The 115,343-nt window shown below is 48.3% G+C and carries 78 protein-coding genes (1 of these 78 running past the window's edge); 34 read left to right on the plus strand and 44 right to left on the minus strand.

The window, feature by feature from the left end; translation table 11 throughout:
* The first annotated feature begins 133 nt into the window (after positions 1–133).
* Positions 134–328: a 50S ribosomal protein L35 gene (gene rpmI, locus ACYVF1_RS09090; RefSeq protein WP_190886153.1), complete on the plus strand. Its 195-nt coding sequence runs from the start codon at positions 134–136 to the stop codon at positions 326–328.
* Positions 329–545: 217 nt separating this feature from the next.
* The gene (rplT, locus tag ACYVF1_RS09095; protein ID WP_461077862.1) at positions 546–890 is read left to right on the plus strand and encodes a 50S ribosomal protein L20; all 345 of its coding nucleotides are present in this window, start codon (positions 546–548) and stop codon (positions 888–890) included.
* Positions 891–963: 73 nt separating this feature from the next.
* Here the strand turns inward: rplT and ACYVF1_RS09100 are convergent, their stop codons facing one another.
* Positions 964–1,404, minus strand: coding sequence for a nuclease A inhibitor family protein (locus tag ACYVF1_RS09100; protein ID WP_461077863.1), 441 nt, complete (start codon positions 1,402–1,404; stop codon positions 964–966).
* Between the two features lie 118 nt (positions 1,405–1,522).
* On the opposite strand from ACYVF1_RS09100, the gene ACYVF1_RS09105 reads away from it, so the two are divergent.
* Positions 1,523–2,071, plus strand: a complete 549-nt coding sequence (locus ACYVF1_RS09105; protein WP_461077864.1) for a hypothetical protein — start codon at positions 1,523–1,525, stop codon at positions 2,069–2,071.
* Positions 2,072–2,187: 116 nt separating this feature from the next.
* Here ACYVF1_RS09105 and ACYVF1_RS09110 read toward each other — a convergent pair whose 3' ends face one another.
* The gene (locus ACYVF1_RS09110) at positions 2,188–3,900 is read right to left on the minus strand and encodes a hypothetical protein (protein WP_461077866.1); all 1,713 of its coding nucleotides are present in this window, start codon (positions 3,898–3,900) and stop codon (positions 2,188–2,190) included.
* 407 nt (positions 3,901–4,307) lie between these two features.
* Here ACYVF1_RS09110 and dnaK point away from each other — a divergent pair, with 407 nt between their 5' ends.
* Positions 4,308–6,236, plus strand: a complete 1,929-nt coding sequence (dnaK, locus tag ACYVF1_RS09115; RefSeq protein WP_461077868.1) for a molecular chaperone DnaK — start codon at positions 4,308–4,310, stop codon at positions 6,234–6,236.
* A gap of 115 nt (positions 6,237–6,351) precedes the next feature.
* On the opposite strand, the gene ACYVF1_RS09120 is transcribed toward dnaK, so the two are convergent.
* Entirely contained in the window at positions 6,352–7,578 is a 1,227-nt protein-coding gene (locus tag ACYVF1_RS09120; protein WP_461077870.1) for a PQQ-dependent sugar dehydrogenase, read from the minus strand.
* A 324-nt stretch (positions 7,579–7,902) separates the two neighbouring features.
* On the opposite strand from ACYVF1_RS09120, the gene ACYVF1_RS09125 reads away from it, so the two are divergent.
* A complete protein-coding gene (locus ACYVF1_RS09125) occupies positions 7,903–9,084 on the plus strand; it encodes an SGNH/GDSL hydrolase family protein (protein ID WP_461077872.1) in 1,182 nt (393 codons plus the stop codon).
* A 221-nt stretch (positions 9,085–9,305) separates the two neighbouring features.
* Positions 9,306–10,886: a Na+/H+ antiporter gene (locus ACYVF1_RS09130; RefSeq protein ID WP_461077874.1), complete on the plus strand. Its 1,581-nt coding sequence runs from the start codon at positions 9,306–9,308 to the stop codon at positions 10,884–10,886.
* A gap of 116 nt (positions 10,887–11,002) precedes the next feature.
* Here ACYVF1_RS09130 and ACYVF1_RS09135 read toward each other — a convergent pair whose 3' ends face one another.
* Complete coding sequence (locus tag ACYVF1_RS09135) at positions 11,003–13,960, minus strand: glycosyltransferase family 117 protein (RefSeq protein WP_461077876.1); 2,958 nt, start codon at positions 13,958–13,960, stop codon at positions 11,003–11,005.
* A 270-nt stretch (positions 13,961–14,230) separates the two neighbouring features.
* Here ACYVF1_RS09135 and ACYVF1_RS09140 point away from each other — a divergent pair, with 270 nt between their 5' ends.
* Positions 14,231–15,559: a Na+/H+ antiporter gene (locus ACYVF1_RS09140; RefSeq protein WP_461077878.1), complete on the plus strand. Its 1,329-nt coding sequence runs from the start codon at positions 14,231–14,233 to the stop codon at positions 15,557–15,559.
* Positions 15,560–15,625: 66 nt separating this feature from the next.
* Here ACYVF1_RS09140 and ACYVF1_RS09145 read toward each other — a convergent pair whose 3' ends face one another.
* Both ACYVF1_RS09145 and ACYVF1_RS09150 read right to left on the minus strand, forming a co-directional pair.
* Positions 15,626–16,519 (minus strand): bifunctional 5,10-methylenetetrahydrofolate dehydrogenase/5,10-methenyltetrahydrofolate cyclohydrolase, encoded by an 894-nt coding sequence (locus tag ACYVF1_RS09145; protein ID WP_461077880.1) that lies wholly within the window; start codon positions 16,517–16,519, stop codon positions 15,626–15,628.
* Between the two features lie 126 nt (positions 16,520–16,645).
* Positions 16,646–17,146: a DUF4385 domain-containing protein gene (locus tag ACYVF1_RS09150; RefSeq protein WP_461077882.1), complete on the minus strand. Its 501-nt coding sequence runs from the start codon at positions 17,144–17,146 to the stop codon at positions 16,646–16,648.
* 144 nt (positions 17,147–17,290) lie between these two features.
* On the opposite strand from ACYVF1_RS09150, the gene ACYVF1_RS09155 reads away from it, so the two are divergent.
* The 3 genes from ACYVF1_RS09155 to ACYVF1_RS09165 all read left to right on the plus strand — a co-directional run bounded on the left by ACYVF1_RS09155 (position 17,291) and on the right by ACYVF1_RS09165 (position 19,236).
* Positions 17,291–17,782 carry an RNA polymerase sigma factor gene (locus ACYVF1_RS09155; RefSeq protein ID WP_461077884.1) on the plus strand — a complete coding sequence of 164 codons (492 nt, stop codon included), beginning with the start codon at positions 17,291–17,293 and terminating at the stop codon, positions 17,780–17,782.
* An 11-nt stretch (positions 17,783–17,793) separates the two neighbouring features.
* Positions 17,794–18,423: a hypothetical protein gene (locus tag ACYVF1_RS09160; RefSeq protein WP_461077886.1), complete on the plus strand. Its 630-nt coding sequence runs from the start codon at positions 17,794–17,796 to the stop codon at positions 18,421–18,423.
* Positions 18,424–18,492: 69 nt separating this feature from the next.
* Entirely contained in the window at positions 18,493–19,236 is a 744-nt protein-coding gene (locus tag ACYVF1_RS09165) for an SOS response-associated peptidase (protein WP_461077888.1), read from the plus strand.
* 62 nt (positions 19,237–19,298) lie between these two features.
* Here the strand turns inward: ACYVF1_RS09165 and ACYVF1_RS09170 are convergent, their stop codons facing one another.
* Entirely contained in the window at positions 19,299–20,231 is a 933-nt protein-coding gene (locus ACYVF1_RS09170; protein WP_461077890.1) for an ROK family protein, read from the minus strand.
* Positions 20,232–20,440: 209 nt separating this feature from the next.
* Positions 20,441–21,358, minus strand: a complete 918-nt coding sequence (locus ACYVF1_RS09175; protein ID WP_461077892.1) for a tetratricopeptide repeat protein — start codon at positions 21,356–21,358, stop codon at positions 20,441–20,443.
* A gap of 79 nt (positions 21,359–21,437) precedes the next feature.
* Between ACYVF1_RS09175 and ACYVF1_RS09180 the strand changes: the two genes are divergently transcribed.
* From ACYVF1_RS09180 to cobA, 3 genes are all read left to right on the plus strand, one after another.
* Entirely contained in the window at positions 21,438–21,686 is a 249-nt protein-coding gene (locus ACYVF1_RS09180) for a hypothetical protein (RefSeq protein ID WP_461080706.1), read from the plus strand.
* A 401-nt stretch (positions 21,687–22,087) separates the two neighbouring features.
* On the plus strand, positions 22,088–24,238 hold the full coding sequence (locus ACYVF1_RS09185) for a nitrite reductase (protein ID WP_461077894.1): 2,151 nt from the start codon (positions 22,088–22,090) through the stop codon (positions 24,236–24,238).
* Between the two features lie 101 nt (positions 24,239–24,339).
* A complete protein-coding gene (cobA, locus tag ACYVF1_RS09190; RefSeq protein WP_461077896.1) occupies positions 24,340–25,092 on the plus strand; it encodes a uroporphyrinogen-III C-methyltransferase in 753 nt (250 codons plus the stop codon).
* A gap of 41 nt (positions 25,093–25,133) precedes the next feature.
* On the opposite strand, the gene hisS is transcribed toward cobA, so the two are convergent.
* Positions 25,134–26,510 (minus strand): histidine--tRNA ligase, encoded by a 1,377-nt coding sequence (gene hisS, locus ACYVF1_RS09195; RefSeq protein ID WP_461077898.1) that lies wholly within the window; start codon positions 26,508–26,510, stop codon positions 25,134–25,136.
* Between the two features lie 112 nt (positions 26,511–26,622).
* Between hisS and ACYVF1_RS09200 the strand changes: the two genes are divergently transcribed.
* Complete coding sequence (locus ACYVF1_RS09200; RefSeq protein WP_461077900.1) at positions 26,623–26,781, plus strand: hypothetical protein; 159 nt, start codon at positions 26,623–26,625, stop codon at positions 26,779–26,781.
* A 29-nt stretch (positions 26,782–26,810) separates the two neighbouring features.
* Here the strand turns inward: ACYVF1_RS09200 and ACYVF1_RS09205 are convergent, their stop codons facing one another.
* The 7 genes from ACYVF1_RS09205 to ACYVF1_RS09235 form a co-directional block, all read right to left on the minus strand.
* A complete protein-coding gene (locus ACYVF1_RS09205) occupies positions 26,811–27,161 on the minus strand; it encodes a hypothetical protein (RefSeq protein WP_461077902.1) in 351 nt (116 codons plus the stop codon).
* 342 nt (positions 27,162–27,503) lie between these two features.
* Positions 27,504–28,526 (minus strand): LLM class flavin-dependent oxidoreductase, encoded by a 1,023-nt coding sequence (locus tag ACYVF1_RS09210; RefSeq protein WP_461077904.1) that lies wholly within the window; start codon positions 28,524–28,526, stop codon positions 27,504–27,506.
* Between the two features lie 258 nt (positions 28,527–28,784).
* A complete protein-coding gene (locus ACYVF1_RS09215) occupies positions 28,785–29,792 on the minus strand; it encodes a glycosyltransferase family 2 protein (protein ID WP_461077906.1) in 1,008 nt (335 codons plus the stop codon).
* 92 nt (positions 29,793–29,884) lie between these two features.
* Positions 29,885–31,177 carry a glutamate-1-semialdehyde 2,1-aminomutase gene (hemL, locus tag ACYVF1_RS09220; RefSeq protein ID WP_461077908.1) on the minus strand — a complete coding sequence of 431 codons (1,293 nt, stop codon included), beginning with the start codon at positions 31,175–31,177 and terminating at the stop codon, positions 29,885–29,887.
* 82 nt (positions 31,178–31,259) lie between these two features.
* On the minus strand, positions 31,260–32,993 hold the full coding sequence (gene bamD, locus ACYVF1_RS09225; RefSeq protein ID WP_461077910.1) for an outer membrane protein assembly factor BamD: 1,734 nt from the start codon (positions 32,991–32,993) through the stop codon (positions 31,260–31,262).
* A gap of 159 nt (positions 32,994–33,152) precedes the next feature.
* Entirely contained in the window at positions 33,153–35,006 is a 1,854-nt protein-coding gene (yidC, locus tag ACYVF1_RS09230) for a membrane protein insertase YidC (RefSeq protein WP_461077912.1), read from the minus strand.
* Positions 35,007–35,130: 124 nt separating this feature from the next.
* Positions 35,131–36,828, minus strand: coding sequence for a CTP synthase (locus tag ACYVF1_RS09235; protein ID WP_461077914.1), 1,698 nt, complete (start codon positions 36,826–36,828; stop codon positions 35,131–35,133).
* Between the two features lie 659 nt (positions 36,829–37,487).
* Here ACYVF1_RS09235 and ACYVF1_RS09240 point away from each other — a divergent pair.
* From ACYVF1_RS09240 to hemF, 3 genes are all read left to right on the plus strand, one after another.
* Positions 37,488–37,970, plus strand: a complete 483-nt coding sequence (locus tag ACYVF1_RS09240) for a hypothetical protein (RefSeq protein ID WP_461077916.1) — start codon at positions 37,488–37,490, stop codon at positions 37,968–37,970.
* A gap of 401 nt (positions 37,971–38,371) precedes the next feature.
* Positions 38,372–38,998 carry an AlbA family DNA-binding domain-containing protein gene (locus ACYVF1_RS09245; protein ID WP_461077918.1) on the plus strand — a complete coding sequence of 209 codons (627 nt, stop codon included), beginning with the start codon at positions 38,372–38,374 and terminating at the stop codon, positions 38,996–38,998.
* Between the two features lie 57 nt (positions 38,999–39,055).
* Positions 39,056–39,976, plus strand: a complete 921-nt coding sequence (hemF, locus tag ACYVF1_RS09250; RefSeq protein WP_461077920.1) for an oxygen-dependent coproporphyrinogen oxidase — start codon at positions 39,056–39,058, stop codon at positions 39,974–39,976.
* A 32-nt stretch (positions 39,977–40,008) separates the two neighbouring features.
* Here the strand turns inward: hemF and menC are convergent, their stop codons facing one another.
* Entirely contained in the window at positions 40,009–41,115 is a 1,107-nt protein-coding gene (gene menC / locus ACYVF1_RS09255; protein ID WP_461077922.1) for an o-succinylbenzoate synthase, read from the minus strand.
* A gap of 85 nt (positions 41,116–41,200) precedes the next feature.
* Here menC and lpxK point away from each other — a divergent pair, with 85 nt between their 5' ends.
* Together lpxK and ACYVF1_RS09265 are read left to right on the plus strand one after the other, a co-directional pair.
* Positions 41,201–42,256, plus strand: a complete 1,056-nt coding sequence (gene lpxK / locus ACYVF1_RS09260) for a tetraacyldisaccharide 4'-kinase (protein WP_461077924.1) — start codon at positions 41,201–41,203, stop codon at positions 42,254–42,256.
* Between the two features lie 105 nt (positions 42,257–42,361).
* Entirely contained in the window at positions 42,362–44,395 is a 2,034-nt protein-coding gene (locus ACYVF1_RS09265; RefSeq protein ID WP_461077926.1) for a putative porin, read from the plus strand.
* 256 nt (positions 44,396–44,651) lie between these two features.
* Here the strand turns inward: ACYVF1_RS09265 and ACYVF1_RS09270 are convergent, their stop codons facing one another.
* On the minus strand, positions 44,652–45,368 hold the full coding sequence (locus tag ACYVF1_RS09270; RefSeq protein ID WP_461077928.1) for a DoxX family protein: 717 nt from the start codon (positions 45,366–45,368) through the stop codon (positions 44,652–44,654).
* A gap of 161 nt (positions 45,369–45,529) precedes the next feature.
* Complete coding sequence (locus ACYVF1_RS09275; protein ID WP_461077930.1) at positions 45,530–46,144, minus strand: trimeric intracellular cation channel family protein; 615 nt, start codon at positions 46,142–46,144, stop codon at positions 45,530–45,532.
* Positions 46,145–46,323: 179 nt separating this feature from the next.
* On the opposite strand from ACYVF1_RS09275, the gene ACYVF1_RS09280 reads away from it, so the two are divergent.
* The 4 genes from ACYVF1_RS09280 to ACYVF1_RS09295 all read left to right on the plus strand — a co-directional run bounded on the left by ACYVF1_RS09280 (position 46,324) and on the right by ACYVF1_RS09295 (position 50,494).
* Positions 46,324–46,836 carry a hypothetical protein gene (locus ACYVF1_RS09280; protein WP_461077932.1) on the plus strand — a complete coding sequence of 171 codons (513 nt, stop codon included), beginning with the start codon at positions 46,324–46,326 and terminating at the stop codon, positions 46,834–46,836.
* 205 nt (positions 46,837–47,041) lie between these two features.
* The gene (locus ACYVF1_RS09285) at positions 47,042–48,787 is read left to right on the plus strand and encodes a GMC family oxidoreductase (RefSeq protein ID WP_461077934.1); all 1,746 of its coding nucleotides are present in this window, start codon (positions 47,042–47,044) and stop codon (positions 48,785–48,787) included.
* A 91-nt stretch (positions 48,788–48,878) separates the two neighbouring features.
* Entirely contained in the window at positions 48,879–49,520 is a 642-nt protein-coding gene (locus ACYVF1_RS09290) for a gluconate 2-dehydrogenase subunit 3 family protein (protein ID WP_461077936.1), read from the plus strand.
* 323 nt (positions 49,521–49,843) lie between these two features.
* Positions 49,844–50,494: an START domain-containing protein gene (locus ACYVF1_RS09295; protein WP_461077938.1), complete on the plus strand. Its 651-nt coding sequence runs from the start codon at positions 49,844–49,846 to the stop codon at positions 50,492–50,494.
* A gap of 31 nt (positions 50,495–50,525) precedes the next feature.
* Here the strand turns inward: ACYVF1_RS09295 and ACYVF1_RS09300 are convergent, their stop codons facing one another.
* The 4 genes from ACYVF1_RS09300 to ACYVF1_RS09315 form a co-directional block, all read right to left on the minus strand.
* Entirely contained in the window at positions 50,526–51,560 is a 1,035-nt protein-coding gene (locus ACYVF1_RS09300; protein ID WP_461077940.1) for an MlaD family protein, read from the minus strand.
* A 181-nt stretch (positions 51,561–51,741) separates the two neighbouring features.
* A complete protein-coding gene (locus tag ACYVF1_RS09305) occupies positions 51,742–52,509 on the minus strand; it encodes an ABC transporter ATP-binding protein (RefSeq protein WP_461077942.1) in 768 nt (255 codons plus the stop codon).
* Between the two features lie 23 nt (positions 52,510–52,532).
* Complete coding sequence (locus ACYVF1_RS09310) at positions 52,533–53,264, minus strand: MlaE family ABC transporter permease (protein ID WP_461080708.1); 732 nt, start codon at positions 53,262–53,264, stop codon at positions 52,533–52,535.
* Positions 53,265–53,523: 259 nt separating this feature from the next.
* Positions 53,524–54,549, minus strand: a complete 1,026-nt coding sequence (locus ACYVF1_RS09315) for a sensor histidine kinase (protein ID WP_461077944.1) — start codon at positions 54,547–54,549, stop codon at positions 53,524–53,526.
* Positions 54,550–54,710: 161 nt separating this feature from the next.
* Between ACYVF1_RS09315 and ACYVF1_RS09320 the strand changes: the two genes are divergently transcribed.
* Positions 54,711–55,562: a CvfB family protein gene (locus ACYVF1_RS09320; RefSeq protein WP_461077946.1), complete on the plus strand. Its 852-nt coding sequence runs from the start codon at positions 54,711–54,713 to the stop codon at positions 55,560–55,562.
* A gap of 78 nt (positions 55,563–55,640) precedes the next feature.
* Here the strand turns inward: ACYVF1_RS09320 and ACYVF1_RS09325 are convergent, their stop codons facing one another.
* A complete protein-coding gene (locus ACYVF1_RS09325; RefSeq protein WP_461077948.1) occupies positions 55,641–55,985 on the minus strand; it encodes a winged helix-turn-helix transcriptional regulator in 345 nt (114 codons plus the stop codon).
* A gap of 96 nt (positions 55,986–56,081) precedes the next feature.
* On the opposite strand from ACYVF1_RS09325, the gene ACYVF1_RS09330 reads away from it, so the two are divergent.
* Together ACYVF1_RS09330 and ACYVF1_RS09335 are read left to right on the plus strand one after the other, a co-directional pair.
* Entirely contained in the window at positions 56,082–56,936 is an 855-nt protein-coding gene (locus ACYVF1_RS09330) for an oxidoreductase (RefSeq protein WP_461077950.1), read from the plus strand.
* A 53-nt stretch (positions 56,937–56,989) separates the two neighbouring features.
* On the plus strand, positions 56,990–60,088 hold the full coding sequence (locus ACYVF1_RS09335; RefSeq protein WP_461077952.1) for a PD-(D/E)XK nuclease family protein: 3,099 nt from the start codon (positions 56,990–56,992) through the stop codon (positions 60,086–60,088).
* A 157-nt stretch (positions 60,089–60,245) separates the two neighbouring features.
* On the opposite strand, the gene ACYVF1_RS09340 is transcribed toward ACYVF1_RS09335, so the two are convergent.
* From ACYVF1_RS09340 to ACYVF1_RS09360, 5 genes are read right to left on the minus strand one after another with little or no spacing between them, the layout of a single operon-like run.
* Positions 60,246–61,598, minus strand: coding sequence for a PKD domain-containing protein (locus ACYVF1_RS09340; RefSeq protein WP_461077954.1), 1,353 nt, complete (start codon positions 61,596–61,598; stop codon positions 60,246–60,248).
* Between the two features lie 11 nt (positions 61,599–61,609).
* Positions 61,610–68,248 carry an immunoglobulin domain-containing protein gene (locus ACYVF1_RS09345; protein ID WP_461077956.1) on the minus strand — a complete coding sequence of 2,213 codons (6,639 nt, stop codon included), beginning with the start codon at positions 68,246–68,248 and terminating at the stop codon, positions 61,610–61,612.
* Positions 68,249–68,284: 36 nt separating this feature from the next.
* Positions 68,285–70,453, minus strand: coding sequence for a fibronectin type III domain-containing protein (locus ACYVF1_RS09350; protein ID WP_461077958.1), 2,169 nt, complete (start codon positions 70,451–70,453; stop codon positions 68,285–68,287).
* Between the two features lie 17 nt (positions 70,454–70,470).
* On the minus strand, positions 70,471–75,993 hold the full coding sequence (locus ACYVF1_RS09355; protein ID WP_461077960.1) for a carboxypeptidase-like regulatory domain-containing protein: 5,523 nt from the start codon (positions 75,991–75,993) through the stop codon (positions 70,471–70,473).
* Between the two features lie 56 nt (positions 75,994–76,049).
* A complete protein-coding gene (locus ACYVF1_RS09360; protein WP_461077962.1) occupies positions 76,050–77,780 on the minus strand; it encodes a hypothetical protein in 1,731 nt (576 codons plus the stop codon).
* A gap of 1,026 nt (positions 77,781–78,806) precedes the next feature.
* On the opposite strand from ACYVF1_RS09360, the gene ACYVF1_RS09365 reads away from it, so the two are divergent.
* Positions 78,807–81,917 carry a putative Ig domain-containing protein gene (locus ACYVF1_RS09365; RefSeq protein ID WP_461077963.1) on the plus strand — a complete coding sequence of 1,037 codons (3,111 nt, stop codon included), beginning with the start codon at positions 78,807–78,809 and terminating at the stop codon, positions 81,915–81,917.
* A gap of 384 nt (positions 81,918–82,301) precedes the next feature.
* Positions 82,302–84,773, plus strand: coding sequence for a glycoside hydrolase family 9 protein (locus ACYVF1_RS09370; RefSeq protein WP_461077965.1), 2,472 nt, complete (start codon positions 82,302–82,304; stop codon positions 84,771–84,773).
* 311 nt (positions 84,774–85,084) lie between these two features.
* Here ACYVF1_RS09370 and ACYVF1_RS09375 read toward each other — a convergent pair whose 3' ends face one another.
* The 13 genes from ACYVF1_RS09375 to ACYVF1_RS09435 all read right to left on the minus strand — a co-directional run bounded on the left by ACYVF1_RS09375 (position 85,085) and on the right by ACYVF1_RS09435 (position 102,070).
* Positions 85,085–86,125 carry a serine hydrolase domain-containing protein gene (locus tag ACYVF1_RS09375; protein ID WP_461077967.1) on the minus strand — a complete coding sequence of 347 codons (1,041 nt, stop codon included), beginning with the start codon at positions 86,123–86,125 and terminating at the stop codon, positions 85,085–85,087.
* A gap of 350 nt (positions 86,126–86,475) precedes the next feature.
* Positions 86,476–86,952: a DUF2214 family protein gene (locus ACYVF1_RS09380; protein ID WP_461077968.1), complete on the minus strand. Its 477-nt coding sequence runs from the start codon at positions 86,950–86,952 to the stop codon at positions 86,476–86,478.
* Positions 86,952–87,371, minus strand: a complete 420-nt coding sequence (locus tag ACYVF1_RS09385) for a DUF4267 domain-containing protein (protein WP_461077970.1) — start codon at positions 87,369–87,371, stop codon at positions 86,952–86,954. The genes ACYVF1_RS09380 and ACYVF1_RS09385 overlap by 1 nt, the downstream gene beginning before the upstream one ends.
* Positions 87,372–87,444: 73 nt before the next feature.
* Positions 87,445–88,020: a Crp/Fnr family transcriptional regulator gene (locus ACYVF1_RS09390; protein ID WP_461077972.1), complete on the minus strand. Its 576-nt coding sequence runs from the start codon at positions 88,018–88,020 to the stop codon at positions 87,445–87,447.
* A gap of 246 nt (positions 88,021–88,266) precedes the next feature.
* Positions 88,267–89,097, minus strand: coding sequence for an NAD-dependent epimerase/dehydratase family protein (locus ACYVF1_RS09395; protein ID WP_461077974.1), 831 nt, complete (start codon positions 89,095–89,097; stop codon positions 88,267–88,269).
* 73 nt (positions 89,098–89,170) lie between these two features.
* Complete coding sequence (locus ACYVF1_RS09400; protein ID WP_461077976.1) at positions 89,171–90,025, minus strand: AraC family transcriptional regulator; 855 nt, start codon at positions 90,023–90,025, stop codon at positions 89,171–89,173.
* A 438-nt stretch (positions 90,026–90,463) separates the two neighbouring features.
* Positions 90,464–91,240 carry a glucosamine-6-phosphate deaminase gene (locus ACYVF1_RS09405; protein WP_461077978.1) on the minus strand — a complete coding sequence of 259 codons (777 nt, stop codon included), beginning with the start codon at positions 91,238–91,240 and terminating at the stop codon, positions 90,464–90,466.
* A gap of 51 nt (positions 91,241–91,291) precedes the next feature.
* Positions 91,292–94,120 carry a TonB-dependent receptor gene (locus ACYVF1_RS09410; protein ID WP_461077980.1) on the minus strand — a complete coding sequence of 943 codons (2,829 nt, stop codon included), beginning with the start codon at positions 94,118–94,120 and terminating at the stop codon, positions 91,292–91,294.
* 50 nt (positions 94,121–94,170) lie between these two features.
* The gene (locus ACYVF1_RS09415) at positions 94,171–95,415 is read right to left on the minus strand and encodes an AGE family epimerase/isomerase (protein WP_461077982.1); all 1,245 of its coding nucleotides are present in this window, start codon (positions 95,413–95,415) and stop codon (positions 94,171–94,173) included.
* The gene (locus ACYVF1_RS09420) at positions 95,402–97,909 is read right to left on the minus strand and encodes a glycoside hydrolase family 20 zincin-like fold domain-containing protein (RefSeq protein ID WP_461077984.1); all 2,508 of its coding nucleotides are present in this window, start codon (positions 97,907–97,909) and stop codon (positions 95,402–95,404) included. The genes ACYVF1_RS09415 and ACYVF1_RS09420 overlap by 14 nt, the downstream gene beginning before the upstream one ends.
* A complete protein-coding gene (locus tag ACYVF1_RS09425) occupies positions 97,906–99,468 on the minus strand; it encodes a glycoside hydrolase family 28 protein (RefSeq protein ID WP_461077986.1) in 1,563 nt (520 codons plus the stop codon). The genes ACYVF1_RS09420 and ACYVF1_RS09425 overlap by 4 nt, the downstream gene beginning before the upstream one ends.
* A 29-nt stretch (positions 99,469–99,497) precedes the next feature.
* Complete coding sequence (locus ACYVF1_RS09430) at positions 99,498–100,796, minus strand: MFS transporter (protein WP_461077988.1); 1,299 nt, start codon at positions 100,794–100,796, stop codon at positions 99,498–99,500.
* A gap of 215 nt (positions 100,797–101,011) precedes the next feature.
* Positions 101,012–102,070 (minus strand): LacI family DNA-binding transcriptional regulator, encoded by a 1,059-nt coding sequence (locus tag ACYVF1_RS09435; RefSeq protein ID WP_461077990.1) that lies wholly within the window; start codon positions 102,068–102,070, stop codon positions 101,012–101,014.
* A gap of 827 nt (positions 102,071–102,897) precedes the next feature.
* Here ACYVF1_RS09435 and ACYVF1_RS09440 point away from each other — a divergent pair.
* The 5 genes from ACYVF1_RS09440 to ACYVF1_RS09460 all read left to right on the plus strand — a co-directional run bounded on the left by ACYVF1_RS09440 (position 102,898) and on the right by ACYVF1_RS09460 (position 110,413).
* The gene (locus ACYVF1_RS09440; RefSeq protein ID WP_461077992.1) at positions 102,898–104,277 is read left to right on the plus strand and encodes a Kelch repeat-containing protein; all 1,380 of its coding nucleotides are present in this window, start codon (positions 102,898–102,900) and stop codon (positions 104,275–104,277) included.
* A gap of 175 nt (positions 104,278–104,452) precedes the next feature.
* Positions 104,453–105,412, plus strand: coding sequence for a DUF4249 domain-containing protein (locus tag ACYVF1_RS09445; RefSeq protein ID WP_461077994.1), 960 nt, complete (start codon positions 104,453–104,455; stop codon positions 105,410–105,412).
* An 84-nt stretch (positions 105,413–105,496) separates the two neighbouring features.
* A complete protein-coding gene (locus ACYVF1_RS09450) occupies positions 105,497–106,810 on the plus strand; it encodes a Kelch repeat-containing protein (RefSeq protein WP_461077996.1) in 1,314 nt (437 codons plus the stop codon).
* A 68-nt stretch (positions 106,811–106,878) separates the two neighbouring features.
* Positions 106,879–107,985, plus strand: a complete 1,107-nt coding sequence (locus ACYVF1_RS09455) for a DUF4249 domain-containing protein (protein ID WP_461077998.1) — start codon at positions 106,879–106,881, stop codon at positions 107,983–107,985.
* A gap of 58 nt (positions 107,986–108,043) precedes the next feature.
* Complete coding sequence (locus ACYVF1_RS09460; protein WP_461078000.1) at positions 108,044–110,413, plus strand: TonB-dependent receptor; 2,370 nt, start codon at positions 108,044–108,046, stop codon at positions 110,411–110,413.
* A gap of 1 nt (position 110,414) precedes the next feature.
* Here the strand turns inward: ACYVF1_RS09460 and ACYVF1_RS09465 are convergent, their stop codons facing one another.
* Positions 110,415–111,413, minus strand: coding sequence for a cation diffusion facilitator family transporter (locus tag ACYVF1_RS09465; RefSeq protein ID WP_461078002.1), 999 nt, complete (start codon positions 111,411–111,413; stop codon positions 110,415–110,417).
* A 94-nt stretch (positions 111,414–111,507) separates the two neighbouring features.
* Positions 111,508–113,643 carry a glycoside hydrolase family 31 protein gene (locus ACYVF1_RS09470; protein WP_461080711.1) on the minus strand — a complete coding sequence of 712 codons (2,136 nt, stop codon included), beginning with the start codon at positions 113,641–113,643 and terminating at the stop codon, positions 111,508–111,510.
* A 179-nt stretch (positions 113,644–113,822) separates the two neighbouring features.
* On the opposite strand from ACYVF1_RS09470, the gene ACYVF1_RS09475 reads away from it, so the two are divergent.
* On the plus strand, positions 113,823–115,343 hold the beginning of the coding sequence (locus ACYVF1_RS09475) for a PVC-type heme-binding CxxCH protein (protein WP_461078004.1). The gene runs 2,310 nt beyond the window's last position; only the first 1,521 of its 3,831 coding nucleotides appear in the window; the start codon lies at positions 113,823–113,825; its stop codon lies beyond the right edge, outside the window.

Below are 115,343 nucleotides of genomic sequence, written 5' to 3' on the forward strand. Positions count from 1 at the left end.
AAAGTTGGCTGGCGCGAGAACGAAGATTATTCGCCAGCCAACTTTACAACGGCATAACCCTATAACTTTATAACTCTTTTTCGTATCTTTGCGGCCTGTTTACGAAAAAGTTCTCAAAAAAGCGGTTACTCCAATGCCAAAAGTAAAGACAAACTCGGCTGCCAAGAAGCGTTTCAAGCTGACAGGCTCCGGCAAAATCAAGCGGAAGCATGCCTTCCACAGTCACATTCTGACGAAAAAAACGACCAAGCAAAAGCGTAATCTGGTACACGATACGTTAGTAGCTGGTCCGGATGAGCGACGTATCAAAATGTTGCTGAACGTCTAATCAGAATGAAAATGTAAACTGCTTATCTAAGCAGTTTACGAAAAGGAGCGAAGTCGTTCCTGGTTCACGTTTCACCCGATCCCAGGCATAAAAAGAGAATGTATACTGTTTAATGGAAATGAATAATGGTTAGTGACAAGGGTCATTTTACATTAGGCATTCTACATTATTCATTAATTAACCTTCCGCCTGTTATCAAAAAACAACTAACAATACAATGCCACGTTCCGTCAATCACGTTGCCTCACGGGCGCGTCGGAAGAAAGTAATGAAGCTGGCCAAAGGCTATTTTGGTCGGCGTAAAAATGTTTGGACAGTTGCTAAGAACGCTGTCGAAAAGGGTCTTGGATACGCATACCGCGACCGCCGTGCTAAGAAACGTGATTTCCGGGCTCTCTGGATTCAACGTATTAACGCCGGTGCGCGTATCAATGGTACTACCTATTCAGTCCTGATGGGAGCCCTCAACAAGTCCGGTATCGAACTTAACCGTAAAGTTCTGGCTGATCTGGCTATGAACCACCCGGAAGCATTTGCCGCTGTTGTAGAACAGGTGAAGTAAACAGAATTAAAAATAGAAAAACCCGGTGATGAGCCGGGTTTTTCGTTTTTGATACGTCAATGAACAGCAATTGTTAGGTCTCAATTACTTTCGTTTTAATACCTGCGCGTGTGCCATCGGCCAGCCTACCCAGTAGAAAAACATCTATTTCGGTATTCCCCACTCTAAATACTTGCCGAACGGACAACTCTTTTTCGAGCTCCTGTTTCAACTGCTGAAATTGTTCAGTACGTGCCTTTTCCTCATCGCCATACCATTCCTGTTCGGTAATGATGGGAGCCCAAAAATCCGCTTCTGGAATTTCCTCTACATAAATTTCGGGCGGGAGCATCTGCCAGTCTTTAAGTTGGCTTACCGTCAGCGTTTCTTCCTGTTTTAAATAGCAGGTAACGGGTTCAATGGGCTCATCCGACTCGCTGGGATACAGTAAATTAGTTAATAATGGGTTTATTTTATCAGTAAACGATTGGTTTTCTGAAACCGAACCGCTACTTTTTGGTTCTTCATTCGTCATAGTATGTAACAGATTCGGGGCAAATTAACTATTCAAGTTGAAGTTTGCTGAGGAATCTATCTAATTTTAACGCGCGGGCTAAACCCATTCCCGCTTAACCAATTAAAAACAAGCAGTCATGTTAGAAACACTAATGAATCTGGTAAAGCAGCAGGCAGGCCAGGCGGTGATTAATAATCCCGCCATCCCGAACAGCCAAAACGATAGCGTTATGGAGACTGTAGCCGGCAGCATTATGAGTGGCTTAGGTCAACAGGCGCAGGGCGGTGGTCTGGGTAATTTGCTGGGGATGGTTGTAAACGGTGCAAATGTGCAGAATAGCCCTGTAACACAGGGTGTTCAGCAACATGTTGAGCAAAGCCTGATGGAAAAACTGGGTATTTCTCCCCAGGTTGCGATGTCGATAGCAGGTGCACTAGTACCAATTGTCCTGAGCAAATTGATGCATAAAGCATCAGATCCGAACGATTCAAGCGTTGATGGTAACTCGATTCTGGGTGCAGCTACAGGTCAGCATGGCGTCGACTGGATGGGTATGGCCGGATCTGCCATGGCTGATGGTAAACTTGATATGAACGACCTACTGCGGATAGCTTCACAACAAGGCGGTGGAGGTAGTGGCGGAGGTTTGGGTGGTATGCTGGGCGGTCTATTAGGCGGTCGCTAGTGTATCGATATCTACGTAAAGATAAACGACAACTCGTGCGGGTTGTCTTTTATCTTTAACAATAGGTTAACACTGTTAACGTAATTGATAATCAGTGCTTTTGTATTGAGCTCTGATTATGTTAAAGTAAGGGTATGCTGAAATGGTGTAAAGCCGGTAAGGTATACAGTAGGCGCATCCATCGACGGTAACGAACCCCGCAACTGGACATTTTTATGCAGTTGTAAACCCGGCCCAAACGTAATAGTATCGCCCTGAGCCGTATAACTTCCTGACCCTGACAATAGAAAGGAATTTTCTCGATTCGGATGCTTCGTGACACCCGCGAACGTACCGCCTGGCCGAAAAATCAATTCTAAGGCAACCGGTACGTTGTCGGTACCGTTTATCTGAATCGTTGCTTCAATACCCTGCTGCACTTCGCGAATTATAATACGTGACTGAAGCCGTTGAATTTCACTTTGTTTACGATTCGTACGTAACATTTTCTCCCAATCGCCATCGGCGGGGATAGATTCCGGCGGATACGTTTGGTAATATGGCCCTTCTAGCGATTGGGTCAGAATCCACATGTCGCCCTGTTTGTCAATAATTTCAGTCTGAAACTGACCTTTTCCAAAAAATGAAGAGGCTATTCGTACTCCCTGCAAAATGGCGTTGCCTTTATGGAACGTTAACAAAACCGGATTAGCTTGCAAAATTGTACTATCCCAGGCTCCCCGCCGAATACGTACTAACCCTGATTTAGGGAAAGCCTTTACATAATTCGTAGGGAGTGGCTGGCTAGGCGGTAATTCGCGCCATATCGATGGATCATCCAGGAAATAATCAACGTAGTAAATCGATTTAGGCAAAAGCGTTTTCTCAATCTGACGACACATAGCTGCCATTTCACCATTTTTGTCGAGTAAGGCAATATACCGGTAGGCGTACCAGTACCCTTCGGGCGTACCGATTCCCGCCTTATCCTGTCGCCCCGATGCTTCTGTTACCAACTCACCATTTGGATGAAGGTAGTACAACGTCATGGCTAGATTTCGCCGAACATAGTCCAATAAATATGGTTTGTTTAAGTTCTTGGCAATCGTAATGAGCAGACGGTTTGTCAGAGGTGAGTATATTAGCGTACTACGTTCATTGTATTGTCCGTCATTATCCATGTCGATGTGCTCTGACAGCCAATGGTCAACACGGGCAACGTAGCGGGGATCTGGCCAGAGCGTATTGAGTTTAGCCAATGCCGCCGACACTACCCAGCGGTGATTAGGTGTATGAATACCTCCAACTGTCAGCGCTTCACCGGCCTTCAGCAGAAACGATTTAAACGTAGCAAGCACCCCGTCCATCATCGGCGTACCGGATTTGGCCAGTAACGAATACGCCGTAGTGAGTCGTTTTACAATAAAACCGGTATCGGGCGTCGAGTGGAAATTGGTAGCTGGTAAATCCAACGTACCGTCGAAATGCTGGATTCTTAGTAAGTACTTTAACGCTACGTCCATTTCCTGTAGCAAAGTTTTTGAGCGGTAATGTTCGGATTCTGAGCATGATATCGCACAGGCTGCTCGTCTGACAAAATCGGATGTGGTTTGTGGATTTGGGATGTCGTCGTAATCTTTCAGGCCGCCAAACGCTGGGCTTGAAGCATCCGTGATACGTAATGCTCGGACATTAACGAGCTGCTGATCATTACCTTTAATCAATTCGAGGAGCCAGGTGGGTTTTTCAGTTGGGGCTATTCGTTTTAGCTGAGCCAAAACAGGATAACTGAAAACAGGTAATAAACAAAGGGTGGTAGACCCATTACGTACAAATGTTCTTCGATTCATGGATAAATGGTTCTGGCAAAAAAGAAAGGGACGCAACCGGCATACGCAGCGACTACCAACGTAGTGAATACAAAAAAGAAGTAGGACGTATTTATACTGAAAATTAAGCGCAGGGGAGGCCGTTTTTTGGAATAGGCAATATGCCCTGACAATACAGTAGCTATTCGCATTACGTTAAGGTTGCTGCGTTAAGTACGTAACTAGAGAATTATGTAACCAGTGGAGTGTGACGGTCTGCCACACTTTAAATGGAACGGTACGTTAAAAGCGACATTGTGGCCCGGAAGGATACATGAATCTGCCAATCTGACAGCAAATCAAACAAGTTTGCCCGGCTGGCATTTGTATTGTTAGATAGTATACGTCTGTCAGTTTTTCAAACAGCCAACAAAGAAACTAAACCAGTTATGGGAAAAATTATTGGTATTGACTTAGGCACCACGAACTCGTGCGTGGCCGTGATGGAAGGCAACGAGCCGGTTGTAATCCCCAACTCCGAAGGCGCCCGGACAACCCCCTCGGTAGTGGCGTTTATGGACAACGGCAACGGCGAACGCAAAGTAGGCGCTCCCGCCAAACGCCAGGCCATCACCAACCCGAAAAATACGATTTCCTCGATTAAGCGTTTCATGGGTAAACGTTATAATGAGGTAACCAACGAAACGAAAACAATCGCTTACGACGTAGAGAACGGTCCAAACGGAACGCCCCGCGTTAAAATCGGCGATCGTCAATATACACCACAGGAACTTTCGGCCCTGATTCTGCAAAAAATGAAGCAGACGGCTGAAGATTATCTGGGTCAAACGGTAACCGAAGCGGTTATTACGGTACCGGCTTACTTCAACGATGCTGAGCGTCAGGCTACGAAAGAAGCCGGTCAGATTGCCGGTCTCGACGTAAAACGGATTATTAACGAGCCAACCGCTGCTGCTTTGGCCTATGGTCTGGATAAAACCAACCACGATCAGAAAATCGCCGTATTTGACTTAGGTGGTGGTACATTTGATATCTCGATCCTTGAACTCGGTGATGGTGTATTTGAAGTAAAATCGACCGATGGTGATACGCACCTTGGTGGTGACGACTTCGATCAGGTGATTATCAACTGGCTGGCTGATGAGTTCAAGAAAGACGAAAGCATCGATCTTCGTCAGGATCCGATGGCGCTGCAACGCTTGAAAGAAGCTGCTGAGAAAGCTAAAATCGAACTGTCGAGCTCGAACTCAACAGAAATTAATCTGCCGTACATCATGCCGGTGAACGGTATTCCAAAACACTTGGTACGTACGTTGAGCCGCGCAAAATTCGAGCAATTAGCCGATTCGCTGATTCAGCGCAGCCTGGAGCCTTGCCGTCGCGCCCTGAAAAACGCAGGTTTGTCGGCCGGTCAGATCGACGAAGTAATTCTTGTCGGTGGTTCGACCCGGATTCCGAAAGTTCAGGAAGAAGTAGAAAAACTCTTTGGCAAAAAACCGTCGAAAGCCGTTAACCCCGACGAAGCTGTAGCTATCGGTGCTGCTATTCAGGGAGGTGTATTGACGGGTGAAGTGAAAGACGTATTGTTGCTCGACGTTATTCCTCTCTCGCTGGGTATTGAAACGATGGGTGGTGTGTTCACCAAAATGGTAGAAGCCAACACGACCATCCCAAGCAAGAAAGTGGAAACGTACTCGACGGCGTCGGATAACCAGCCAAGTGTAGAAATCAACGTATTGCAGGGCGAACGTCCGATGGCGGCTCAGAACCGTCAACTAGGTCGATTTATTCTGTCCGATATTCCACCAGCGCCCCGTGGCGTACCTCAAATTGAAGTTACGTTCGACGTAGATGCCAACGGTATTCTGCACGTAACGGCGAAAGATAAAGGCACTGGCAAAGAGCAAAAAATCCGGATTGAAGCGTCGAGCGGTCTGACCGAAACCGAAATCAACCGGATGCGCGAAGAGGCCAAGGCCAATGAAGCCGCTGATAAAGCTGAACGGGAGAAAATTGAGAAAGTCAACCAGGCCGACTCGATGATTTTCCAGACCGAGAAACAATTGAAAGAGTACGGCGATAAGCTGTCGGAAGGCAACAAGACGGCCATCGAAGGCGCTTTGGCAAGCCTACGCACAGCCCACGGTTCACGCGACGTAGCGGCCATCGATACTGCGCTGGAAGGTCTGAATGCAGCCTGGGCAACAGCCTCGCAAGAGATGTACAATGCAACCGGTGGCGCAGGCGCTAACCCAACCGACGGTGCTGGTTTCACTGGTAACGCCGACGGTGGTGCCAACCAAGGTCAACCTACGGGCGACAACGTATCGGACGTACCGTACGAAGAAGTGAAGTAAAACCAGGATTAAATTGATTTAAAGTTTAATCTGACAAAAGAAGCCCCTGCTGGAAACGGTAGGGGCTTCTTTTGTCAGATTAAACTTGTTTTGTCAGCTTGGCTACTGTTCAATATTACCGACTCACCCGGTAAATAACGCCGTTCGTGTCATCAGTGAAAAGTAATGACCCGTCGGGCAACGTAGCGATGCCAACCGGTCGGCCAAATTGGGCCTGGTTATTATTGACCAGGAAACCCGATACAAAATCTTCTGCCCGAACGGGTTTGTTGTTTTCAAAATGGACACGTATCACTTTATAACCAGAAGGTTGTGTCCGGTTCCAGGAGCCACGCATGGTGACAAAGGCATCGTTTTGATATTCGGCTGGGAAACTGCCTGGGGCACCGGTGCTGGTATAAAAAATCATACCTAATGGGGCTGCATGAGGGTCATACTGAAATACCGGTAACGTAGTTTTAGCCAGAATTTGTGCATACGTAGTGTCACCCATCGGACGAGGATGCGGATTGTAATTGCCATCCCCATAAATGTATGGCCAGCCGTAAAACGCGTTTTCCTTAATGACGTTCAACTCCTCGGATTGTTGTTCATCGCCAAGCCAGTCAATGCCGTGGTCGAAACCATAGAGTTCTTTGGTTTGCGGATGCCAGCCAAAACCTATGGTGTTACGTAGCCCTTTAGCAAAAATTCTACGTCCCGTGCCATCCGGATTCGCCCGGAGCATAGTGGCATGTTCGGGATTTGGTTCGGCGCAGGCATTACAGGTACTACCAACCGTGATGTACATAAATCCGTCTGGACTGAAACCAATCGTTCGGTTCGGGTGCTGACCTGCGTCAGGAAGGTTGTTAATCAGCACTTGGGGCTGGCCTAACGTACCATCGGTGTTTATATCAGCTCTATAGACCTCCCGAATTGCCACCAGATACATCTTATTTGTATAAATGGTGAGTCCATGAACGTCTTTAATATTGGCTACGACCTTCTTTGTATCGGCTTTACCATCGCTGTTAGTATCCTGCAAAAGCGTTACGGTGCCTGCCATTCGATCTGTTACGTATACGTTCCCCGACGTACCGACCGCCAGCATACGAGGCTTACCAAGCTGGTCTGCAAATTTTCGGACGGTAAAACCTGCGGGAACTTTCAACTGCGCAATCCGATCGTCGGTAGCTTCTACCAGAGCTGGCTCAAACACATTTCCCTGAATTCCTGACGTAGTAGGGCTTTTATTGGTTTCTGGAACATTGATTTCCAATACGTCATCTTTTTTGCAGGAGCTTACCAATGACATGGAGAAAATGACCGATAAAAAGGCCATTGCTTGTAAATTTTTCATTGAGTCGATTAACGTTGAGTGAACTTAATACGGCGTATATCTTACAAAAAGAGCCGTGAATTTGCCTTATAAATACCTTCTAGATATGGATAGGTTTTACCGGGAGCTAATAAATGAGAATATGGACTTTTTATAATGCACTGCTTACGTATTGAAGCTAATTCTTAATCCCGAAATGGCCTTTACCTGGAAATGGCATCATTTAGTTGTAATAAGTGACCTTATTATAAGATCATTAGTTAAATAGATAATTTTTAGAAATAATTGTCGTTAAGTCATGTGGTTCGCCTATAATTATCCAATAATTTCTTTAATGAATTATGTATGATTAAGCTAATACATTTATATACTGATAGGAGACACGGATTGCTACGTTCGGTTGTTCGTCGCAGTTTGTATTTGCTCTATCTCACTTCTGTGGTGGCCGTTTTACTCGAAATCTGTCTGCGTATATATAACCCGTTGAATCCCAGAATTAAAAATGATAAAATAATTCTGCCGGTAAGTAAAACGTATGAGCTTACGATGGAAGGATTACCCTCCGTAGAACGAAACGCCATCCATACCAAGAATTCACTTGGTTTTCGGGGCGAAGAACCACCTAAAAACTGGTCGGATCATCTGACGGTCTTAACGGTTGGGGGTAGTACAACCGAATGTTTCTTCCTGGGCGATGGTAGCGACTGGCCGGCTCGTTTTGCGCAGCGTATGCATCCACAGATGAGTAATTTATGGGTAAATAACGCTGGACTTAATGGACATTCTACTTTTGGCCATCAGGTGTTGCTCGATGATTATTTGTTAAAGCTGCATCCAAACGTTATCCTGTTTTTGATTGGAATCAACGATGTTGGTAAAGACAAAATGGATGGTTTCGACAACACGATGCTAAAAAACACGTACGTCGATCTGGGGGATGCCTGGTGGAAAAACCTGGGACGTACCATTGCGCAGAACAGCGAAGTAGTAGGGTTAATCCGACTGGTGAGCCGGGGAATTATTACTCAAAAACTGAATTTTCATGACAACATTTACCGACCTGTACACCCAGGCGATACGTTAAGAATTGCCTTGACTGACCTTCAGGACAAGCTGGCCCTGGTGAAAAATTTCCTGCCTGCCTACCGCGAACGAGTAATGAAATTAGTGAATACTTGTCGTCAGAAGGGAATTGAACCGATTCTAATCACTCAGCCGTTATTAGTTGGCTTCGGCAAAGATCCGGTTAGCCAGACCGACCTTGGCAAATTTCGGGTAGACAAAAACGAAAATGGGGAACTGTGCTGGAAACGACTTGAAGTGTACAATGACGTAACGAGAGCTGTAGCCGCTGGTTTACAAGTGCATTTGGTTGATTTAGCACGGAAAATGCCAAAGAGCAGCGAGTATTATTACGATGACATGCACTTTACGGAGGCTGGTGCCAGTAAGGTAAGTGAGGTACTATCAGAGGATTTAGGTCCGTACTTCCAGCAAAAATATAATACAACGCAGGCAAGCTTATAAACTTCAGATTAACCTGTTAACAGCCCGCCACTACGTTTCAACGAGTAGCGGGCTGTTGCCGTTACGTATATCCAGATACGTAGCGTCTGAAAAACATTTTTAATTGTCCCGTTTTCCGAAATCAATTCAGCAGAGAATCGTTACGTTGCCAGGATTATGAAGTGAACTTGAAAAAATGACTTCACTGTGTAATTTCGCTGATTACTGTTTTAAATTCACCCATGCACCAAAGCTTACTTTTATGTCTATCGTTGTTGCTGGCCGTTTCACTTCTGGTAATGATTGGTCAGCGATTACGAATTCCAACACCTATATTTTTAGTGTTGAGCGGTTTAGTGATTAGCCTGATTCCTGGAATACCCGAAATTAGTGTTGATCCCCAACTCATTTTCCTGATATTTTTACCACCTCTACTCTACGAAGCCGCCTGGTTTACGTCCTGGAAAGAATTTTGGCGTTGGCGACGGATTATCCTTGTATTGGCATTCGGTCTGGTTATCGTTACGGCATTTGCGGTAGCCTTCGTATCCAGTGCCGTTATCCCCGGCTTTACGCTGGCACTTGGGTTTGTATTAGGTGGTATTGTATCGCCCCCCGATGCCGTTGCTGCTACGTCGGTACTGAAAGGGGTTAATGTATCGAAAGCAACGATTAGTATTCTGGAAGGTGAGAGCCTGGTAAATGATGCTGCGAGTCTGGTTGTGTTTCGGTTTGCGGTGGTTGCTGTTACGTCGAGTTCGTTTGTTTGGCAGGATGCTTCCCTCAGTTTTGTGTGGGTTACGTTAATGGGGGTAGTAGTGGGGTTAGTGGTGGCTGGTGCTTTTTACGCCATTCATCGATGGTTGCCAACATCCACCCGGATCAGTATCTTACTGACATTTATGGCGCCCTATTTTATGTATCTGGCAGCCGAAGAGTTTGATGTGTCGGGGGTGATGGCCGTTGTTAGTGGCGGATTATTTCTTTCTAATCAAAGTCACGTCATTCTCAATCATAGTTCACGCATTCAGGGTACAGGTATGTGGGCTACCGTCGTTTTTGCGTTGAACGGTCTGGTATTTATTCTGATTGGCCTGGAATTGCCTGTTATTATGAAGGGTTTGGGTAATTATTCAACAACCGAAGCTGTATTGTGGGCTTTGCTTATAACTGGCGTACTTGTTGTTACCCGAATGGCATTTGCGTTTTTTTCAGCTGCATTCACACAGTTTATCGGTCAATACATAACCGTAGCTCGGCGAAATGTCGGCTGGCGCGGGCCCGTTATTCTGGGATGGGCAGGTATGCGAGGGGTAGTTTCACTGGCGTCGGCCCTGGCTGTTCCGTTAGAAGTTCCACACCGTAACCTGATTTTGTTTATTACGTTTGTCGTCATTCTGGTCACACTGGTCTTTCAGGGGCTAACGCTGCCTTTTGTAATTCAACTGGTGAATTTTAAGGACGACGATGTGCGTATACCGGAAGAAGAACAGGAAACAAAAATTCGCCTGAAACTTCAGAAAGCTGCCTTAAATCATCTGACCGAAAATTATGCTAATGAGATAAAGGCCAATGAATTAGTGGGCGATATGAGGGACCGGATAGAAAACGATATGCTCCAGACAAAACGACATCTGGAATCTATCGAAAGTGACGGTGAAATTCTGGCGCAATACAACCAGATACGTAACGACATTCTATCCGTAAAGCGGACCGCCTTACAGCATTTTCGTAAAAAACAGGAGTTTGATGATGAAGTAATCCGCAAAGAGGAAGCCCGGATTGATCTGGAAGAAGAAAAAAGCAACCACCCAATACATTAGGAAGTTAAAAGGTTATAGGGTTATAAAGTTGTAAAGTTGGCTGACGCCAAAAAACAATGGTTGCGTCAGCCAACTTTACAACTTTATAACCCTATAACCTTTTAACTTCTTGATTTTTAGCCAAATGCATTAATATGCTTTTGGAAAATGGCGTCGTATTTGCTGGCGGCAGCCGTCTGTTTGGCTTCCTTACAGGCTTCAACGATCGTTTGCAGAATATACAAATCGGAGTCGGGGCTACCAAAGCGGTTGCCGTTGCCGCTCTTATCGTAAGTCAGATTCTGGTCGGCGCGGGCCGCCATTGTGTCGGCAATTTCGAGCGCTTTCTTGGTGTCGCCTACCTCAAACAGGAACCGGACGTAGTTCGACGAAATCTGGTCATACGGAATGCTCTTGTCGGGTATAACTTTCAGCGAATAATTGAGCACCTCAAGCGCCTTAGCCTTGTTGCCTTCGCGGATAAGCTGGTCGGCTAAGCGGAAGAACGCGATACGGGCAGAAATCACGGGTGGGCCTTTGTAGGTTTCGTCGTAATACACATTCGGGTTATCGAATTCGCGCCAGAACGTTTTCTTCGTCATGTTCGTGTACATAATGTCCGAATTAACGTAGCCATCGGTAGCTCCGGGAACGGCCACCGGCATCAGCCGATACGCATAACCTTCTAACTGCATGTAGTTCTTCAAACTCAGGTAATTATCGCTCGCTAACGTACTCGAGAAATAGATCGGGCGCTGCCAGTTATTGGTGGCAATGATGTCGAGCATAATCAGATCAGGCTTATAGAGGTCTTTCTTTCCGATAGTCCACTGCAGCGTATCTTTCATCAACGGACGTAGCATGGATGGCACAAAATTCGCCTTATCGACCGATGCTTTATCGATGGGCAGGAACAGCACCGACGAGGGCAGAATACTGGTCATATCGCCACTGGTAAGCGGTACCTGCACCGCCGGATTGTTCGTCTTAATCAGGTTGATGTACTGTTTAAGATCGATTCCATCTTTTACACCAGCTACCTCATAGAATGGCACAATATCGTTTTTGCCTTTATTGAAGTTGTCGAATTCCAGCGAAATCGGCAGCGCATCTGACTCGTACGTTTTGCGTTTCATCTGCTGAATATACCACTCCGTACCCAGCAGACTTAAATTGCACACGCGGACATCGCGCCGGAAACCTTCTACCTCCTGAACGTACCAGAGTGGGAACGTATCATTGTCGCCACCGGTAAACAGTACGGCGTTGGGTGCGCAGGAGTTTAACAAATTCTTCGCAAAATCGACGGATTGATAGCGGTTATCGCGGTTGTGGTTGTCCCAGCTTTTCGCGCCCATCATCACCGGCACCAGTAGACAGAGCCCGGCAACCAGACCGTTACGTGCTACGTCGGATTTGAGCGAGTTTCGCAGCCCTTCGGCCAACGCCATTACGCCAAGTCCGAGCCAGATGGCGAAGAAATAGAACGACCCTACGTAGATATAATCCCGTTCACGTGGTTCCGATGGGGGCGAATTCAGGAAGACTTGCAGCGCGATACCGGTAAACAAAAACAGCAGCCCCACAATCAGGAAGTCGCGCCGACGACGGAAGTACTGGAACGCGATACCAAACAATCCCAGCGCAAAAGGCAACATGTAGAAATTGTCGCGGGCTTTATTATTCTTAAGCAGATCCGGAGCTCCGCTGTCCGACGACCAGGGAAGGAGGTAACCTGCACCTTCTTCATCGCTCTCACGACCGGCAAAGTTCCACATCAGGTAACGCCACCACATGTGCCCCAACTGGTAACTGAACAAAAACTTCAGGTTGTCGCCCATCGTTGGTTTTTGTCCTTCCGCCAGCCCCAGCATCTGCCGGTACAGCGCCGGGTGATTCTGCTGGCTGCTGTATACACGCGGGAATAGCATCTCATCGCCCGGTGCATAGACGTATTCTGGCTGATGATCGAACACTACGTATTTGTTACCTTCTTTTTTCCAGATAGCCGCTCCCTGTTTCTGGTCGATTGGGCGAGAGGTGAAAACGGGACCATAAAGTAGTGAACGACTGCCGTATTGTTCCCGACGCAGATACGACAGGAAGTTCAGCGCATCGCTCGGGTCGTTTTCGTTGATTGGCGGATTAAAATCGGCACGTACCAGTACCTGCATGTATGACGCATACCCGATCAATACGAACGCTAACGAAAGCAGAGCCGTATTCCAGACAACCCGCTTGCCACGTGTTGACCAGATAATTCCGTAAGCAATGGCCCCCAGAAAAACAACAGTAAAAATAATTACGCCTGTGTTGAAAGGCATCCCCAAGGTATTAACGAAGAACCGTTCAACGACAAAGGCCATGCCCGGTAATCCCGGAATAATTCCGGCGTTGATGATCGCCAGGATAACCAACCCAATACCAGCAGCAATTACGCCACCCCAAAAAGTTGGTTTCGGTTGTTTTTTGAAGTAATAAATCAGGGCCAGTGCAGGCAACGTAACAAGGTTGAGCAAGTGAACGCCAATAGAAATGCCTGTCAGGTAAGCAATTAAAATGAGCCAGCGGTTAGCAGCAGCTTCGTCGTCGATACGTTCCCATTTGAAGGCCGCCCATACGACAATCGCTGTAAAAAACGACGACATCCCATATACTTCCGCTTCGACGGCCGAAAACCAGAACGTATCGGAGAATGTGTAAGCCAGCGCGCCCACGGCACTCGTGCCCAGAAGCAGCAACGTATCGCCGAAGTTGTATTCACTTTCTGACTTTCCTAACAGCTTCTGCGCCAGCATCGTGATGGTCCAGAACAGAAAAGCGATGGTAAACGCACTCGCCAGCACCGAGCCCATATTCACCCAATACGCTACGTTGGTCAGATCGCCAAACGAAAACATCGAGAAAATACGGCCTAACAAAAGGAAAAAAGGAGCGCCGGGTGGGTGAGGAACTTGTAATTTAAACGAACACGCAATGAACTCGCCACAGTCCCAGAAACTGGCGGTTCGCTCAACGGTGCTTGCATACGTAAACAGCGCGATGACGAAAACAACCCAGCCCCCAATGGTATTCAGGCGTTTAAATGATTGCATACAATAAAAAATTAACGTAGTGCTTTTGTGTAAGTAGCAGCCAAAACAGACCGTGCCAAAATTACGTAAAAAGAAGCCCAAACGCCCCAGTACGTCCTGTTAAAGTTTGTTAAGGTAAGATCGCTCAACGCGTTACTACTACGTTCGTAATCGCCGTTTATCTGCATACATCTTACCATAGATTACGAACAAACTGTCATTTTTGCACTGATTTTTCCTTGTTACGTTCGTCAGGTGAGGGATGTAGTTTAAAAAATGGTTAGGCGTCTTATGGAAAATTACAGCATCGTTTTGTTTTTGCTGGCCGTCATGATTGGCTTATCGGCGGTGGCCGATAAAATCAAACTGCCCTATCCGATCCTGATGGTAACGGCCGGAATTGCCGTAGGTTTTATTCCGGGAACACCCAAAATTGAGCTGGATCCTGAGATTGTTTTTCTGATTTTTCTGCCGCCCCTGCTCTACGATGCCGCCTATAATATTTCAATGACCGAATTCCGTACCAACATGAGTACGATTTCTGGGCTGGCATTCGCACTGGTCTTTATTACGACGGTTGCCATTGCCGTGCTGGCTTATTTTTTAATTCCGGGCATGACCTGGTCGCTGGCTTTTGTACTTGGGTCAATTTTGTCGGCCACCGACGCTGTGGCCGCTATGAGTATCACCAAAGGGCTGGGATTATCGCACAAAACCCTGACCATTCTGGAAGGCGAAAGCCTCATCAATGATGCTTCTGGACTTATTGCCTACAATTTTTCGGTGGCGGCTGTGGCTGGTACGTCATTTATTTTCTGGAAAGCAGGGTTGCAGTTTCTTGGCCTGATAGGAGGAGGAATTTTGGTGGGAATGCTACTGGCAAAAGTTGTCGGTTTCGTGTTGAGACGAATTCCCCGAAATAATCTGGTGGCGATCAGTCTTACGTTGCTGATGCCGTTTATTGCGTATTCATTGGCCGAAGAAGTGCACGTATCGGGTGTTATCGCCGTTGTAACCTTGGGCCTGTTGACGTCTCAATTTAAGGCCAAACTTTTTCCTGATGGGACAAAAGCCCAATCCAAAGCGATATGGGAAATAATTGTTTTTATTCTGAATGGATTAGTGTTCGTACTTATTGGCCTTGAGTTGCCTTTTGTGCTGGAACGTATTGACAAACAGGAAATTTTGCCACTGATTGGCTACAGCTTTCTGATTTGTGTACTGGCCCTGGTTATTCGGATGGCGCGTGTGTTTCTTCAGAAAGTTAACCTGGAGCGCACTTTTCTTCAATTCCAGACTCAGCAGTTGACTCCTACCCAAATGAAGCGAATGGTATGGCTGGAAGATGCGCAGCTAGACTGGAAAAATTGCCTGATTATCAGTTGGTCCGGTATGCGAGGAATTGTTTCACTGGCTACCGCTCTCGCCCTTCCTTTAATGACCAACGGAAAAGAATTTCCCCAGCGTGACACCATTATTTTTATCGCTGTCGTAACAGTTCTGATTACGTTAGTGGCGCAGGGGCTGAGTTTGCCCATGCTTGTAAAACGATTAGACGTTGATGGCGATAAGGCTGAAGCCGGGAAAAAAGTTAACATCACGCCATCAACGCCTAATTAAAACTGTGAACTCAATCGCCCCTTTAGGTTTACTTGTTGATAAAGCTAAACGTTGTGCTGTATGGCTTCAATCATGGTGAACACCATACACCTCACCCCGCGCGGCCTTCAGCGTATTCTGCATCAGCGAGCAAATTGTCATCAGGCCAACGCCACCCGGAACGGGCGTAATAAAGCTGGTTTTGGGAGCTACTTCACTAAATTTTACGTCACCTTTGAGCGCGAACCCGCTTTTTTTGGTAGCGTCTGGCACCCGCTCCAGGCCTACATCAATGACTACGGCACCTTCTTTCACCATGTCGGCGGTTACGAACTCCGGCTTGCCTAAAGCGGCTACCAGAATGTCGGCTGTTCGGCAGATTTCGGCCAGGTTTTGGGTGCGGCTGTGCGTGAGCGTAACGGTGCAGTTGCCTGGATACGTATTGCGCTGCATAAGAATCGACATGGGCAACCCAACGATCTGACTGCGGCCAACCACCACGCAGTGTTTACCCGACGTTTCGATGCCATACCGTTTCAGCATGTCGAGAACGCCCTGTGGAGTCGCCGATACGTAAGCAGGTAATCCTTTGGCCATCCGGCCAATATTAATGGGGTGAAAACCGTCGACGTCTTTGGCTGGATTGATGGTTTCCATTACCCGGTCGGGGTTGATGTGGGCGGGGAGAGGAAGCTGCACAATCAAACCATCCATATCGGGGTTGTCGTTCACTTCTCGCACTTTGGCCAGTAGTTCATCTTCTGTAACCGACGTATCGAACCGGATCAGGGTGGAGTGCATACCCACTTCCTCGCAGTTCTTCATTTTCGACGCTACGTACGTTTCTGACGCCCCGTTGTTGCCGACCAGAATGGCGACCAGATGCGGAATTTTTCCGCCCTGTTCACGTATTTCCGCGACTTCAGCCGCAATTTCCTGTTTGATTTGAGAAGAAAGGAGTTTACCGTCAAGGAGTTGCATGAATAAAAGAATGAAAGAGCGAAAGAGTAAATGAGCGAAAGAGTTGGCGCAGAACATTCGCTCTTTCGCTCATTCACTCTTCCACTCCTTGAAACCGTAGCGCAAAGTAGCGCAAAGATTAGCAAACTACCCGTATTTCTCCTGCCATTCCTTTTTAAGTTGTTTGTACGTAGCATCTTCTCGCGCTTCCAGATACTTGCCGTAAAAAATCCGGGCCGATTCTGCTTTTACGGGGTCTTCTTCGCGCGGCAACTGATCACGTCCGTGCGCGCCCGACTGGCCTTTTTTATCATCAGGAACGGGACCATCGTATTTTTTGCCCGTGCGGTGATTGGCGTATCGACGGGACCGGGTATAGCCCATTTGCAGGAATTTCCGGGCCATGTCCATGCCAATGAAATCGCCTTTTTCTTTATAATCGAGAAACAGTTGAAAGATTTTCTCCGACGATTCGCGGGCAATCTCAGGCGTCTTGAAGCGCCAGTGGGGCAGGATTTCGTCTTTGTACGGACGCACAAGCAGAACACCCATCTCACCTTTTCCTACGCGGTAAAGTTCTGGTTGTTCGCGCAGGTCCAGGTGACGATAGTCGAGGTCGTAGTTGAAAGCGCGGTTGTTAATGGCCATGAACGTATCGTTGCTACGTTATATTGACGAATACGTAGCGGATTTTGTTTACCAGAAACGCTTAAACGGGTTGCGCTAAATTTTCCGAAAAGCGTTGTAAGTTTTTTGTTCAGGCCAACGACTAACGGGCAAAGACAATCAGTAATGGAAATCGAATTTGTCCAGTTTATCAATACGTATCCCCGAATTCTGCACAAAGTTTGTCGGCTCTACGGCCGGGATGAGGAAGACCGTAAAGATTTGTATCAGGAAATTATTTTGCAACTGTGGCGCGCGTTCCCAACGTATCGACGGGAATCGCAGGTCAGTACCTGGATGTATCGAATTGCCCTGAATACTGCGATTTCACTCTATCGTCGGGAAGGGCGACGTATTACTTCCGTTAAACTGGAAGATGATTTTTTGACAAAAATACAGGCAACTGCTACGTCGGATCAGGACGAACGTATCGAGCAGTTTTACGCGGCTGTCGAGCATTTGTCGCCGATTGAAAAAGCGATTGTCTTTCTCTACGTTGATGATAATTCGTATGAAGAAATTGCGCGAATCATGGGCATTTCTCCATCAAATGTAGGCGTGAAACTGAATCGGATTAAAGGAAAACTGAAACGTATTGTCGCATCGACCAACGCATAACTAGCATGAACATGGAACTGAATTTAGATGAGTTTAAAGCTAACTGGAAAAATTACGAACAGAAACTTGACGCAAACCAGCGGTCAACGCAGCATATACTAGCTATAGTTCAGCGAAATCGGTCGCGGAGCACACTTGACAAAATGATTCAGGAGATACGTTTGCCGGGGGCGATTCTGTTCGTGCTCACCTGGTTTTTTATCGCCGTTATTGTGGGAAATGCATTCGATTACACAGAGGTTGTCCACTACGTTCCGGCTGGATGCTACGTTCTGATTGCGGCTACGGGGTTTTATTTTTTGATGAAGCACCTCGCTACGTTGCGTCGTACTACGTTGCCGACGCACGATTTGCGGCAGGCGATTATTACGTTAATTGCGCTACGTATACGCCATACAACCCTTATGAGGTGGGTCTGGATACTGGCCATGCTGGCGGGGTCGATGATTATGCTGCCAACTATAGTACGTCGATTTGCCAGCAACGGATGGTTGTATACCGGGTTGATTGTGGGTATTCCGATTGCCATTACAGCCCTTTCAATTGGGCTGGCGTCGCTGGCTGGAATGTTCAAAGATCCATACCTGGATGAGTTGCTGGCGCAAGTAGATGAGCTGGATGAATTACCTCAAAATAGATAAACCAGAGCGGACATTTATGGGTTAAATAAGTAGACCAATCAGCAGTCGAACGACTTGCTTTGCTGCCCTATGTGTTATCACAAATCCCTTAATGTCAACGCTGACGAACTGGAAAAGCGCTACGATGCGGAGTTTCCGGAAGCGGCTAGTTTTCAGCCCGTTTATCATGCCAATGCCTACACATTTCCGGCCTGGCCTATAGTGACGCATCAGGAGCCGGACAAGTTGCAAATGATACGTTGGGGGCTGATTCCGAACTGGACGAAAAGCCAGGATGCCGCCAATGAAATTCGGGCGAGAACCATCAATGCCCGCGCCGAAACTATCTACGAAAAACCATCGTTTCGGGGAGCCGCACAGTCGGGGAAACGGTGTGTCATACCGGTGACGGGCTTCTACGAATGGCACACGATTGGAAGCAAGAAATTCCCGTTCTACATCAACACCACCGACCAGAAAATCACATCCATCGCTGGACTCTGGGATGAATGGCCGGACCCTGAAACGGGGGAATTAATTAAAACATACACGTTGCTGACAACCGAAGCCAATTCACTGCTGGCGGCCATTCATAATTCAAAAAAGCGGATGCCCTGCCTGCTTACGGCAAAAGCCGAACAGGCTTGGCTACACGACGACTTGAGCGAAAAAGATGCACTGGCTTTAGTAAATCACCAATACCCTGTTAATAAATTGCATAGCTACAGCATCAGCAAGCGTATTACGTCCCGAACGGAGCCAAATGACGTAGCGGAGGTACTAAAACCGTCTGACTATCCTGAATTGAGTAAGAAACCCGAATTGTTTGCGTAATAGCAGAGGGCATGGGGGTTGGGCATAGTGTTGGTTGAGTAATTAACCCTATGCCCAATATCTTACAGCATGGCGGCTCCGAAAATGCCGGCGCTGTCGCCGAGTTTGGGTTTCAGGAAACGAGTGTTCATTTCGCCACTGTTGAAGACATATTTTCGGGCGCGTTCGGCCCCTTCGGTGTAGAGCAAATCGATGTTGCCAAGTCCTCCGCCAATAACAATTGCGTCAGGATCAAGTACATTAATAATCACCGAAATGGCTTTGCCAAATGATTCGAGCAGCCGGTTAATGGTTTGGCTGGCGAATAAATCGTTTCCTTGCTGATACCGCTCAGCAATCTCCTCCATGGTACGTTCTTCGCCACTAAGTTGCTTATAATACTGTTGCAGAGCGGGGCCCGAAATAACCTGTTCTACACAACCTTTTTTGCCGCAGTAACAAATGTGCCCTTTTTCGTCCAGTACGTTATGGCCCCATTCGCCCCCAAGCCCCTGTAGGCCGTTCAGCAAAAAAGGATGTCCGTAGGTGCTGTCGTATGTACTACGTACCACCATACCGCCACCAACCCCAGTACCCATTATCACACCAAAGACACTTTGATAATCAGGTACTACGTCGGGAACGATACCCATAGTCGCTTCGGCCAGAGCCAGGCAATTAGCATCGTTGGCAATCTCAACGGGAAGGCCAAGGCGTTCGCTCAAGTCCTGTTTCATCGGTTTGCCATTCAGTACTGTTGTGTTGCAGTTTTTCATGGCCTGCCGAGCAGGGTCGAACGTACCGGGCGTACTAAAACCAATACGTTCGGGCTGTTGACCAGTTTCGGCTTTGAGAACATCGATTAACCCTGTGATCTGGTTGAGTATATGTTCATAACCAGCTTTGGCCTCTGTATCAATACGTTTCCGAATCAGGACGGCATCAGGAGAAGGAGCCGATAAGACAATACCTTCGATTTTGGTGCCTCCCAGGTCAATACCCCAATACGTTTTCATATAATTTGCCGATTAACGAACGGTTTACCGTCGCGGCTATGAATTATGATTTTAGCGGAAATATAAAAAACCCGATTTATTAAATCTCAATTGTCCGTCACGAATTGGATTAAAAGTTACTTAACAAAAAGGCATATTGCTGGCATTGGTGATAGGCATAAAGCCCTGTTTACCTTTACAGCTTTCGGTTATTCGCTTAATGAGATAAGTTATTTAGTCAGTTCATCAGTTGGCACCCCCAGTTTTTTAGCTTGATCAAACTCACTTTTAGCTTTCGCAGTTTGATTCTGACTCAAATAATATTGCCCCAGCGTACGGTGTGCCCAGCCATTCTGAGTATCGAGTTGCAGGGATTCCTGTAGCAACGGCAATGCCTCGGCGGTACGTTTTAACTTGAGCAGGAGGTAAGCTTTGTTGTTCAAATAATATGGCTGCCGAGGCTGCGTTTGTAAGGCTTTGTCAACGTAAGACAGTGCCTCAGCGTAGCGTCCGGACTGCGTCAGCAACAAACTTTGGTTGTTGAGAGCAGCGTCTTGCTTAGGGTTCAATTGCAGTGCCCGCTGGATGTCGGCCTTTGCTTTCGCATAATCTTTCTGCTGGAAATACCACGCGCCCCTGTTTGTCAGCGCATCGACATTGTCGGACTGTAGCTGCAAAGCGCGGTCGTAGGCGGTTTTGGCTTCGGAAGGCCGATTGAGCTGAGTATAAGCGTCGCCCAGTCGAGCCTGATAATACGTAGAGTCGCGATACGTTTTGCCGATACGTTGCAGGTCGGCCAGGCTTCCGGCGGCTTCACCCAGCTCTAGTTCAACCTCCGCCCGATTCAGATAAGCCGTTGCAAAATCGGGATCAGCCTGGATGGCCCGTGTATAATCGGCCAGCGCACCTTCGCGATCTCCATTGCGGAACCGGGCCAGTCCCCGGTTATTATAGGCATCGGCAAAGTCGGGCTTTTTGGCCAGCGCTTCCGTATAAAAACGAATCGCTTCTTTATACTCTCGTTTCTGAAGCTGGACATTACCCCGAAGAAAAAATTGAGCCGCTTCTTCAGTGCTGGACGTGCAAGAAAAAATGAAGAATGATGAATGAAGAATGATGAATATTGCGAAAGATAGTTGGCGAACCAAGTTGTCTATCTTTGCTGAAGAATTTTGAATGGCAGAAGTAACATTCATCACGTATTTTTCATCATTTATCACTCTCAACGTGCGATTTGTTCAGGAGATTCCTCACCCTCAGTTCCGGATTGGACTGTATGCCTGGAACGGCAAATATATTGTCAAAATTGAAGCCGGACCGTATGAGCAGACATATAAAGTTAATGAAATGGATTTGCTCCAGCCCGATGCCGTGCCCAGTCTACTTGATGAAACGTTTCTGAAAAAGGTTCTACAGCGATTTCAGGAAATGGACGCCGACTGGCATTCGACTGGAGAACGTAACGATGTTTTCTAGGGTATACTATACTGTGTACTTGCTTAAAACGTTACGTTGTCTTATAAAATTAAGGAGTATAAGTCTGTTCTTAATTTATTGATAAACAGTAGACTGTCTGCGGTAGCGTAACGCGTTCAGAATTCTGCCAAGACGTAAACTTCGGAGCAAAATAGAGTTGGTCAAACTACAGTCCAATGAATAGCCAAATCGGTATTGGTAAAATAATAGTAGTTAGGCCGAAGTAGTAGAAATACTCTATACTTCATAACCATTCATTATCGACCATAATCAGAAGTTGGGCAATTTCTGAACTTAATGCGTTCTGAATGGATTTATCTTTGTACAACTATAAGACGCCGGAGGAAACCGGCGTTTCGTTTTAAAATAATAGTTGATTAATCCTATAGACAATACTCACTATGTCTATCCAATTGACCGACAACGTCAGCGCAGCCGCCCGACGCGATATTCTGGACTTACAACAGAAGATCAGTTCTTTTCAGCAAGGCGACATTGCCGATGAAGCATTCCGCAAGTTTCGGCTGACGCGGGGTGTTTACGGCCAACGTCAACCGGGGGTGCAAATGATACGTATCAAGCTGCCTCACGGACGTATCACGGCCGACCAGCTCATTCGCATTGCCGATTTGTCGGACAAATACGCCACAGGTAATCTCCACGCCACGACCCGGCAGGATATTCAACTGCATTTCGTAAAACTGGCCGATTCGCCCCAACTCTGGGCTGAGCTTGAAGATGCAGGTATTACGCTGAAAGAAGCCTGTGGGAACACGGTACGTAACGTAACGGGTTCGGCTCGGGCTGGCGTCGATCCAGATGAACCGTTTGATATTACGCCATACGCCTATAGTATTTTCGACTATTTCCTGCGCAATCCGATTTGTCAGGATATGGGGCGGAAATTTAAAATTTCGTTATCGTCCAGTGAGAAAGATTCGGCTTACGGCTACATGCACGATGTCGGGTTGGTCGCTCGCATTCAGGATGGCAAACGTGGTTTTAAGGTGATGCTCGGCGGTGGTCTTGGTGCTCAGCCTTTTTCGGCGCAGACAGCTTTCGAGTTTCTGGAAGAGGAACGTACCATTCCATTCATTGAAGGAGTTATTCGGGTATTTGACCGCTACGGCGAACGGCAGAAACGCCACAAAGCCCGTATGAAGTACCTACTCAACGACATCGGTCTGGAGGAATTGCTACGTCGGATCGAGGAAGAAACGCCAGCGCTTCGGGTAAAGGAGTTTCAGGTTCCGGCTGAGTCGCCCGTCGATTATAAATTTCGGACACCGGCAGAACCGGCTGAGCAAAAAAGTGTAGAATCTGGAAGCTGGAGCGCAAAACAACAGGCATGGTTCCGTACCAACGTATTTGAGCAAAAGCAAAAAGGTTGGTATGCTGTACAACTGCGTGTGTTACTGGGTGATATGCACTCAGATACGGCGCGGGCTCTGGCCCATATCGTCAAGCAGTACGCTGCCGATGATATTCGGGTAACGGTGAACCAAGGCTATTTGCTACGTTACGTCAAACCCAGTGATTTGACAGCCGTTTACGAGGCACTCGATACGTTAGGACTAGCCGAACCCGGTTTCGATACAACAGCCGATATTACAACCTGCCCCGGTACTGATACGTGTAATCTGGCTATTTCGAGCAGCTACGGTATTACCCGTGCTTTAGAGAAAATGATGGCCGATGAATTTCCTGATCTGGTCTTCAACGACGATATTAAAATTAAGATTTCGGGTTGCATGAACGGCTGCGGACAGCACTCAGTGGCAAATATTGGCTATCATGGTTCGTCGCTGAAGAACGGTGCTTACGTATTACCGGCGTTGCAGGTATTGTTGGGTGGCGGTTTCAACGGAAAAGGCGAAGGCTTGATTGCGGATAAAGTGATCAAAATTCCGGCTAAACGCGGACCAGATTCACTACGTTTTCTGCTACGTGATTTCGAAGCGAATGCTTTCGACGGCGAATACTACAGCGATTACTACGCTCGGCAGGGAAAAAACTATTTTTACCAGCTTCTGAAGCCTCTAGCCGATCTGAAAACCCTTGTCGATAGCGATTATATTGATTGGGATCATACTGAACAATACGTTACGGAAGTGGGCATCGGCGAATGCGCCAGCGTATTGATTGACCTCGTTGCCACTACGTTGACCGAGGCCGCCGATAAGCTCGGCTGGGCACGGGAAGCGTTCGCGGAAAGTCGCTGGTCTGATGCGCTTTATCATTCGTACAATGTGTTCATTACAGGTGCCAGGGCCGCATTGATGAGCCGGGACGTACCGACTAATACGCAACACGGTATTGTCAGCGATTTTGACAAAAACTTTGTTGGTGAAACCGATTTTCACCAGAACGAAGGCGACTTTAAAACCTTAGTTTTCAGCATTAACAAGCAGGAGGCTTCTGAGGACTTTGCTCGCCGGTTTATGGCAGAAGCCGAAGGGTTCCTTCAAGCGGTTCAAGCCTATCGCGAAACCCAGATTTTACTGGAAGGCGCGCCCGAACTCCGGGAGTTGGTGCAGGCCAAGGATAGTTAAACCAAAGAGCGAAAGGGCGAAAGAGTGAATGGCGATATGGTCACGTCAGCCGGAAAGCCGGACCACACTCTTTCGTTCTTTCGCTCTTTCACTCTTTAAATATGAAGCTTACTCTCGTAGGAGCGGGGCCTGGTGACCCTGACCTCATAACCGTTAAAGGAATCCGGGCGCTGCAACAGGCTGATGTGGTCATGTACGATGCGCTCGTTCATCCTGATTTACTGAACTATTGTCGTCCCGATGCCTTGCAGGTATACGTAGGTAAACGTCGGGGCGCTTACTCCTGCGTACAGGAAGATATCAACCCGTTAATTGTACATTACGCGCAACAATACGGACACGTAGTACGACTGAAAGGGGGCGACTCATTTGTGTTTGGTCGTGGCTATGAAGAAATAGAATATGCCCGTCAGCATGGTATACAAACAGACGTAGTACCGGGATTGTCAAGTAGTTATGCTGTTCCGGCTTCGGCTTCTATTCCGCTGACGACACGTGGCATTTCGGAAAGTTTCTGGGTGGTAACCGGCACTACCAAAGCCGGTCAATTTTCTAAAGATCTGCAATTGGCAGCTCAATCGTCGGCTACAGTAGTGGTACTCATGGGGATGCACAAACTACCTCAGATTATGGCTGTTTTTGCCGATTGCGGTAAACAGGAAACGCCGGTCGCTATTATTCAGAACGGTACGTTACCGGAGCAACGTACTGTTTTTGGGCGCGTCGATACGATTGTGGAGCATGTTAACCAGCAAGGCATCGATAATCCAGCCATTATTGTGATCGGCGACGTAGCGCTCCTGGGCGACCCACAGTATCAGACTGCTTTACTGGCTCAGAGCGCAGATTCTTAATAAATGGCTGTTAAGAGAACTCAACAGCCATTTATTAAGAATCAATGTTGATTTCCGCTTACAAAAGATGCTACGTTATCAGCACTCATTTTCTGCTGTTCGCCAGTCAGCATGTTTTTAACAGACAATTGACCCGTCTGAACTTCTTCGGAACCAATAAGTACCACAAACGGAATTTCTTTCGCGTTGGCGTAATCGAGCATCTTTTTCACCTTCGCCAAATCTGGGTACATCTCGGCAGTAATGTCGGCACTACGTAACTGATTCAGTACCGGCAAGGCGACGCTACGTGCTTCAGCGTCGAAAGGAATGATGAGTACCTGCGTACCTTGTCCGGCTCCGGCAGGAAACAGATTCAGTTCGTCCATTACGTCATAAATCCGGTCGACACCAAACGAGATCCCTACTCCAGACAAACCGGGCATGCCAAAGGCGCCCGTCAGGTTGTCATAGCGGCCACCTCCACTTACGCTACCAATACTCACGCCGTTGGCTTTCACTTCAAAAATAGCGCCGGTGTAGTAGGAGAGTCCCCGCGCTAGCGTTGGGTCAATCTCTACACGGCTTTCGGTTAAACCGTATTGTTTGACAAGTTGCAGCGTTTCTTGCAGTTCCTTGATACCTTGCTGGGCTGTGGACGAGCCAGTAAGCCATTGCTGTAATGCGTTCAATACATCTTCCTTACCGGACTGTGTGAATGAAAATAGGGGGATAAGCTGAGTAATTGTATCATCAGAAAAACCGCGTTCCCGTAATTCATTTAATACGTTGTCCTGGCCAATTTTATCAAGCTTGTCAATCGCAACGCTCAACGTGCTTTCCTGCCCCGGCACGCCAATACGTTCGGCAATACCTGCCAAAATCTTTCGATTGTTTATTTTCAGCGTAAAATCCTGAATGCCCAGATTACGGAATACTTCGTGAATCATCAGTACGATTTCAGCTTCGCACACGAGCGAATCAGTGCCTACTACGTCGGCGTCGCACTGATAGAACTCACGATAACGACCTTTTTGCGGTCGGTCGGCGCGCCAGACGGGTTGCATCTGGTAACGCTTAAAGGGCATCGTGAGCGCATTACGATTCATCACCACGTAGCGCGCAAAAGGCACGGTTAGGTCATAACGCAACCCTTTTTCGGAGATTTTTGGCGTTAATTTTTTGGAACCAGTCGCCAGATCAAGTTCGGTCAAACTGGCGGCAAAATCACCAGAGTTCAGGATTTTAAATAGAAGCTGGTCCCCTTCATCACCGTATTTTCCTGTCAACGTAGTGAGGTTTTCCATCGATGGTGTTTCGAGGGGTTGAAAACCAAACCGCTTGAATGTCTGGCGAATGATATCGAAAATAAAGAGCCGTTTGCGCATTTGCTCCGGCCCGAAATCACGGGTGCCTTTCGGCAAATTCGGTTTTTGCATGGTGCAAAAATACGAAGCTGATAAGAAAAGAAGGCTGTTGCATTTACTTTGTCATGAAAAAACGCTACTTTTGCGGACCAAAATCGAATCGATACGTTAATAAGATATACTCATGGCAGTAACAGAATTAAAGCGCAAAGCTCGCCGGAACCGGGCCGTCGCTAATAACAAAACGGCCGCAATCAAGCAATTGCTGCGCAAACCAACCATCAAGAATGTAGATGTAGAAGCCATTAAAGCTTCGTTTGCTGAGAAGAAAGCCGCTAAATAATTGATTGGACCGGTTGGTTCAATGCTCTGTTAAGCCTCACCTTTGGTTGAGGCTTTTCGTTTTTGTAGCATTCGACGCCAGTCCTGATCGCGCTTCTTGAGCTCCCGGCGAACAAACCGACGATAATCCAGCTGTACGCGGTAGCGAACCGCCTGACCAAACAGAAGCATCCCGCCATTAACCAGAATCAGGCTATAGATAACCCATAAAAACCATTGTCGAAAGGGGGCGCCTGAATGCTTTATAAAAGAGGCTTCATTTAGAACCCACAATCCCACGCTAAAAATCAGCAAGCCCAATGGGGCTATAATGAGTCCCTTTGTGCGGGTACTCATCCGTTTCACTAATCGCTGACCGGGTGGTTTTGCAAGCTTGGCCATGTTGTTTACGTCTGTCAATAGGTTTAATTACAAACATAACGTTTACCTAGTCCATTTCGTTAACATTGGCGTAATTTACCAGACCTTTGTGTGATTTGATTTGCTCCAGGGAAATTGACTTAGTTGGCCCGTCAGAAGCTCTAGTTTATCTCGTATTCAGAGTGAGAGAAAGTGGCGGTGGATCTCGAAAGATCAATATATTCCTGATTAGACTTTCGAAAAAATGGCAAAGTTTGCTACGTATCAAAAGTTTAAACAGGTTCATTTTTAAAACTCGTGGACGTCTGTAGCGCCAGACGTCCAACAGATATGAGCTTTTGATGATTTGATAGCTTATCTCAATCAATTTTTAGCTTTTAGCAGAGGAATAACCTTTGTGCCAATCAGTTCAATAGATCTCATCAATTGAGAGTGAGTTAGCCCGGCGTTATCCATCTGAAAGGTAAATCGATCGACTCCACCAAGTGCTTCGCTATGGCGAAGGAGCTTTTCAGCAACTCGCTCAGGGCCACCAACAACCAATACGCCCGTAGCTGAAATTAGACCGTCGAATTGCGGTCTTGTTACAGGCGGCCAGCCGCGTTCCCTGCCTAATTTTGTCCATAATTCGGCATAACCCGGATAGTAGTCGGCTACAGCCTTATCATCCGTATCTCCAACGTAGCCTGGTGAATGCAACCCTACTTTTAACTGTTCGGGCAAATATCCGGCAATGGCACCCGCTCTCCGATATAAGTCAATTAAAGGCCGAAATCGGTGTGTTTCTCCACCAATGACCGCCACCATAAGCGGTAAACCTAATGAACCCGCCCGAATAAAGGACTCTGGTGTGCCACCTACACCCAGCCAAACCGGTAACTTCTCCTGCAATGCCCGCGGGTAAACGGGTTGGTTCACCAGTTTTGGCCTGAATTTACCCGACCAGCTAATAAATTCCTCATCCCGAATCTTGAGTAGCAACTCCAGCTTCTCCTGAAATAAAGCATCATAATCAGAAAGGCTAAATCCAAATAATGGAAACGCTTCTACCGATGAACCTCGGCCAACCACCAGTTCCGCTCTTCCTTTAGAAATAAGGTCCAGCGTGGAAAAACTTTGATAAACCCGCACGGGATCTGCGGCACTCAAGACGGTTACCGCGCTCGTAAGTCGTATATTTTGGGTACGCGCTGCGGCTGCCGCTAAAATCACGACAGTGGCCGAGTCCAAAAATTCCTTTTTATGGTGTTCCCCAATGCCAAACACGTCAAGGCCGACTTCGTCGGCAAAAGCAATTCTTTCCAGTAACTGCTCCATTGCCTCAACGCTGCTTAATGAGTTACTGCCATACATCGCCGACGCGAAGCTATCTATGCCGATTTCCATAGTAAAATGCTTAATAGAATGAATAAATGTACTGGCTCAAGACGCCAGTCACTACCTCCAAATCGCCAGATGTCCCGTTCAAGTTCCGTATTTGTAAATTCAAGCCATGCAAAGCTGGGTTGATTACAATTTACTGAACAGCGACAACCGTTCCTTTATATAAATTGTACTAAACGAAATTGCTTATTCTAGGCACTGAGATAGCTCAAGCTGGGATAACGTAACTGCGGATTTTACCACAGGAACGTAGTGGTCTGGTCAGGAAGGATACTCAATTGTAGCGCCGGTTTCGCGGAATCCTTTAGGTTCGCGGAGTCGTTTCCAGCCTTCCTGCAGAAAACCGGTTCCATAGCCAAGCAACTGAACAAAAGCGGCTATTACGCTCAGCATGCCAACGTAAAGACTCTTTTCTTTACGTGTTGCATCCAGAAAAATCAACACCGAAAATAGGAGTAGAAAGCCAACCCCAAGACTAAATAAAATCGGGTGAATTAGCGCCAAAATTGGCACCGAGAAAACAAACAGGGTAAATAGCGCCGGAAATGTGTGAACCAGTTTCAGTTCAGAAGGATAGTAACGCGAGATATTGATACGTGCCCGCCCGAAGAAACGTAGCTGCCGAAAAAACTGACCAAAATTTGTTCGGCGTTTGTGGTAAATAAAGGCATCGGGAATGAGCCCCGTTCGAAAACCATTCTCAATGATACGTATCGCGAACTCAATATCTTCGCCCATGCGGCTAAGCTTGTAGCCGCGCGTAGCTTCCCATACCTTCCGTGACAGCCCCATGTTAAAACTTCGGGGATGGAACGTACCGCCCAGATTTTTCTTGCTTCCCCGAATCCCGCCCGTCGTAAACGGCGACGTCATGGAATAACTGATTGCTTTCTGAACGGGCGTAAAGTCGGGATGTGCTGCATCAGGGCCACCGTAAGCGTCTAAATTATCGCGTAATAGACGCTCGTTGACAGCCGCAAAATAATGGGGAGGAATAAGCGCGTCGGAGTCGAAAATAACAAAATAATCGCCTTTGGCGCGCTCAAAACCGTAATTCCGGGTAAATCCCTGGCCCGAATTCTCCTTAAAAAAATAGCGAATGTCAAGCCGGTCGCTGAAAGAAGCCACTACGGCGTCGGCCTTGTTCCGGGAACCGTCTTCAATCACCAGTACCTCAAACTGTTGATACGTTTGTAACGTCAGCGTCTGGAGCAACTCACGCAGCTCATCAGGGCGGTTGAAAACGGGGATAATGACGGAGAAGAACACGAGGATGGTTAGTAAGTGACGAACGACGAGTAATAATTGATGAATTGGCTGACACACTCAAGAAAGGCTATGATCAGCCAACTCATCAATTATTACTCGTCATTCATTACTTCAATTAAGCTTTCTTCATTGGCCTGAATAACCTCTTCGATCAACGTATCGGTTAGCGCCGTTGATAGAAATAAACTCTCAAACTGCGAAGGTGCCAGATAAACACCCCGATCAAGCATAGCGTGAAAATAACGGCCAAACAAAGGTAAGTCACAGGATTTTGCTTCGGAGAAATTGGTAACGGGTTGATCGGTCATGAACAGCGTATACATCGAACCAATATGGTTGATCGTATAAGTCAGCCCGAGCTTCTCTAACGTAGCATTGAAGCCAGTCACGAGTTTACTGCCCGTTGTTTCGAGCTGCGTATAAACTTCTGGATGTTCACTCAGGTAACGTAGCATGGCTAACCCCGCTGACATTGCAATAGGATTCCCTGACAACGTACCGGCCTGATAAACAGGTCCAGCCGGGGAAACTTGGTTCATAATATCGGCCCGCCCGCCATAAGCTCCCACTGGCATGCCTCCGCCAATGATTTTTCCCATTGTCGTCAAATCGGGCGTGATACCAAACCGCTCCTGCGCACCCCCTTTAGCTAATCGAAACCCCGTCATCACTTCGTCGAAAATCAGGACGGCACCGTGTTTGTCGCAGAGGTCTCGAACACCTTCCAGAAATCCCGGTTCGGGAAGTACGCAGCCCATATTGCCCACTACAGGCTCCAGAATGACAGCGGCCACTTGATTGTGGTTGTTATCAAAAAGAAGCTCAACGGCTGCGAGATCGTTGAAAGGAGCCGTTAAGGTATCGGCGGCAGTTGCTTTAGTAACACCCGGACTGTCGGGAACGCCCATCGTAACGGCACCGCTACCCGCGGCAATCAGAAACGAATCGCCGTGTCCGTGGTAGCACCCTTCAAACTTGATAAGCTTATCACGGCCGGTAAATCCTCTGGCTACCCGAATTGCCGCCATCGTGGCTTCCGTTCCGGAATTGACCATCCTGACTTTTTCGACAGAAGGGACCATTGACGTAATGACCTCCGCCATCTCAACTTCCTTGCGGGTGGGGGCACCAAACGAAAAGGAATGTTGAATGGCATCGCGAACGGCTTTCTCGACGGGCTCAAAAGCATGCCCCAGGATCATTGGCCCCCAGGAGTTGATCAGTTCAATGTATTGCCGACCATCTTCGTCGTAGAGGTAAGGCCCCTTGGCCGATTTAATAAAAAGGGGAGAGCCCCCAACAGCTCGAAACGCCCGAACTGGTGAATTTACGCCACCTGGAATCAGGGTTTTCGCTTTTTCAAATAATTGTTCGCTTGTGGTCATGTGTCAAAGTGCGGAAGAGGGAAAGAGCGAAAGAGTGAAAATTGCTTGGGGAAGCCTTTCGCCCTTTCATTCTTTCGCTCTTTCACTCATTAATTTTCTCCAGTCGCCCATCGCTGAATTTAACGATAGGAACGATCTGGTTGTCGTTTGTTTGTGTGTAATCGAATCCAGAGAGAAGATAATCATCAGTGTCAGAACGTAGCATACTCCGGTTACGTAGCGTACTGCCATTTTTAGCTAACTGACGACCGAAAAATAACATCATATCGTAACCCTGACTGGCAAAAACCGAAGGTATGGTGTTCCGTTTGGCAACGTACTGCCCTTGGAAGGTAGCTACAGGTTCGCGTGTTACGTCAATAAAATCTGGATAAAGAAGGTATAAATTACGTTTGGTAAACGTAGCGGCTGAATTGCTGTACATATCAAAAGCAGTTGAGGTAGCCATCAAGGGCCCACTCACTTTTTTACGATTAAGCGCATCGAGTAGCCGCTGGCCGTCTTCGGAATTGCTGCTGGCAAAGAAAATATGACCCAACGTAACAGGAGCCGCCTGCGGACTATTGACCGGGCGACTGGGCGAACCAGGTACCTGCATCATAGCGTCGGCCATAGCCTGTGCTGTACCCGATAACTTCCGAAAATCCACAACCTGATAACTTTGCCCCTGCATCTCAGCCTGATAGGCTACTGCCAGAAGCGAATCTTTCCGGGACGTACCGAAGTAAATAGCAACCCGACGTGCGCTGGGATCATTGGGCGTTTTCCCCTCCAAACGTGTTAAAGAAGCCGCCTGCCGTGCCGCCTGCATTGCCTGCTGATTAAGAGAGGGTTGAGCCAGAAAAGCCATCGGCTGATTGTTTACCAGATCACTATTTGTAGCGATAGGGTTGAGCAGCAGAATGTTATTCTGGTTGGCATAAGCCGACGCGATACGATTCGGTTCAACATAAAGTGGACCGATCATCAGATCGGTTTGCGCAAAGGCGGGACTGTTGACCAATTCAAGCGTTTTATTTGCATCATTCTCAATGTCATACGCAAATAAATTGACGGTAATACCTTCTTCCTGTAGCTTGGTCTTGGCCATTTTAATGCCGTTATACAGGTCATATACGTACTGATTCGAACGGCCTCGCTTCTCCGCGTCGAATTCATCTAAACGAAACGGAAATAACAGGGCTACGTTATAATACCCTTTGGCACGACTGGATCGAGTTGGCGTGGGCGTAGCAGGTGCTGAGGGATTTACCGGTACAGGGGCAGCAGGCCGATTCGACGCTGTACTGGGAACCCCAAACCGATTGGTGAGCCGGTCAGACAGTTCAAGGTCATCTTTGTCGGTTGCAGTTTGCTGCAGCAATTCGATGAGTGCCAGACCAATCGGACGGTCGTCGGGGTAGTTCTTGTTTAGTTCTTTCAGCCGCTTCAGGTCAGTGATACGTCCTACAAAAGCCTGCTCCAATTTGGTGCCTTCCGCCCGGATCTTAACATTACTGATCGGTTGAAGCGATTCTACACCATCTTCAAAGCGCCCTTGTTCCATAGACGCGGCCGCCTGGAGATAGTAAGCGTCGTCTAACTTGTTCCAGTCGGGGAAGCGGCTCAGTAACTGCTTTAGCATAGCCTGCGCCTGCGGAAAATTCTTTTGCCGAAACGCAGCCAACGCGTAGTAATAGTGAGCGTAAGGCGCCAAAGGACTGTCGCGCTGCATAAGGGCGTTCAGCTCGGTTTTGGCCTTCTCATAGTCGCCGGTACGTACCAACTGCACAGCGGCTTTATAGCGTTTCTGGCTGTCGGATGATGGCTGCGCCACAGTTACCTGCCCGCTCAGTAGGCTAGCCAGAAAAACTAATTGTATCCAAAAACGCTTGCTAGCGCACATGGCTTGGTTGTGTTTCGTTTACTAGTATCCGTTTACAGTAGAGACGTCAGCCAACTGTAAACGGACAACAGTAAACTGAAAACTCAAAAGTTATTTCTTCTGTTTAGCACGCCGTTGTGCTTCGTCGGCCTGTTTGCGGGCTTCCTCAGCAGCAGCGAGTTGTTTCTGGAGCAGCGCCTGAAATCCGCCGGGTTTTTTCCCTTGACCGGATGCATTTTTCCGCCGGTTTTCATCCAGCAGCGCCTTAATCTTATCTTCATCAACGAAGCGCCGAATTAGTTGTTGCTGAGCAATGGTCACTACGTTCGACACAAAGTAATAGAACGTCAAACCTGCCGGATATGAGTTCAGCACAAACATAAACATTAACGGGAATACGTAGCTTAACGCCTTCATATTCACCGGCCCTGGCTGGGTAGGCGTGGTCTGGTTGTTGTAATAGGCGTAAGCGATTGAAGACGCCGTCATCAACACGGTAAATAAGCTCAAGTGACCACCAATGAACGGAAGTGTTGGGAAGGTCAGGAACGCATCGTAGGTCGAAAGATCACCCGCCCACAGAAATGGCTTCTGGCGAAGTTCAATCAGGTTGGGGAAAAGCATGAACAGCGCGAACAGAATAGGCATGGTAGCCAGCACAGGTACGCAGCCACTCAGCGGACTAACGCCAACTTCCTGATACAGTTTCATCTGTTCCGACTGCTGTTTAGTCATGTCGTCGCCAACGCGTTCTTTAATGGCTTCAATTTCAGGGGCCAAAACCCGCATCTTGGCCATACTGACGTACGATTTGTAGGTTAACGGGGTCAACAGAAGCTTTACAAACACAACTAGTGCGATGATGAGCAAGCCATAGTTGCTGATAAACTTCTCCAGTAAGTTGAAGACGGGTACAAAGAAATATTTGTTGATCGGCTTCAGAATCGAATAACCCAGATAAACGTTTCGGTCAAACTCGGGTGCTACGTCGCCCAGCAGTTGGAAATCGTTAGGACCGTAATAGAATTTGTATTGCCCTTTACCCGCTTTTACGTCGGCCATTGGTAGCGTTACGTCCGCAACCGCCGTTTTTACTACGTTGCTATCTGCCGGATTGACCAGAGTTTTAAAATTCGCTTTAGTCAATGGCGCATTTTTGGCGACAAATCCCGACAGGAAGTATTTGTGCTTGATCGTAAACCACTGCACCGGTTCCTCAACGGTTGCTTCTTCATTGCTTTCCCCTTCTTTCAGACCGTCAAAATTTTCGTCGCCAGAAAGGTAATTGATGGTTGCTGCTCGTCGGTTATTGGCCAGATCGTTTTCGTACTGACGCATTTTATCTTCCCAGAAGAAACGAATGTCGCCGTTGCCAACTGCACCGCTTAACCCATTAAGTTTCAGGTCATAATCTAATACGTATCCTTCGGCGGGTAGGGAGTAGGTTTGCTCGATAGATTGGCCCGACGCTACGTCAGCGCGGAATGTAATTTGTTTGGGCTGACCATTATCCGGACTGTTCTGGCTGGTGGTCTGGTAATAAAGCTGGTGCAGATTGACTTTGCCTCGATTGGTTGGTAGTTCCAGCAGGGTTTTGCTGCTTTCGTTATCGATCAGTACTAAAGGCTTCTGATTAAATGTCTTATAGTGTTTCAGGATAACCTCTTTCACGCGGCCACCCTGCGTACTGAAGGTTACTTTAATGTCTTTATTTTCAAGAACAATATCACGAGTTTCACCAGTAGCTACTGCGGCAAAATCACCAAACTGAGCTTTTGCTGCGGCTGAATCAAGTGGTTGTCCGGCCTTTTCGACGGCGGCTGCAGCCGCAGAAGACGTCGTTGGTTTGGTAGTCTGTGTTTGTTGTACCGGTTCCTTTTCGGGCGCGGGTTTTGGTACCAGCAACTGGTAGCCGACCAGCATCGCCAGAATCAGGACAATGCCAATGAGTTGATTACGATCCATTTAGTTTTAAGTAGTCAGTCACTAGTCAACAGTCGTTGGTCAATAGTAATTCCTTTTAAAATCAACTATTGATTAATGACTGTTGACTAGTGACTTTTTTTGCAAAATTACGCCAATCCGTTGGTTAATCAACCACTTCGGCTGTTTCTACACTGGCGGTTGTCAGGCTGGATGGAGCCGCTTTTTTTTGCTGACTGTAGGTAAGAGCAGCCCGAACAAAGTTTACAAATAGCGGGTGAGGATTCATAACGGTACTTTTAAGTTCCGGGTGGAATTGAACGCCGACGAACCAGGGGTGCTGACTTTGAGCCAGTTCCACAATTTCAACTAGACCCGTTTCCGGATTGGTACCCGTTGGGCGTAGTCCCGCTTTTTCGAAGGCTTCCAGATAGTCGTTATTAAATTCGTACCGATGCCGGTGGCGTTCGCTGATCTGGAGTTTTCCGTAAATCTGATGTGCCAGCGAATCACGCTTTAACTTACAGGCGTAGGCCCCCAGTCGCATGGTACCACCTTTGTCAGTAATGTTCTTCTGCGCTTCCATCATGCTGATAACTGGCTTTCCAGTGTGGGGCTCCATTTCCGTTGAGTGCGCATCCGTAATGCCCATTACGTTGCGGGCATATTCAATCACGGCCATCTGCATACCCAGACAGATTCCCAGGAACGGAATGCCGTGTTCACGAACGTAGCGAACCGCGTTTATTTTACCCTCAATGCCCCGTTCGCCAAAACCGGGCGCCACCAGCACACCATCTAACTGACTCAGCACTTCCGCACAGTGGTGTGCATCCACCAGCGTTTCAGACTGTATCCACTCCAGTTGAACTTTACATTCGTTGGTAGCGCCTGCATGAATAAACGACTCAGCGATAGACTTATACGCGTCGTGCAACTCTACATATTTCCCAACCAGACCGATACGTATTTCATCGCCGGGATTTTTAAGACGGGCCAGAAAACTTTTCCAGGCATCCAGATCCGCATCTTTGTCATTGTAAAGGTCCATCATATAAAGAGCGCGCTGGTCGAGCCGCTCTTTTTGCATCAGCAATGGTACGTCGTAAATCGTCTGTGCATCAATAGCTTCGATCACTGAACTGACCTGAACATTACAGAATAAAGCAATTTTTCGGCGAATTTCTTGCGGAAGTGGATGCTCTGTTCGGCAAACAATGATGTCGGGCTGCACCCCATTCTCAAGCAACATACGTACTGAGTGCTGAGTCGGCTTGGTTTTTAACTCGCCTGCCGATTGCAGGTAAGGAACCAGCGTCAGGTGAATCACCAACGTATCATGTTCGCCCAGTTCGAATTTCAACTGACGTACCGCTTCCACAAACGGCAGCGATTCAATATCGCCCACACAACCACCGATTTCGGTGATGATAATATCGTACTCACCCGTTTCGCCCAACAGACGAATATTCCGTTTGATTTCGTCGGTGATGTGCGGCACAACCTGCACTGTCTTTCCGAGGAAATCACCCCGCCGTTCGCGTGTGATGACGTTGTTGTAGATACGTCCGGTCGTGATGTTGTTGGCCTGTGACGTTGGTCGATTCAGGAAACGTTCGTAGTGCCCGAGATCGAGGTCAGTTTCGGCGCCATCGTCAGTAACGTAGCATTCGCCATGTTCGTAAGGATTGAGTGTACCAGGGTCAATATTGATATACGGATCGAATTTTTGAATCGTTACCGTAAGTCCTCTGGATTGAAGCAATTTGGCAAGTGAGGAAGCAATGATGCCCTTGCCAAGTGATGAAGTTACTCCGCCTGTAACAAAAATGTATTTTGCGGATTTGGGTCCCGTAGCCGCCATATGTGAAACCTGTTTTGGTCGTTACGGGATGTAAAGTTACGGAGTTGAAAGGAGAAAAGTGAGGAGCTCGTTCGGAAAAAATTACCAATATTTTCTAACGTCCTACTGCTCAACCGAATACTACGCTACCAATTCCATTGTTTTATCAGCCCATACTCTCGTATAATTCTCATTGTATATTTTCTCCTGTATACGTAGCAAAATTCGTTTTATCCGAATTGATGATAATAATCCGTCGTATTACGTAAGTATAACGATTTTGATAAATAGTTAAAAATTGTCATAGGATTAATCAGCTTTCTCAGTACAAAATTTACATGTTTACGAGCGAATTTATTTCGTATTTTACAGAATTACATTAGAAAATTGTGATAAGCCTCTGACAGATTAATTACTGCCCAAGGTTATACGGTTGAGAGGTTTTATTGTTCATGAAAAAATAGATAAATAGTGCTTAATTGAAACTGAACTGCGTTTTGCTAGGTCTCTGGTTTTGGTAAAAAATATACTTAAGATACGTTGCATAACTATTAGAAATCCTAATTCAGGTACTATCATGCATACGTTTAAGTGGTATCAAAAATAAATTTGACTTTTTCATTATAACCTCTACTATATTTGTGTCGTAAAGGACGTTTTAAAGGTTAAATAAAGACAATATGAAAGCTAAACAAATTCGGTTTTTCTCTCCAGACGAGAATAGTGAAGAAAAGAAAAAAGAGAAAAAGAAATCTGTAAAACAGGCACCTGTTACGGGTTATGTTTCGACAGGTGGTAAACTCGTATTTCCTGACAAATCTGCTGCTCAATTAGGTTTCGATCCGCAAAATAATCGCTTTAAAGTAGGTACGCAGGATGGAAAACGTAAGATTAAATCACTTTACCTGATTCCGGCAGGTGGTGAAGAAGGGGAAACTTTTGAATTGTCGAAAGCGGCTAAAAGCCACGCCATTTCATTGCCCTTTATTCTGCAGAGAGGTGGAATTGATTACGCTAAATCGAAATATAGTTTTACGGTAAAGCCATTTGATTATGAAAATGGGGTAACAGGTTATGAACTCAAATTGACTAGCGATAGCCCTAAACCGGAATATACGGGTAAGCCGCGCGGCCGGAAACGCCAAAATCCGGTTGGTGAATAAGGAACGTAGCAGAATTAATGTACTAGTTCTTTATGACGAATGGTACGCGCTAAAAAAGCGAGCAAAAGTTGCTCGCTTTTTTTATTGCGCAGATATGTTGGGTATTATTTTATCGTAGTAATTGTTTATTCGTGAAAAATTTCAACAAACGTATCTTCCGTGACGAGGTACGAAGTATTTTGAAGATCATTGCCAATTGGGGTATATATCAAATCGTCTGTATGACAATATGGTAAAACGTCTTCAAAGCAATGTTTATGTAATTTTAAAACGAAAGAAAACGTACTGATTTATCCGTTAAAGACATTTGAGTTCGTACGAATATTCGTATTCTAATAGTTATTTCTGGCCGAGAAATTAACAAGATGAAACATAGTTTTACGCACTGGGGTTAGTCCACTATGACACGTAATCAATTGGATGACCTCATTACGTTAGGAGAAAATAATCGACTGGAATTTAAGCGGGAACTGTCGTCGGCGTATCGGATTGCCCGAACGCTGGCTGCGTTTGCTAACACAACCGGTGGTACGTTGCTGATTGGCGTTGCCGATGATGGTAAAATCGTGGGGGTGCCCTCGGAGTTTTGGGAAGTAAGCAAACTTGAAGACGCTACCGAGCGGCTGATTGAACCAGGTTTGGCCATTAGTTATGAAACCCTGTTAGCGGATGGTCGGTTGGTTTTACGGGTGGAGGTGCCTGAAAGTGATGAGAAACCGCATTACGTTCGCGATGAAGCCGGTAAACGTACTCTTTACGTCCGGGTGAGGGATAAATCAGTACCTACCAATAAGTTGATACAGTCGACTGATCGGGCCACGCCGGAGCTGCTTAAATCGCCCGCTGTTCGTTCATTAATACAATATCTGCGGAAAAACGATGATATTTCGGCCAGTCGATTCGCTAAACTGGTGAATATTTCAGACTATCGCGCCAGTAAACTACTCGGGCAACTGGCGGGGCAGGGATTACTGCTTATCATTGATAAATCTCGCCCGGTACGTTTTGCATTACAGGTAACCGTATAGTCACAAATTGGTTAGTATGGCTGAAAAATCGGCCATTCTTACGACCTTTGCGGTGTTATGACCATTCAAGAACCTGTTACCCGAGAAACCATTACCGCATTTTTCAAAGACCTTCAGGACCGCATCTGCCTGTCATTAACCGAAGCTGATGGCGTTGGCACGTTTCAGGAAGATTTGTGGGAGCGTCCGGGTGGGGGCGGGGGGCGCTCGCGGATAATGAGTGGCGGCAGAATCATTGAAAAAGGTGGAGTGGGTTTTTCGGCCGTTCATGGTGAAGCCACCGAAGCAACACTACGTGTGCTGAATCTGACCGAACCTGCTGAGTTTTATGCAACCGGCGTATCGATTGTACTGCACCCGCATAATCCTATGGTGCCCATCATTCACATGAATGTCCGCTATTTTGAGATGAGCAGCGGTCACAACTGGTTCGGTGGAGGAATCGATTTAACGCCCCACTACGTAGTGGCCGATGATGCACGCTGGTTTCATCAATACCTTAAATCCATTTGCGACTTTCACCAGTCGGCCTACTATGCCAAGTTCAAAGCCTGGGCCGACGATTATTTTTATATTCCGCACCGACAGGAAACCCGTGGCGTTGGCGGTATCTTTTTCGATTACCTGCGCCCGGCTGATGATGCTCATAAAGCGTCTTTATTTTCGTTTGTGCAGGACGTAGGAAATGCGTTTGCGCCGATTTATACGCATTTCATGCGGAATAATCATGCATTGCCATTTGGGGAGCAGGAAAAAAACTGGCAACTGCTACGTCGAGGGCGATACGTTGAATTTAATCTGGTTTGGGACCGAGGTACCCGATTCGGGCTGGAAACCAATGGACGTACTGAATCCATTCTGATGAGCATGCCTCCGCAGGCCAACTGGCACTATAATTTCATACCTGCAACCGGCAGCCGGGAAGAGCAAACGCTGGAACTCCTCCGAAAAGGCGTAGACTGGGCTGGGGAAATGTAAACCGCTACGTTTGCATGATCCAGACAAATCACTTACGAATGATTGGAAACTTTCTCGGTCAGTACGTCCAGGTTCCAGACCTGTGACGGCGTGTAATAGAGATACCCTTCACGTACCGAAAGAGGGCTATCGAAGTTATTTGTGTATAACTGACCAGTACCTAGCCCTTGCGGCAACAGGTGCTTATGCTGAGCCGTATACTGCGCAATGGCATTCAGACCTATATTCGACTCGAGTGCCGATGTAATCCACCAACCAATATTCAGCCGATTTGCGAGTTCAATCCATTCGTCGCAGTGACGCAGGCCACCCAGCAGCGTGGGTTTCAGGATAATAAACTGAGGCTGAATTTTTTTCAATAACCGGAATTTATGCACATACTCCATCTGACCAATCAGCTCTTCATCGAGGGCAATGGGCAGGGGCGTGTGCCGACAAAGATCAGCAAGAACGTCGGGCTGACCGGCAGCGATCGGCTGCTCAATGGAATGTATGTCGAACTGGGCGAGCCGTTCGAGTTTAGTCATGGCTTCATCTGGCCGGAAAGCGCCGTTTGCATCCACACGTAGCGTTATCTGCTGGGCGGAAAATCGCTCCCGAATCATCTGAATCAGATCGCACTCCTGTTCAAAATCGATTGCACCAATTTTCAGTTTTAACGTAGTGTAACCCGTCTGTAATTTATCTTCAATTTGGCTTCTCATAAAAGCCGGGCTTCCCATCCAGATTAATCCATTGATGGGGATAGGGTGGTTGCCTTCGGTAAAATCAGAGGGTTGAATGATGCGTTTTCCGCCAGCCAGAAAATCAAGCATGGCTGTTTCAAAACCAAACAGCACACTCGGAAATTGTGGACTAATTAACTGCGTCAGAATGATCGGTAGATTCCACGAAAACAACTCCAGATCCAAGGAATTGAATTCTGCGCAAAACTGGGCTAAACGTTCCTCAAAGTCAGGTCGATCGTCGTAACTAAGACCGGGAAGGGGGCCGCACTCGCCATATCCCACAGTGTGAGGCTGCTCATCATCGCGCAATCGGATGATGTACGAAGTCTTCTGCGTAAGGGAGCCACGCGACGTACCCGCTTCGAAGCGAAAATGCAACGTATGTTTCAGGTAGTCGACTTGCAAACTCATTAGGTCGGTAGATTCAGGGCAGGTATTCTGAGCCTAAAAGTACTACATTTGGCTTCTCAGAAAAGGCAATGTTACGAAATTATTAGTGAAGTATTTTAAAGGAAAATGGCTGCTGCTGCCAGCCAGTTGGCTATATGGCTGGATAACCACTATTCGTAATTGGTTATACGACAGTCAGTTAATCCATTCGCTAAGGCCGTCTGTGCCAACAATTTCTGTGGGTAATCTGACGGTAGGCGGAACGGGAAAAACGCCTATGGTTGAGTTTTTGATTAAACGGTCATTACAGCATATTCCCTCTGGTTCGAAACGGATAATAACCCTGAGCCGGGGATACGGCAGGCAGACCAAAGGGTTTCGAATCGCTACCGATGCCGACACCGCAGCCACTATTGGCGATGAGCCGCTGCAATTGTATCGCAAGTTTGGGCAGCACATTCGAGTGGTGGTGGGCGAACGACGGGCCGATGCCATTCTCACCATCCAAAACCGCTTTCCCGAAACCAGACAGATTCTGCTCGACGATGCGTTTCAACACCGTGCGGTGCATTCGAAAATAAGCATTCTGTTAATGGATTTCAGCCGGCCCTTCTACGAAGATCACCCGTTTCCGGCCGGGCGACTTCGCGAACGACGTAGTGGTGCCCGTCGGGCTGATGTGATCGTGGTAACAAAATGTCCAGCCAACCTTTGGGAGACGGAACAGCAACGTATCACTTTCCGAATCCGGACGTACTGCCGCCCCGAAACACCTATTTTTTTCGCTGGCCTGCACTATGGATCACCTGTTTCTTTTGCGACACAACAAGGCGTTACGTCCTTACCATCAGTGGTTTTGGTATCGGGGCTGGCCAGCCCCGAACCGCTGGAGCAATACGTTCGGCAGACGTATCAATTGATACGTCATTACCGTTTCGCCGACCACTACGTCTATACCCGCACCGACCTGGACAAACTACTCGCTACGTTGCCGCCGGGAGCTGTCCTGTTGACAACTGAGAAAGATTGGGTAAAACTGGATGCACTTTTGACTTCCGACGAACGTGCTACGTTGCCTCTGTATTATTTACCTGTAACCATGCAGTTTTTGCCCGGCCAGGAGTTATCGTTTACAGGGTTTCTGGAAAAAGCGAATGAATAAAAGAGTACCGGCAGGCTTTTGCGCTTTCACAATATGCGTTAAAATTCCTTAAGCCACGTAACGTAGCATGTTGAGCATGCGGTGTTTTGGCGTACTTTTGACCTGATGAAGCAGTGTTTTTTTGTTTTGTTTTTTAGTGTTGTTCTGTCGATGACGGGCTGGGGACAGCAGCTTCCGGGCGGCTTTCCGGGTGGCTTCGGTGGTCGGCAAGCTCAACCGGGTTCATTCTCAGGTAATACAGGTACAAGCAACAACGGAATCGACGATTCCACGAAGGTTATTTATGGGCCGAAAACTACCCGCTACGTCCTCGAAGACGACATTTTCAATAACCGTCGGAAATTATATACCCTCGATACGACGATGGACGATGTTCATCGATTTACGTACGTTCAGCGAAATCAGAATTTATACCAGGATTTAGGGTCGCTTGGTACGCCGATGCGTTCGATCTTTTTGCCGGTGCCGCAACAGCTGGGGGCGCAGTCGGGCTATTCGGTTTTTTCCCCTTATGCGTTTCAGACGATGGACGTAAAGTATTTCGATACGAAATCGCCATTCACGGATATGTATCTGGCGCTGGGTGGAAATGACCAGAATATTCTGCGTTTCGACATGGCGCAGAACATTACACCCCGGTGGAATGCCGGTTTTAATGTGCAGCGCTTTACAGCTCAGAAACAGTTTGGAACCAGCGGATCAAATGATCCTTTCAAATTCCTGGCGCAGAACTGGGGACTTTTACTACACACGAATTACCGCTCGAAAAACGATAAGTACACGGTGCTGGCTCATTTCATGAATATGAACCACAGTGTCGATGAGCAGGGGGGCGTTTTGCCCGGACAAGCCGTGGATGGGTCAACCATTGTCTATAATTATACCGGCGACCCTCGCTTACGTAGTGGTAGTTCGTCAGTGCAAGGGCCGCACGGTTGGGAAATCCGGAATGACTGGCACGTCTATCACCAGTACGTATTGGAGAAGGGTTTTCAGCTTTATCATCGACTTGACTATCAAACGCATAAGAATTTTTACCAGGACGATACGCTGGCTCTGAACCGATACGCCGTTACGCCCGTCGGTGATACGTTACGTTTTTACCCGGACATTCTTGGTGATACGTCACGGATTGAGCACAAGGCCCGATTTAGACTCCTTGAGAATCAGTTCGGTATAAAAGGCGTAGCGCAGTTGAAAGGGGCGTCGTTCAATTATCGAGCTTTTCTCCGTATCCGGAATTACCGCCAGCAGTCGCGCTATAACATTTCTCGAAGCGCTTATAATGAGTACGAAACGAACCGGATCGAAACATTTGTGGGCGGATGGGCTGGCTACTATTTCCCCGACAGTCTGTCGCGCTTCACGGCTGAAGCCGAAATTGGTACGCGGGGTAGTTATCGCGTTCAGGGGCAGCTTGAGAGCAAGTTTCTGACGGCGGGGGGCTCCATTTTGCAAGTTGAACCAACATTGTTGCAGGAACGATTTCAAAGCAAAGTGTACTTCTGGCCCAATGCGAATCCCGATCCTAGTAAAAAGCTGGATCCAGTAACATTACGCAATTACTACCACGCTTATGGAAAGTTGAATCTGGGTAACAAACGTGTTCGTTTACAGCCTCAATTAGATTATTACCTAGTGAAGAACTACGTGTATTTCGACACAGCGGGCGTAGTACGTCAGGAAAAAGCTCCCTTAAGCATCGTCAGAACTGGGCTAGGCTATCATTTCCAACTGGGTAAGTTTCTGATTGCCGGACAGGGCTTTTATTCAGTACAGTCGGGGCCGGATGTGATTCGTCAGCCGCCTTTGTTTGTTAATACGCGCATCCAGTTTGAATTTCTGTATGCCAAAGTGCTTTATATTCAGACCGGTGTCGACCTACACTATAAATCACCTTACTATGCCGATGCCTATATGCCGCTCACGCAACAGTTTCATCTTCAGAACCGTCAGAAGGTGGAAGGGTACGTATTGGCCGATGTGTACGCCAACCTCCGAATTAACCGGACACGCCTGTTCGTGAAACTAACCCACGCCAATCAGGGGGTATTCCAGGACGGTTATTTTGTGGCTCCTGGCTATCTCCAGTTACGTCGCGGCTTCTCCTTTGGCGTCGACTGGTATCTGTTTGACTGATGAGACGTAGTAAGAACTGGCAAAATTTTAAAGTAAAGTCAGGTGATACGTACTCGAACTGTTTATCCCTCAAGCAATTTACCAACTATCTGCTGATTGATTTCAGAGAGTAGCTGCGCCTTTTGTGGTTTTAGGGGAAAATCAACCCGAAGATAATAGACCGCCAATCTGTTATCGAAAGAACTAGTTTGATAACTCGTCTTAGGCTAATATGCAGGTTTTGATAACTTATTCCCAAATACCACGGCTTGCACGTTTATCGGCTCATTTTACCTGCTTCTTTATCATAGTTGATTAGGCATTCCTGAAGCGTTTTGCCTTGATTATGAATGCAATTGCAAAAATCCTGACAGGCTTTTGGGTCACGATTGTCAGCACACCCATTTTGGCATTCAACTAAAGAATTGCCAGGGCGAATATTATATAGAAATTGGTTGATAATTACAACTGTAGCGACCATCGCGAAAACAAACCCGAAGAAAGCAAGCGGAAATTTACGGTTCAGCGGTTTTGGCCTTGCTGAGTAGGCATCGTTTTTAACGAATAAAATAGGTTTTAAACGGTCGTAGTCCCAACATAGTAAGAACAGATTAGCCAGAACCATAAGCGTTGTGATACGAGTGCCTTCAAATCGGGTAGCGTATGTCAGGATGCATATATTCAGGATAATGGGAAAATACAGCAAAGCTCCAAGTAGTGCAGTTCTTGGAATGAGGAGCAAAAGCGCAATCCCTAATTGCGCAACCCCAATAAATGTGTAGTAATAGTCAGTATGATAAAGCGCTTCCAGATAATGCCCCAGCGGATGATTAATGGATAAACCACTGGCGAACCGTTCTCCATTTATTTTCACGAAACCGGATGGGATAAAGCCCAGAGCCAGCATAACGCGACAGAAAATGGCAAAATAATGAAACCATTTATTTCCCTTTGCCTCATTATAGAAGCGATTAAGTTGGCTTAACAAATTCATATAAGTCACGAATAGGCGTTCATTTTGTAAATCCTTTTGTTCCTTTTATTAGTTAAATTTAAAAGTACTTTGTTTTTCAAAGTAAGTGAAAAATAAAATAACTTGGATATTCAGGTAACTATTTTTCGTTAGTCCCGCTGTTCAAGGAGAAATCTTATGGATCAATTTTCAATGCGGGGTAAGGTCCAATCTCTTCGAATGGCTATTAATCTAAACAACGTAATAAGTCCAGCCGCCAAAATGACGTTTAGCGTTGAATCAAAGCCCAGGCTCCTGTTAAATTGAAAAAATAAGGCTCCAGCAAGGCATGGAGTTACATATAATTGCCGGTCTAAAATAAGCGGCAAATCGTTCACCAACATATCCCGGATAACGCCCCCGAATAGAGCTGTAATGATTCCTAGTAAGACTGCGGCCCAGTCATTTACGCCTGCTAATAGCGCTTTTTGCATACCTAAAATGGTGAACAGGCCCAAACCGACTGTATCGAATATCAGTAATGGTCGTTGGAGGGAACGGCGCAACCATTTTCGGCAAAAAACAGCAATACTAACACTACAAATGATGACAATTAAATAATTAGGGTCTCGTATCCAGGCAATTGGGTAAGCGCCCATAATCACATCACGAGTCGTTCCACCGCCCACGGCCGTTAAGAAACCGATAAAAAACAGGGCAATTATATCATGGTACATTTTCTTACTCAAGGCAGACAGGGCTCCGGAGATCGCAAAGACACTTGTCCCTATTAAATCAATAATGTACCAGATCGACATGGGCGTACCAGACAGTTAGAAGCGTATCGAAAGCGCTTCGTTTTACGATTAATTAGCAAAAGTAAACGCGATCTAATGCTATTTGCTGATGCTTTAAACAATTGATTGAATTTTACTTCCCTAACAACACAGAATCAATAGGTTGCAACTATTCCACTACTGAAATGGTCATGGAAAGCATGAAAAGAAGTTTATACATTTTCGGCATCCTAATTCTTTTATTTGTCCTGCCAGTACTAGCTCAGGAGGAGCCTTTTCCCTTCCAGGCACGTAACGCCATCTACCTGGAGTTAGCAGGCTCAAATCCGTTGTATTCACTTAATTATGATCGAATAATCGCTACGTCTCAAAAACAGCACTGGTTGTTTGGGTACCGGGCAGGAGGGAGTCTGGCTGGAGTAAAGTTAACGCAATCACGCGTTGTTGGTGAACTTTATGCACTTCTTGGCAAACGGAAAAGCCACCTGGAATTAGGCTTAAGCTCATCACTGGGGCGTAATTATGATAGAAATTATCCTGACGTGGGTTCCGTCAATGTATTTGTTTCCCCGGTCATTGCTTACCGGATTCAGGAGCCAAAAGGGCCGTCCTGCTTTCGGGTTTTAGTAAACCCATTTATCGTGCTCAATGGCCAGCAAAATACTCGTTCCAGGGGCGTATTCTTCGGACTAAGTTTTAGCAGAAGTTTTTAAAGTCTTAAAAAACACTTCACGTATAGATAAGAACAAAGCGACTAACTAATTATCAGTACGTTCGTTACTATAATCGTGTTTATTATCGTTATAAAGGATAGCAGAAGGCTTCCCAGCGATAGGGGTAGTTTTTAAAATATTTTTCTTTTAAAGAGAGAATAGCATTATTTTTCCGCTTAAAACGTATTAACCATTACCTAAATACATGGAGTCATTTCAGATACAAAAACCGCCGACGCAATACGATGTCGCCATTGTTGGCTCGGGGGCAGGAGGGGGCATGGCGGCTTATACGCTGGCGAAAGCTGGGGCCAAAGTTGTGCTACTGGAAGCGGGCGGCTATTTCGACCCGGCTGATCCTAAATACATTACCCAACTGAAATGGCCTTGGGAGTCGCCAAGACGGGGCGCGGGAACTACCCGTGCGTTCGGCGATTTCGACGCGGCCTGGGGCGGCTGGGATATCGAAGGCGAACCCTATACGAACGCGAAAGGCTCCAACTTCATGTGGTTTCGGTCACGGATGCTCGGCGGACGAACTAACCACTGGGGACGTATTTCACTACGCTTCGCACCCGATGATTTTCGTCGGAAAAGCATGACGGGCGTGGGCGAAGACTGGCCAATCGGTTACGACGACATCAAGCCATTCTACGACCGTGTGGACAAGCTCATTGGTGTTTTCGGCTCTGTCGAAAATATGCCTTCTGAACCAGACGGTATCTTTTTGCCTCCACCCAAACCACGTCTGCACGAGCTGATGATTCGGAAGGGGGCACGTAGCATCGGTATCCCGGTGATACCGTCGCGGTTGTCTATTCTGACCAAACCCATTAATAATGAGCGTGGTCAGTGTTTCTATTGCAGTCAGTGCGGTCGTGCCTGTCAGGCGTATGCCGACTTTTCGTCGTCGTCGGTACTGGTGAAACCTGCTATGGCAACAGGCAACGTAACGCTCATCAACGGCGCTATGGTTCGCGAAGTCATAACCGATCCGGCAACCGGTTTGGCAACGGGCGTCAGCTACGTCAATACGCAAACTTTGCAGGAAATCACCGTTAAAGCTAAAACCGTAATACTGGCCGCCAGTGCTGGCGAAACCGCCCGATTGCTGCTCAATTCCAAATCAAGTCGTTTCCAGAACGGGCTTGCTAATAGCAGTGGCGTGGTTGGAAAATATATTAACGACTCAACGGGAGCGTCGCGTTCGGCATTTGTTCCGGCGCTGATGGACCGTAAACGCTATAACGAAGATGGCGTTGGCGGCATGCACGTATTCACGCCCTGGTGGCTCGACAACAAAAAACTGGATTTCCCGCGTGGCTATCACATTGAATACTGGGGCGGTATGGGAATGCCTGCTTACGGATTCGGGTGGGGTATCGAAGATATGAACGGCATGATTCCGGGTCGGGATGGCAAACTGAAACCGGGTGGTGGTTACGGAGCCAGCCTGAAAGACGATTATCGTCGTTTCTACGGCGCTTATGTTGGTATGGCCGGTCGTGGTGAACCTGTTCCGCTCGAAAGTAACTATTGTGAAATCGATCCGAACGTAGTGGATAAATACGGTATTCCAGTGCTACGTTTCAATTACAAGTGGTCGGAATACGAAATTAAGCAGGCCAAGCACATGCAGGATACCTTCGAAGAAATTATTCATTCGATGGGTGGTATTGCGCTGGGCAACAAGCCGGATGCGTCCAATAACTACGGTCTGGCGCTTCCTGGTCAGATTATTCACGAAGTGGGCACCGCGCGGATGGGTAACGATCCAAAAACCTCGGTTCTGAACAAATACCAACAGGCGCACGATGTGAAAAACCTGTTTGTGGTCGATGCGGCACCGTTCCCATCGCAGGGTGATAAGAACGTAACGTGGACCATTCTGGCTTCGTCGATGCGTACATCCGAATATTTAATTGACCAGGTTAAACAAAAGAATATTTAACGCTACGTTTCGGTAGTTCTGGTCATCGTTTTTCTTTTAGATGAAGCAGACGATGACCGGCACAATCCGGAACGCGAAGCCTCTACGAACTATGAAACGAAGAGACACCTTAAAAGCCCTTTCCCTGACCGGTTTTGGCCTGGCCGTAACGCCCGTTGAAGCCGCGGTTCCCGAACCACCAGAGCCCAAACCCTTAAAAATTCCGGGTGGGCGGCAGAAGTTTGAAGCCGAGCGCGACGCCAAATTACATGCGGAAAAGTTCTTTACTCCCCATGAATTGCAGACTGTAACGGTTTTGTCAGATATTATCATTCCGGCCGACGAACGGTCTGGCAGCGCGTCGCAGGCGGGTGTGCCAGCGTTCATCGAGTTCATGATGAAAGATCAGCCACGAAACCAGACGCCGATGCGCGGGGGAATCCGCTGGCTCGACAACACGAGTGTAAAACTTTATGGTAAGCAATTCGTTCTGTGCACCAAAGCGCAGCAAATTGAGCTGGTCGAGCAAATTGCGTATCCAGGTAAGGCAAAACCTGATATGACGCAGGGCGCAGCTTTTTTCAGCATGATGCGCAACATGACAGCATCAGGCTTTTATACCAGCCAGATTGGCGTTAAGGACCTGGGCTACGTTGGTAACGTACCAAATCAGTGGGATGGCGTTCCAGCCGACGTATTGAAACAGTATAATCTGGCCTACGAAGAGCGCGAATTGAACCAGAATAAAGGTTAAATGATGTATGATATAGGATGTAGGAAATATAGTTAGTCGCCAATCGGTAGCCCTTATACATCTTACATCCTACTTCATATACCCCCAACGTAGCACGGCCCCGAAAGAAACATCTTTCGGGGCCGTGCTACGTTGGGTAATTCCTCTGATACAGTACAAATACGCCATTAGATGCCTGCCGTAAGAAACTGCCCCACGAAAGGGAAGTTTTGGGAAATTATGTACTTCTGGGTAGGTAGTTATGCTGAGTAGTTAATTAAGTTCGGTGAAGTTGCAGCTTTCACCGTTGAAGGAAGCGATTGTCACACTAAAAACTAGAATGAATGCGTCAAATCGTATTGCTGATTGTTGCTTTAGTAGGAATAAACAGAATTGGCTGCTCGCAGATTTCGGGTGACTGGCATCTGGAGAAAGATAAGGACGGAATCCGCATTTACTCTCGTAACCTGATAGGTAATCGATTGAAAGAGTTACGGGCGCAATCGACCTTCCAGGGGACTTTATCGTCACTAGTGGCAATGCTGTCAGATGTTGAGAATTACCCACGGTTGATGTACAAGACAAAAACAACCCGACTTTTACGTCGGGTTAGTGAGGCAGAGATCTATTATTATATTGAAACGGAGTTGCCGTGGCCGGTCGAAAATCGGGATATGAACGTTAGATTGACTTTTTCTCAGGACCCAGGCACGCGCGTTTTACGGATTCAGATCAATAAAGTTGCCGATGAAGTACCTCCTCAGCCGCACGCTGTTCGTGTCGTTGATTGGTTGGCTGTCTGGGAAGTGCAACCGCTGCCAAACCAGGAGTTAAAAATCGATTACCATTGTCGGTTGAATCCCGGCGGTAGTCTGCCTCCCTGGCTTATCAACCTGACAGCCGCCAATGGCCCTTACGAGTCATTTAAGTTGTTAAGAAAAACAATGCAGTCTCCACAGTATCAAGGCCGTAAATTTAAATTTTTGACTGATTAACGACGGCTAACAACTGGGCTGGCAATGGTCGTTATTGATTGACCTTATTCGCAGCTGCCGTACTATCGGCAATTCGCTTGGCCTCAGCTTTGGATTGTTTCTTAAAATAACCACGTAGCAGAAAGTTACTTTGGGCTGCTTTTAGATCTTCATTTAACAGCGCCGTTCCCCGGTTTAGGTTGCGTAGCGTAGAACGCAGGTTATTGGCCGTTTCCTGATCCGTCAGCAATACACCGAGCGGACTGTTGGTGTTATTCAGTTTTTCCGATGCTCGCTGAAGGTTGTCGGTTGTCTGGTTCAACGTATTAACCGCTTTGTCTGCCGATTTGGCGGTTACTGCAAATTGATTCGCCGACTGGCTTAATCGCCGGAAAATGGTTGTATCGGTCACGAGTTCGTTAGCCAGTGTGCCTTTGGTGTTTAGTTTAGACGCAAACTGCGAAACCGAACTAGTCATTCGCGTAGTATTTTCAGAGGCCTTCTCCAGATTTTGCATAGCCCTCTTAAAATTCAAAGCCACCATAGAGTCTGTCAGAACGGCTCCCACCGTGCCTTTCCCTTTCCGAAGATTGCCCACCAGTTCTTTAAAATCGTTGGTGACACGTAGCAGGTTGTTGTTGTTTTCCTGCAGCGTAGCCATAATCTGGTCAGAACTAAGGGCTTCGGTTGTTTTTAATTTGTCGCCGTCTTCTATTTCAGGGTGGTTGTTTGTTCCACCTGTGAGCACAACGATTTTGTTACCAATTAGCCCATCAGAGCCAATAGTAGCGGTAGCATCATTCCGAATGTATTGCTTTGAGCTTTCCTCAATGTTCATATCCACCTCTACCTGCTCATTGCTGTAGATGCTGATACGTTTCACTGTGCCAATTTTTACGCCTGAAAACCAGACGTTGTTTCCTGCTTTCAGACCGCCAACGTCTTTAAAAAGAGCAATTACACGGATGCTGCTGGTAAAGCGTTTCTGCTGACCGCCCAGCACAAAAACACCCGCCAGAAATATAATCAGAGCCAGCACCACAAAGACGCCGACGATAACAGAACGTTTAGTTGATTCGGTATTCATAGTTAATTGGTGGTCGATAGCTGCCGGTAGAGCGCATACGTATTCAGCTCACGAACCTAATTGATGCTGCTACGTTGTCAATCAATCCATTAAACGCATCAGCAACCTGAAAGTTTTGATGAATAATAAGAGATGAACGGTTTGTTGATACCAGCAATGATTGAGTGCGAAAGCAGAGCGGTCATCGTTCATCGACAAAGTTATAATTGTAAAACTGCTGGATACGTTCTTCTGGGTCTTTGAAGACTTCTTCGAACGTACCGACGCGCTCAAACTTACCGTCGAGCAGCATCGCAATGCGGTCACCGGTGGTTTTGGCGCAGGTTAAGTCGTGCGTAATGATAATCGACGTAGCACCCAGGCGTTCACGGACATCGTTAATCAGATTGTTAATCTCAACGCTCGTGATTGGGTCAAGTCCTGCTGTTGGCTCATCGTAAAGCATAATTTCTGGCTTCAGAATCAGGGTCCGGGCGATGCCGATACGTTTCCGCTGACCTCCCGATAATTCGGCGGGCATCTGATTAATGGTCTGCGACAATCCCACATCGCTCAGCGCCTTCTCAACCGCCTTATTGATTTCGGCCCGGCTGAGGTTCCGAATGTTACGTACCAGTGGAAATTCCAGATTTTCGCGGATACTCATGCTATCGTAAAGCGCACTACTTTGAAACGAGAAGCCTACCTTTTGCCTAAATTCGTCGAGTTCTTTGCCGCGTAGCTGCTCCACGTCATGCCCCAGCACAATTACCTTGCCGGCATCGGGTTTGAGCAGGCCAACCATAATTTTGATCAGTACAGATTTTCCTGTTCCTGAGCGGCCCAGCACCACTACGTTTTCGCCCCGATTTACCTCCAGATTAACGCCCCGTAATACGTGCAAATCGCCAAAAGATTTACGTAATCCTTTGATGCTGATAACGGTTTCGTTTGTCTCTTTTGATTTCATGGATAATCAACTGATTGCCTGGTTTAGCGCAGGGCACTGACAATCTGTAAGGAGATAAGTTCTTCGATAAATACTAAAAACATAGCCGTTACCACCGATGCATTAGCCGCTTTTCCAACGCCTTCTGTGCCTTTCGATGAGTGATACCCTTTGTAGCAGCCAACCATGCCGATGGTAAAACCAAACACAATGGATTTCAGTACCGACGAAAAAATGTCCAGATACGTAATGGCCCCGAAAACCTCCTGGATATACGACGTAAAACTAGTCTGCTCATTGACGCTTACATTGAGATAGGCACCCATCAGCGCCACAAACACCGTGTACATGGTCAGGAGTGGAATGGTAAACGACGTAGCAATAACCCGGCTGACAACCAAGAACTTAAACGGATCTGTGCCTGATACTTCCATGGCGTCGATTTGTTCCGTTACGTTCATGGAACCGATTTCAGCACCGATACTCGACCCCACTTTACCGGCGGCAATAAGCGCCGTAACGAGTGGGCCCAGTGCCCGTACAATGGCGATGGCAATCAGCGACGGTAGCCAGGACGTAGCGCCAAACTCAGCCAGCGACGGCCGCGACTGGTTCGTGAATACCATACCCGTAATGAAGCCCGTCGTTGAAATGAGCAGCAGCGACCGATAACCGACTTCGTAACACTGTCGGACAATTTCCTTGAATTCATAGGGCGGCACGAAAGCTTCCCGAAAAAAACGCCCGACAAAAGAAGCTACGTCGGCCACGTTCATAAAAAACTGGTCGAACGACCGGGTCAGCACAGGACGACCTCGGGATGAGTTGGTAGAGTTGGTTGTAGAAGGCGGCATTAATACGGGTTGAGCCCAAACCGGACACCTACCGGGTGGCTATACGTTAATAACTGATTTGCCCGCAAAGGGGTTTTGTTCGACCCAAAATTATGCAAATAAAGCGGGGAATAGCAGGGATTGAGGGGAGTCAGGGATAATGTATTTAATCGCGCTGCTGCCCCATGCAATCTCCGTTAATTTAAACCAGCGGCAACGTAACGCGAAACTCCCGGCCATCGTCCTCAATTACAGGAACGGGTTGGCCCATCATCCGATACTTGCTCAGAATATTGCTGAGACCGACTCCGTTCGAGAAGGAACGGCTAGCTTTGCGTTGCAGATTGTTGATAACAACTAGCTGATTGTCAGTTGTGTTTAGCGTAATCGTAAGCGGTTGATCAGGTAAAATAATATTGTGTTTCACGGCATTTTCGATCAGCAACTGAAGCGTCAGAGGAGGCAATTGTTTTGTCACGGAGCCGGGACAAATGTGCGTTTCCAGCGAAAGAGCCTCACCATGACGGGTTTTGAGCAAGTGATAATACGATTGAAGAAATTCGAGTTCGTTGGAAAGGGGGGTGAGCGGATTGTCGTTGCTACGGAGCAGGTAACGATACACCGAGCTAAGTTCTTCGGCAAAAGTTTCGGCCTGCTGCGGATTTTCACCAATGAGGGTAATCAGCGAATTCAGGCTGTTGAACAGAAAATGCGGATTGACCTGCTGACGTAACGCATTCAATTCAGCCTGCATCTGCGCTTTCGTGAGCGTGTCAATTTCTCGCTGAGACTTCTGCCAATACCCAAAACTGTCGATACTCTCATACGTAACGACAACAACCGCCACAATAACAATCGTAAATAGAACCGCCAGTCCTAAACGGGGCAGTTCGGGTTCAAAACCCTTCAGATGGATAAACCAGTAAATGAAAAACAGCACCGTGACATGGAGCGATGAACTAATGCTTGTAAACAAAAATCGCCGAAACGCCCGAAGCACGTACTGCTGTGGATCTGGATGCATCTGATTCATTTTCAGTGCGATACCATTGTTGACGTACCAGGCAAAAAACGCATCGATCAACGAAATACCTGTAGCCAGTCCAAACGTAGTCCAGCTTTCCCAATAGGCTTCCCGGATCAGGAGCCAGTTGAGAACAGAAATGTACAGGGGTAGTACGATGAGTTGTAAGAGATGGTCGTACCGGGAATAAACAGGTAATTTCATGGTCGAACAACGTACCGGAAAAGCATACTCAAAGCTACATTAATTCTACGGCCTAGACAATGAATTCCCGAATCACTGCCTGAACGGCTATGTAGGCAGAGTATACTAACTGAAAATACCTAATTTCGCCTTCGAAACCGGAGTCGATAGATTACGATAGTATGATTGAAATTGGACGCATTAACACCCTGACCGCACTACGCGAAACCAGCGTAGGTTTTTTTCTCGGCGACCTGTCGGACCGGCGTTCGGATGATTATGACAATGACGTATTGCTTCCTAACAAGTACGTACCTGATACGTTGGAGATCGACGACGACATCGACGTATTTATCTATACGGACTCGGAAGATCGGCCCATTGCTACTACGTTAACGCCTGCCATTCAGCGGGATGAATTCGGTAGTTTGCAGGTTGTCGCCGTGACCAGCGCCGGTGCCTTTCTGGATTGGGGACTTGAAAAAGATTTGCTGGTGCCCCACCGCGAGCAGGCTTACCCGATGGAAGTGGGTAAATGGTACGTAGTGTTTACGTATCTTGATGAACGTACCAATCGGCTGGTGGCCTCCAGCAAGTTGAACCGATTTATGGACCCCGATGTGCGCGATTTACAGGTTGGTGATGAAGTACGATTACTGGCTTACGAACGTACCGACCTCGGCATGAACGTTATCATCAACAATCGCTACAAAGGTCTGATTTACGCCAACGAAATTTTTCGGACACTACGTCCCGGCGACCCGATTATCGGCTATATCAAAAACATTCGCGACGATAATCGGGTGGATGTGAGTCTGCAACGTAGTGGTTTCGAAAATGTTGAGCCGAACGCCCAACGTATTCTTGTTACGTTAAAAGCCGAAAAGGGTTTTTTGCCCCTCACGGATAACAGCCCGCCCGAAGCCATCTACAAGGCGTTGGAAATGAGTAAAAAGACGTTTAAAAAAGCTATCGGTACGTTGTACAGAGAGCGAAAGATTACGATTGAGGAAGGGGGGATTCGGCTGGTGTAATACTAAAGAAAGGTGCCGGTGCTACGTTGAATTATGAGCCAACGCGGCTAAAATGATTTGCCTGGAAAGCATCTTGTTTTAATTTCGATTGGCATCTCCCCAATCTGAAAGTAAGTTTAAGATGGTTTCAGTAGATTGTCCTAATTCCGTTAACTCGTACTCAACGCGAAGCGGGACTTCTGCAAAAACTGTTCGTTTTATTAGCCCATCGCGCTCCAATTCTCTCAACTGAGTAATTAAAATACGTTCTGTAACGTCCGGGATGCTTTTTCGCAGTTCATTATAACGATTTCGATTCTTTACCAGCTGCCACAAAATCGCGGGTTTCCACCTACCGCCAATCAGCGAAAGCGTGTAAGCCATGCCGCAACTTGCCTTTATTTTATGCTCATTGAGCCAATTTGTGGATGTTTCCTTTCGCATAGCTTACTTTTTAATACCTACTGACAATTTTAGCTGTATCACCCAACAGCATGGCAACGCCCTAAGTTTGCAGCTGAATTAAAACAACTGCATACGATGAATAAATCAAAAGTATGGCTTGTAACGGGTGTTTCAAGTGGATTGGGGAAAGAATTAGCTAAAGCTATTTATCAGGCTGGGCACATTATCGTTGGTACCGTTCGTAATGAGAGTGACAAACGGCGTTTTGAAGTAGAGTTTCCGGACAGAAGTCAGGTTTTTCTGCTCGATCTACGTAAGACAGACCAACTCACGCAGCTTATTGATCAGATTCAGCTACAGTTTGGCCGCATAGATGTGCTGGTCAATAACGCCGGCTACGGGTTGATGGGCCTGGTAGAGGAAGTAAGTGAAAGTGAACTACGGGATCAGTTCGAGGTAAATGTGGTTGGGGTCTGGAAATTGACACAAGCGGTATTACCAATTATGCGCCGGCAAGGTTATGGTCTGATCATTCAATTATCGTCGCGCGTTGGTTTGGCGGCTGGTGCTGGTGGAGGGATTTATGCAGCCAGTAAATTTGCTTTAGAAGGGTTAAGCGAAGCGTTGAGTCAGGAGGTTAGTCAATTCGGCATTAACGTAATGCTTGTGGAGCCGGGGCCATTACGAACCGATTTTTTTGGCCGTTCCGTAGTGTTTGCGCAACGAAGAATTGCCGATTACTACTCGCTGCTCACCGATTTTCGACAGACCAGTAAACGGCTCGATGGTAAACAGGATGGCGACCCAGGTAAAGTAGCTCAAATCATCGTCACGGTAGCCAGCGACGAGAATCCTCCATTAAGATTACCGTTTACACAGGCCACAATCGACACGATGCAGCAAAAGATTTTAACCTATCAGCAAACCATCAAAATCTGGAGCGAGCAGGCCACGAAAATTTCGGTGGATGCGCAGGATGATAACTCATAAACCATTCCCAAGAAAGGGTTACCTTTACTGATTACTATAGTGCCAGTCACCTAATGACATTTCTTCAGCAAACGGCTCAACAGATTTACAAAACACACGGTCCCAGCCTGCGCGATGTCTGGGTCATTTTGCCAACCCGACGGGCGGTGTCTGTGTTTCTCGATGAGCTGGCTGCCCTTTCTGATCGCCCTTTTCTGGCCCCGCACGCGCTGGCTGTCGACGATTTCATTACGCAGGCAGCGGGTGTGCAATTGATTGACTCGGTTAGCCTGCTGTTCGAGTTATATGAAGTATTCAGGGAAATCGACCCGAGTGTCGAATTTGAACAATTTATTGGCTGGGCATCGGTCTTAGTCGCTGATTTTGACCGGATTGATCAGTATCTCATCGAACCTAGCGAACTATTCAGTTACCTGACGGCGGCCAAAGCACTCGAACGCTGGCAGGTCAACCAGCCGTCGTCGAAACCGATTGTAGAAACACCAGGCACCACCCGTTATTTCAAACTTTTCGAAAATCTGCATACGGCCTACAAAACCCTGCACCGACGATTAGCCGATCAGGGCTTAGCGTATCGTGGGATGGCGTATCGATTGCTGGCTCAGAACGTTGATACGCAAATTCGGGATAACTGGGCTTACGAACGTATTTATTTTGTCGGATTTAACGCCCTGAGCCGTGCTGAGGAGCACATTATCCGAGTGTTAATAGAAGCAAATAAAGCTGAACTTATCTGGGACGCCGATCAGTACTACGTTCAGGATACAGGGCAGGAGGCTGGCGAATTCCTGCGTCGATACCGGAATAATGGCTGGTTTTTTACAAAGAAAAACCAAACCGACCTCGCTCAACTCTCGAACAACCTGCTGGGCACGGAAAAAAATATCCGCGTAATCGGGGTTTCGAACGCTAGTTTGCAGGCGAAAGTGGCGGGAAAAATATTCAGTGAGTGGCAGGGTGAAGGACAGAGGGCAGAAGGAGTTCCTCAATCGCCACGTCCCAAGACTGCCATTGTGCTGGCCGATGAAACGTTGCTGGTGCCAGTGCTGTACGCGCTGGATGAGAACGTAACGGATCTGAACGTAACGATGGGCCTTTCGCTACGTTCGTCGCTGTTGTTTACGCTGGTCGATACGTTGTTCGAGATGCAACGTACCGTGCATGAGTTCCGGGCAAAAGACGGGCGTGATGTTCGGGTGCCGAAATTCCACCATCGGCACGTAGTGAAATTGCTGAATCACCCGTTTTTGAAGCAATATGAACGTATCAAAGGCCTTATGTGGCCGGGTGCGCTTACTGACGACGGTATCGTTTTACCCCCTGAACCACTATTTCAGTGGATTGCGAAAGACATTGTGCAGCAGCAGCGTGTCTACCTGACAGAACACGAACTGTGGGAACTGGGACAGAACGATCCGCTGGTTAGAACGCTATTTACACGCTGGCCCAACGACGAGCCAATGATGGCGATCCAGTCGTTTTACGACCTGATTGAATTCCTGCGTGATGTGTATCGCACCAGTCAGGATGCCATTGAAATAGAATATCTCTACCTGTTTTTTACCCTCCTCAAGCAACTGGAATCGACGCTGGGGCGTGGGGGAGAGGGCATTGGACAGCGAATGCGTAACGGTGAAGCCCAGTCCACTGCTCAGGTTACGGTACGTAGTCTGCGGCAATTTCTGTACGAATTAATACGTCAGACGACTATTCCGTTTACGAGCGAAGGCAAAAGTCAGCTGCAGGTTATGGGGATGCTGGAGACGCGGGCACTTGACTTCGAGCGGGTTATTGTTTTGTCGGTCAATGAAGGCATTCTGCCGCAGGCCAAAAAACTTAATTCGCTGATTCCGTTTGATATAGCTACTGAACTAAAGCTGCCGACGTATCGTGAGCAGGAAGCTGTGATGGCGTATCATTTCTATCGACTTCTCCAGCGAGCGAGCGAAATCGTGCTGTTGTATACCACGGCCACGGATGCGTATGGAAACAGCAAAGGCGAACCCAGCCGCTTTATCCGGCAAATAGAACATGAGCTGGTTAAACAAGCGGAACAAAAGGCTAAAGATCAAAAAAGTAAACTGCGAAAGGATGGCAAATATGCTGAGGCTGAATTAATTAAAGATCAGCCTATTAAACTGACCAATCCTATCGTTCGATTTGGTCATTCCGACAACGCAAAGCCCCTCACCGAACTAAGTGTTCCGAAAACCGAAAGTATACGCAAGAAACTCATTGAGCTGCTGACGACGAAAGGGCTGTATCCGTCTTACCTGAATCAATTTGTCAGTTGCTCAATGCGGTTTTATTTCAGCCAGATTGTCAATATCGGTGAGGAAGAAGACATTGAGGAGAAAATGGGTGCCGCTGAATTCGGGAGTTGGCTCCATAAAGTCATGGAACGGCTCGACCTGGAATACCGGCTCAAAGAGTTGCCCATCAACGAATCCATTATTCGCGACCTTCTCAATGAGGAATTTGCCCGCACCATGAAAGGGCGCGTCATTGAATCGGGCATGAACCTGCTGCTGTATGAGATGGCGCAGAAATTAATGCTTGATTTTCAGCGGGAGCAGAATCGGCTGGAGGGACTGACGGTGATAGGAACGGAACAGACGCTTGAAACGTATCTGACGGTTCCTATAGCTGGCCGTGAGCAGGTTAGGATACGTATCGCCGGAAAAGTTGACCGAATTGAGCGGTATGGAGGGCAGATACGTATTGTCGATTACAAAACGGGAAAGGTTAACCTTCAGGAAAAAACTCCACCTGATCTGGACGAAAAGCTGCTCGTTGATGGCAGTGATACGTACAGCAAAATGCGTCAACTGTGGCTGTATCGCTATCTGGCGCTGAAAAACATCAGCGAGTATGGCGGGCTACCCCGCGATAGGGCTAAACGGAATATTTTTCCGGCGGCAGGACTGCCGGTTGAAGCGGGTTTTTATTCGTTTCGGGATGTGAATGGCGGTTTTAAATCGAACCCCGTTCGGTTCGGCGACAACGACGAACCAGAACAGTATATTCGTAACTCCGAACGGATACTCCAGGAATTGATACGTCAACTGCTTGACCCAAATCTGCCTTTCCAAAAAACCGATCAGATCGAAACGTGCCAATATTGTGATTTCAAAGGAATCTGTGGACGTTAAAAGACTACAGGTAACAAAAAGTTGTAAGGGTGAATGACAGCTTAATTTCTTATTGACGCCATGGGCTTCGATAGAAAATTAAGCTGTCATTCACCCTTACAACTATTAACAGAATGGTCGGCTGAACGGCCATTTGCTCGCTAAACAGCGAATATCCTTAGCGGGATTGTTTCATCACTTTGATCGTACACAGAATGTATGAAGCGTCTCCGGCCCCAACAAAGCGCGTGATCTGAATAATACCCTTACGGCCATTCTGGGTTTGGAAAAGAATCAACCGGGGTACTTTTTTGTCGGAAAAGCCAACCGTTTCATCAGGTTCTGGTATTGTCAGCGTCTTCAACCAGGAATCGTCTGTCAGCTGATCGAATTGGGCGGCTGAAACCGCAGGACAGGTCTGGCAGTTTTCTAGTACGTTCACAAAACGCACGGGTTGCGCACCGGGAATATCATCGAATGTCAAACTACCCGCTTCGGTGGGAGATACGAATCGGTTATACGTGAACGATGAATTCAGCCCCATAAAGACGATGTCGATAGCGGCTCCTTCCTTGGCCGTCAGTACGTCACTTGATTTAAAAACCCGGTTTTGAGACGTCGACAAAAAACTGCCTATTTCTTTCTGGGCTGAATTGATGCCCAATTTTACGTCGGTCAGTACGTAAAGATTCCGGTTTGGCTTGACCACAATCGTCCGGGTAACCGATTGATTTTTCTTCGAATTGCTGGCTTCGAGTTTAATCGTATACGTACCTTCTGTCTGAAACGTAATGGATGTTTCCTTGCCGGTTGGTGTCGTAACCGTTCCGCCCTCCGCTGACCACGCATACGTAACACCCCCAATAGTCTGATTTTGAGTGGTTAAAGTTAAAGGCGCTTCTTCATCATAATCTTCGGGCGACAACTGATAGTTGAAGGCAGGGGCCAGTTCCTTATCGACCACAATGGTCGTGTCTTTTTGCTGGGAGAAACTGCCATAGAAAAGTTTGAGTGACACTTTATGCGGACCGGGCGTAGCAAATACCACGCTCGGATTGGCATCGGTCGACGTAGCGGGCGAACCACCTTCAAACGTCCATTCCAGCCGGTCGCCCCCGGCCGACAGGTTTTTCCATTTTAGCGTAACAGGTGGAAATAAGTTATCGACGACTTCAGCCTGAAACGCAGGCACCAGCTTGTCGCCGATCTTGAGCGTCATCTCCTTCGTCTCCTTCTCGCCATCTACGTTAGACGCGACCAACTTAACCGTATACGTACCGCTGGTCGTGTATTTGACCGCAGGGGGTATCTTATCGGTAGACGTCGCGGGTGTTCCGCCCTGAAACGTCCACTGATACGTATCGGCCCCGGATGTGAGGTTGGTAAACTGGATCGAGGCCGGGGGGGTAAAATTGTCATTAACCGCTTTCATGGTAAAATCGGTTTTGACGGGAATACTTACTTCCCGATAGCAGCCACTGCTGGCAAAACTGGCCAGGCTCAGGAGCCAGAAGCCTAGGGATGATTTCATATACTATAAATCTAGCGGGTAACGATGATACGTTTACTGAGTTGCTGTGTGCTGGTATTGATTTGCACAATGTAAGTTCCGGTCGGTAGGTCAGGTACATCAACCGGTTGGTCGTAACTCGACTGACCGGCCAGTTGAGTGGTGTACAGAGGCAGACCCGACCGGATGTCAATGAGTGATAAACTAGCCGTAGTTGGCACGCCAAAGTCAATCTGTACTCTGAATTGTCCGGCGCTGGGGTTTGGATACACGACGAGAGCCGTAGCCGTTGCTTCGGCAAAAGCAGCCTGCCGTCCAGCCGCTGGCTTTATGGTAATGGTCTTGTAAACTTCTGCTTCACAAGTGCCATTCGAGCCACGCAGTCCTACCTTATAAGCGCCCGGTTGTGGACAAATGAATGTCAGGCGTGTATCTGTTTTGCTGAGTACACGAGCTGAGGGCGGCACCAACCATTCGAATTGCGTACTGCCTGAACTGACGTTTACGACAACAATTGTATCGTTGACAACGCCTTGACTGGCAATAAGAAATGTAAGTTGAGTCGCCATAGGGGTAACCCGGATGGTGAAGCTGTTTTGGGCCGAACAGCCAGCGCTGTCGGTTACCGAAACAACGTACTGACCAGCTTGGGTTATGGTCTGTTGCGGAGTGGTGGAGGTGCCGCCAACTGGTAACGTCCATTTATACGTATTGGTACCCGGCTGCGTGGCGTCGAGCTGTAACGTCTGCCCTTCGCAAAGGGTACGATCGGCCGATACGTTCAGCTTCTTCGGTGCTGGCGTAACGAGTTGAACCGCTGGTGTCGCAACTTGGCATCCATTGGCATCCTTCACCGTTAAGGTGTAGTTGCCTCCGCAGAGGTTCGTTAACGACGTAGCAGTCTGGCCGTTGTTCCAGCTATACGCATAGGGCAGCATTCCACCTTTTGCCGTTGTCTGAATACTACCGTCGCACTTAGCGTCGCAGGTGGGGTTTAGCTTTTTCAGCACTGATACTTCCAGCGCCGTTGGCTCCTGAATTTTCACCGATACTTCGGCCGAACAGCCATTCTGATCACTGACGATAGCCAGATACCGCCCTGCGCGCAGGTTATTGAGCGATTGCCCCGACGCGCCATTGCTCCAGTCGACGCGATAAGGTTGCGTGCCACCCTGCATCTGAATTGCCGCCGTTCCTTTCTGGTCGTTGTAGCATAGGTTGTTGGTAACCCCCGACGTACTGGCAACTAGTTTGGTGGGTTCGGTGAGTATCAGGTCGGTTTGCTGAGTAATGTCGTTCTTGTCCGTTACAATACAGCGGTAATTTCCGGCTGGCAGGTTCTGAATCGTTGAACCAGTAAGGGTAAGGGACGTATACGTACCACCAGTTTGCTGCATCCATTTAAACGTGTACTTATCCGCCGTGCTCATAGGTACGCCACCATCAGCAGTGGCCAGAATCTGGGCGTCTTTTCGGCCAAAGCAGGAAACAGGCTGCGTCGTTTTCAGCGAAAGCGTGAGTTTAGGTGGCTGCTTGAGTCGCTGGGTAATCGTTGCCGTGCAACCTTCTTTCTGCGTTGCCAGGCTGTAATTAGCGTCCTGAATGGTTAGCGTGTACGTTTCATCGCCGAGCTGGGTTAGCTCATTGGCCGAGCCTCCATTCGTAGATTGACCCGCTCCAACGCTTGCCCCTGTGCCATTTTTCCAACTGGTCTGGTACTGCGGAGTTCCTCCCGCAATTGCTACACTGATCGATCCATCAGTCAAACCGAAACCACGCGGATCGGTTGCTTTTACGAGTGTTACGGCCAGAGCTTGTTTTGGCTGCTCGATGACAACCGTTTGCGCAGTTGTCTGACAGGCGTTCGCATCCGTAACCGCCAACTGGTAAGAAGCCGGAGTCAAACCGGTTTGTACGTGTTGACCACCACCCGTAAAGGCTGTTGAATTTCCGTTGACAAGAACCTGATAACCGGCTACACCGCCCGTTGCATTGAGCGAAACTTTTCCGTCGCTACCGCCGAAGCACTTGACATTTTCTTTCTCTAGTGTAAACAGAAGCTGCGTTGGCTGTTTTACTTCAACACTGGATTTCTGCTGACAGCTATTATCGTCGGTCACGGTTACCTCGTAGTTACCAGCGGTCAGACTGGCAATTGCAGACGTAGTAGCGCCCGTATTCCAGCTATACGTATAGTTCCCTACGCTGCCGCTGGCAGTAACAGCGGCCGTTCCTGTATTCCCGCCGAAGCATTTCACGGCGGTGTTTGACGTAGTGAGTACCAGTTGGGTGGGTTGGGTGATGTCGATACTAGCCGTTTTTACGCAGCTATTCGCATCTGTTACGTCAACCGAATAGGTACCGGCCTTAATTCCAGTCAGGGCGGGCGTAGTGCCGCCATTGCTCCAGCGATACGTATAGGTGCCGACTCCGCCAGTGGCCGATACCGTTACGCTGCCGTCACTACTGTTGAAACATTTGGCAGCCGTAAGATTAGTTGTAAGCGTAATCGATGCCGGTTGAGTAACCTCTGTGCTAGCCGTTTTCGTGCAACCGTTCGCATCGGATACGTCTACGGAATACGTACCAGCCATGACAGTAGCACTGGGGCTAGTAGCGCCACTGGTCCAGCGATACGTATAGTTGCCGACACCGCCGGTAGCAGTCACCGTAGCTACTCCGTCGCGACTCTGGAAACATTTGGCGGCTGTGCTGGTGATACTAAGTGAGACGGCAGTAGGTTGGTCAACCTGAACGAAAGCTGTTTGTACACAACTATTTGCGTCGGTGATGGTCAACTGATACGTTCCGGTTACCAGACCACTTACCACAGGCGTAGTAGCCCCCGTGTTCCACACATAAGCGTAGTTGCCAACTCCGCCCGTAGCGGTGGGAGTTACTTTGCCATCGTTACCCCCAAAGCATTTCACATCGTCTTTTTGCAGACTTAGCACCAACCGGGTAGGTTGAGCGACGTCGACAGAACTGGTTTGCAAACACCCATTGGCATCACTCACCCGTACCGAATAGCTACCTGCTGTCAGACTGGCGATGGCAGACGTAGTGGCTCCATTGCTCCAGTTGTAGACGTAGTTGCCCACGCTACCGCTGGCGATAACAGCGGCCGTGCCATCGCTACCGCCAAAACATTTGACCGCAGAATTGGACGTAGTAAGTACAAGTTGGGTAGGTTGGGTAATATCAACGCTTGCAGATTTAACGCAACCATTGTTATCCGTAACCTGCACTGAGTAAGCGCCAGCGGCCAGTCCGCTGATGGCCAAGGTGTTGGCTCCGGTATTCCATTGATACGTATAAGCAGTCCCTCCACCGGTGGCGGTTACGTTGGCCGCTCCGTCGCGGTTGTTGAAGCATTTGGCTGCGGTGGTGCTGGTCGCCAGGGTGAGCAACGTAGCGGGTTGACCAACCTGAACGCTAGCTGTTTGTATACAACTGTTTGCGTCGGTGATGGTCAACTGATACGTTCCAGTCACCAGACCACTCAACACAGGCGTGGTGGCTCCGGTATTCCACACATAAGCGTAGTTGCCAACTCCGCCCGTAGCGGTGGGAGTTACTTTGCCATCGTTACCCCCAAAACATTTTACATCGTCTTTTTGCAGACTCAACAACAACCGGGTGGGTTGAGCAACATCTACCGAACTGGTTTGCTGACAACCGTTGGCGTCGGTCACCCGCACCGAATAAATACCCGCAGTTAAACTGGTAATGGCGGACGTAGTAGCGCCGTTACTCCAATTGTAAACGTAGTTGCCCACGCTCCCCGTAGCGGTCACCGTAGCCGTACCATCAGCACCCCCAAAACATTTAACCGCCGTGTTGGACGTAGTAAGTACGAGCTGCGTTGGCTGAGATATATCAACGCTTGCGGATTTAACGCAGCCATTGTTGTCAGTAACCTGCACCGAGTAAGCGCCTGCGGCCAGTCCGCTGATGGCCGGGGTGTTGGCTCCGGTATTCCACTGGTAGGTGTAAGTTGTTCCTCCGCCGGTGGCGGTTACGTTGGCTGCTCCGTCGCGGTTGTTGAAGCATTTGGCTGCGGTGGTGCTGGTCGCCAGGGTGAGCAACGTAGCGGGTTGACCAACCTGAACACTAGCTGTTTGCGCACAGCCATTGCCGTCCGTAACCGTAACCTGATACGTTCCAGTGGTCAGTCCTGAAATTGAAGACGTAGTGCTACCCGTGCTCCAGCGGTACGTGTAAGAAGCAGAGCCTCCGTTAGCGTTGACGGTCGCAATACCATCATTCCCACCAAAGCATTTAACAGCGCTATTTGACGTAGTAAGCACCAGTTGTGTCGGCTGGTTGATTGTAACCGAGTTGGTCTGCTGGCAACCATTTCCATCCGTAACGGTAACCTGATACGTTCCCGTCACCAATCCTGAAATCGAAGACGTAGTAGCGCCGGTATTCCATCGATACGTGTAAGGTGACGTGCCGCCGGAAGCCGTGACAGTGGCCGTTCCATCATTACCACCAAAACACTTGACAGCGGTATTGTTTGTTGTAGTTACCAACTGGGTCGGTTGATTTACGGTTACACTGGCGTCTTTCGAGCAACCGAGCGCGTCTGTGACAACCACCGAATAAGTGCCAGCCGTAAGCCCATTGATGGTAGCCGTAGTCGCGTTGTTATTCCAGCGATAGGTGTAGTTACCCGAGCCTCCAACGACCGTCACACTAGCCTGTCCGTTGTTTCCCTGAAAACAGGAAACAGGCGTAACCGACGTAGTAAGCTGAAAAACGGCATTGACAGCCAAGGTTGCCGCGCCAGAAGTCACATTACCACAACTGCCACTGACGATTACATCATAATTGCCATTATACGTATTGTCTACGCCATTGATCGTGAGCGTATTACTGGTCGCATTCGGTATGACCGTGCCATTTTTACGCCACTGATAGCCCGTTATATCCCCCGAAGCCGTTACCCGAAACGTAACCGAACCACCTGAACAAATGCTCTGAGACGTGGGCTGACCTGTAATCGTAACTACTGGTTTGATTATCAGACTGGCTGGGTTGCTGCTCAACGTTCCGCAAGCGGAGAATACCTGCACATCGTACTGCCCTGCGTCGTTGCTGCCCACGCTGGGTAGGGTGAACGTAGCATCAGTAGCTCCGGGAATGTCGCTTCCGTTTTTACGCCACTGATAGCCGGTAGCGTCGCCCGTAACGGTTACCCGAAACGTAGCGGAACTGCCCGAGCAGACCGTCTGGCCCGAAGGCTGGCCCGTAATCGTTGCCGATGGTAGAAAGCTCAATGGCACTACGGAGCTGGTTGCCGAACCGCATTCGCCACTGACAACCACGTCATAGTTACCAGCGTTTTGGGCAGTAGCATTGGGTATGTTATACGGGTTACTGGTTGCACCCGGTATATTAACACCGTTTTTACGCCATTGAAAACCCGTTACACTGCCCGATACGGTTACGTTAAATGAAGCCGTGCCACCCGCACAGATGACCTCAGTCGCAGATACACTGGTAATAGTAACAGGCAGTTTTATCGCCAGACTGGCGGAATTACTGGTTTGCGAACCGCAGGAGAATACCTGCACATCATATTGCCCAATGTCAGTATTGCCAACATTGGCAATGGTATACGTAGCATTGCTAGCACCGGGAATCGCATTGCCATTTTTGCGCCATTGATAACCCGTAGCGCTTCCCGATACCACTACCCGAAACGTAGCAGAACCGCCAAAGCAAACTGTTTGCCCAACCGGATGGGTGGTAATCGATGCGCCCGGTTGGACAGTTAAAGTCGCTTTGCTGCTGGTTACTGATCCGCTCGCGTTGGTTAAAACAACGTCATACTCGCCCTCGTCGGCGCTGGAGAGCGGGGCTATCGTATACGCTGCACCACTCGCCAAGCCGGGTATGATCGTTCCATTTTTACGCCACCGAATGCTCGAAATGTTATCGCCCAGTGCTCGCACCCGAAACGTAATCGAACCGCCGGTGCAGCCGGTTTGTGACGTAGGATGCTCCGTAATTGTAATCGACGCTGGTGGTGTTGGTGGTGGGCCTGATGAGTTGACGACAAGATCGACCGGCCAGGCAGTCTGCGCACCACAAGGGGCGAACACACGAATTGTATATGACCCGGCATCCGCAAGGGTCACGCTGGGTATCGTAAATATTGTGCTTGTGGCGCCAGGAATAGCTACATCATTTTTGAGCCATTGATAACCGGTGATGTCGCCCGTGGCTACTGCGGAAAAAGTGACCGGACTGCCAACCGTAACCGTCTGCCCCACAGGAGGGGTAGGGAGCAACGTGTAGGGCCGAACAGTCAATCTGGCCGGGTTACTGGTAGCCGGTCCGGTGGAGCTTCCCACCACCACGTCATAATTGCCGGCGTCTTCGGGAAGAACCGTGGCGATGGTGTAAGATGCGCTTGTTGCTCCGTTGAGGTTGGTGCCGTTTTTGCGCCACTGGTACGTCAGGGCGGTGCCGGTTGCGGCTACGCTTAACGTAGTAGGCTGACCTGGGCAGACAGTGCTGCTGGCTGGATGGCTAGTAATCGTAGGAGCTGCTCCCGACGACTTCACTACGTCGCCGATTGCGTAAGCGGCTGAATTGGTGAAGGTCAGCGCAGCGAACGTACTGACGATCAACAATAGGCAGCGAAAAAGAGAGTACATATTTTTCATTACAAGGGTAAAATCAGACGGTGGAACTTATTCACGAATGATAGCCTGCGATTTGACGCGTTTGCTCTCGCGACTGGCCGCTTCGATGGACGTAACAGAGTAGACGTACTTGGTGCCCGCCCGAACCTGGGTGTCCAGAAACTGGGTACTTTGGCTGTTGACTTCGCCAATTTTCGTGAACGTATCAGTATTGGCTTCTCGACGGTAAATGCCATATTTTTCGCGCTTTCCATCCTCAATACCGGGCCAGCTCACTTCGACGCCCTGCGTAATGTTGCGGACGTAGAACGTAAAGATCGGGTCCGGTTCGGGCAGGGGAAGACTAATTTCTACATCGTCTGAAAAGGTAGTCGTATCGCCAAAAGCCGTAACAGCCGCTACCCGATACCATACCGTCTGACCTTCGCGAAGGGTAGTGTCAGTAAATGAAGGCTGGTCGAGTATCGTCTGGGTAAGCGTCTGGAACGTACCATTCGATTCACTTTTTCGCTGAATGATGAAACCAGTCAGGATGTTGTCTTCTGTCCGAACGTCATTCCAGTTAAGCCAGGCCTCCTTGTCGATCAAGGCCGCTTCTACAGTCTTTGGATACGTCGTTTCAATGGAACGTAGCGGACGAATGGAAACGGGTGGAGCCAGCTCACTGGTATCCTGCGTCAGGCTCATGGTCAGTATGCTGTAGAAATACTCTGTCCGTCCACTCAAGGCATCGGCTGTGTCGAGATAGGTGGTTGCTTCATGGAGCGTTCCACTCACCCGCGATAGGTTGTCTTTCGACGTACCTCTATATACGAAATAGCTAAACACGCTTGGACTATCGGTTCCGGTCCAGTTCAGACGGATGTTACGTCCTTCATGCTTTACCTGCAAGTCGGAAATGGGAAGCGGTTTAGAGAATTTCGTGCCCGTACCAACAACTTCGGCCGGCACAGCCTGATACAGATCCTGAAGCGGAATGAACAACGGACGCACACGATACGTATACGAAACACCGGGGAGGGTTTGGTAATCGTAAAAGACGGTGTCAGATGGAGTCAACTGCGCTACTATACTGAAGGTGCTGTCGGCAGATCCGTTATTGCGCGCTACTTCGATACCCGTATAGTAGGGCTTGATTGGTAATTTAGCCCAGCTCACCCGAATAGCATCGGTTGTGTCCTGCGCATTGGCGCCGTAAATCAGCTTTACTCTGTCATTTCCGATGGCTACCGCGGTAGCCGTATCCGAAGGTATGCCCGGATTCTCGACCATATCTTGAGGGAGCAAAAAGACACGGACCACTTCTTCGGGTACACAGGGTTTCTGCCAAAAAAAAGTCAACGTATCACTCGATGTATTCAGAGTTGGAATAACCGTTCCCCCTTTTTTCCAGGTGGTTCCATTATAGAGCCAAACCGATGCCCGAATGGTTAACGTGTCTACATTGAAAACGGTAACCGCACGCCGAAACGCTAGATCGTTGGGGTCGGCCTGATCTGGTATCTGTACTTGAGGTTGCGACTGCGGCTCAAACTTCCGGATTGGTAGCCCCCATTTCACGGACACCAAACTATCGAATCCAGTAATGCCAACTGTCTTTGTTGTGAGCTGCCGTAGTGCTTCGTTTTCGGCACCCGTAACCGTAATTCCCTGTGCCCAGAGTGTCTTTTGATTTGATTTGTCAACCCGTATAGCCCGGTACAGATATACCAGACCCGGTTTGACGTCGGTATCGATGTAGATGTTACCCAGTAGGGGTTGTAATTCCATTTCTCCCCCGAGAAATCCGTAGTCAGCGATGTTATTATGCGTTTGCAGGTAAGCCAGAAATTGCTCATCGGTCAACTGGTTTGTCGATTCTTTAAGAAATTTAACAAACTCATCACGCGCTAGTCGACGAACCTCGGCCATGGTGGTTGGCTTACGCAATCGTCCTATCTCTGGTAGGTTCACGTTAAGATCCAACGGGTCGGTCTGTTCTTTAATGCGCTGAATATTTTTCTTGGTCAGCTCGATTCGCTCAATCCGGAAATAAGCCGTATTCTGCTTCAGTAGTGAATCATCGGCAGATGAATTCTGGTGTACAACCAGGTAATTGCCTTTTGGTGAAGGCCAGATCGTCAATGGCTTTGGTTTGGTCGCATTCTGTGCTATTCCTGTAGTCAGGTTACCTGCCAGCCAAATGAATAAGATTGAAATTTTATAGATAGCTCTCACAGTATCAGTGTATTTAATTAGCGGGAACTTAAATTGAATGAAGCGTCAAAATTTTTACAAAATTTATACTTCACCCCCTTGCTGGCGGAGGGTCTCCAGGTGTTACAGTCTCTGTCGTCGTTTGAGATGTAAATGCCAAGTTGGGTTTTGCCGCTTAAATTCCACCCCTGACTCTCCAGGTAGCCTCCCTGAAGCATTAGGCTAGCTGATGCCCCTGCATTAACCCCCACTCCACATACTTCCAGGCTACCCCCTCCCCGAATATCCAAATTTGCTCTGCCCATCACGTCACCCTGTGTGAAACGGGTATAGAACGTAAGAGCAGCCTTAGCGCCGTAGTAATAGTTGAGCCTAACGACGCCGATATCTATTCCTCCATTTTTGTTAGCTACGGATGCGCTCTGCTTCAGATTGATTCCATTGAAGCGTTGTCCATTTTGTTCGAGTGCCTCTGGGGAGATATCCTTCCATACGCCCTCAGCCTCTGGCATTTCAGATCGTCGGGTATTAATGCCAAATGCAACGAGTGCATTCGCCCTGGCGAGCTTTAACAGACTGATCTGCGTGTTGCATCCGAAGAACAGCATATCCTTCTGTGCGTAAAGCGTAGCGTCTATATTTAACGTAGCCAGACCCTTTATAGGATTAACATCACTCTTTAGGCCAAGAATCAGGCGGGGTTTGCAAAAGTCAAGGGTAGCTTTAGCCCGACCCCATTCTATCTTAACCATCGTTATGCCCGCTTCCCCTTCGATGACAGGCCAACCACCGCAGTTTCTACCATCAAACTTGACGCTCACCTTCACATCATTTAGCTCAATCACGTGCCGGCTAACTCCGGTTATTGTCAAACCACCATGGAGTGCTACATAGTATTTTTTTTCTCCGATGTTGAAATCAACTTCGCCACCTAACTTCGTCCAGGCTACCGGTCCCATCGGTATCTCTACTTTCAGCTTGGCTATAAGCTTCATACCAAATTCGATATCATACTTACCCTGGCCTTTGTAGAATTTATACCCGCACTCAATTCCTTTGATCAGTTTTTTTATTTCTAATTGCCCATCACCTTCGAAGCCTACCCGGGTATCAGAATATTCAGCCTTAGCCTGAAGCCTGGCCAAAAAGCCTGGGCCATCAACCAGAATCTCAAACTGATTCAGTTTTATCTGCACATTATCTTTGTTGCTGACCAGCATCAGTGCAGCTTCGGCTTTTGCGTCAATAAGTGGAATGTCGGCCTCAATTTTGCCCGCTATGCCAATCCCCCACGACATACCTGACTCCTTGTAGGGTACTTCATTTGGGTTTTCCTGCTCATCATTGGTCGTTGGTGTAGACCCCGTCAGACTAAAGCCTTCATCGGTGGTACGTTCCATAAAGGTTTTCATCTGGTCGAACGTAATGTCGAAACCTCGATAGAAAACAAATTTTTGTAGGCTGATATTGACCGGACCAAACTCAACGCTGGAGTTTACTTTGGTCGTAACAAACATGTCGTGATTACTGCGGTAGATAAACCGCTGTACCTCTATCGGAAAAAGACGCAGCACGGGGTTTTTCGACGTACCATTATAGGCCATTGATGATGCCCCATCTAGTTCATAAGCCCTTTTCGCGGCTATGTAGGCTAATTCGAAACCACCGGGTTTTCTAATACCTATGGAGCTAAACTTATAGCCATCTTCTGGCAGCAGAATCTTACCCGCAATCCTGACGCCAGTGCTTTGCTTTACATACGACAGTTTGTCGATAGTAAAGTCATTTTTGGCATTATCGGTCGAGCTGATACGTCCGGCAAAACCAACGCTACTAAAATTATTGGAGATGATCAGATTGGTAAACGATGCCCGCCAGCTACCCATTCGAGCTCTAAGCGGTGTCGTTTCGCTTATTTTGAAGGTAGATTGTGCCAGCTCCAGATTACGGCCGATAGTAAAATTCTCTAGTTCTACGTCGTCGTCACTCAGGATGAACCGTGGCGCGTTTGGCAGATGAACTTTCCCCGCAAACTTGATACCTTGCTCATTGAGGACAGATTTAGTCTTGTCGAATAAAAACGTGAGAAACGAAATCTGAAAAGGAACGTAGCGATCTTTTTGCTGATTGATACGTGTAATTTCAGCCGCTGTCAGGTCTTTCAACGGCGTCGTACTTTCGCCAAATTCGAGTTGATACTGAGCCGTGTTTTGCGTAGCCGGATACGTTTTCTGGCTCGCGAAAGCCACTTTGAACGCATCTTTTGTACCCGATGGATCGATGAAGCTGAGCGTAGTACGTGGTAGTAGACTCAGGTTAAAGCTCGCGGTCTTTGGAGTACGGTCGGAGTTTAGTCGAAGCCGTTCGCCACCAATCAATCCGGTAGTCTTGTTCGCTACGTCCTTCTTCAAAACCAGTCCGGCCTGACTTTCCAGCATAACAGGCGCAAACTTGTAGCCCTTCAGATCAAGTTCGACCTCTTTAAAAAAAACGTCCTGGGCTGGAATGCCATTACCATCTTCGTTTACTTCCATCTCCACATCCGTGAAGTCCAGTGATTTGGCCAATGTTGCTTCGAAAATGCCGGTAGCTGGCAGTATCAATTTACCTGACACCTTTACAGTTTTATCGCCGACCACGTCTACTTTGTCGGCGTCGACGCTGTAACCCAGCAGCGTTTTGAGTTCGGGTAAATCGGCAGGAAGCTCATTCAGTGAAAAATCTTCGGTGCGGTTGTCACTAACCGTCATGGCAGCCGAAGCTGTGCTGAATTTCCGGGCACTGGCTTTTACCTTAATTTCTTTCCCTACAGGTACATAAAGCGTATACTTTCCATTATCGTCGGTCTGCGCGGTATAGGGCAAATCCTGAACCCGGATCGTTGCCTGTTTGAGGGCGCCATTTGAGCCTTTGTTCGTAACTGTACCCGTCAGGGCAATGCCTCGCTCCAGCGTCAACGCAATCGATTTTTTATCTCCGGCTTTCAGGGATATTTCACCCGTAACAGGCAGAAGCCCCGATGTACCATCCAATGGCGTTGCTTTATACGTAACGACTTCGGCCGTGCCCTTGTAATTCCAGCCCGTTGTTCCTGTTGTTCCGGATTTACCGTTACTCAGTTCAATTTTAACCGAAACCGGGCTGTTGTTGGTGCTGGCAATAAAGTGGATGCTACCCTCCTGATTGTTGATAACAACGGTTCCCGCGCTGGAAACGCTGTTTACCTTTTCGCCAGGCAGAACGAGTTTGGTAAATGCATCAATATTCGATTTCGCCAGAACCGACTGATTTAAGCCTTTCAGTAAGCTATAGAGACCCGTGATATTGCCTAGAAAATTAGACCATTTACTCCCTTGGTTACTGGCGGGGTAAGTCACCGACTTTTGCTCGAAGCCAGGGGCGGCATACTGAATCGTTGTTGGCGTTGATCCGTATGCTTTGGCGACAAAAAAGCCGGATTCATTGGCCCGTATGATCTGACCTGTTGACTGTACTTTCACCAATCCTCCGCTGAAGGGCTTCCCAAACTGATCTTTCACTACGCCCGCTATCAGCGAAATGGTCGGACGTAGTGTGATTTCTTTGTCTATCGTTTCGTTGCCGGTATACGTTGCCGTTTCGGCTTGTGGCGTGGGCGAGAGAGTGTTATCGACAGCTTCCAGTTTGATCTGTCCGTTTTTCTTCAGCAATGGAATGCTGGCCAGCGTATACTGCCCCGATTTGTCGGACGTAACGGTTTTGGTGAAACCATTCGGGTTAAGTAAGGGCAATGCCAACTCATTTCTGTCGACTTTTACCGTAACGCGCACCCCTTCACGCGGGATGAAATTCGGGTTTTTAATGCCTACTTTACCCGCCAACGTAACGGTGCTTTCATAGGGGAAAACACGTTTAAATAATTGGATGGCTTTGTTGCCCAGTTGGTCAGCCTTTTCGTTGATTTTACTCAGTGGGTAATACGTTGGCGACTTACCCTGCGTGGATACCTGGGCCACCAGTTGATCGCCGGCGGTTGTATTGTAGAAAATCCGTTTGGCCGCCTGAACCGATTTTAACGTAGCGATACTGACATACGACTTTCCGTTGAATTTTACTTCTTCGCGGGGGCCGCTTCCTTCTTTGGCAAGGTAGGGCAACCGATCGATAATATCCTTGCTACGGAGGATACGCATAATGAGTCCTTCTTTTGGTGTATTAGGAACAACAAGTTGCGATCCAAGTCGAAAGGTTTGGGCAATCAGCGTCGTTTGACCAAGATCGTATTCTGGCTGACCCCGTTTAATCGGTACGGTATGGGTCATCGTCGTGAAATCTTCCGTCGACATAGCCTTTACCGTCAGGTTTGTTACGCCCGATAATACGTCGGGATTGAAGCCTTTTATCTCGTACCTACCATCCTTATCGGTTTTGGCCGTGCCAATAATTTTTCCGTTGGCCAGTATGCTCACCTGCGCATTTTCGAGCGGGTTCGCTACGTTGCTCTTCTCGGCGGGACCGGTTTCCGGACGCGTTACCTCAGGGCCGGCCTGCCCGGGTGCATTCACAACCCAAGTTCCCTGATTTGTATCTTCCTCAAGTTCAGATTTCTTGAACGACCAGATCACCTGCCCTTTTATCGTTTTGACGATGTTATCGGGCGGGGTGGGTGGCGCCAGCTTCTTTTGCAGTCCCCGAACTATGGCCAAAGCGTCCTGACTGGCGCCAAACCCATAGGAAAAGAAACCGACCTGCGAGTAGCCATCATTGACAAACGATGTACGGCCTTCCTGTCCCGGCTTGGGCACCGCCTGCACCCGATAGCCGTACAGCCGACCGGGTGTCAGAGGTGGGTTAGCAGGCCCGTACAGAAACGTAGTGCCCGACGTGCGAGTCGTGAAGTAGGGAGGCTGGGAAAAAAACAGGTTCTGCGGGTTGCCGTTGAAACCTTGCGGAACAATAATTTCGGTGAGTGTTATTTCGTATTCAACAGCGCTAACTTGGCTGTGGCGAGGAATCCATTGGAATACAACCTGTTGGGCAGGTAGCACCGGAACCGGTTGCGTATTGTTGGGCAACACAATCAGCGGTGGGTCACTACGTTGAAGCCAGGCGTAATTGGAACAGACAGTCGGCGATAACTGCTGGTTGGTCTGGTAGTCGAACACCGTAAAACAGTACCGGTACATTCCCTCTGGCAGCGGTCGGGCGTACTGCGCAGGCGGAATCTGAAGATTTTCGGGGCGAAAGTATACGGCCAGATCGCTGCCCGTCAGTTGAATCATGGACCCCGGCAGCAGGTTGACCGGTGCGGCTGGTACGTTGTCCATGCCCATGATACGTGTTCCTGGCCCTTCAATGGACGTTTTGAGCCGAACCTGACGGTTCGACAGCTGCATGTCTTTCAGCAACAACGTAACGTAGAGCTGCTCACTGGCCGGGCTGGATAAGTCGGCCAGATACGTAGTGTAGGGCGGTTTGGCAATTACCTGAACCTGCACCGGGAAGTTGTTTTGCCCACTTCCCGTGAGCCAGGAAAGCAGCAGCAGAGTTAGTAAAAGATACGGGGGGAGTGTACGTCTCATAAATATAGGAGCGTGGAGCTACAGCCGGACGAGCCGGACGTGATAGGAAGGAACCGTTAAAAGCGAGTAGTGTAGCCGAGAGTAGCTGTGATAAAATTGCCTGTAGATGACGTTGAACGGGCTTCCGACAACGTATTGGCCGACTGCCACAAACTGGCCAGCAGGAACGTAAAGCTGTGTCGTTCTTTTGCGGTGTAGTTTATCGTTAACCGTGTGTTCGTAATGCCGCTGGTCGATAGTTCGGACGTAGCGTGCAGATACGACGCGGTTAGAGCTGTGTTCAAGGTATTCTTCAGGAAACCTTTCGTCAGCCCCACCGTTGGCCCGACGGAGTTGAACGTATTACTGCTGATGTAGCTGTTCATTACGTTCAGCCCGCCCGTGAATGTAAGCGACTGCTTCGGCAGCCCGTAAGAATAGTTGACGACACCATTATATATCTGTGACAGTTGCCCCCGACGTATCAAATCACCCTGTTTGTTGACGGCGCCCATCACCGTACCGTTGACTGAAATCGTTTGCACAATGTCGTCGGTATTTTTAAGCTGGTAGAGCGCATTGACTGATACGTTCTGCGTAATCTGGGTAAAATTCAACGTATCAAGCTGTTCCAGGGGCGACAGCCGGGTTATATTCTGAATGGAGTTGCGAATGAACGTGTAAGCCTGAAAACTGGAGTAGCTGAAGCTCAGATTCAGGCGCGGAGTCGGAATGGCAATTACATTCAGGTTACCCACCAGTCGCCGTTGAGCACTTGACTTCACGTTTTTCAGGTCGTCCCACTGTACGCCAATGGAGCCACTGGCGCTTATCTTACCAGACCAGAAAGGTTGCGAAAAATTGAGCGTTACGTTCTCGAAATCGTTGGTAAAGAAGTAGCCGCCCAGCGTTACGTAGTTGGGGTCAATACGTTCGTAACCTACCCCAATGATGGTATTGGTACGTTTCAGATTGGCGTTCAGCGTGCTTTTTACGGCATGATACGACTCTGCGGTTGCGTTAGGTCGCCAGAGCATAGCTGCCGGCGAATTCGTTGCCCCTTTTTCGGTGATCGTTCTGTTACGTTCCAGAACGCTGTTGGTATACTCAACATCGAACTGTAGGAAATTGAACAGGTTGGCCCCAAAGTTGGCGCCAATAACCAGATTGCGCTGAGGGGTTGGCTGTTCGAACTGCGCTGTTGTGTCCGGGCGAACCGGGATTGCAACCGAATTGGGATTGTCGTAGGCGTAGAACGTAGTAACGCCAGCCCGCAGTTTGTCATTCTGCCAACCAGCCTGAAGGCCCATACCCGTGCGCTGAAAGGCTGCTGGTGTGGTAGCAGTTGCTTCCTGCGCTTTGACGAGTCGTCCATACATAGTACTGATTTTCCACTTACCCGGCACCAGATCAAAGCCCACACCGCTAAACTGATGACCATTCAGTGAGTATGGCGAAAACGTCATGTTAGACATCCCCAAATGCGCCGTTGCCCATTTATACGTAGGGTGAATACCGATTTGATTGTAGGAAAAAGGCTGGCTGTACGTGAATTTCCGGCTGGAATACGACAGCGAAACCGGAATCACCGTGCCGAGTGCGTGCAGGTTCAGGTTGCCCGATACAAAATAACTGAGTGGATCGGCACCCGTTGGGTTGTAAGAGTTGTAGAGCGTGTTGACCGACAGACCGCCCGATAGTTTTACTTTTTTTAGATCGGCCAGATCAACACTTTGGCTCCAGGCTGATCCGCTCAGCAAAAAGTACAGCAGTAAACGTACGTACCTGGGTAAGTAAACATATCTCATAGTAAGTTAAAAAGAGGTTTACGGACCGACTTGATAAAACAACTTTCCCTCCATTCGGTATGCGATGGATTGGTTGGTGTTCTAATTAATCGGATGTATTGATGAGTACTGTAATAAAACTCGCAGAGCATTCATGGAACCGGAATAGGGAGGCAGCCTAATCCGGCTTAGCTAACTGGCGTGGTCATTGATGTTGATGGGGCTACCTAGTTCTAAACCAGGTGTTGCAGGAACGGAGCTGCCCTTAAATCGGATCTGGACATTATTCAGCAGTGAATTTTACGAATTGGTAGGAATAGCGGGGGTAATAATTAACCATAGGCTTTCTGGTGGATGTTGAAAAAATGGAAGTGTAGGTCAACTGATTTTGATCTTAACTATAGCCAATGAGCGGGCAGAGGGCACAGTTCTGCAGAGGTACAATACGGTGGGTAAAAAATCCGCTCATTGGCCGCTACAAAGTTGAATACGGAATTTGTCTGGAGACTCTACTGAATCGGACAAAAACTCTACTCAAATGATCAGTTGGGCATTTTTTTGTAATTGATGAATCCGTTCCGGGCTGTTTTAGCCGAAAAATACCCGCTAATCTTAATGAGTAGCAGGGGCATTACGCTGGAAAATATGGTAAATGTCGGGGTAGGTGAGAGGCCAGCGTGACGTAGTAACTGAGGATATATAGGAGCAGAACTACGTAGTACAGCTTGTAGAAGCCCAGTACGTGGAAAAAGATGTAAAAGACTGGAGTGTACGATAGATTATATATCGAAACTAAGCTAAAAACAGGTGGCGAAAGCCAACTATGGTCATTTGGGTAGACCTTTTGTCGGATTCAGTAGAGTGTCATTCCAGTATACTACAGAATTTTGCGGTCAAATCAATAAATGATTTTAATTACATCTGACCCGAGTTTACCCTCTTTATCATCATTACTACCTAAGGCTGAATTGCGCAAGCGCCGTAAGGCGTGGTTATCCTCTATTTTCTTTCAGGACCATCTTCTTTAATGCTTAAATCAGAAAATCTATGAGTCGACTACTACTCCATTGTATCCGAAAATTACTTTTAACGCTAGGACTTGCTACCGTAGCTTTTATGGGCTTAGCCGCTCCCCAAAGATCCATGTTTGCCGTCAGTATCCGCTACGTACGGGCAGGTGGTTCGGGCGACGGCAGCAGTTGGGCCAATGCATCGGGCGATCTACAGGCCATGATTAATGTTCAAGGTGTACAACAGGTTTGGGTAGCCGCCGGTACGTACAAACCAACCACTGGCACCGACCGTTCAATTAGTTTTTCGATGAAAAACGGGGTAAGCATCTACGGAGGATTTGCCGGTACGGGTAATCCTGGTATGAACGACCGTAATCCAAGTAGTTACGTAACGATCCTCTCGGCCGAAATCGGCGTGGCGGGCAAGGATGATAATAGTTATCACGTCATCAAAAACACTAACCTTACGAATACCGCTGTTCTGGATGGGTTCACCATTCAGGATGGTAACGCCAATGGTAGTCTTCCTGATAACTATGGGGGAGGAGTATTAAATCTGGGAAACGGCGGAACGTGTAGTCCTCAGTTCTACTCCTGCACGTTTGTCAATAATTCTGCGTCAACCCGCGGGGGCGGCATGTTTAATGATGGAGCCAATGGTGGTACGAGTAGCCCGGCATTAATGAACTGCTCCTTTCAGAGTAATTTCGCGAATTCAGAGGGAGGAGGGGTTTACAACGATGGTTATAAAGGTACGAGCAGCCCAATATTAATAAACTGCTCTTTTCTGGCTAATGCGGCCACTACGCGGGGAGGTGCACTCTATAACACAGGTTACGACAATGGTACTAGTAATCCGGTGCTTACCAACTGTTCCTTTCAAGCCAATAGTTCTAGTGATGGTAGCCTGATGCGCAATGATAGCGATGCAAATGGTACGGCCAGTCCGGTGTTAACCAATTGCGTGTTGTTTAACAATAGTGGCGCCAACGCAATCAAAGGAGGTGGGGTAACAGTTCAATATAGTCTTCTGGAACAAACGGTTACGGGATACACGGATGGAGGTAATAATAGAACAACCGGGTTCTCGCCCTTCACCTCGACTACCACTACTCAACTCACTTCCTGTGCTCCGGCCCTCAATGCGGGGAATAACCATGTTTACAATTCGGCTGGTGGCCCCACCACTGATTTAGCTGGCGCTTCCCGCTTCTATAATAATGGCACCATTGATATGGGTGCCTACGAATTACAGTCTGACCCCGCTTACGTTAGTGTTGGACTGCCTAACCTCAACACAGCAACGGTAGGTAGCCCATTTTCGGTTACTTTCACTGCTTCAGGTGGAAGCGGATTTACGTATAGTATAGCCAATGGAACACTGCCCATGGGGCTAAATTTATCGGCTCAGGGGCAACTGTCAGGCACACCCACCCAGGCAGGAAGCTTTACTGTAACGGTAGCTGCTCAAAATTCTAGTGGCTGCACGGGCACCAGTGTAATTTACCAACTGACGGTAACGAATACTACGCCAACCATTTCGGGATTAGCTATTAATCCAGCCGTTGTATGTACAGGCAGCCCGGTAAACGTATCAGCTATCGTGGGCAATATTACAGGTAGTTACAACTATACACTTTCCTACGGGCAGTCAATACGTTCCGGAAGCAGCACTACGCCAAACTTTGATCAGAACGTAACAACTGCTGGCTCCGGTCTGCAAACATTTACTCTTACGGTTAACAGCGGAGGACAGACTACCAACGCTCTGGCACAGGTGACTGTTAATGAATTGCCTATCACTACGTTACAGGCTAGTGCAATGATGACGACGAACCAGCCCATCACGGTTACGGCAACTGGCTGCGAAACCGGCACTGTGAACTGGCAACTAATTGGTGGCACGGGTCAGGCTAGTGGTTCGCTATACACGCTCAGTCAACCGGGCAATTATACACTCTCGGCTTCTTGTACTAGTGGCTCCTGTGCTGGCCCCGTATCGCCAGCTCTTATTTTGCAGATACGTCCCGGCGGCTTCACTATTACTCAGGTAACGATGGTGAGCTGTGTACGTTTCGATGAGGTAAAAGGTGGTTATCAGGTTCGCTTTACGCCCCTATACTCCGGCCAGAACAACAACCCCATCAGTTTTTCGGTAGTTAACGAACTCGCTCCCACCCAAGAGGTCGCTCCATATTCATTACGTTTATACACAGATAACCCACGTATTACGCTGGTAGCTACCCAACAGGGCAATCCCGAAACTCGCTTTATGTATGACTGGCTAGCTTCTTGTCAGAGCGGAACGGCTCCCAACCGGGCACCAACTAGCAGAGGCATCCCCACCCAACGACTTATAAATGGTCAGCCATACCAGTTGCTATTGACAGACTATTTCAGTGATCCTGATGGGCAGACGCTTACCTTCTCTGCGCAGGGATTGCCTACTCAGCTGACCGTGCAAGGCAACCGAATTAGTGGCACGCCTACTCAGACTGGTGACTACACGGTGAGAATTATTGCATTAGATCCCGAAGGGTTGTCGGCATCCAGCGATGTTACCTTCTCGGTTGCACAGGCTCCTGCGTCTGGAAACTTCGCTATTAATGGCGTTACAACGGTAGCTTGCGAACAGTTGAGTGTGGGTGAACGGAGATTGACATTCAGCCCCCAATACGCAGGCTTAGACGGCTCTCCTGTAACTTTCGCCGTAACCAATGAGCTATTGCCTACCACCCAGGCAGGACCCTACATGTTACGTATGTATACTGACAATCCGGTTATTACGTTGGTTGCGAAACAAGGATCAACTCAGACAGAGTTTACCTACAATTGGTTAGCTGCCTGCAATTTGTCGGCTAGCCGCCGTGGAGTTGCTGAACCAGAAACTGTCCTGCAAGTGAAAGTACTGGGTAATCCAATACAAGATCGACAGGTGCGGGTGGAGGTTTCCGGTGCTCAGGGACAACCACTGCACCTGGAATTACGAGACGTTCAAGGGCGGTTAGTGAGCGAGCAAATGCTGCCACAGGCAGGATCGACCGAAGCATGCTCACTAAAAATCAGTCAGGAATCGGCGGGTTTGATTTTGTTGCGGGTGAGTACGCCCACGCAACAGCAGACGGTTAAACTTCTCAACCGATAAAAACTATTGGTTAATTGTTGGTCTACGTAAAAGTGGTATAAACTCAAACGAGTACCTCTCAGGTTTTGATTAAGCCAGAGAGGTACTCGTTTGAGTTTTAAAAGTTATAGTCAGAAATTGAACATACACTTAATATTCTCCGCTAATAAAAAATAATGAAAGTAACACGCTTTATTAGTACGCACTTTGTTTTGAGCTTCGGATAATCCTGAACAGCCCGGCTCTCTTTAAATGATTGTCAGCTACAATTCGCCAACAAGCCTACACCTAAACAAGCTTTAGTTGCTAATTCCATTGATTTATGAGGCTTCCGTAGCCAGGGCGGAGGGCTTACGTAGGTTAAATAATTACTTTTGACTGGACATTTTCAATTCATGAGCACGAATGGCTTTACGAATACTCGTTACATTTCTAGTTGCCTGTTCAGTTTCGAGCATTCACGCCCAGAACCCTACAAGTGAAATTGATAGTAAACTATTCAATGAGATTATTCGAAGTGGTGTCATTCATCGGCCCTTACCACTTGATCCTTCCCGATCTTACGAAGCTATTTCGCTCACAAAGCCAGTTCTAACAGCACAGCCCCTGACCGAAGCAACTGTACTCAGCAACTGGAAACAAACCGGCTACGGTAGGCTGGCCATGAGTAAGGGTCGCACAAAATCGGGGCAGCCTACGTTGCGGTTGAGTTTGCCCACTACCACTGGAAAACGGGCCGTGGGTTCGGTTAATGACCCCGATTATGCTACGTATGGCAATTGCCGTATGCAGTTGAATTTGAACGGCGCGAATTGGGAAGCCTATAACCGACTCGAATTTTTTATTTATCCGGATGCTGAAGGAGCGCCGGTCGTAAACATCAATATTGATGTTCGAAATAAAAACCGATCTGTCAAAAACGGAACGCTGATGACGTCGGCCGATCACCTTCTCAATTTGACCAACCACCAGTGGAACCACTGTTATCTGGATCTGTCGGACCTACGGCGCGATGAGGTGGACGAAATTGGCTTTTATGTCTCCCTAAAAGGAAAAAACTTAACCACTGGTGACTCAATCATCTATTACATCGATCAGCCCGTTCTAAAACAGGTAAAAACCCAGGAAATAAGCCATGGGTGGCTGCCCGCCCCCAACAACATTGTGTATTCCACATCGGGTTATATGGTCGAAGGCCAAAAAACGGCGATTGCTAACCGAACAACCGATATAGCCAATACCCGTTTTCAACTGATCGATGAAGCAACTCGCCGGGTAGCTTATGAATCGAACGCAAAGCGAGTACAAACGTCAACGGGTGAATACGAGGTGCTTGACTTCAGTACGTTCAATAAAGCCGGTAACTACCATATCGTCTTCGGTCCAGTAAAAACGGCTTCCTTCGGGATTGATACCCGCATCTGGACGGCATCTCAGTGGCGGATATTAAATTATATTTTCTGTCAGCGGTGCGGGTATGCGGTGCCAAACATCCACGGACAGTGTCACCTCGATCTGTTTTCCGAGCATAAGGGAAAAAAGATTTCCTATAGTGGTGGCTGGCATGACGCGGGTGACCTCTCTCAGCAAACCTTGCAAACGGCCGATGTTACGTTTGCCTTGTTGGAGTCGTTTAAGAACCAGCGAACAAAGAATCCGTTGCTAGCAGCGCGCTTACGAGAAGAGGCCGAATGGGGACTTAATTTCGTGTTGAAGAACCGCTACGACGATGGCTACCGGGCCAGCAGCATGGGCTTGCTGATCTGGCAAGATGGTGTGATTGGTACGTTGGATGATATTCAGTCGGTGCGGGTACAGAATAACTCGTTTGATACGTTTCTCTATGCTGCTTACGAGGCTTATGCCGCCATGACGCTGGACGGAGACCCTGCTTTCAGCGAATACCTGAGCAAAATAGCTCGGGAGGATTTTTCGCTGGCGATGAAGACGTATCGAGAAAGCGGGTACGGGGGCTTTACCCAAATGTATGAACACAATTATAATACGTCGCAAAGCCAGTATATGGCCACTGTTTCCTGGGCGGCTAGTATGCTGTATCAATTGACGGGCGAAAAACAATACGCCCAAACGGCAGCCGATTTTATCCGCTACACAATCCAGTGTCAACGTACCACTCCGCTGGGCGATGCGAAGGGGCTTAGCGGTTTTTTCTACCGGGATACGACCCGAAAATCCATTGTGCATTTTGTGCATCAGTCCCGGGATCAGGTCTACATGCAAGCCCTCATCCTACTGTGTCAAACGCAGCGCAGTCATGCCGATTATCGGAAGTGGTATCAGGCGGTGCAGCTGTACGGCAATTATCTTAAAGACATTCTGGTGTACACCGCTCCCTACGGCATGATTCCCAGTGGGGTGTACCATAAAGATGAAACAGCTGATTCGGCGGCCTTCCATTCTTTGCATTTGTTTCCGCCCGCCAACGCCAAAGAGTTATATACGGAACAACTGAAAAAAGGGGTAAAGTTGGACGACGAGCATTACCTGAAGCGGTTCCCAATTTGGTTCAGTATTTTCAATGGTAATACGGCTGTCCATCTAGCCACTGGCAAGGCGGCTGCGCTGTGTGGGCATTTTTTAAACGATGAAAAGTTGCTTCAAGTAGGGCGCGAACAATTGTACTGGACAGTCGGGAAAAACCCATTTGGTCAATCACTCATTTACGGGGAAGGAAACCGGTATCCGCAGATGGATAGTTTTTCGTCCGGGGAAATAACCGGCGAAATACCGGTCGGCATACGTACCGCCAATAACGACGATGTTCCCTGGTGGCCAGCCATCAATAATGCTACGTACAAGGAGGTGTGGGTTACGTCAGCCGGCAAGTGGTTATCGTTACTTGCCGAATATGAATAGGTAGGTCCACCAACCTCGTTCTTGCTCACTTTCCAAAAGTTTCTTGCGGGCGTATTCTAAAGCTTTTATGCCAAACGTATCCACTCGCTGGCAATCTCCGCGTTTAGAGCCTGAGCCAATTGGTTGTCACCTGACAGGGCTATCACTAAAATTTTCTGGTCACAGGTGACTAACTGAAGATTAGAAGTTGTGAGTAAGTGCTGACGTTTTTTATTGAGGCAAACGGTTAAACATTCGATAAAATATACTGCAACATTGCTTTATAGTACTTGCTTCAGTCCGATTTTAGGTATTACGTGCTTACCTGTTGTTTACTTTTTTAGGGCAGGGAGTATGTATTTTAGAAGCACTTCGAATGGAAGCTTTGCCCGCCAGTTGCCGTAATTGCTACCCGTAAACACAGCTGTTAAGTTATAACTGGGAAGCAGCATCATGTATTGGCCCCCATTGCCTGACGCAAATAAGACCTCGGTGTTGATATCTTCATATTGCAAATGCTCCTTGTACCAGAAGAAGCCATAATGGGCACTTTCATAGCGGGCATTTACGAGTCTGGAATAGCGTGTAAACGAAAAATCAATTGGGATATGGCAATGGGTGGAAGTCGCTATCCAGTTCGCACTGACAAGTTGGTGGCCGTTCCAATTGCCTTTGTTCCTGACTAAATTAATGATTTTGAGCATATCCCCAGGCTTCATGTAAAAGGATCCGGCAGTCATTCCCTGGCCTTTTGGAGAAACGGTCCATTTATAATCGGTGATGGCTAGCGGTAGAAACAAATGTTTTTCAGCAAATTCCATCACGCTCATGCCACTCGCGCGAGCTATGATCTCTCCCACCAGCATGGGATCGTTTGAATTATACGACCAATTTAGGCCCGGTTGGCTTACTAAGTTAACGCCCAAACAATAGGCAATCCAGTCTTGGGTTTGAACCATTTCGTCTTCGCATTCGGGGCCGATCTCATAAAACTCTTCACAGTTTAATCCTGACCGCATTTCTAATAAATGCTGAAGGCGGATGTTACGCTTACCCTCGTCTTTAAGTTCTGGAAAAAAACGCCCCAAGCGATCATCGAGTGCCAAAAGTTTTTTGTCGATTGCAATACCTGCCAACAGAGAGGTTATGGATTTGAACGAGGAGCGGGTGTCATGTTGTGTGTCTTTGCTGAATCCATTAAAATACTCCTCGATGATCATCTTCCCATCCTGCTCAACCAGAATAGCATCCAGTTTAGGATACGCTTTATCCACGACTTTTCGGATAAATTGTTTACTAAGCGATTGATCGACTAACTGGGCTTGGCAGTTTGTCAAGCCCAGAAGCCCTAAAGCCAAAAGTATGGTTTTCATAAATTGGGAATTTCACCAATTGATGCGATTGACAATTAAATGTGTACTGGAAATAGTGAATTTTTGTAGATGCTTAATAAGGCTGTAATATACGCTAAATGTATTGCGTGCAATTCCCTCACTAAATGTCCCCATAGCAGCCTTCAGTAGGCTGCTATGGGGACATTTAGTGAGAATATAGTTTAGCCTGCTAATGCGCCCTACTGGTATGTTCTGACGGTCGGTACCGGCCATCGCGGATCTATAGTAACGTATTGGTTTTCGTTAATCCAACAACTCTTTTACCTCTCAAACAGGCTCAATAGCCAAGCTAGATACCTTAAAGGAGGGGGGCGTTGGGCTTCCGCAGGCTACGTAAATTTAAAGACCGCCAGGATGATAATGGTTAGAAACAACACTAGTTGACCGCGATGAAACAGAGTCAGCTTCCTGATGCCAGGCTGGACCGCTATATGTGGGCCAATGCCCTCCGACAAAAGGCTGTTGCTTATTTGCTTCATTTGCGGACTGCCCACCAGCAGCCCGTTCAGCGGCAAGAGCAAGATCAGCCCCAATTTCACTTGCAGCCAGAGTTGCTGTAAATAGACGCCTTCACTGAGTATAGTCAGGCCGATCCCGGAAAGTAACAAGACGACCCCGCCAGCTAGTAAGATTCTACTCAAACCCGACAGCAGGCTAAAAAGACTGAGGGCTGCTTTATCCTGCTTCGTCAACAGGCTGACAAATGAACGGAACACTACTAACTCGGTAACCGTGGTGCCGGCCATCAGTACCAGACCCGACAGGTGCAGCACTAGCAACACTTGTCGTAACGTGAAGGCATCCATCAGGCAGTTGCTTGTTTAGCATGGCTGAATAAAAAATAACTCGTGATGACCATATATACGGCCGTGCCGCCATGAACCAGCAGGCGGGGCAAGTCCACCCCGTTCTGTTGGTAGATCAGCAGGCAGTCCGTAAAGGGAATAATGATGGCAGCCATAAATACGTACGCGGTCGCTTTTTTTAGTCGGGTCAACCATAAAGCCAGCAGGGCTACTCCCGAAAAAATATCGCGTATTCCCTTGATGCGGCCGTAGGCAAGCGCTGAATCAGTCAAGGGCTCTATCCCGAAATCGTCCATACTGATCTGGGGGGGCAGCATAAATCGGAGACCGATGAAGAGAATTCCCAGCGCGATGGGCAGGATCATCCAGTAGGATGCCGATTGCCAGCCCCAGGGGGCCGGTGCATGTTCTGTTTTCATAGTGATATTGTCGTGATCGATTATGACCACAAAGCTCACCCGAAAAAAAACGTCCCTCGTTCACCCAAGTTAATTAATGCGCCTGAGCCATTCGTTTTCGAATCCGGCTTAGAGATTGGGGTTTGATGCCTACATAGGAGGCAATGTAATATTGGGGGATGCGCTGGGCAATCTCGGGATACTTAGCCAGAAATGTCTGGTAGCGTAACTCGGGTGGGTCGTTGTAGAGGGAATTGATCTGGTGGATAGCACTCACAAAAACCTCGCTGATGGCCAGCCGTCCAAATCGTTCCCCTTGTTCAACTTGTTGGTACAACTGGTCCATATTGGCTTGGCTGATGCTATAGACGGTAGCGCCTTCCAGTACCTGGATGTTGGTTAGGGAGGGCTGCTGGGGCAGAAAACTGGCATAATCACACACAAATTCGCCCTCTTTATTAAAGTAGGTGGTTTTTTCCTCCCCGTCGATACTGGCATAATAGCGGACCAGGCCTTCCTCAATAAAGAAGACGTTTTTGCAGATCTGCCCCGCCTGCAGCAGATGTTCGCCTTTTTTAAGTTTTAGTTGGCGAACTAATGTGGCAATGATCGCTTCATCCGCTGCGGAGAGGGGAATATAGTGCCGAATGGTATTGAGCAGTCGATTCATGCTCAAAAATAAATATGGAATCACGTCGGTCGACCGAGCAAAAAAAGATGTCGAGGTTTGTAGGTGAGAAAAAGGGCTTTAGTGGCAAATAAGGTACTGTGGATGCCAAACGGCGGATCTGAGCGTATAGTTTATTCGACCGATTTAGCTATTCATACGTAAAAGAAGATTTTTAGATAACTCCAGAGCCGTCATGCATTTATTCCGGACACTATTTAGTCGCTAAACCCTACTTCCATTTCTTTCTCACATAAGTTGCTCCTGAATCGCCTGATAAACTGTCCTGACTGTCGGCTGGAAACCCAGACGGCGAGCTAGTGAGCCGTCACTTAGCAAGTACCAGGGGTTCGCCAGCGGTTCGGAGGAAGATTCCAGTTGTACGCCAACCAACTGGGCTAATTCGTAAATCGATGTTGGGGCTTCATCTGAGATGTTGACGATTTGCCCATCCATCACCCCATCTAAAGCCAGCATCGTCGCCGTTGCGATGTCGCGGTGGTGAATGGTGCTCATCCGCATAGCCGGGTGCCATTTACCAGCAATTGCATACTTTGGCAGTGACTCCAGATGCCCATCCCCATCCCCGTATACAAATGGAAACCGCAGCACCGCCCAGGTGAGGCCACTTACGCGCAGTTCTTGCTCAGCTGCCACCTTGCTGGCTGGGTAGGCTTGCTGGGGAGCAACTTCGTCATCTTCGCGGCCTGGATGCGGATTGGTGGCGTTATAGACATGGGTAGTACTCGCCAGTATGAAACGGGCGGTAGGGGCATGAGCCTTTGCGGCAGTGATCAGGTTGCGCGTGCCTTTCAGATTGCTTCGCCAAATTAGATCCGTGTCTGGTGTGCGGAATATGGCTGCCAAGTGGATAATGGCTGATACATTCTTCACAGCCTTGGGGAGCGATGCCGCATCGAATAGATCGCCTTCAATAGCCGTTACGCCAACTGGGACACGCTTTCCACCTCGCACCAGCGCTCGGCAGTCCATACCTGCATCCGCAAGGCGCTTGATCAGGCGTTCTCCTACCAACCCCGTCACACCAGTAACCAGTATTTTTCCTACTTTTCTGTTCATACCCTCTATGATTTATAAGATGAACAAAGTTCGGAAGTGCGCTGTAAGTTGAGCCGGACGAAAGCCGCCAAGTTCAGGACAAATTCTTGAAAAACTCGACGACCGTTTTACCAGTTACCTTTTTAAACAGGCGGGAAAAGTAGTCAGAATCATTAAAACCGAGCTCAAAAGCCAATTCCTTCACGGAAGAACGCTCGCCATAGTACAGTCGGCGTCTGGCTTCCAGCATAAGACGGTTCGTAATAAATTCTTTTGGTGAGCGTCCGGAGTAGTGTTTAACTAATTGGTATAAGCTATCGGTGCTTAGTGCCAGTTTCTTCGCAATGTCCTTAATGGAAAGGTTATTGGTTAGATTATTTTCGACAAATACCTGGAATCCAATGTATTTTGTCAGCCGGCCATCGACCGGCTTTCGCTCACCAGCCCAATAAGCCAGATTAATTTCCGTCAGCAGACTATTTAAGTGGGCCAAAATAAGCTCAGGGTCTGTATTCGAAGTCGTTAATAAACTCTGGAGCAATTCGAAAATTGCCCGAAGCCTACTAGACGCCGTAGGGGAAAAACTTATTTTTTGCTGATTAAGCGGATTAAGTAGGAAAGGGTATTGTTTGGGCAATCGGGACAGGCATTCGTCATCAAACCCCAGTTTATAATAATGCTTTCCGTGTCGGTTGAGGGGCAGCTGTTGAATCTGGTGTGGCAAAGCGAACAGTAACTCATGCTTACCGAGGTCAACAATTTCCGTGTCAACATTAATCTGAACAGAACCTTCCAGTATGAATAGAAAGAAGTAGTAGGGTAAACGACGCGGCAGTCTATACTGATCTATAGCTTGGGGCGATACATGGCCAAAATCCGGGGAAACGATCCGGATGGGCAATTGGCTATTTTGGCTGAAATCCTCCGGTAACGAATTGATTCTGTGCATGCCTGATGGTTACTCTCGGACGCTTATTGTAAAGAATATGCAACCTTAGCGTTTACGCCATAAATACAAGGCTGAGAGAACGTGGGCTGTCCACAAAATCCATATCAATATAAGCCCGTTTGTTCATAATGGTCAGCGTACAGCTGGCGTTAATGTCAATTATTGCCAATCTCTATCTCAACTAGTTATCTCACAAAACAATGGCTATTTTTCATTGAAACAGATGAGTTGTTGACTGGGCTGCCGGTGCAGAACATCCTTAGACAAATGACGAGTTATCGGAGCGTCCGGTGGCGTATTTTCCCGAAGAATTGCCCAGACAGGTGCCGAGTAACAAGTAGCATTAACAAAAACGGAGAGGTAGCTTTAGAAGATAGTTAATAGACAGAAAAAAGCCCCAGAGCCATCTTGGGCCTGGGGCAAATCAACATTTCCCGATTAAGCGATATTACCTTCTCCAATCAGTGCCGCGCTATCTAAATCCACGTACAGTTTAGCATTGGGATGCTTGCGTAAAGATGTTGATGGGTAAGTTTCTGTAATATCCGCCGTTAACGTATGCTTAATGGCCTCAGCTTTGTTCGAGCCGGGTACCATACAGAAAATGTAGTTCGCCCGTAGCAAAGCGGGTATCGTTAATGTATACGCCAAAGGCGGAACGTCGCTAACCGATGGAAAACAACCGTCGTGAACCTGCTGCTGTTTACAAGGCTCGTCCAGGTCAATGATTTTGACCAGAAACGGGTCATTAAAATCGGCAACGTGCGGGTCGTTAAAGGCCAAGTGCGTGTTTTCACCGATGCCCATGCAGGTAATATCCGTCTTGTGCTTTTCCAGCAAAGCGCTGTAGCGGGCGCATTCTTCCGGGTCGTCCTGCCCTGTCTCATTCAGATAAAATACCTGTTTGAAAGGTACTTTGCCGAAGATTTTTCCATACAGAAAATTACCAAACCGTTGCGGATGAAATCGGGGTAAGCCGGTGTATTCGTCCATGTGAAACGCATTGATCCGGCTCCAGTCAATGCCTGGTTCAGCGACGAGCGCGTCCAGGAATTCGTTCTGCGATGCGGCAGCCGCAAAAATGATGTTTACTTCGTCCTGTTCCGGAAGGAGTTGGCGTATGCAGGCACCGGCATCGTTGGCGGCCGCTTGCCCCAGTTGCTGCCGGGTTGGATAGATGTTTACAGTGAGTTGATCTACAGTGAGTTGTTCCATAAATAAGCCAAAAAGAGCGTCGGATAAATGCTATACCCGACGCTCAATTAATTAAAAGCGATATTTGATCCCGGTCCGACCGGTGTAATCGTAAAACTGTTTTTCGTAAACGCGCGACCGAACGCCCAGATAGTCGGTTTGAGGTGAATTTAACAAGTTGGTTCCTTCGGCATAAATCGTGAAATTCTTGGTGATCCGGTACGAAGCATTCGCATCAAACTGAACCCGTTCCGCCCGAATTACGTCGTTTGCGTCATTCACGCCCAGCAAAATGGTGTAAGAGCCGTTGTAGTTGACATTCCCTTGCAGCGTGAAACCTTTGTAGGTATACGACAGCGATCCGTTGGCTGTATTGGCTGCCTGGCCGGGCAACCGAAGTCCCTTCCGCAACTGCGCATCGGCTTTTGAATACACGTACGTATAGTTGGCATAAATCGAGATCCCTTTCAGAAAACCAGGCAAAAACGTCAGGTTCGTCTGCGCGTTGACTTCCAGGCCGTACACGGTCGCTACGTCGCCATTGTAGGTTTTGTAGTACTGATAATTGAGGTAATTGTTAGCCCCCGGAAACTCAGTTCCCGTTAGCGTTACTACGCTGTTATACTGGAAGTTAGTGATGTGTTTGTAAAAACCGCCTACCGACAGAATACCCAGATTTTTTAGATAATGCTCCAGCGATATGTCGTAGTTCGTGGTGCCGGCTGGTTTCAGGTCCGGGTTACCATCGGTCAACGTAGCGTTCAAAATACTGACTACTCGGCTCGGAACCAGTTCGTTAAAGTTTGGGCGAGAATAGCCAAACGATAAAGCAGCGCGCGCAATGGTGTTCGGTGCTACGTCGAATTTCGCCTGTAAATTGGGCAGAAATCTCGTATAGCTGTATACGGAATTTGTTGGAACAGAAGAAGTTAAATTCCCATTCGCATCCTGATTGACTAGCCGAGCGTCGTAGTCTACACCAGTACGTTCCACGCGTAGTCCCCCTAGCAGCATGAGCTTTTTAAACTGAATTCGGTTCATTACATACCCTGACGTTACGTTCTCTTCCGCGTCATAAAAATACGTATCGACCGCTACTTGGTTAAACGAAGCATTCGCCGGGAAATAAGTAGGATTGTTATTCAGGAAATTGATGGTTGCATCTCCATTGACAGCGCGGCCAAAGGTGAGATTATTATCCAGCAATTGATCATCTAATTCGGCCTCGCCCAGAAAGTTATTCAAATTGCCCGCAGCCGCAGGACCCGCGTAGGTTGCCGTACTATAATTCGGACGATACCGTTTGTTGTGCATTCGTTTCAACTTGACACCAGCCTTAAAATAAGCGTCGTTCGCGCCGATTTTGTAGTTATACGTAGCGTTCAGTCGGGCGACGAAGTTTGTGCCTTCGCTGTTGAAATTGTTTGCTTCGTAGGTGTTATACGTATAGAGAGCAGCGTTGTTCTTCGCATCCGTTGAACCCGTCGCCTGAATGTAATCACCAGCAATTTGAGAAATCGTTAACGGTACGTTCCCGGTAATGTAGTTGTACGAATTGGCCGTCTGTTCCAGCAGCGACTTTGTGTAAAACAATCCAGCATCCAGCTTAAGGCGGCTAAACTGCTTTTCGCCTTCCAGACTCATATTGAAATTACCGTTGTCAAGGCTTCGGTTCAGGTACTCGTTGTAGCCACGGCCCCGCGTCGTGGTATAAACACCCTCGGCGTTACGGGTAGTATTGGCCGTCTGCATCCGCGTCCGTTTCCGGTAGCGTTGTGCATCGTTATCCAGGTTGGTATACGTAGCATTGAAGACAATCGACGCCGTTGGATTAAAGCTATAATCCACCGTGGCGGTAAGTCCTTTGCGGGTACGTAAGTTGTTGAGGTGAATAATCCGAATGTCGGTGGGAAACAGAATCGAACCCTGTCCATCATTAAAATCTTTTGGTTGCCACACCTGCGCGTTGATCTCATCGTAGCCGTTGTTGGTGCGGTAATAGCTTCCGTACAGCGCCAGGCCTAATTTGCCGTTCGGACTTTTGTCGGTCTGGAAAAAACGCTGGTTATAACTCAGGTTAACGATGCCATTCGCTTTGTCGCGCAGTTTGTTGTAGCCAGCCGCCAGATCAATCGAAATGCGCGGTTTGAGACTAACGGCCGTCGGCGTTTTCATGTTGATCGCACCGGCAATGGCGTCCCCATCCAGGTCCGGCGTCAGGGTTTTCACCACCTCCATCGACGACAGTACGTTGGCCGGAATCAGGTCTAGCTGCGCGTTACGTTGTCCTTGCTCCTGGGTACCCATAATCTGTTCGCCGTTCATGTTGATGTTCGTGTAGTTACCCGGCGTACCGCGCAGCTGCACCGTCGATCCCTCGTTCTGCTCCCGACCAATCGTTACGCCGGGAAGCCGCTGCAAAGATTCGGCTACGTTCAAATCGGGAAAACGACCCATCAAATCGGCCGACACGATCTGCTTGAAATTGTCCGCATTACGTTGCTGGTTCAGGGCCTTTTGTTGGCCTTCCATAATACCCGTAACGGTCACACCTTTCAGCATCGTTGTGGCACTCGACAGCGTAATATTATGCACAGTTGTCTCGCCCGTAGTAACCGAAACCGATTGATCGTAGGGCTGAAACCCCATGTAAAAAACCTCTAGATTGATGGTGCCGGGCGTGATGTCGCTCAGGGTATAATCGCCGGTCAGATTGGTAACGGTGCCTTGCGTAGTGCCTTTGATACGTACGGAAGCACCGGGCAACGCGCCCCCCAGTTCATCCACAATTTTACCGCGGATGACCCCTTTGGTTTGCGCACTGGCTGGTAAAAAACTGATCGCTAGAAGCAGGGCGACCAGACAACTCGATTGAAAAAAATGAACAGTACAGTGTTTCATCGAAGATACGGTTTGATATAAAGTGGGTGAAAATTCATTGCGAAAAGTGCCTAGTTGAGACCCTTAAAATTCAGGTAATCAACCAAAAAGCGAATCGAAAAACTGGTGCCGATATCCCGATTAACGAGCCATATTTTGTCTTTACGGCTACGCATCCGGGTTTCCAGAATGGCACCGCGCAGGTTTTTGTCAGGATGATCCATACCGTACCGATTTTGAATAATCCAGGTCGCTGATTTCTCGATGTAAGGCAAAAATTCTTTATAGCCTGCCTTCGCCAACTCGATCCAGACGATCCCCGCCATAGCCACCGCCGAGCCCGTAATCGAACTCCGGTCGGGAGCTTTGCCATCGATATAATTGACGTAGTAGATGGTACCGTCTTTTTGCTGAGCTTTGGCGTAGGTACGCGCAGTTTTCGCAGCCACTTCCAGGTATTTCTTATCGCCGGTTTTCTGCCAGGTATGAATCAGCGATTCGGCGTACCACAAATTGAACCGGGGGTGAAACGAATTTTCTTCTTTGGTATTTGGTGTGAACTGCATCCATAATCCATTCTCTTCCAGCTCGACGAGCTTATTAGCCAGGTTGATATGGGCGTCTAGGAGGGCTTTGTCTTTGTTGAAGTCGTAGGCATCCAAAAAAATCCATCCTTCAATATTGGGTCGGGAAACGTCGTATAACGATTGCTCCTTTTTATTCTTCCAGAATTCGCTATGTTCTTTTTCGACTACGCCCGTACCCAGATCAACGGCGTCGTAGCAAACCCCTTTTTCAGGGTAATACATGTTTTTTAGCATCCACTCCGCGGCTGTCGTCGCAACCTGTGCGTACTTTTTGTCCCCAGTCACGCGGGTCAATTCGTAAATGCCCGGCGTGCCGTCCGAAATGGTCGCAAACACGATGGTCGAATCGCCGATGGCGTCGCCATGAACCGCGCCCAACATGCCTTTGAGTTTGGGGTGATCTTTGATTTGCAGGCTGGTCCAGTAGTCTCCCGCTTTGCGAGCCGAAGCTAGCCACTTCGGATTCTTGGTTTGTTTATAAGCCGCCAGCATCGCGTACACCGCCTGCCCGGTATGCCAGGGCACTTCGTAGGGATACCATTTGCCTTCGGTCAGGTTGTAGTCGCATCGCGATTTGCCCTGTTCATCGAGCATGGTGGTCGATATGTAGGTCGCCATATCGTTAATGGCCTTCACGGCGACATCCTTTTTTACTTGAGCATGGGCAATCGGCAACGACCCCAGGGTAACCCAGGCCGTTGTACATAACAATCGGTTAATCAGCTTCATGAACGGACGTTTTGGCATTTAGGGAATACTTGTGTTTATGATTGGTGATGGGTTTCGGCGTATCGAGTCGAAAGGCGAAATTCCAGGAAGCCGAAGCCGGTAGCTTAACCAGAATGTGGTTAACGCCTTTGGTCAGATTTATAGCGAATGGCGTCTCGTCCTGATTGGGTGATCCGATTGCCTTTATTGGAACGCCGTTTACAAACAGTTCACCCGCTTGACTGCCCAGTAGCGCCGTAACGGCCTGAGCGCTATCGGTTGTGATCGAACAGTAGGCATAGGCTACGGCTTCAGACGTGGTTTTGTAATAATCGCCCAGGTCGACGATGCCGCCCTCCTGCGAGATATATTTCATCCAGCGGTAGATATTGCCCTGATACTGAGACATATCACCGGGTTTAGGTGGTACGTTATAGGTGGGGTCTTCCGAATAGAGAAAATTGGGTGGCGTTGGCGTTTTAAACGGCCCCGTCAGCAGCCAATTTTGAAAGTAAAACGCATTGCTGGCTTTGATATCCAGCCCAATCGACGTAATGGAAGGTAGGCTAGCCGACGCCGAAACAATCGACTGCAAGCGGGTTTTAAGCTGTTGTAACTGATTGATTTTGGCATCGAATCCTTTCAGATTAATCGCCAGATAGTAAGGCTGATTTTCGGCTTCCCACAGGCTGCGGTACGTTTCTTTTAATGACTGGTATCGGGCTTGCAATCCTGAAATGGCCTGAATGGTGCTAGATAAGCTTGCGGTATTTTGCTGACTTTGAGCCGTTCGATATGTATCGGCGGCCTGGGCTAATAGCAATCTGGATTCCATCAGCAGCTGATATTGGCGCAGGGTAAATTGCAGAAACTGCACATCCGTAGGATTCGATTTCGGCTCGGCGGCATTGGCGTACGTTAATCCTTTTCTAACAATAGCCTGTATTTTCAGTACGTCCTGATTGTTGAGAATCAGTTTCTTGCCGCTATCGGGCAGGAGTTTTTGCAACCAGATTTGCTCGGCCAGATTGTAGGTCAGCGGAATACTCCGAAGCTCCATTAGGGCGAACAGTGCTTTTACGCAATTCCCATTGCTGGTCCCATACGCATTCCGTTCGTAGCGTTCGTTGAAGGAATCTGTTTCAGCCTGGTTGATATTCCAGCTTTTTTCGGCAGCCGTATACACGCCATACCAGTCGCTGTGGAAAAAGCACATCGGCCCCTCATCCCAGATGGTCGTCAGCACGCCCGACGTACCCGCCTGTTTACCGGCTTTTAGAAATCCACTGATGTTTCCTTTGGCCATGACCAAATCAGGGAAGAGCCGGTTTGAGTTGACGATTCCCGGACAAACGATAAATTTCAGCCCCCGTTTGACGAAGGGTTGTATCCATGTGTCGTAGGATTTTTGATCGCCGTATTCCCAGGTGAGGTAGATAATGTCTTTGGGTAGCAGGCCCAGAATTTCTTCGTGTTGCAGGGCAATGTCGCCCCACATCATGAGCTGTTTGTTCTGTTTTTTGAGAACGTCGTACAGGAACTTGATGTGATCGGCGTAGTACTTCGCCACACCCACACTATCGACGTACGCTTTGGATTTGCCTTTGCCCAGGTCAAACGTCTCGTCGCAGTTGACGTTGAAATAAGGCGAGTTAAACGTACCGCACAATTCTGTAATGACACTCGTCAGAAACGTTTTGGCCTTCGGATCAAGCGGAGAAATCATCGTGGACGTCTCCCCCATAGATTGGTACTTGGGCTGCGACAGAATGTTGGCAAAATGCCCGAATGACTGAAAACTGCCGACCAACTGCATGTGAAACTGAGCCGCGTAAGCCGATAATTCCCGAATATCGTCCATCGTCAGTTTACCATCGGCGGGGGCAAAATCGGGGTAGGAGCGGGGCTGAACAACGTGTTCGATGTAGAACGAAAGTGAGTTGAACTTCAGCTCGGCCAGCCGTTCGATTTGCTTTTTGATCGTGCTGACCTTTGGCGTTGGTCCCCGGCTGATGTCGTCGTAAATGCCCCGATCTGGAAACGACGGCCAGTCGGTGATGACCAGTTCCTGATGCCAGCCCGCGCGGGTGAGTTGTTTCAGCGATTGCAGACCGTAAAAAAGGCCGGTTTCGGTGTTAGCTGCAATCAATTTGTGGTTAGCATTCAGCACCAGTACGTAGCCTTCGTCGCCCACTTTCGCTGGCCAACCGGGTACATAGGTTTCGACCAATGAATTGGTTTTGGCCGACCTCCCCGATAAAACCAGCGTAAGGGTTTGACGAGCTCTCTGGGTTGATTGATTTGTGGCAACTCCTTGCCAGTTTGCCGTGAGCCGCTTGATCGATTCAGATTCAATACCCGATCCGGCCAAGGTGAGGTTCGTACTAAGCGATTCCAACTGTTTTCCTACCGTAACCTGCTGAGGATAGGGCAGTACGGGTACGGTCATAGCCGCTACGGATTTCAGAACGCAACCGACCAGTAACCCCATTAAAATGGCCTTTACTCGTTTCATTGAACAGTTGTTTCTGTGACACGTATCTGTGGATGGTCATTTTCGACCAGCTTTACCTGCGTATTGGTGCCTGCTTTCGCTACGAAGCTTTTCGCCGGGCCGGAAGCTGTACTACTACGTATCATACCTCGGCTATCACCGGCTACGTAGATAGCGGCTCCAGCATCCGCCGTGGTTGGCATCGTAATCCGATCCAGCGTAAAGTCCGTAACATCGTTCAGCGCCAGAGCGGGACGGCTGTCGGGTTTGAGACACGTAAAGCGAATGTTGCTGAGCTGGACGTTTTCGGCGTGGGCAACATAGAAACCGTACGCGGGTAACGTACCGAACATGGTTCCTTCGGGGTACTGGTCGTCCAGTTTAGGAACGGCTTTGGTCATATCCCCCGCTTCACCCCCGCCGGGAACGTCGATGGTAATATCACTTAAGCTGATTTCGTGGAGTTTAGCGGTTTCGATGCCCGTAATGGAACAGCCTGTTTTGCCGCTTCCGGTAGCCGTAATACCCGTCAGGCGGATGTTGCGAATGCGTCCAAGACCCGGTGCGGGTGCCTTTTCGTCATACTTTCGGGCGCGATTCCCCAACCGAATGAAAATTGGGACTTCGGGGCCTTCCACGACGATGTTGCTAATAGATATGTTTTCCATGACGCCCCCGTCTACCATTTCCAGAGCGATCCCACTGAGACCCGCTGGTTTTCCGTAAATGGTGGCTTTCTGCGCCGAGGGCTTGATGACGCAATTGGTAATCACTACGTTTCGAAAACCGCCCGTTGATTCGGTGCCCAACTTTAGCGCGTTACAATGGCTGCTCAGCACGCAATTCATCACCGTTACGTTTTCCGTGATCAGCGGGGATGTGCTTTTCAGGGTAAGCCCATCGTCGTCTGAGTCGCCTTTGATATTCTGAATCGTTACGTTTCGCGAGCCATCGATATCAATCATGTCGTTGTTTTTGTTGGAGTGATTCCAGATGCTGATGCCATTGATACTCACGTCTTCACAGCCTAAATAATGCTGCATCCAGAACGCCGAATTGCGCAGGTTGACGCCACTGACCCGGACTTTTTTACACTCGATGAACCACAACAAATAAGGGCGATTTCGGTAGCGGTCGGGCTTTTTCAACGTAGTGGTCACAAAACTGGCGCCCTGCCCGTCGATGGTGCCGTAACCTTCAATGCCAACGTCTTCGACCTGATACGCATAGATTAAACTTTGCTTCGCCCATTCAGCTCCGTAAAACTTGAAACCATGCTGCTGGTAGGGATATTTTGCCAAAACCGTCGTGCCCATAAGCTGACAACCAGCCGACAGATGAAGCACAACGTGGCTCTTGAGCTGAATGGTACCAGTCAGGAAATTACCAGCGGGGAAAACCACCAAACCGCCACCCGACGTAGCACAGGCGTCTACCGCTTTTTGGATGGCGGTAGTATTGTCTGTCTTACCATCGCCTTTGGCGCCGAACGTCACTACGTTGACATCGGTAGCGCTGGCCAGCGTGGATAGGGTGACGAGGGTACTAACTAGTAATGCTTTTATGTTAATGAAATCCACGTACAAGTCAATTAGGGTTTAGGAATAGGCTATAGTTTTACCGGCTCCATTTTAGGCGTGAGCCAGTGGATGATCAGCCAGGCCAGCAGAAAGGAACTGCCGCACACTATGAAGATGATATTGTAGCCTACAACGATGTTGCCCGAGGCTTTGAACACATCCAGAATGTAGCCGATAAGGCTTTCAAAAAGTACCCCGCCAACAGCCCCTGCCATGCCGCCTAGCCCCACAACTGAACTCACGGCCCGTTTAGGGAACATGTCCGAAACGATGGTAAAAATATTGGCGCTCCAGGCCTGGTTGGCGGCTACCGATAGACTAATCAGCGAGACAACTACCCACATATCAGTCGTGTAGCGGGTAACCAGAATAGGGACGACGGCAATGGCTGATATGAGCAACGCCATTTTACGCGCTTTGTAAACGGGCCATCCTTTCTGAATCAGCCAAGAGGACAGATAGCCCCCGCCGATGCTACCAATCATGGTGCCCGTGTATACGATTACCAGGGGTAGACTGGGCTTTTTTAAGTCGAGGTGGAAGGAAGCGTTGAAATAGGCAGGGAGCCAGAACAGGAAAAAATACCAGATGGGATCGGTGAAAAACTTACCGGCAATGAACGTCCAGGTTTGCCGGAGACGTAGCAGTTCCCCCCAAGATACGCTGCCGGTAGAAACCGCTTCTACTTCATTATCGCTATGGATGTAGTCATATTCCGCTCGGTTCAGCCGTTTTTGCTGGGCGGGAACTTCATACGTTAACAGCCAGACCAGCAGCCAGATAAAACCTAGCGAACCCGTAATGATAAACGCGATTTGCCAACCATACAGCGCCAGAATAAAAGGGACCAAAAGGGGGCCAACGCAGGCACCAATGTTTGAGCCGGAATCAAAAATCCCGATGGCCAACGCCCGTTCTTTTTTGGGGAACCACTCGGCCACCGTTTTTACACCACCCGGATAATTACCTGATTCGCCCACGCCCAGCAATGCCCGTACCAGACCAAAGCCAAAAGTCGTCTGGACGAACGCATGCAGAATGGCCGCGATGCTCCAAACGCTTACCGAAATGGTGTATCCGAGTCGGGTACCGATGCGGTCAATCACGCGCCCGTACAGGAGTTGCCCTAAGGCGTAAGTTGCCGTAAAGGCCATGACGATGTAGCTGTAATCGGATTCCGTCCAGCTGAAAATTTTCTCCAGCGTCGGTTTTAATAAACCCAGAATTTGCCGGTCCAGGTAATTGATGGTGGTCGCGGCAAACAGCATGGCGCAGATGAACCAGCGATACGTTCCAATGCGTGTCCGGGATTCCGTTGTTTGTACCATTTGTATCAAGTTAATCGGTGTATCGTTCTTTGAGCAGACGTAGCATCTGGACGTTATACGACCTTTGATTTTCTGCGGGTTATAGGAAGTCGCTCAATTTACGGGTACGTACCCGTAAATATACAAACAATTTTAAGCTTGAAAGGAATTAAGAAAAAACTTGGCTAAAATTTTGGGGATGGACGCTCTAATGATATGATCTATCGCCTAACGAACTAGTTTCGATAAAAAGCTTGATTCTCCCGAGTGACAATATCGATTGGCATGTAATATTCTTTGGCGACGGGAATTGATAAAACCAGATGTTGATAAAGCGCCATAATACTGCGATAACCCTGATCTTTGGGCTGGTGGCAGATTAGAAAATCGATAATTCCGCTGGTTAAAAAGCGTATGTTTTCGTTTACAAAATCATAGCCAATCAAGAGCGGTTTTTGATCGGATTGTCGACTGGTCAGAAAGCGAGCCACTGAGAATACCCTGGAATTAGTAACAAAAACTGCATCAATGTCGGTGTGCGCATCAAATAACTGTTGAAGATGGGTTGCAATAGACGCAAAATCAGTTTGTTGAATATCGGCCCGTAGAATTGGGTATTTCAGTTTATGATCCGAAAAGTAGGTTCTGAAACCTTCCTCAATTTGCTTATACGTAAAGCTATCTAGCGACGTAGCAATATTGACAACCAGCAATTTACTCGTCTCCCGAAGTTTGTAGGTGCTTAGTTTTCCGGCCAGATAACCGCTTTGAAACAAAGGGGGGCCGATATAAGACAGGCTTTGTTGGCTTGGTATATCGCCATCTATAAAAACAAAAGGGATGCCTTTTTCCTGACAGGCAGTGGTGAATTCCTGAGCTTCATCGACAAATGAAGGAGCTAGGACAATACCATCGATGTCGGAATTCAGAATTCGATTTGTCTGTGTAACAAAGGAATTAGGGTCACTTAGGTCAAAAAAAAACAGGTTTACGTTGATTCCATACGATCTAATTTCGGCTTCGGCTTGCCGGATACCCTGTAAAGGAGCTTCCCAGAAATCTGTTTCCTCAGTGACCGAAGGAATTAAAACAGCAATCGAAATAATCTTTCCTGACGCTAATCGCCTGGCTAACAGGTTTGGCTGGTAGTTAAGCTCAGCAATGATTTTGTTGATTTTTTCCCGAGTTTTAGCTGAAACGCCAGTCCGGTTATGAATCACCCGGTCAACGGTGGCAATTGCTACGTTAGCTCGTCGGGCTATTTCCTTAACTCCCTGTAATTCCTTTTTTTTCATCAGTTGGGTAAATGGTCAGGCAAAAAGGGCTATTGACTCTAGCTTACTGTAAAGTTTTGCAATAATAAATATTGTTTTGACCTGAAAACAACCGGATGTTTTTCTGAACGATAATCGGGTAGGAGAGATAGGCTGGAAACGGATTTTTTTGAGTTCAATAAACCCACTTAGTTTAGTAATGGACTTGAATAAAACACTGGACAAATCTCTAAGCAACATTTTGACATTGCCTGTTATAATTGTCAAAAGGGGAAGATAGTCCTACACTGAATGCCTTCTTTGGCGATTTTACCGCTCCGGCGGCCCGATAAACCTCGATGTATTCAAAACTGCTTGTTTTGCTGCAACTTGATTTTGGAAATCATACTGATAGACTGATTTCGACTTGAGAATTTTAAATTGGATCGATTTTACTCAGCTACTGTCTCCTGGTTTTCAGGGTTCACTAAGTTAGATTACACTTAACTTAATGTCCAATAGATCTACCGACCAAATTCTGTATGTCTATCTCACCGAATACCGTTTCACCAAAGATTAATTCCTCACTTGTAGACAGGCTTTTTGGTCTATTCCAAAAGCTTTCTATGTGAGTGAAAAAGGGGAGTTACTCGAGTAAAAAAGAAAAAATGCCCTCAAATGTCTTGGACAAGGGCATTTTTTGCTGGTTTGAATACAACCTGAATTGAAAAAAGCAATGATGGATGCTACCTAAGCAGCAAGTAATTCAAAATTGGTAAATAAAAAGAAATAATACAACTATTTCGATAAAATAAAACGAATATAAATTAGACTCTTTCCTTGTTGATGCTGTAAATTGCGGAACCGTTATGAACAGGTTCACACCATTTTCTGTCCCCAAACTGTGTTGGATTGCCTTCTTAGGCTGTCTTGTCGTTCGATGTCAGTCCCATTCTCCTGATCCTGCAATTATTGTCAATACCCGAACTGTGTTGCCCTCGCAGGCAGCCCTCGTTTCCATACAGTCAACGGGTACAACAACGGCCGAAATCGTTCTTAAACTTACTTCGGCTATCAAAGCCACTGATTTACGGTTAACTGCGCAAACAAATTCGGGAACTCAATTAGCGCTAACTACTGGGGATGTTGCAGATTATGAGCCATTTAGCCTGAATGTGTATTCGCTTTCCGGTTTGTCGGCTGGGCAAACCTATACGCTACGTTTAGGCTTTAAGTACAATCAGAAAGATAGTCTGACCCTGGAGCGTCGCTACGTCCATACTACGTATAATCCATGGCGACGGCTGGCTCATCTGCCGTTTGATGGAGGTGATTTCACCGGATCGATCATTAATAATTCCTATGAAAATCGACTGGGAACTTCAGTACGTATCACCCGTTACGTTGACGCTACTACCTGGCAATCGGCTAATTTCTATTATCCACAGAATCAGTGGTATCCAACCGATGCAACTGAGTTTGGTAGTCAGCAGAATCAGTGGATTTCGACTCCACCAATTAACCTCCCACCCCGTCATGGACTGATTGAATACATTCTATACTGGCATAATACGGATCGTCATTATTTCTACGGCATGGGGTACCAAACGGATGATTTAATTCCCGGTAAGTTCTTCTATAGCAGGGATTTATACGCGATTCTTAATTCGTATCCCAGCGTTGTATTTCCGTATTACCAGGGCGAAGACGGCGAAGTCGTTTATTTTACGACGACCGAATGGGCGTTTTTTCTGACCAATAATGGCTCACCGGCCATGAGAGGTATATACGCCCAGTTCGATCAGGAAGCACGTGCTCCCTTGCCTGAAAACCCGGGTATCATGGCTACCTTCAGCCTGGGCGAAACGGGCTACGTTGTCAATCAGGTGCCTGGTAGTCAGCCGCATGTATTTGCTTATGATTCTCAAAAAGATACCTGGACACGAAAGGCAGATTTCCCCGGTGCACAACGGTCGCGTGGGGTTGCATTCTCGACGAAAGGGAAAGGCTATTTTGGGCTCGGTACGGCAACGAATCAGCAGGGATTGCGCGACATCTGGCAATATGACCCGGCTACCGACAAGTGGCAATACGTAACGGATTATCCAGGTCAGGGAAATCGCTATCTAGTGGCATGGAGTGGGCCAAACCGGGCCTATTTAGGCTGGGGCTACGAAACGCAGACGGTAGTAGGTTCGACGGGATACCGACAGGTAGGTTGTACCGATTTCTGGGAATTTGTCCCATAATACCATGATCATGAAGAACCTAGAAATTATAAGCCGGTCCGCCGGGCGGTTGCATAATTATAAGGTTGTAAAGTTTTGCGAAAAGCGAAGCCAACGGTACAACCCTATAGCTGTACAACTTTATAACGTCTTTTTCTGCGTCATAATCCTTTTCTCCTGCGTTGACGAAGTTCAATTGCCCATTCGCCAAGTGCAGGCTCGTCTGGTTGTAGAAGGGTTAATTACAGACGAACCCCCACCATATTCCATCAAACTGACGTTATCAGGCGCTTATTCGTCGGGGAGTGGGTTTCCTGAAGAGTTAATTATTAATGGAGCAACCGTTACTATTACGGATAATAACGATAGAACTGTACAACTCGAACAAGACCCGTTACTTCCTTCCTATTATTGGGTTCGGGATCCCAACTTCTGGGGGACGGTCGGGCATCGATATACACTGAAAGTTGTTTTACCCGACGGAACCGCTTATGTGTCTGCACCTGAATTATTAAGGCCCATAGCGCCACTGGAGCAAATTCAGGCTGAATACCAATTGGCAACTGGTTATTCGGGACAGCCTGATCTCTATAATATATTGATTAACACACGAGACCCCGACACACCAGGCGATTATTACCGCTGGTCGACCTATAGCTACGTACCACGCTGGACCGGGACTGATCCTCGGCATTCGGTATGTACGCTCTGTTCCTGTTGGGTACCTTATTATAGCCAGCTCACCAGCGTTTTATCTGATGCGTTGATTAATGGCAAGCGAATCAGCCGCCGATCTGTCTTCAACTCCCCTGTGTATGCGGTTGGAAAACAATACGTTGAAGTGCGGCAGTATTCGCTTACCCGAACTGCGTACCAGTACTGGAATCTGTTCGAAGAGCAACGTAGCAGAACGGGGTCGCTGTTCGATCCGCAACCGGCTTCCATTGAAGGAAATGTTCATCAGCAGGCCGATACAACGGTGCTGGCACTGGGATACTTCGGGGCGTCGGCTGTTAGCAAACAACGGCTGGTCATTCCGGGCGATACCATACAATACGATAAATTCCTGAACCGACTCAATAAATCGTTTATCCCAACCGGAACCTGCCCGAGTCTTTTTACCGAGTTTATTCTGGCACCTCCAGCGAATTGGTAAACGGTTGAGCGAATTCGTTGACGCTATAATCAGTTGATACGTAGCGTAACCAGTACGGTAGAAGTTCAGAAAGCCATACCTGTTATGAGAAATAGTAGTTTTCAATACGTCTGGAAACCTGATACGTTGCTGCTAATCACCTGCCTGATCTGGGCGTTTGGTTGTCAGACAGGTGAGCCAATAGCAACTATTGTCCCTGATCCAACCACTATTATTTCGCCAACATTGGTCAGTGCGCACGCCGTTGGAGCAAATCAGGCTGAGTTTGTAGTGAAGGCTGGTTTTGAATTTGGCCCAGACAACTGGCGGTTTACCATGACCGATGCCAGTAACCGCCCCGTGCCATTAAACACGGGTGCCGTGGGGCGCCTGGATTTGTTTACTATCACACTTTACCAGAGCTCCGGGTTGGTTCCGGGTCAGACGTACCGCCTGCGCTTCTCCACTCGCAATGCCGGGGGCGATTCGGTGCTTGTCGAGCGTCCATACATCCACCGCCTGGACGGACCCCGCTGGATTCGATCGGCTCACGCGCCGGTTTCGGGGGGCGATTTTGCCGGCAGTGCGTTGAGTACGGATAACATACCGGGGTCCGATCCGTCGCAGCTTTCGATTTGGCAGTTGAAACGTGACAATAGTTATCAAACACTGAGTTATTCCGTTGGCAGTGATAGCTGGTTTGCTTTCAAACAGACTACCGCTTCAAATCTGGGCAAGCATGGTCTGGTACGCTTCAGTTTGCAGGCTGCCAAAGGGGTTGTCTATCAAATGTCAGGATTAGGATTTGTGACGAATGAGTTGATGCCTGGTCAGCGTCAGTATCTTAAAACCATGGTTACCCCAGATTTTGCCGGTCCGGATGGCGAGGTACGTTGGTTTGCAACCCTTAACAAAGCCTATCAGCTTGTAGAGGGTGGGCCTTCGCAGGTATGGGTTCGCATGGGAACCTGGGATCAGTATCGTACCGCCGACTTGCCTGAACCCACCGGAACACTGGCCACGTTTCGGCTAGGTACTACTGGCTACGTCGTCAATCAGCGACCGGGGCAGGCGGCTCACCTGTGGGCGTTCGACACGGAACGTGAGCAATGGAGCCGAAAAGCCGATTTTCCGGGCGCTATACGTAGTAGAGGTATTGGTTTTCAGGCCAATGAGAAAGGTTTTTTTGGCTTAGGTATTACGCCCGGTGAAGAAACACTACGTGATGTATGGCAGTATGAACCAGCCACTAATCAGTGGAAATACGTTACCGATTACCCTGGAGCCGGCAGTACCTATCTCGTCGTCAGTCAGATTCCAGGTCATACTTTTTTGGGTTGGGGTTATGAGCAGCAAGCCACGGCCATTGGAGGAATTCGACTGGTGGGATGCACCGACTTTTGGGAGTTTAAGCCATGATAAGCGTTGTGAGAAGGAGATACGTGGAGAAGTTGCCCAGTCGTGCAGTTGTAGGGTTTTATAGTTATGTGGTTGTAACGTTTTGTTGGATACGAAGCCAACTGTACAACCTGACAACTGTACAACTCAACAACTTCTCTGCCTATCTCTGTGTAATAACCCTTTTTTCCTGCGTAGACGAAGTACAGCTTCCGATTCGCCAGGCCGAACGGCGATTGGTTATAGAAGGACTTGTTACCGATGGCCCGTTTCCATGGGTACGCCTTACGTATAGCGGATTCTATAATTCAGCCAATCCAGCCCCGCCCGAACTAGTCATCAACGATGCCTTAGTGGTAATAAAGGATGAAGAAGGACGTAGTGTTCGACTGGTTCCCGACCCTTTTGCGCCGGCGTATTACGGCCTGCGCGACAGCAGTTTCGTAGGACAGGTTGGCCGAACATACACGCTGTCTGTTACGTTGCCCGACGGCAGTCGATACGAATCGAAGCCCGAGCGACTAAACCCGGTTCCAATGCTCGATCCGCTCCAGGCACATTATAGACGTAGTATATCGGAGCTGGGCCAGCCTGATTTGTACGATATTATGATTGATACACAAGACCCCACAACACCCGGCAATTACTACCGTTGGTCGTCATCGGCGTATATCCCCCGCTGGACAGAGTTTGATCCAAAACACCCCCCTTATAATCCGTTTGGGACTATCTGTGGCACCTGCTCGTGCTGGGTACCATCCTACGGCCCACCTACCGACGTATTATCCGATGCACTTATCAATGGAAATCGAATCAGTGGTCGGGTGGTGTTTAGTGTACCGATTATGGCGGTCAGCGCCTTTTATGTACAGGTACGGCAATATTCGCTGACGCGGGCGGCCTATCAGTACTGGAATCTTTTTGAGCAGCAACGTACGCGAACCGGCTCCCTCTTCGACCCGCAACCCGCGTCTATAGAGGGAAATGTGCGGGCAGTCAACGATACAACCAAATTGGCACTCGGTTTCTTCGGGGCATCTGCCATGAGCCAGCAGCGACTGACAATTCCCGGCGATACGATCAATTATGACCGGTTTCTGCTAAAAGGAAAGCAGTTTATTCCTCCCAATGGAGACTGTTACGTCAACTTTGAGAATCCCATTTTAATGCCGCCCCAAGGTTGGCCATTACGATGAAGTCGTTTAGCCATAAAGCGTTACTACGCAGTAAGTTCACCTAATTACAGTTTGCCTTATGCGCCATTTTTTCGTTCAAATTGTCCTGACGAGTATATTATTACTGGCTGGTACCAGTTTGTTTGCGCAAATTCGGTTTCGAATTTATGGGCAGGTGACCGACGGAGTGACGAAGAAGCCTTTGCCAAACGTATCAATCTACGACAAAAAACAAGGCGTCGGCTTAACTAGCGACAGTCTGGGAAACTTCACTATCAACGTATTACCCGGAAACTACAACCTGACTTTTTCTGCCGTTGGCTATTACGCCCGCAGTCGATATTTAGAGGTTGGACGTGGTACCATTCGCATGGAAGTGGCGCTCAGTCCGGATACCCGCGAATTGGATGCCGTGAACGTAACGGGCCGCGCCCCCGATGCGAACGTATCGGCCACACAGATGGGCGTAGTACGTATCGACATGAAAAACCTACGTAACATTCCGGTCGTTTTTGGCGAAATAGATATTCTGAAGGCGTTGACGTTGCAGCCCGGTGTGAGTACAGTAGGCGAGGGAGCTGGCGGATTCAACGTGCGCGGGGGACGTACCGACCAGAATCTGGTGCTGCTCGACGGTGCGCCCTTGTTCAATACCAGCCACATGCTGGGTTTACTGAGCAATCTGAACGCCGATGCCATTCAGGACGTAACGCTGTACAAAGGAGGCATTCCCGCTACGTACGGGGGGCGGCTTTCGTCGCTGCTGCTCATGAATACCAAATCTGGGGAGACCGATCGACTGCATATTAATGGCGGAATCGGCTTGTTAACCAGTCGATTGACGGTGCAGGGACCTGTGACGAAAAACAAAAAACTCACATTTCTGGCGAGTGGACGTATCGCTTATCCTTCGCTTGTTCTCGGACTTTTCCCAGCGCCGACCAACAAAGACCGCGCTTTTTTCTACGATCTGAATGCCCGGCTGACGTATCGACTCAACGAGAATAGTCAGGTTTCAGTTACCGGTTACCGAAGTTATGATACGTTCAAGTTTCCGCAGGATACGCTTTATACGACCCAATCGACAATTGCCACGGCCCGCTGGAGCCAGCGTCTGAATACACATTTATCGTTCAATCTGACCGTTACACAGAGTGATTATCAGTTTTTTCTGGATGGACTTACATTCACCAATACGTATCGATACCGCTCCACGATCAACCAGCGCGACGGCCGACTGGACTGGCTCTATGCGCCATCGGCCAAACACCGGATTGAATTTGGCGGGTCGGTAACCGGGTATAATTTGCTGCCCGGCGCCATTGCTCCAACGGGCGACAACTCAAATATTATCGCTATCACCTTGCCATCCGAACAGGCGCGCGAATGGGCCGGCTACGTGTCGGAAGAATGGACGCCTACGCGTGTTGTGTCAGTACAGGTGGGCGCGCGGTATGCGCAGTTTACCAACGTAGGACCGGGCGTTGCCTACCAATACGCAGAAGGCCAGCCCCGCACCCGCGAAAGCATTACCGACACACTACGTTATGGTAGTGGCCAAACGGTGGCACAGTATGGCGGCTGGGAACCCCGCGTAACCGTTCGGGCCAATATCACGCCGAATAGCTCGCTGAAAATCAGTTATAACCGCACGCGCCAGTACCTGCACCTTATCTCAAACACAACGGCTATTTCACCAGTCGATTTCTGGAAAGTGAGCAACGCGCTGGTTCCTCCGCAGGTTGCCGATCAGTTTGCGGTGGGCTACTTCCATAACTTCAAAGAGAACCAATACGAAACCTCGATCGAAGTGTACCATAAAACCCTGGAAAACCTGGTTGAGTATCGTAACGGCGCTACGTTGTTACTGAATCCAGCGTTGGACGCTGATTTATTGAGAGCGCAGGGACGGGCTTATGGCGTAGAAGTGAGCGTTCAAAAAACCAGCGGATTACTAACCGGCTTAGTGGCGTATACCTATTCACGAACGTTGGCGCGGGTACCCAGCCCATTCCCAAACGTGCAGATCAACGGCGGAAACTGGTATCCCTCCACCTTCGATCGCCCGCACAACCTGACCATTGCTACGCAGTGGAAATGGAGCCGGGGCTGGACATTCGGAACGAACTTCGTGTATACCAGCGGCCGACCCACTACGTACCCGGATGGAACGTATCGACTCAATGGCGTGAAAGTGCTGGATTATTCGCAACGTAACGCCGACCGAATTCCTGACTATCACCGGCTGGACGTATCATTCACCAAAGATGGCCGCCGAACAATCGGTCAGCGGCACTACAGCAACTGGTCGATTTCGTTCTACAACGTGTATGCGCATAAAAACCCGTATTCAATCTATTTTCAGCGCGTTAACACGACGACTAAAAGCTATCAGCTTTCGGTGTTTGGTACGATCATTCCGTCGCTAAGCTGGAATTTTACGTTCTAAACTATACCGCCAATGGCACGTAGTGTTTTTGATTGAGGGGCAGATTTTCGGCTGTCCATTTTACGTCCTGCACAAACGCAAACGCCCGAACAGGGCAGCCGACCACACGGCAGTAATGGCAGCACTCTTTCTGGCAGGGGTCGGTATGCACAAAAATCTCTACTTCCGCCTGAAAACCTTCCTTGAGCGTATCCTCAAAATGGTGAACTTCGTCGTGGACTTTGTTCAGCTCCCAGTAATAAGGCAGCGTCAGGTGGCAGTCGATATGAAGGTCAGCACCGTATTTCTGGACGCGCAGGTTGTGCACGTCGATCCAGTTACTATCCTTTTGGGTGTTCAGAATATCGACGACCCGGTGAAGCGTCGGCACGTCGGCTTCGTCCATCAGTCGCGCCACCGATTGTCGGGTAATTTTGAAGCCATTATAAATAATCACAAAGGCAATCCCCAGCGATAACGCACTGTCAATCCAGTGCTGACCCGTCAGCCAGACCAGCGCTACGCCAACCATAACTACCACACTGCTGATTGTATCGGTAAGCAGGTGTTTGCCATCGGCAATCAGAGCTGCCGAATCCGTCTGATTACCAGAACGTATCAGCATCCGGCCGACAAAAGCGTTGGCAATTGCGGTCAGTCCCACCAGCGCGAAACCCCAGTCCAGATTAGTTAATGGCTTAGGCTCGAAAAAACTCAGGATGGATTGCCAGATGATGACTAATCCAGCCGAAAGAATCATGGCGCCCTCAAAACCCGAAGAGAGGAATTCAATTTTTCCGTGGCCGTAAGGGTGGTTCTGGTCGGCCGGTTGGCCAGCCAGATAGATGCTGTAGAAAGCGAATCCGCTGGCTATTACATTCACAATCGACTCTACCGCATCAGACAGAATTGCCGTGGAATACGTCAGGAAGTAAGCCGTGAATTTGAGAATCAGCAGGACGATGCTTAGCCCCAGCGAGATGCCCATCCAGCGGTATTTCGTTTGTTGACTGGCACTCATCGAAGCCTGATGAAATAGCGTTAGGGACTACAAAGATACGGATTTTAGCCAGGATTTCGGCCTTTTGAGGGCTAAGTAAAGCCTGTGCGGGCTGTTAAGGAGTCATAAATTTCCACGTAACAGTACTGTACTGAAAGGCACTGTTACGGGGCGGATTCCAGCTACCGGTCAACGTTCCAGCCTGGTTCTTTTTCACGGCCAGCGGGGTCCAGGTATACGTACCATTTTCGTAGTCAAACGTTTCTCCGTCATCATCGTAAAGCGCCGAGGAGGACGCTGCTTTCCCGTAATGACGAACTGTTAAAGGTAATTTCTCACCCCTTTTGGGCGTATGCAGCACTGGCGGAATCATTGGTATAATACCTCCTTCTTTTACGAATAATGGAATTTTGGAAAGCCCAGGCGTGATTTCGACAATAGTAGCCTCACCAGCGAATTTGCCCGTATAAAAATCATACCATTTGCCCGGCGGTAGCAGGACTTTACGGGTTTTCTCACCGGCAAACAAAGGAGCCACCAGCAAATAATCGCCCACCATAAACTGATCGTTCAAGTCTTTGCGGGCAGCTATCGCATACGGATTGTCAGTCGAATTTAGCGTAGCAGTCATGGCCTGATTATCGAACGTAACGCCATCAACCAACTGCATGGCCCGGATGGGTGGTTTACCCTCAAAATGGTATTGCGCGAACGTAGTGTACAGATAGGGAAGCAGTTGCATACGTAGCAGCATAACATCTTTTACCTCCTGTGCTACGTCGGGAAACGTCCACGGTTTGGTGCCATCAGCCCAGGCGTTAAGCATCGCCATTGGCGAAAAACAAACCGTCTGCATCCGGCGAAGCCATTCTTCCGACGTTTTGGAAGATCGCGCTTCGGGTGTCCATAAAACCCCGATGAAACTGCTGCTACAGAGTGCGGTAATAAAATCGCGGTGGTCGTAATAGTCGTTGTAGATCACGTACGGCATGGCCGATGCGCCCGCGTTTGAGCCGCGAACCAGCCCGTACGTACGTTGATTTCGTTGCCGAAACCAGCCATCGGTCATTTTCTGAAATTGCAGCCCGTAAATCTGCCGCATCTGCTCCGAAGGAATGCCCGACGGGAACGTAGCCACATCGGGCCAGAGCCAGTTGTCGTAACCGTCTACTTCGTCCACTTTGTAGCCAGAAATTCCAGCAGACAGGTGTTGTTTGGAAAACAGGTCTTTGTACAAATCACGCGCCTGAGCCATCGTGAAATCCGGTACGCGCCCCACCCAGACGGTGTGCGAGCCCGTATACGGCAGCACATTGTTGAAAATGGGTGAATGCGATGATACGTAGGGATTGATCCAAAGATTAGCCCGAATGTTTTTCTGTAAAAGTTTGTCGAGAAACTGCTGAGGATGAGGAAATCGCGTGCTGTCCCAGACAAAACTATTGGGATACGAATGCGATTGCCAGCCCGGTTCCAGCCCCACAAAACTTAATGGATATCCTTTCGCTTCAAATTCGGCGGTTTCCTGCAACACTTTTTCGTCGGAGAAGAGCGTTGGCGTTCGGTGCGTAAAACCCAAGCCCCATTTTGGCGGCAACGTACCGCCCCCACAGTACAGATTATATCGCTGTACGACTTCCATCGGCGTTGCTCCGGCAAAAACGTAAACCTCTGTACCCGAAGCAGGAACCACTACTTCCACCGCATCCGAATATGGTTGGGCACTCCAGTCGCGCTGGGTATTGCGATCTTTTTCAGGCGGCATTTCCGGACTGTCCGTTCGAACACCCGTTCCGGCATACAGGGTAACGTAGCGGGCCGAGTTAATCAGGACGCCGTAGCCCAACGTCGATACGTAGAACGGAACTGGCGCGTGGGTCCGTCCATTGTCTTTGCCGTTGTAGTGATCGACGTGCAGCGTTTTAATTGTCCCTCGCTGCTGTACTGCTTTGAAATTCAGACCTAAACCGTACAGTTGCTCTCCCTTTTTCAGCGGGAAACGCAGATGCGTTTTATTGTCTGTTTGCTGATGAACGCTTTCTTTCAAATCACTTGGAAACGAACGTTCACCTAATTTCTTTAATCCATCCAACCGGGGAATAATACCCGCAACCGATAGTGGAGAGATGATTTCGGGTTTTCCTGCTACACCTTTCCAGACGCCCGGTGCCACCTGTGACCATTCAAAAGCTATTTGTTGGGCAAGTGCCAAAGCCGACGACGCGACACTAAAAATCATCAGGATGGCCATTCGGACTGAAAAAGAAAGCATATCAGGGATAGATGTTCTGGCTGAAAGAAATTGCGTGATATAGCAGAAAGCTGATTTTGAGGAATTTTAACTGTGAAGGAATAGACTTTACGGTCTAGATGAGTAAAGCCACAGCCCTACATCTTTTATCCACTACGTACCACTAACCTTAGCCAGTTATGAAGCTCGCCGTTCTAGTTCTTGGGCTTGTTTTTCTATCGTTTGTATATCCTTTCCGCCCCACCACCGAAATAAGTAATGGGGTTGCCTCTGTAGCCGATAAGTCACTGATTCTGAAAGAAGATAAGGCTGCTCAGACGATAGCCGTTTATCGGCCGGGGCAGACAAAGCCGATTTTGACGCAGGTAGCCAAAGCCGATTTTCGCCCGTATCTGCACCCGATTGTGGCCCCCGATGGCAAAGGTGTATTGACCGAATACAGTCCCGGCCACCACAAGCATCAGACTGGTTTGTACTGGGGCTTCACCCGCGTAAATGGCCGCGATTATTTCCACCATCCGCAAGGTGATTACTGGCGTCGGGTGTCGGCAAAAGTGGTCGAAAGTAAAGGCACAACCGTGAAATGGCAAACTGTTTATGACTTAATTGATTCCACCGGAAAAGCCGTATTAACCGAAACTCAGAACTGGTCGATGCGGGAACGTAATGGTCAGTATCTGCTTGATTTAGAATGGAATGGCGATGCTCAAACCGACGTAACGATTGGCAAATATGATTACGGCGGCCTGTTTTTGCGGATGCCCTGGAAAGAAGGTATTCCGGGCGAGGTGATCAATGCAGCCCGGCAACGTAACGAAAAAGCCGAAGGCCAATCGGCGCCGTGGGTGGATGTCGGAATGCAGGTTGAGGGACGTAGCGATTGGGCGCACGTCGCCATTTTCGATCATCCGCAAAACCGTAACTATCCCACAATCTGGCGAGTAGACCCTCAATTGGGTATCGGACCCGCGCGGGCTCGCAAAGGTGATTGGAGCATTAAAAAGGGCAATACCGAAATCATTAAACACCAGATTGTCGTGTATACGGGCAAACTCAACGACGTAGCACTGACGAAACTTTATGGCGAGTTTACCGGGAATAAATCAGATTATTCAACGTCTTCGCTGTGGGGCGTTGCGCAGCGTGAGGGTCGTGAAGCGAAATTCCTGACCCCGACGGAAGCCGTAGCCGCTATGACCATGGCGAAAGGCTATCAGGTAAATGTCTGGGCTTCAGAACCGATGATGACTCAGCCGATGGCCTTTTGCTGGGACGACCGCGGGCGACTCTGGATTGCCGAAAACCGTGATTATGAGTCACGTGGTAAAGGCTTTTCTAACGCGGGCGACAGCCGGATTCTGATTCTGGAAGATACAAACCACGATGGTGTAGCCGATACACGCAAGGTATTCATGGAAGGGCTCGCTTTCCCGGCGGCTATTGCAGTGGGTATGGGTGGCGTGTTTGTGGGCGCACCGCCGAACCTGTTGTTCATCCCCGACAAAAATGGCGACGACAAAGCCGATGTTGATGATATTGAAGTGCGACTGACCGGCTGGGGCATCCGCGACCGGCACGAAACACTGAACAGTTTGCATTGGGGGCCAGATGGCTGGCTCTATGGTTGTCAGGGGTTTGCAACACCATCGAAAGTACATAAACCGGTCGGCAAAGGGCGATTATATCGTCATAAAGACCCG

The sequence above is a fragment of the Spirosoma flavus genome (assembly GCF_054778555.1).

What these genes read in the sequence shown, in the direction of transcription:
- ACYVF1_RS09355 (WP_461077960.1), bottom strand. Translation starts at nt 75,993, where the DNA reads ATGAGACGTACACTCCCCCCGTATCTTTTACTAACTCTGCTGCTGCTT.
- ACYVF1_RS09315 (WP_461077944.1), bottom strand. Translation starts at nt 54,549, where the DNA reads ATGAAATTACCTGTTTATTCCCGGTACGACCATCTCTTACAACTCATC.
- ACYVF1_RS09160 (WP_461077886.1), top strand. Translation starts at nt 17,794, where the DNA reads ATGGAACTGAATTTAGATGAGTTTAAAGCTAACTGGAAAAATTACGAA.
- ACYVF1_RS09100 (WP_461077863.1), bottom strand. Translation starts at nt 1,404, where the DNA reads ATGACGAATGAAGAACCAAAAAGTAGCGGTTCGGTTTCAGAAAACCAA.
- ACYVF1_RS09460 (WP_461078000.1), top strand. Translation starts at nt 108,044, where the DNA reads ATGCGCCATTTTTTCGTTCAAATTGTCCTGACGAGTATATTATTACTG.
- ACYVF1_RS09265 (WP_461077926.1), top strand. Translation starts at nt 42,362, where the DNA reads ATGAAGCAGTGTTTTTTTGTTTTGTTTTTTAGTGTTGTTCTGTCGATG.
- ACYVF1_RS09420 (WP_461077984.1), bottom strand. Translation starts at nt 97,909, where the DNA reads ATGAAACGAGTAAAGGCCATTTTAATGGGGTTACTGGTCGGTTGCGTT.
- ACYVF1_RS09360 (WP_461077962.1), bottom strand. Translation starts at nt 77,780, where the DNA reads ATGAGATATGTTTACTTACCCAGGTACGTACGTTTACTGCTGTACTTT.
- ACYVF1_RS09395 (WP_461077974.1), bottom strand. Translation starts at nt 89,097, where the DNA reads ATGAACAGAAAAGTAGGAAAAATACTGGTTACTGGTGTGACGGGGTTG.
- rpmI (WP_190886153.1), top strand. Translation starts at nt 134, where the DNA reads ATGCCAAAAGTAAAGACAAACTCGGCTGCCAAGAAGCGTTTCAAGCTG.
- ACYVF1_RS09125 (WP_461077872.1), top strand. Translation starts at nt 7,903, where the DNA reads ATGATTAAGCTAATACATTTATATACTGATAGGAGACACGGATTGCTA.
- hisS (WP_461077898.1), bottom strand. Translation starts at nt 26,510, where the DNA reads ATGCAAAAACCGAATTTGCCGAAAGGCACCCGTGATTTCGGGCCGGAG.
- ACYVF1_RS09140 (WP_461077878.1), top strand. Translation starts at nt 14,231, where the DNA reads ATGGAAAATTACAGCATCGTTTTGTTTTTGCTGGCCGTCATGATTGGC.
- ACYVF1_RS09280 (WP_461077932.1), top strand. Translation starts at nt 46,324, where the DNA reads ATGAAAAGAAGTTTATACATTTTCGGCATCCTAATTCTTTTATTTGTC.
- ACYVF1_RS09370 (WP_461077965.1), top strand. Translation starts at nt 82,302, where the DNA reads ATGGCTTTACGAATACTCGTTACATTTCTAGTTGCCTGTTCAGTTTCG.
- yidC (WP_461077912.1), bottom strand. Translation starts at nt 35,006, where the DNA reads ATGGATCGTAATCAACTCATTGGCATTGTCCTGATTCTGGCGATGCTG.
- ACYVF1_RS09295 (WP_461077938.1), top strand. Translation starts at nt 49,844, where the DNA reads ATGCGTCAAATCGTATTGCTGATTGTTGCTTTAGTAGGAATAAACAGA.
- ACYVF1_RS09375 (WP_461077967.1), bottom strand. Translation starts at nt 86,125, where the DNA reads ATGAAAACCATACTTTTGGCTTTAGGGCTTCTGGGCTTGACAAACTGC.
- ACYVF1_RS09325 (WP_461077948.1), bottom strand. Translation starts at nt 55,985, where the DNA reads ATGCGAAAGGAAACATCCACAAATTGGCTCAATGAGCATAAAATAAAG.
- ACYVF1_RS09155 (WP_461077884.1), top strand. Translation starts at nt 17,291, where the DNA reads ATGGAAATCGAATTTGTCCAGTTTATCAATACGTATCCCCGAATTCTG.
- ACYVF1_RS09415 (WP_461077982.1), bottom strand. Translation starts at nt 95,415, where the DNA reads ATGAAGCTGATTAACCGATTGTTATGTACAACGGCCTGGGTTACCCTG.
- ACYVF1_RS09305 (WP_461077942.1), bottom strand. Translation starts at nt 52,509, where the DNA reads ATGAAATCAAAAGAGACAAACGAAACCGTTATCAGCATCAAAGGATTA.
- ACYVF1_RS09170 (WP_461077890.1), bottom strand. Translation starts at nt 20,231, where the DNA reads ATGAAAACGTATTGGGGTATTGACCTGGGAGGCACCAAAATCGAAGGT.
- hemL (WP_461077908.1), bottom strand. Translation starts at nt 31,177, where the DNA reads ATGACCACAAGCGAACAATTATTTGAAAAAGCGAAAACCCTGATTCCA.
- ACYVF1_RS09440 (WP_461077992.1), top strand. Translation starts at nt 102,898, where the DNA reads ATGAACAGGTTCACACCATTTTCTGTCCCCAAACTGTGTTGGATTGCC.
- ACYVF1_RS09165 (WP_461077888.1), top strand. Translation starts at nt 18,493, where the DNA reads ATGTGTTATCACAAATCCCTTAATGTCAACGCTGACGAACTGGAAAAG.
- ACYVF1_RS09385 (WP_461077970.1), bottom strand. Translation starts at nt 87,371, where the DNA reads ATGAAAACAGAACATGCACCGGCCCCCTGGGGCTGGCAATCGGCATCC.
- ACYVF1_RS09430 (WP_461077988.1), bottom strand. Translation starts at nt 100,796, where the DNA reads ATGGTACAAACAACGGAATCCCGGACACGCATTGGAACGTATCGCTGG.
- ACYVF1_RS09380 (WP_461077968.1), bottom strand. Translation starts at nt 86,952, where the DNA reads ATGGATGCCTTCACGTTACGACAAGTGTTGCTAGTGCTGCACCTGTCG.
- ACYVF1_RS09290 (WP_461077936.1), top strand. Translation starts at nt 48,879, where the DNA reads ATGAAACGAAGAGACACCTTAAAAGCCCTTTCCCTGACCGGTTTTGGC.
- ACYVF1_RS09120 (WP_461077870.1), bottom strand. Translation starts at nt 7,578, where the DNA reads ATGAAAAATTTACAAGCAATGGCCTTTTTATCGGTCATTTTCTCCATG.
- ACYVF1_RS09200 (WP_461077900.1), top strand. Translation starts at nt 26,623, where the DNA reads ATGGCAGTAACAGAATTAAAGCGCAAAGCTCGCCGGAACCGGGCCGTC.
- ACYVF1_RS09185 (WP_461077894.1), top strand. Translation starts at nt 22,088, where the DNA reads ATGTCTATCCAATTGACCGACAACGTCAGCGCAGCCGCCCGACGCGAT.
- ACYVF1_RS09405 (WP_461077978.1), bottom strand. Translation starts at nt 91,240, where the DNA reads ATGGAACAACTCACTGTAGATCAACTCACTGTAAACATCTATCCAACC.
- ACYVF1_RS09145 (WP_461077880.1), bottom strand. Translation starts at nt 16,519, where the DNA reads ATGCAACTCCTTGACGGTAAACTCCTTTCTTCTCAAATCAAACAGGAA.
- ACYVF1_RS09365 (WP_461077963.1), top strand. Translation starts at nt 78,807, where the DNA reads ATGAGTCGACTACTACTCCATTGTATCCGAAAATTACTTTTAACGCTA.
- ACYVF1_RS09240 (WP_461077916.1), top strand. Translation starts at nt 37,488, where the DNA reads ATGAAAGCTAAACAAATTCGGTTTTTCTCTCCAGACGAGAATAGTGAA.
- ACYVF1_RS09300 (WP_461077940.1), bottom strand. Translation starts at nt 51,560, where the DNA reads ATGAATACCGAATCAACTAAACGTTCTGTTATCGTCGGCGTCTTTGTG.
- ACYVF1_RS09245 (WP_461077918.1), top strand. Translation starts at nt 38,372, where the DNA reads ATGACACGTAATCAATTGGATGACCTCATTACGTTAGGAGAAAATAAT.
- ACYVF1_RS09435 (WP_461077990.1), bottom strand. Translation starts at nt 102,070, where the DNA reads ATGAAAAAAAAGGAATTACAGGGAGTTAAGGAAATAGCCCGACGAGCT.
- hemF (WP_461077920.1), top strand. Translation starts at nt 39,056, where the DNA reads ATGACCATTCAAGAACCTGTTACCCGAGAAACCATTACCGCATTTTTC.
- ACYVF1_RS09310 (WP_461080708.1), bottom strand. Translation starts at nt 53,264, where the DNA reads ATGAACGTGGCCGACGTAGCTTCTTTTGTCGGGCGTTTTTTTCGGGAA.
- ACYVF1_RS09345 (WP_461077956.1), bottom strand. Translation starts at nt 68,248, where the DNA reads ATGTACTCTCTTTTTCGCTGCCTATTGTTGATCGTCAGTACGTTCGCT.
- ACYVF1_RS09135 (WP_461077876.1), bottom strand. Translation starts at nt 13,960, where the DNA reads ATGCAATCATTTAAACGCCTGAATACCATTGGGGGCTGGGTTGTTTTC.
- ACYVF1_RS09340 (WP_461077954.1), bottom strand. Translation starts at nt 61,598, where the DNA reads ATGAAATCATCCCTAGGCTTCTGGCTCCTGAGCCTGGCCAGTTTTGCC.
- dnaK (WP_461077868.1), top strand. Translation starts at nt 4,308, where the DNA reads ATGGGAAAAATTATTGGTATTGACTTAGGCACCACGAACTCGTGCGTG.
- ACYVF1_RS09330 (WP_461077950.1), top strand. Translation starts at nt 56,082, where the DNA reads ATGAATAAATCAAAAGTATGGCTTGTAACGGGTGTTTCAAGTGGATTG.
- ACYVF1_RS09205 (WP_461077902.1), bottom strand. Translation starts at nt 27,161, where the DNA reads ATGGCCAAGCTTGCAAAACCACCCGGTCAGCGATTAGTGAAACGGATG.
- ACYVF1_RS09390 (WP_461077972.1), bottom strand. Translation starts at nt 88,020, where the DNA reads ATGAATCGACTGCTCAATACCATTCGGCACTATATTCCCCTCTCCGCA.
- cobA (WP_461077896.1), top strand. Translation starts at nt 24,340, where the DNA reads ATGAAGCTTACTCTCGTAGGAGCGGGGCCTGGTGACCCTGACCTCATA.
- rplT (WP_461077862.1), top strand. Translation starts at nt 546, where the DNA reads ATGCCACGTTCCGTCAATCACGTTGCCTCACGGGCGCGTCGGAAGAAA.
- ACYVF1_RS09275 (WP_461077930.1), bottom strand. Translation starts at nt 46,144, where the DNA reads ATGTCGATCTGGTACATTATTGATTTAATAGGGACAAGTGTCTTTGCG.
- ACYVF1_RS09465 (WP_461078002.1), bottom strand. Translation starts at nt 111,413, where the DNA reads ATGAGTGCCAGTCAACAAACGAAATACCGCTGGATGGGCATCTCGCTG.
- ACYVF1_RS09470 (WP_461080711.1), bottom strand. Translation starts at nt 113,643, where the DNA reads ATGGCCATCCTGATGATTTTTAGTGTCGCGTCGTCGGCTTTGGCACTT.
- ACYVF1_RS09320 (WP_461077946.1), top strand. Translation starts at nt 54,711, where the DNA reads ATGATTGAAATTGGACGCATTAACACCCTGACCGCACTACGCGAAACC.
- ACYVF1_RS09235 (WP_461077914.1), bottom strand. Translation starts at nt 36,828, where the DNA reads ATGGCGGCTACGGGACCCAAATCCGCAAAATACATTTTTGTTACAGGC.
- ACYVF1_RS09410 (WP_461077980.1), bottom strand. Translation starts at nt 94,120, where the DNA reads ATGAAACACTGTACTGTTCATTTTTTTCAATCGAGTTGTCTGGTCGCC.
- ACYVF1_RS09450 (WP_461077996.1), top strand. Translation starts at nt 105,497, where the DNA reads ATGAGAAATAGTAGTTTTCAATACGTCTGGAAACCTGATACGTTGCTG.
- ACYVF1_RS09130 (WP_461077874.1), top strand. Translation starts at nt 9,306, where the DNA reads ATGCACCAAAGCTTACTTTTATGTCTATCGTTGTTGCTGGCCGTTTCA.
- ACYVF1_RS09150 (WP_461077882.1), bottom strand. Translation starts at nt 17,146, where the DNA reads ATGGCCATTAACAACCGCGCTTTCAACTACGACCTCGACTATCGTCAC.
- ACYVF1_RS09400 (WP_461077976.1), bottom strand. Translation starts at nt 90,025, where the DNA reads ATGCACAGAATCAATTCGTTACCGGAGGATTTCAGCCAAAATAGCCAA.
- ACYVF1_RS09110 (WP_461077866.1), bottom strand. Translation starts at nt 3,900, where the DNA reads ATGAATCGAAGAACATTTGTACGTAATGGGTCTACCACCCTTTGTTTA.
- ACYVF1_RS09210 (WP_461077904.1), bottom strand. Translation starts at nt 28,526, where the DNA reads ATGGAAATCGGCATAGATAGCTTCGCGTCGGCGATGTATGGCAGTAAC.
- ACYVF1_RS09285 (WP_461077934.1), top strand. Translation starts at nt 47,042, where the DNA reads ATGGAGTCATTTCAGATACAAAAACCGCCGACGCAATACGATGTCGCC.
- ACYVF1_RS09105 (WP_461077864.1), top strand. Translation starts at nt 1,523, where the DNA reads ATGTTAGAAACACTAATGAATCTGGTAAAGCAGCAGGCAGGCCAGGCG.
- menC (WP_461077922.1), bottom strand. Translation starts at nt 41,115, where the DNA reads ATGAGTTTGCAAGTCGACTACCTGAAACATACGTTGCATTTTCGCTTC.
- ACYVF1_RS09270 (WP_461077928.1), bottom strand. Translation starts at nt 45,368, where the DNA reads ATGAATTTGTTAAGCCAACTTAATCGCTTCTATAATGAGGCAAAGGGA.
- ACYVF1_RS09335 (WP_461077952.1), top strand. Translation starts at nt 56,990, where the DNA reads ATGACATTTCTTCAGCAAACGGCTCAACAGATTTACAAAACACACGGT.